The organism is Kaistella treverensis (assembly GCF_900114045.1).
In the GTDB taxonomy this organism is placed as follows: Bacteria; Bacteroidota; Bacteroidia; order Flavobacteriales; family Weeksellaceae; genus Kaistella; species Kaistella treverensis.
In genome coordinates this window covers 458,385-573,727 of record NZ_FORQ01000001.1, presented here as the reverse complement: position 1 = coordinate 573,727, position 115,343 = coordinate 458,385, and the positions used below count along the sequence as shown (strand labels likewise).

Sequence of the window (115,343 nt, the reverse complement as noted above, 5' to 3'; positions counted from 1 at the left end):
ACCTTCCGCGGAAGTTGATGTATATTGGGGTTTAAATTCCGAAACCGATTACCGCATTACAAAAGGAACTGGTTGGCTCGAAATTATGGGTTGCGGAATGGTGGATCCCGCGGTTTTAACAAATGTCAACATCGACCCTGATAAATTTTCAGGTTACGCTTTCGGAATGGGTATCGAAAGAATTGTAATGCTGCTTTATCAAATGAGTGACATCCGCATGTTTTTCGAAAATGACATCCGAATGTTGCAGCAATTTAAAAGTTTGTAAAACCAAAAAATTTGGCCTTTTAGCGGCAAATTTTTCTTAAATATAAAAGCTTCCGGATTTTCCGGAAGCTTTTTCTTTAGTTATGAAGAGAAATTTAGCTTTTCTGTTTGAACCAGTTTTTCGCCTGATTATAATCGATGTAATAAGAAACTTTTAAACTGAGCGTGTTGTTCATGGGTTCATTAAATAAATTACTGAAGTTTTTGCCGAAATTTATTCTGGAATAATCCAGATAGTTTTGAGCGGCATTTTGGTACAACAAAGTCAGCTGGCTGCCCGGTGCAAACCACCACGAATATCGCATATCCACATTCCAGGAATTATAAGTTTGGTTGTTTTTCGAATAGTTATCAACAGGTCTTACGCGCCCGTTTTCTTCTAAAGTGCCGAATTTCGTATAATTCACTTCGGTGTAATAATGTCTTAAACTGAAGGTCAGCGCCATTTTATTGTTGATGGTATATTTCGATGATAAACCATTGATCACGGTATTTCGGTTTCGGTTTCCGATGTAAATTGTGCCGAGATTTTCACCTGCAAAACCTTGCTCCTCATTGCTGGTTTGTAAAACACCCTGGTAATTCAAAGAAAAATGGTCATTTAAGCGGTAATTTATTCCCAAATCATTGTTCAGGCGATATCTGCCGGTTTGATCATAAGCGTAATAATCGATGCTGAAATTGTACGTGAACTTTTTACGGTTGTCTGAATTAAACCATATCCACGGATTGATAAAAGCCGGAACATAAAGGTATTTTCCGAAAACGCGTGGCTCGTACAAATCGTTTTCACCATTTGGTGTGAAAAGAAGTCCGCCACCAAAATTACGGAATTTCTTATCCTGAAAACCAATGCTGCTATGGACTTCAAAGGATTTAAATAAATCAGTTTCAAGTCGACGCGCATATCCCAGATTGATGTTCAGATTGATATTGTTGAAGCTTTTTGAGGGTTGCAACAAGCGGTAACCGTAATTTCCGTTGTAGCGAACATAATTGGTTTGACCTGTGTAGCCCAAATCATCGATGTTGTAATCTTTTGAAACAGCCTGAAAGCCAGCCTGATAAGTGCTTTTGCCATAAATTTTTGCGAGACCGGCGTTAATATTTGTTCCAAAGTCGCTGTTGCCATCCCTAACATAACTTCCGCGCACGGCACCGGAAAAATTGTATTTATTTTTTTTGTCGGTTAAATCCACCAAAAAAGCCGTGGCATTAGCATCGCGGAAATCGCCGGCGCGGGTAACATTGGTATTGATTAAGGAAACCGAGGAATTGCCGTTAAAACGCTGGTCGAAAACAAATACGTTGTAGTTGGCCAAAGGTTCTACTGTTTCTGTGCGAATTTCGCCGGTAACAGTATTTTTAATGTCAACCTCGGTTTTTTTCGTAATTGCATTAAAGAAACCGATTCCCAAACCTTTATTTGTACGGCCAGAAATTTTTGTCGCGTTCAGCAATTTTACTTTCTGTAGGTTTTCAACTAAAGTTTCGTCGTCGCTTAATTCCGGATAGCGCGAAGGATAATCGCCGACACGACGTGAATAAAAGAGATTTCCTTTGCTGAAAAGCTCCGTTCCTTCGGTGAAAAACGAACGTTTTTCAGAAAATTGCTGCTCAAAAGGGCCTAAATTTAAAATATTGTCATCAAAAGCAGTTTGCCCGAAATCCGGAATTAAAGTGGTGTCCAAAGTAAAAGCATCATTAATACCGTATTTCACATCCATTCCGCCATTTACAATGGTGGAAGTTTTGCCGTCGAAATTATTTAAATAAGTCGAAAAGTAGGGAAGAAAGGAGAGTCGCACTGGCGGTTGAATGTTTTCAATACCTTGCATAACACCGTCGTAAAGCAGAAAAGAACCTTTTTTGTTATCGATGAAATTCCAGGTTGATTTTACTTTTGTCCGGTTAATGAGGCGTACGAAGTTCAATCCCCATTCCTGAATATCCTTTTTCGGAAAACGCAGTTCTGAGTACGGAATTTTCAACTCGGCTGTCCAGCCTTCATCGTCGATATTTGTGCCGCTGTACCACACGGCGCTCCAGTTGGAATCTTCACCGTAATCGTTGGTCATTTTCGCGTCAAACTGCACGCCGCTTGGCATAATTATAAACTCCAGACTTTGCTGGTGATCGTTGTATCCATTAATAACCACATCGAAAAAGTCATCATTTCCCACATTGTCCCGTTCTACCAGTTCTTTTGCTATTTTACTTGGATCCGGATCGTACATTTTAGCACCGAAATAAATACCAGTATCGTCGTACAAAACACGAACTTCCGTACGGAACTCATGTGCTTCCGGATTTCCATTTTTTGGTTGAAATTCAACGAAATTCCGTGCTACAGCGGCATTTTTCCAGACTTCTTCGTCCAGGTGCCCATCAATCTTTATAGGCTGATCAATTCTGGTAATCTGTATTTTTTTCCGGCTGATACTGTCGTTTTTTACGGTTTGTGCGTGCGCGCCGGCAAAAGATAAAAAAAGAAAAATGGTGGCACTCGTTAGCTTCATGGTTTGTTTTAGTGATAAGACAATCGCGAAACCGTTTTTGTTACATCAGCTTTATATTTTTCACAAAAAAAACGGTTAAAAGACCGTTTTTTTTAATTTTAGCTAAATTGTATATGTTTATTTGGTGAAGTTTAGCGGATATTTCACTTTGTGGAAAGAATCGATGGCTGCCACTAAAGAACCTACCACAAGTTCAGCTTTTATAGAAAGTGGCACGTGGTTACGGTCATTGCTGACGTACAATGTAACACCTTCTTTATCTTTGAAAACGCGGCCGCTCATTACCTGGGGAATAATTTTCAAGCTGTTGATATAACCAAATTTGGTTTTAATATTTTCAGTTCCTACAACTTTTAGCTGAAACGGAAACATTTCGTCATCAATCCAGATATTCATCTTTTTGATGGTACCAACTTTCAGTTCATCCTGATCCAAACTTCTTAGATAATAAAAAGCTGAAAGCATATCCTGAACTCCCTTCACCGATTTTTCTACTGTGGTTTTATTTTTTTCTTTATCGGTAAGCAATACCGTCTGGTTTTTATGATTGAAAACCGTTTCGTAATGCTGTGTGTAGTTTCCTTCCTTTACGTTTCGAACGTAAAAACTCGGCAAACCGGTGTTGTAGTTGATAAAACTTTCGTAATTATCTTCAACTTTAAAGAAAGCCCGCACCGCACCGGTTGTTCTGCCGTGGCCTTTCACATAGAAATGGGGTTCGCCTAAATAAGTGGTTTTTAAAGTGGTTAAAGTTGCCGTTCCGGCATTCAGCGGTCCGTAGTGAATTCGGTATTTCAGCACCTCTCCCGACTGAATATTATTGAGTTTTTGTCCGAAAATCTGTGTAAGAAACAGAAATGCAGACAGCAAAAAAATCTTTTTCATGGTCATGCTTTTGCAAAATATTTGCCATACTGCAGAAAATGCCTTTTGGTCGCGTAGTTCTGTGAAATTATTCATCGGCGGGCATTTAGAAATCTTTTAATTTTTCGTAAATTTGCACAATTATTCTCTAAAAAAATATTTTAATGATTACAACTGATATATTGATTATAGGAGCTGGTCCCACAGGACTTTTTGCGGTTTTTGAAGCCGGTTTACTAAAATTAAAATGTCATATCATCGACGCTCTTCCACAGCCTGGTGGCCAGTTAACTGAACTTTACCCGAAAAAACCCATTTTTGATATTCCCGGATTTCCTTCCATCAACGCCGGCGCATTGGTGGATAATTTAATGGAGCAAATTAAGCAGTTTCAGCCAGGTTTTACTTTAGGTGAAACTGCGCAAACGCTTAAAAAACTGGAAGATGGCACTTTTGAAGTCATTACCAATAAAGGAACGGTACACCACGCTAAGGCAGTTGCAATTGCTGGTGGTCTCGGTACTTTTGAGCCAAGAAAACCTGCACTGGACAACTTGGCAGATTATGAAGAAAATGGTGTTGAATATTTCATTAAAGAACCTGAACATTTCCGAAATAAAAAAGTCGTAATTGCCGGTGGCGGAGATTCGGCTTTGGATTGGAGCATATTTTTAACCGACATTGCGAGTGATGTTACTTTAATTCACCGTAGAAATGAATTCCGTGGCGCTTTGGATTCTGTAGAAAAAGTGCAGGCGCTGAAAGATCAGGGGAAAATTCACATGGTGACACCTGCAGAAGTTCGTGGCTTGAAAGGCGACGGAAAATTAACCGCAATTACCGTGGAAAAAGATGGTGAAATCTATGACCTTGAAACCGATTACTTTATTCCGCTTTTCGGTCTTACACCGAAATTGGGTGATATCGCAAATTGGGGTCTGGAAATTGAAAAAAACGCAATTGTGGTGAATAATGCTTTGGATTATCAAACCAATATTCCTGGTGTTTATGCCATTGGCGACGTCAATACCTATCCGGGAAAACTGAAGCTGATTTTATGTGGTTTCCACGAGGCAACTTTGATGTGTCAAAGTGTTTATAACATGCTCAATCCAGGTAAAAAATTCGTTTTGAAATATACAACAGTCAGCGGAATTGATGGTTTCGACGGAAGCCGAAAAGAAGCTGAAAAAGCAGTTGTAAAAAAAATCGACTAAATCAGCCCTTTTTTTTCCATTTAATTAAATTTTTCAAAAAAAATGCAAGATATCGCGCTAAAAATTACCGACCGGAATGGTGATATTCACGAAGTTGTCGCGCCAACGGATATGTCGATGAACTTAATGGAAGTCATCCGCTCGTATGAACTTGCAGAAGAAGGAACAATCGGCGTTTGCGGCGGTATGGCCATGTGCGCCTCGTGTCAGGTTTATGTTTTGGAAGGTTCCGAAAACCTACAGGAAATGGGTGAAGAAGAAGACGCTATGCTGAGTGAAGCCTTCCATGTGCAGGACAGCAGCAGGCTCGGTTGCCAAATCCACATCACCGAAGAGATTGACGGTTTGGAAGTTCAGATCGCGCCGTATCCATAAAAATAAAAAAAATGCCCTTTTAAGGGCATTTTTTTTTGCTTTTACACCATCACGAAATTCCATTTTTCATTTCGATTACTTTTCTTAATTTTGAGAAAAGTACCACAATATGAAAATTGCAACCTACAATGTAAACGGCATTAACGGCAGATTGCCAGTCCTTTTAAAATGGCTTGCGCAGGAAAAACCCGATGTGGTTTGCTTGCAGGAACTGAAAGCGCCACAGGAAAAGTTTCCTGAAAATGAGTTGTTGGAAGCCGGTTATCACGCGATTTGGCTCGGACAAAAAAGCTGGAATGGCGTTGCAATTCTCACCAAAGATGAAAAACCAAAAGTCCTGAAAACGGCTTTACCCGGAAATGATGATGATTCAGCAAGCCGATATCTGGAAGTTCAACTGGAAAAACTGACCTTGGTTTGCATTTATTTACCGAACGGAAATCCCGCGCCGGGACCCAAATTTGATTATAAAATGAACTGGTTTCAGCATTTTGACGCGCAGGCAGAAGTGCTCATCAGCTCGGGAAAACCGGTGATTATTTGCGGTGATTTTAACGTAATTCCGACGGAAAAAGATGTGTACAAACCAGAGAAATATATCAAGGACGCGCTGTTTTTTCCCGAAGCTAGAAAAGCTTATCAGGAAGTTTTAAACCAGGGCTGGACAGACGCAATTCGCTATTTATTTCCAGACAAAACTATTTATACTTTCTACGACTATTTCCGGAAAGCTTATGAACGCGATGCCGGAATGCGAATCGATCATTTTTTGCTTTCGCCCTCGGTGCTTCCATATTTAAAAAGTGGTGGAGTAGATAAAGAAGTTCGCGGTTGGGAAAAATCAAGCGACCACGTTCCAACCTGGATTGAATTAAAAGAATTTTAAAGCGCTATAAATGAAATTATTGAAAAAAAATTACCGGCTAAAACCGGTAATTTTTGTGATTTATATTAAAGACCTGGTTTTTCATTTTTCAGAATTTTCATCACAGTCAATTCTTCTTTTGTTAAACCGGATTTTCCGTCATCTACTTCCAACTCGTCCAGTTCGTCCAGATATTTTTTAATCGAATCGCTTTCGTACAGATTCAAAATCAGCGGATGAATATAATATTTTCTGCAAACCGTGCTGGTATTGCCGAGTTCACAGGCGACAAGCTCAATCGCTTTTTTAATTTTTGCTTTTTGGGTTGTCTTCTCTTCCGGATCGGTTGCGGCTTCAATTTCTTTAAAAGCAATCAGTGCGTTTACTGTTCCGGACCAAGTTCGGAAATCTTTCGCGGTAAAATCTTCACCACTTATTTCCTTGATATATTCATTTACCATTCCGCTTTCTATTGCGTGGCGTTTACCGTCATCGTCGTAATATTGGAACAGTTCCTTGCCGGGAATATCGCGGCAGTTTTTCACCGCAATAGCAAGTTTTCTGTTTTTAAGGTCGATGTCGTGGTAAACACCTTTTTTACCTTTAAAAGAAAATTTAATCTTTTGGCCGGTAATATTTACGTGTTTATCTTTTAGCGTCGTCAACCCAAAAGAACCGTAAAGCTTTTCGTAAATATTATTTCCGATTCGGATGTTGGTGCGTTCCATCAAACTCACCACCAAAGCCAAAACCTTTCTTTTGTCAAGATTTCTTCTAGACAGATCTTTTTCAAGCTGAAGACGAATGGTTGGTAAAATTTCACCAAACTGAAGCATCCGGTAAAACTTAGTATGATTTCTCAGCGCATTCCAAACCGGGTGATATCGGTATTGTTTCCGGCGTTTTGCGTCAATTCCGGTAGCCTGAAGGTGACCGTTCTGCAAAGCACAAATCCAGACATCTTCCCAGGCGGGAGGAATTGCGAGCTTTTTTATGCGCTCCAATTCCTCCTTATCTTTTACCTTTTCGTCACCGAGAAAATAAGTGAAATTTTTGCCCCTTTTACGGCGGGAAATTCCCAGACTTTCCCCATCATTTGAGTACACCAGTTTCACTGCTTTTGCAGATTTTACCGGGTCTTTCATGATTTTAATGATTTTCGCCGGGCTTATTTTCGCGATAAGATCTACGCTGGGAATATCTGCGTTCATCGTTTAGTTTTTACCTCGCGTAAGTAGCCAAATCACGATGGCGATAACAGCACCGATTAAGAAAAATGCCCACCACATTCCGGCTTTGAAAATCGTGCCTATGGCGTCGCAGCCAGTGAAGGTAAGTAATGCGAAAACAGCTAATGTAAGAAATGTAAACTTTTTCATAATTGTATTTTTTTAATGTTTATAAATGTTTCAATTTAAACTCTGTGGTTATCCGGCCGCCAGTTTTTGATTGATTTTTTAATTTCATTTCCGCTTAAATTTCCAGAAAGCGCTTTGTCTAAAAGCACTTTAAATTCATCATCATAAGCAAAACGCAATGCAGCAATTTGCCCGAACGAAAGTTTGTTTTCTACCTCATCAGAACTTTTACCAAACAGTTCGAAATAACGCTGCTTGAATTCCACTCTGATAATCCGGTCTTGGTTTCCCAGCGCGTAATGTTGGCGCAGCATCAAAGTCAAATAAATAAACAGGAAAATAATTACTGAAAATAATGCCCAAACGAGGTCATTTTTTTCATCTGTAAAATATTTCCGTACACCGAAAATCAGCAGAAAAGCCAGCAGCGGAAGAAAAATGAAATGGTGCGGCGGGTAAAATTTTCTGTGGTTTTTATAGTTTTGATTCTGCATTTTTTAAGCATATCAAAAAATTAACCATTGTTAACTTTTGCCTGAATTAATGAAAAAATTCGGTGTTATTTGGGCATTTTTTTCGGATTTTGCTAAATGGTATTATTTAGAATTAAAGCCAAAAAAAAACCGATGCAATTTGTCGCATCAGTTTCAATATTTTAGCTGGAATTCTTAGTCGAAGCCGCCTTTTCTTGTAGGTTCTTTCACTTCCGGCCACTTCGCTGGTTCGCCGTTACGGTCCAGCGGAAGTTTAATTTTTTCTGCAGAAGCTTTTTCCGGATCTTCACTCGCCATGTAGGTTAAAATCGCGATCGTAGCAACGTTGCTTTTCAAATCATCAAAAACAATCTTGTCGTAAGTATCGCGGTTCGTGTGCCAGGTGTAAGCGCCGTAATCCCAGCTCAAAGAACCGAGCATAAATGCGGGAACGCCCGCCGCAACAAACGAAGCATGATCCGATCCGCCACCACCAGGAAAGCCCGGATAAGTGGTTTTGATGTCTTTGGTTAAGTCCCGCGGAACGGCGCTCAGCCATCTTCCCATATAATCATACGCGTTAAGGAAACCCTGTCCGCTGATATTCGCGATTCTTCCGGTTCCGTTATCCTGATTAAAAACCGCCTGCACGTTCGGCATTTCGTTTTTGTGGGCAGAAACGTAACCGCGCGAACCGTTCAAACCCTGTTCTTCACTTCCCCAAAGTCCCACGATAATCGTCCTTTTCGGGTTTGGATAATATTTTTTTAGAATCCGGGCAACTTCCATCATCGTAATTGTTCCGGTACCATTATCCGTTGCGCCGGTGCCGCCATCCCAGGAATCGAGGTGCGCGGAAAGAATTACATATTCGTTCGGCTTTTCAGTTCCTTTTATTTCCGCAACGGTATTGAAAGTGGGAGCGGAGCCTTTGTCTTTTGACTGCGCCACCAATTTTAATTTTGGAGTTGTAGCATGCTGAATCATTCGGTAAAGTTGGCCGTAAGCTTCCAGTGAAACATCAAAAACCGGAATTTTTTTCGTGCCAGCATTAAAGATTTTATTCACACCAAAACCGCGTGACCAGTAGGAAGAAAGGATTCCTGCCGCGCCTGCGCTCTCGAGTTTTGCATTCAGTGTTCTGGAAGTTTCGCCGGTCGCCGCAATGGATTTTTGCCATTCTTCCGCCGCAGCCTGGGTTTCTTTCTTCATTTTTTCGTAAGATTCCGGCGTGGCAAATTCTTTCCAGTTTTCGTCTGGCCGACCAGTTGGCTGATATTGTGAAACCATTACCAGTTTACCTTTCACTTTCGGCAACCATTGGTCAAATTCGTTTTTATTTTTAAATATAGGCAGCATCACGACATCAGCAGTTACCCCTTTTGCAGAAGTTGCTGGGCTGAAAGCGAGCTGCATTCCTTCAATTGATTTTAAGTACGGCGAAACCATTTCAATGGAAGAAGTCCCTCTTTCCCAGGATTTCCAGTCGCCCCATTTTTCATTTTTTGCTGCAATCCCCCAGTTTTCAAAACGTTTTACCGCCCAGTCGTGCGCCTGCTGCATTTTCGGACTTCCAACAAGTCGCGGTCCGATGCTGTCTAAAAGTTCATAAGCTAAAGTTTCAAGCTGTGAGTTTTGGTAGGTTTCATCCATGATGGATTTTACCATTTGGTCTTTGGTTTGGGCATTGAGTCCGACGGCAAAAACCGTTGAAACCAAGAATAATTTCGCGTAATTCTTCATAGAAAATAATTTTCCGATGAAGATAACAAATTTTTCCCTTCTGCCTCTCAATAGAAAAAAGCATCGTTAAGCTACTTAAAATTAAAATTTTTGTATTTTTATAAAAAATACAGATTATGAACTTAATTATCAGATTACTCGTAACGGCGGTTGTAGCGTTTTTTCTAACCAAAATTTTAACCGGCGTGCACATTGACGGATTTTCAACAGCGTTGGTTTTTGCGCTGATTTTAGGTGTTTTAAATCTAATTGTAACACCCATTTTAAAGATTTTGGGTTTGCCGTTGACCATTCTTACGCTGGGACTTTTTTCATTAGTCATCAATGCTTTGGTGGTTTTGCTGGCAGCGAAGTTCGTTCCGGGAATGACTATCGATGGTTTTGGTTGGGCGTTTATTTTCAGTATCGCGCTTTCGCTCATCACTTCTTTAGTTAGCGGAATATTTTCTTCCGGTGATTAGCGGCTTTTTTTAAATTTCTAAATCAATCTCAGAATAATGAGTATATTTTCGCTTGGTAAATTTTTAAAATTTGCCTTGTTTTGCTCGGTATTTTTGCTTTTCAGCACAACTTTTTTTGAAGGCAAAATTTTCCTGGATTTTACACCGTACGATAATATTTTTTAAAAACTAAAAAAAATGAAGGAATTTAAAACTGCTGAAATGGATGGCCGCACCAAAATATTGACGGTTATTTTGCTTATTTTTTTGCCTATGCTGGCTGGCAGTTCATACTTCATTGAGCCGCAAAAACTTTCAGTTTCCGTGCTTTTGACGGTATTGTTTATCGCGGTTATTTTTATTTCGTATGCTTTTGTGCCGAAAAGAATTGCACTTTCTTCGGAGCAAATTTTAATTCAAAATTTATTCGGCGCAGTTGTCATTAATTTAAATGAAATTAAAAGCGTGGAAGAGCTGAAAAAAACAGGCCTGAATTTGAGAACTTTTGGTGGTGGTGGTTTGTTCGGCTATTTCGGTTACTTCAACGGCCGCGATGTTTGGTATGTTACCAACATTTACAAAAAAGTAAAAATCACCTTGAAAAGCGGCAAAATTTATATGCTTTCACCTGAAAATCCCGAAACGTTTGTAGCTGAAATTCAAAAAATATCGGCTTAAACAGGCTAATTTTTTATCTTTGTCTGTCTGCCTTTGCAGAAAATAAAATCTTTTTTTATGAAACTAAAACATACTTTGATCGCCATTGCTGCGCCTTTTCTTATGAATGCACAAAATGTGATGACGCCCGAAACGCTTTGGACGCTGAATAAGTTGGGAGTTACTGCCGTTTCGCCGGATCAGTCATCTTTAATTTACAGCGTGGGAAAAACCGACCTGAAAACTGAAAAAACCAACAAAAAGAATTACTTTTTAAACATCAAAAATGCGCAGGCAACCAATCTTGACTTAGGAAAAAAATCGCTGATTCAATGGGATAAAAACGGAATTTATGCTCAGGAAGACGACAAAATTTATTTGTCTAAAGATGCCGGAAAAACCTGGTCTGAATTTTACACCATCGGGAAAGTTGACAATATTGTGATTTCCCCGGACGGTAAAAAAATCGCCTTCAGCAAAGAAGTTTTGGTGGAAAAAGTAATGGGTAAAGATAAATATGACGATGTGCCGAAAACCACAGCGCAGATTTATACCGACCTTAATCACCGCCATTGGGATTATTTTAACGAAGGGAAATACAACCACGTTTTTGTGGTAAACACCGCCGAAAAAGTAGAAGCAGCTAAAGATTTGCTGGAAGGTAAAACTTTCGATGCGCCACAGCGGCCTTTCGGTGGAAGCGAAGATTTTGTCTGGAGCCCGGATTCTACAGAATTGCTGTACGTTACAAAACCATTGAGCGGAAAAGAATATGCAAAATCTACAAACACCGATATTTTCGCTTATAATGTAGCGACGGGCGCGGTAAGAAACCTGACCGGAAGCAATAAAGGTTATGATGTTTCGCCACAGTTTTCACCGGATGGAAAATATCTGTCCTGGATGTCCATGGAAAGAGAAGGTTATGAAGCTGATAAAAATGATATTAAAATTCTCGAGTGGAAATCAGGTCGCGTTTCGAATCTGACTTCGAAGTGGGATGAAAGCGTTGCCGGATCAGTTTTCTGGACCGAAGATTCTAAAAATATTTATTTCACCACACCGTGGCGCGGAACGAAACAGCTGTTTTCATTAAACCCTAAAAACCAAAAAATTACCCAGATTACCTCGGGAAATTTCGACGTTAATGATATTTATGCCTTAAATAAAAACAATCTACTGGTTTCCAGAACCGATATGAATCACAATGCTGATCTGTTTAATGTTGATGTTAAAAAAGGCACCATGACACAGGTTACGGAAGTTAATAAGGAGAATTACGCGAAAATTACGCCGTCTAAAACCGAACTTAAAATGGTGAAAACCACAGACGGCAAGGAAATGGGCGTGTGGTTTATTTATCCGCCAAACTTTGATCCGGCGAAAAAATATCCAACTTTATTATATTGTCAGGGTGGACCGCAATCGGCGCTTACACAGACTTTCAGCACAAGATGGAATTTTGCTTTGATGGCGGCAAACGATTATATCATTGTAGCGCCAAACCGTCGCGGAATGCCGGGCTGGGGCACAAAATGGAATGAAGAAATTTCTAAAGACTGGGGCGGGCAAGTGATGGACGATTATCTTGCAGCTGCTGATTACGCGAAAACTTTGCCTTATGTAGACGGTGACAGAATGGGTGCAGTTGGTGCAAGCTATGGTGGTTACAGCGTTTTCATGCTTGCCGGAATTCATGAAAACCGATTTAAAACCTTCATCGCGCACGACGGTCTTTTTGATATGAAATCCTGGTTTTTAACTACAGAAGAACTTTGGTTCGCGAACTGGGATTTGGGTGGTTCGCCTTACGACATTCCAACGCCGAAAGCGTACACGAAATTCGATCCATCGCAGCCGGAGTATGTGAATAAGTGGAATACACCAATTATGATTATTCAGGGTGGGATTGATTACCGCGTGCCTTATGAGCAAGGTCAGGAAGCTTTCCAGGCGGCGCAGCTGAAAGGTTTGAAATCGAAATTCCTTTATTTCCCCAATGAAAACCACTGGGTGTTGCATCCGCAAAATGCGCTGGTTTGGCAACGAGAATTTTTCTCCTGGCTGAAGGAAACTTTATAAAACAAAAAGAAGTTCAGAAAAATCTGAACTTCTTTTTTTTGCCCTTGTTTTAGGTTTTTTTTCGATTTTTTAAAGTTCTGCGCGGACTTTAAAATTAGCTGCTAATTTCATGGTAATTTGGTCCGCGGTTACTTTACTTCCTTGTACTTCTACCACCAATGAATTACGGTTACTTTTAAAATATTCTACGATCTCCGTGTCTGTAGTAAAAAAAACAATTTCATTTGGATTGGTATTATTTTCCACGGTAGCGATAAGTTTATCCGGGAGATTGCTTCCTTTAATGTAAATTCTCGCATTTTTTATGACGTCCAGTTTTGTTCCACCTGTAGAACTTACATATGTTGCAGTCAGCTTACTCATTTTCACCGACTTTAAATTTGCAACGGAATATTTGGGATTGTACGCTTTGATTTCATTATCAAGGTTGATATCCATATGAATTTCCGGCGATTTCGTATATGCAGTGGTGCTTACAGCAGCAAACGGCACCGTCATCTGAGTTGAATAAGGTACTTCAAATGGTGGTAAAACATCTAATACAGAGTTTACGATGTCACGGCAACTGGTGAGAAAAATCAGAGCGACCATTCCCATAAATAATGATAATCTTTTCATAATGTTCTATTTAATAATTAAACACGCTTACATTTATCAAGCCAATTTGCTGTAAAACTAAAAAATGTTGCTTTCTATACCATTTCATTTAATAAAATTTAAAGAATGAAAACCGTCAAAAACTTTCTATAAAAAAAATTCCGTGTTATTTCGGCCTTTTTTTTCTGGTTTTGCTAAAAGTTGCTTTGATTAAATTTTTAAAATGGAAAAAATGCCATTTTAGCAACAAATTTTTCTGTTTTATGTAATTTCAAACAGCTTTATAATTGCGAATTTTCAAGCGGCTTGACTTCCGCCTCGGAATGTCGTATATTTGCACTCCGAATTTCCAGAGATTTCGGAGTAATTTTTAAACCGTAATTTAAAAAATGAAAACATCTGATTTTAACTTCGATTTGCCCGAAGAACTTTTGGCAGAACATCCCGCAGAGCACAGAGACGACGCAAAACTGATGGTTTTGAACCGTGCTACACAAACGATCGAACACCGATTATTTAAAGATGTCGTAGATTATTTCGAAGAAAAAGACCTCTTCATATTCAATAATACCAAAGTTTTCCCCGCAAGATTGTACGGAAATAAAGAAAAAACCGGCGCGAAGATCGAAGTTTTTCTTTTAAGAGAACTTGATAAAGAAACCCGCGTTTGGGACGTTTTGGTGGATCCGGCGCGAAAAATCAGAATCGGAAATAAATTATTTTTCACGGAAGACGAAGGTTTAGTAGCTGAAGTTATCGATAATACCACTTCCAGAGGACGAACCTTAAGATTTTTGTACGATGGCTCTTACGAGGAATTCCGTGCGAAACTGAAAGAATTGGGAGAAACGCCGCTTCCGAAATATTTCAAAAGAGAAGTTGAACCTGAAGATGCAGAGCGTTATCAAACGATTTATGCGAAGCACGAAGGCGCTGTTGCAGCTCCAACTGCAGGTTTGCATTTTTCGCGTCATTTGATGAAAAAACTGGAAATTAAAGGAATTGATTTTGCGGAAGTTACGCTTCACGTTGGTTTGGGAACTTTTAACCCAATCGAAGTTGAAGATTTATCGAAGCATAAAATGGAATCTGAAGAGGCCATTATCGATCAGAAAAATGCCGATATCATCAACAAGGCGGTTTCCGAGGGAAGAAGAGTTTGCGCTGTAGGAACAACTACAATGAGAACGATTGAAACTTCGGTTTCTTCAAACAAAAAAATTGGGCCTTACCACGGATGGACAAACAAATTTATTTTCCCGCCGCATGAATTTGGTGTTGCCAACTGTATGATTACCAATTTCCACATGCCGAAATCTACATTAATGATGATGATTGCTGCATTTGCCGGCAAAGATTTCCTCATGCAAGCCTATGAAGAAGCCATCAAGCACAAATATAAATTTTATTCTTACGGCGACGCGATGCTGATTCTTTAAGAAGCTGTGAATGAAAGATTTAAATTTTAGATTAAATTCATTTCGGTGTTTTTAATCTAAAATTTTATCATTTTAAACCAAAAATTATTTTGAAAGATATCCGAACATTGTCCCTCGATCAACTGCAGGAATATTTTGTTTCCTTGGGCGAAAAACCTTTTCGTGCAAAACAGGTGTATGAATGGTTGTGGAATAAAAATCTGCATTCCATCGATGAAATGACGAATCTTTCAAAAGATTTGCGCGACCGCATTTCGCAGGAATATCTCATCAACCCGATTTCCGTCGACCAGCTCCAAAAATCAACCGACGGAACCATTAAAAATGGGGTAAAACTGCATGATGGTCTTTTGGTAGAATCAGTTTTAATTCCTACTGAAACACGAACAACAGCTTGTGTTTCGTCTCAGGTTGGCTGCTCGCTAAACTGTGAATTTTGCGCAACAGCGCGCCTGAAAAGAATGCGAAATCTGGAAGTTGCAGAAATTGTTGATCAGGTTGCACTCATCGATAGACAGAGTAAACTGTATTTCGACCGGCCACTTTCCAACATCGTTTTTATGGGAATGGGAGAGCCGATGATGAATTACAAAAATGTGGTGGAATCCATCCGAAAAATTACGGATCCGAAAGGTTTAGGAATGTCTGCGCGCCGCATCACCGTATCAACGTCGGGAATTCCTAAAATGATAAAAATGCTCGCCGACGAAAATCTGCGTGTAAATTTGGCGCTTTCTCTGCATTCCGCTATTGAGAAAAAAAGAAACGAAATCATGCCTTTTTCTGATAAATTTCCATTGACTGAAATTCTGGATTCTTTGAAATATTGGTATGAAAAAACCGGAAATATTATTACGTTTGAATATTGTGTCTGGAAAGGTATTAATGATCAGGATGAAGACATTAAAGCACTCATCAGATATTGTAAGCAGATTCCAAGCAAGGTGAATCTCATTCAGTACAATCCAATTGGTGACGGAAAATATGACCAATGCAATAAAGATGCGGAAGAAAATTACGTACGTCAGCTGGAAAAAGCCGGAATTACAGTGCTGATACGAAGAAGTCGCGGTGGTGATATCGATGCTGCCTGCGGACAGCTTGCTAATAAAAGCAGTGAGTAATGTTTTCGCACATCGGGAAAACCAGAACGCCAGCGCATAATCTTGGGATTGCGTCTTTGCTCTCTTTTGTTGCCGGTTTGGTGAATGTGGTTGGATTTTTTTCAGTACAGAAATTAACCACCAATGTTACGGGACATTTCGCTTTTTTTGTAGACGAAGCTTTTAAGCTGAATTTTGAAAATGCTTTCCACGTTGCACTTTTCGTTTTTTTCTTTTTTTTCGGGGCTTTTTCGGCAAATTTTATGGTAGAAACATATTCCCGAATCCGCGAAAATGAAACCTACGTTTTTCCAATTCTTACCGAAGCTTTTATCATCGCGGTGATTGCTGTAACGGGAAATTATCTCATTCCGAGAAATCCGGACGTCATTGCGTTCAGCCTGCTTTTTGCGATGGGAATGCAGAACTCTTTAGTCACTAGCATTTCAAAATCTATCGTTCGAACCACGCATTTAACCGGCATGTTCACCGATTTGGGAATTGAATTTTCCCAGCTTTTTTTCTATAAAGACAAAAGCCACAAACGAAAATTAATACGTTCCATTGGTTTGCGGCTGACCATCATCTGGATGTTTTTTGCCGGTGGAGTTTGCGGCGGAATTTTATTCGAAAGTTTCGGAATAAAATCGCTTATCCTCGGCTCAATAATTTTGCTTGGCGGTCTGACATACGATTTTATTAAAATTAAAATGTTGCTTTTGCACCGCAGACTGAAATGAAAAAATTTGCCGCTATAATTGCCTTTTTTTGTGTTTTAAATATTTCAGCGCAGCAAAGATACGATTGGTTAAAAATCAACCGTTTTCGCGTTGCACATTTATCCGATTCGCTGAAAGAAAATTCCGGGCTGGAATTCATTAACGGACGGCTTTTTACTTTAAACGACAGTGGAAATCCTTCTGATTTATTTGAAATTGATGAAGTTTCCGGAAAACTAAAAAAAGTTTTTCCCACCAACATCAAAAATATTGACTGGGAAGCTTTGGCTGCGGATTCAGCAAATCTGTATATCGCCGATTTTGGTAATAATGAGGGCACTCGTAAAGATTTAGCAATTTATAAAGTTCCTGTCAAGGATTCGTTAGCTTTAAATTCCGTTCAGAAAATTCCGTTTTTTTACCCCGAACAGCAGGATTTTTTCCCAAAACCGCTCAACAACAATTTCGATGCGGAAGCGATAATTTTTCTGAACGGGAAACTGCATATTTTCACCAAAGAATGGCAGTCAAAAGCCACAACGCATTATATCATTAATCCGGAAATTACTGAAAATCAGCCTGCGCAAAAAATAAAAAGCTTCAATACAGGTTTTACGGTAAGTGACGCTGCGTATTTTGCGGGAAGACTTTACCTCGTGGGTTATACCAAAAAAACCGAAGTTTTTCTTTCAATTTTCTCAGAAACAGAACAGGGGATCTTTTTCAACAAAAACCCCAAAACTTTTTACCTCGGCAGCGCTTTAAAAATTGGGCAGATTGAAGGTTTAGCCGTTAATGAAAAAGGTATTTATCTTGCCGGTGAAGAACTTATTTTTTCAATATTTAAAGCAAAGCCGTACCTTTATTTCATTCCACACGAAAAAATAAAATAAATGTCCGCCAGCGCGGAGTTTATGAAGGAAATTCTTTATTTATATTTATATTTGTGTGAACTTACGAAATGCGAAAACCTTACTTCTAATTTGTGGCAAATATTGTAGCAGAAATTAAGAATCCGATCGATGCGGAAATGAAACTTTTTGAACAGAAGTTTTATGAATCTATGCAAAGCAATGTTGCGCTGCTCGATAAAGTCACGCGGTTTATTGTAACGACAAAAGGCAAGCAGATGCGTCCGATGTTCGTGTTTCTGTGCGCCAAACTTACCGGAGAAGTTAATGAAAAATCATTTCGTGGCGCCTCGATGATTGAGCTTATTCATACCGCGACTTTGGTTCACGATGATGTGGTGGACGAAAGTTTTAAACGGCGTAATTTCTTTTCAATCAATGCGTTATGGAAAAATAAAATAGCTGTTTTGGTGGGCGATTATCTGCTTTCTAAAGCAGTTTTGCTTTCTACAGACCATAAAGATTACGATTTGCTCACGGTTATTTCACGAACCATTCGCGAAATGGCCGAAGGTGAACTTCTGCAACTTGAAAAAGCCAGAAAACTCGATATTACCGAAGATATTTACTATGAAATTATCCGGCAGAAAACGGCGACTTTAATTGCTGCATGTTGTGAAATCGGTGTTCTATCAACAAGCAACGACGAAAATTTAGCCACTAAAATGCGCGAATTTGGCACATACACAGGAATGGCTTTTCAAATTAAAGATGATCTTTTCGACTATTTAACTTCGAATATTATCGGAAAACCTGTAGGTATTGACATTAAAGAAAAAAAGATGACATTGCCGCTGATTCACGCGCTGAGAACTGCCACAGAAAAAGACCGTTCCTATTATTTCAATACGATTAAACGCTATAATAACGACAGCAAACGTGTCAAAGAACTCATTGAGTATGTAAAAAAATCCGGCGGACTGGATTACGCAATCATTAAAATGAAAGAATACCAGCAAAAAGCAAAAGATATTCTCGAAGAATTTCCCGAATCAGAGGCGAAAAAATCTTTGCAACTCATGCTGAATTACGTCATCGAAAGAAAGTTCTAATCCTTCTAAAATTTTTTCGCCGCTAAAATGGCATTTTTTACTTAATTTTCAAATCGGCATTATTCAAACGCAACGAGTTCAAAATTACGGATACCGAACTGAAACTCATTGCGGCCGCCGCAATCATTGGGCTCATTAAAATTCCGAAAATCGGGTAGAGCAATCCTGCTGCAACCGGTATTCCCAAAGTGTTGTAGATGAAAGCGAAGAAAAGATTTTCCTTGATATTTTTCAGCAGCTTTTCGCTTAAAATTTTCGCTTTTGCAACTCCCAAAATATCGCCTTTTAAAAGGGTAATTTCTGCGCTTTCTATAGCAACATCAGTTCCAGTTCCCATCGCAATACCAACGTTTGCCTGAGCTAAAGCCGGCGCGTCATTAATTCCGTCACCGGTCATCGCCACGATTTTTCCTTCAGCCTGAAGTTTTATAATTTCCTCCATTTTGTCCTGCGGCTGACAGTTCGCGAAATAGGTGTTAATACCGAGTTCGTCCGCGACAGCTTTCGCTGTATTTTCATTGTCACCGGTCATCATCACCACTTCGATGTTATGTTCGTGCAGATAATCGATGGCTTTTTTTGAACTTGCTTTAATATTGTCTGAAAAAGCAAGCATTCCCAAAACTTCATTTCCTTTCGCGAGGTAAGAAATGGTTTTTGCGCGGCTTTTTCCGGAGTCTACCTGATCCTGCAAATATTGCGGAACCGAGAGGTTAAAATGTTCGAGAAGCGCGGCGTTGCCCAAAAGAATCTGTTCACCACCGATTTTTCCTGTTACACCTTTACCAGAAATATTTTCGAAACTTTCAACTTTTTCAAAATCGGTTTTTTCATTTTTAAATTCCTGCAAAACCGCATTTGAAAGCGGATGCTCCGAGTTTTGATTTAATGAAGCCGCCAGCTTTAAAATAAGCGCACGGTTGCTGTTTCCGACGGAAATCACTTCATCAAGTTTCGGTTTTCCTTCGGTCAAAGTTCCTGTTTTATCGGTAATAAGCACATTTACTTTGTGCATCTGTTCAAGTGCTTCAGCGTTTTTAATTAAAATACCATTTTTTGCGCCTTTTGCAATTCCGACGGTTAAAGACATCGGTGTTGCCAAACCAAGCGCACACGGACATGCGACAATCAGCACCGCAACGGCATTTACAAAAGCATAAATTAAGGCATTTTCACCGCCAAAAATTCTCCACAAAACAAAAGTCAAAATTGAAATTCCAATGACGGTCGGAACGAAAACTTTTGAAATTCGGTCTGCAAATTTCTGGATTGGCGCTTTGCTTCGGCTCGCGTCATTTACCATTTTAATGATCTGCGAAAGCAACGTGTCCGCACCGATTTTTTCAGCTTTCATTAAAAATGTTCCGTTTCCGTTTATTGTTCCGGAAGTAACCATTTCGCCGCTTTTTTTCTCCACCGGAATGGGTTCGCCGGTAATCATGCTTTCATCAACATTTGAATTTCCTTCTGTTATTTTACCGTCAACTGGAATTTTTTCGCCCGGTTTCACACGCAAAATACTTCCGATTTTTACCTCCGAAAGTGGCACTTTTTTCTCAATATTATCAACGATTAAATTTGCTTCAGCTGGAGAAAGATTCATCAGTTCTTCGATCGCTTTTCCGGTTCTCTGGTGCGCACGCGCTTCAAGCATCTGACCTAAAATCACCAACGTCAGAATCACACAAACCGACTCAAAATAGAGTGGTGTGCTGCCGCCGTGGCGAATTTCGTGCGGTAAAATATCCGGAAAAAACATCGCAACAAGGCTGAATAAAAATGCAGCTGCAGAACCCAACGCGATCAGCGAAAACATATTAAGATTCCAGGTTTTAAAGGAAACCCAGCCACGTTTCATCAAAAACCAGCCTGCATAAAATATCACCGGAATTGAAAGTAAAAGTTCAATAAAAGCCTGCGTTTGCCCTGAAAATGGAAAATCGTACCACATTCCGCCCATTGATAAAATGAAAACCGGAATGGAGAAACCCAAAGCAATCAGAAACTTTTTCCTTAAGTTTTTATAGGTATCATCTTCACCGCCTTCGTCGTTGTTTCCGGGAATTCTTACGAGGTCCATTCCGCAAACCGGACAGCTGACATTAGAATCGTAGAGTTTGTCACCTTCGCAAAACATCGGACAGTAATATTTTCCGACGTTATTTTCCTGGTGGATAGCGCTTGGTTCTTCAATATGCTTGTGAGAATGGGAATGCGGCGCGGCAGAAGCAACCAATTCTTCCGTAATTTCCTCCAAATGCATGTGGCAAACGGGACAGCCAACATCGTAAGGGTAAGTTTTATCCCCTTCGCAGAACATCGGACAGAAATATTGACCGATTTTTTCCTGAAAGCTTTCGGGTAAATTTGTTTTTGAAAAAGTTTGCGCTTTGTCTTTATAATCCGCTCTTTCCTCGATCGGAACCAGATACATATTGCAGACCGGACAGCGTTGTCCCGGTAAAAAGTACACTTTTTCACCTTCGCATTCCATTGGACAATAATAAACGGAACTTGGTGAAATTCTTTCGGACGGTGGTGTATGTTGATGTTTATCCATTTCTAAAATTTATAAAGCAAATTTCCCCATTTTTCGGGAAACGCTGTTATAAATATACGGAAGAAAGTTATAAAATTCAGATGCTGTCGAGCGGGAGGCGGTTTTTTACTTCCAGCGTTTTGAAAGCCGATGGTGTAAAACCTGTGATGTTTTTAAACTGGGATGATAAATGCTGAACACTTTTATACCCGAGTTTGTTAGAAATTTCGGTTAGCGAAAATTCGTCGTATAAAAGCAGTTCTTTTACCTTTTCTATTTTTTGAAGGATGAAAAACTGCTCCAAAGTCACGTTTTCATTTTGGGAAAATGTTTTCGAAATCGCGCTGTAATCTTTCAAAAGTTTTTCGGCTAAAAATTTAGACAGAACAAAATCTTCAGAAATGTCCAGTTCATTAATTTTTACTATTAAGACTTTCTTGACTTTTTCAATGATCTTTTTGGAAGCATTTTCGAGAATTTGAAAACCAATTTTCTGCAACTGCTGATCAAGGTTTTGTATTTCTGTTTTGTTTAAATTTTCCGTGGTTTCAACTTCACCTAAATGCACAGCAGCAACCGGAACCTCCAGATCATTAAAAACTTTTTCCACCGCAGAAATACAGCGGCTGCAAACCATATTTTTAATGAAAACCATCATTATAAATCAGGTTTTAATCGGTCGGAAATAAACTCGATTTTTGTTTTGCCATGTTTGGTAGGTTTTCCATCTAAATTTACGCCCACAAAAATTATTTTCTCAATGGTGATGATGGTTTGGCGCGTCATCATATTGCGGACATCGCAGGTTAAAGTGATCGACGTATTTCCAAATTCCGTGGCTTCAATTCCTATTTCGATAATGTCGCCCTGACGCGCGGAACTTACGAAATTGATTTCCGAAATATATTTAGTTACGCAACGCGGCGTTTCAAGCTGAACGATTGCGTAAAGTGCAGCTTCTTCATCAATCCATTGCAGCAATCGGCCGCCAAATAAGGTATGGTTTGGATTTAGATCTTCAGGCTTAATCCATTTTCTAGTATGATAGTTCATGTTTTTTGGTTTTAAATTATCTTGTAAAAACAAGTTTTGTATCGCTCGACAAGTCCTCAGCGATATAATATTTTTCGAGGTTGAAGGCTTTCACTTCGTCCAGCGTCTGCACGTTATTTTCCGCGCAGAAACGAGCTACCAAGCCGCGCGCGTGTTTCGTATAAACTACGATCTGGGCAAGTTTTCCTTCGCGGTAATCATAAAATTCGAAATCGATGACGGGCGTTTTAATTTTGCTTTTGTCCAGAACTTTGAAATATTCTTTGCTGGCGAGATTCAGCACCACATCTTTTGATTTCAGTTCGCTGTTAAGTTCCTCTGTGACTTTTTCTGTCCAGAATTCGTAGAGGTTTTCGTAACCTTCGAACTTGAATTTTCTGCCCATTTCAAGACGGTAAAGCATAATGCGGTCGGAAGGTTTTAAAAGCCCGTACAGTCCGGAAAGCATGCGATAATTTTTTTGGAGGTATTTGATGCTTTTTTCGTCCAATGACTTGGCATCTAATCCGCGGTAAACTTCACCTGCAAAAGCCATCAGCGCTGGCGCAGATTCTTTTGCGGAAGGATTTGCTTTCCATTTTTGGTTGCGTTCCCAGTTTTCATCAGCAAGTTTGCTGGAAATTTCCATGAGATCCGCTAAATATTTTGGTGATTTTTGCTTTAAAGTTTCCTGAATCAGTTCAGCTTCTTTGATGAAATGTGGTTTTGTCATTTTCAAAAAAGGGCTGGAACCTTCAATATTCATAAGCTTTGCGGGCGAGGTGATAATTTTCATATTTTATAAAGGCAGTAAAAATTAAAAAAAAGCGCTATAAAGCAGGTAAAATTCCATCCCGACCTGAGTGGATCCCGATGTAAAATCGGGAGGGAACGGAGGGGGGAAAAGATGGCCAAAAAAACTGCTAAAATTCTCCTTTTCCCTGCCGGATAATTTCGGGTTCGCTGCCGGTTAAATCTACAATTGTGGACGCCACGTTGTCGCCATAGCCGGAATCGATGACGATGTCCACCAAATGATCGTATTTTTCAGCAATCAGCTCGGGATCGGTGGAGTATTCAATAACTTCGTCGTCATCCTTAATTGAAGTGGATGCGATCGGATGACCCAATTTTGCGACAATCATTTGGGGAACGGTGTGATCAGGCACGCGAATTCCCACGGTTTTATTGCCTTTGTAGGCGAGTGGCAGGCTTTTGTTGGCTTCGAGAATGAAGGTGAACGGGCCCGGCACATTATTTTTCAGATAGCGGAACGTGCTGGTGTCAATCGGACGCGTAAATTCCGAAAGATGGCTGAGATCGTTGCAGATAATAGAAAATTGGGCTTTTTCGAGCTTAATTTTTTTGATCTGCGCGAGTTTTTCCATGGCGCGAATGTCGAAAATATTGCAGCCCAAAGCGTAAACCGTATCGCTCGGATAAATGATGAGACCGCCGTTGTTGAGCGTTTTCACCACTTCGGCAATCAGGTTTTCCTGAGGATTTTCGGGGTAAATTTTAAGAATTTTTGCCATATACAAATTTAATAAAAATTAAGCATTAAAGCATTTTCGGTAAAAAGAGAGTTTGTTGCAATGCGATTTCCCCAAAACCTTCACCAAGACGCAAAAAAAAAGAGAACCACTATTGTGATTCTCTTTGCTTAGTAGCGGAGACACGACTCGAACGTGCGACCTCCGGGTTATGAGCCCGACGAGCTACCTACTGCTCTACCCCGCGTTATTGTGATGCAAATATACAACATTTTTGTGAAAATCCAAATCTTGAGAAAAATTTTGCCCATAGAATGGCATTTTTTTTCAGTTTAGATTTATCGCTACAGAAGTTGGCTCAAAATCCTTTCGCTTAACATGGTGAAAATTCGCTTGTTATATGCTTTATCATCCAAATTGTATATTTCAAATTCTTCCGCCGTCAGCATTCCAAGCGTCAACCCAAGGCAGATATTTTTCAAATTCGCATCTCTCTGAAAACTTTGATTAATGAAATTTCTTTTCTTTTCCGGATTTAAAGAGGTGAAATCCAATTTCTGCCGCGCTAAAAATGCTTTGTAAAAAGCCAGAAATATTTCATTTTGTAATTTTAAAATCGGGCGCAAAACTTCGTTTTGAAATTTCTCCACCGCGGTGCTTTCTTCAAATGTGGGAATTTCTAAAGTCGGACGTAAATCTTTTTTGGTAATCATTTTTACTGGCTGTAATTTCACCAAAAGTAGACATTAATTCCGCAAAAGTCGGGAAGTGGCGATTGGTAATTCCGAATTTTTACCGCTTCTAACGGCAAATTTTTTAAAAATATAATTTCTAATTTTGAATTAAATTTTTGAACCATGTGCTATTACGTTTCAAACCAGCTGACGCGAAAGGAAATGAAAGACACTTTCGGCGTGTCGTATGAAGGTCCGGATTTTCAGGGTTCCGAGTTTACGAACGGATTTTCTTTTCCGAAAACGCCGGTGATTCTGGATAAAAACCCTGATATTGCTGTTCTCGGCGATTGGGGACTACTTCCGTGGTGGGCGAAAGACCGTGCTCCACAAAAAAATACGCTGAACGCAAGAATTGAAACTTTAGCCGAGAAAGCGAGTTTTAAAGATTCGGTTTCGAAAAGATGTCTGGTTTTGGTCCACGGTTTTTACGAGTGGAAGCAGCTGGATGCGAAAGGTAAAAAGAAAGAAAAATATTTTATCCGCCTGAATAATGGTGAAAAACCGTTTGCTTTGGGCGGAATTTATAACTTCTGGACCGATCCGAAAACCAATGAGCTGCTCACGAGTTTTTCAATTGTAACCTCGGGTGCGAATGAATTTATGAGCGAAATTCACAACACGAAGGATCGAATGCCTTTGGTTTTAGCAAAAAGTGCTGAAGAAGCGTGGCTTTCTGAGCGTTCTGTCGATGATTTTGCTTTTCCGAATTACGATCCGGATTTGGTTGCAATTAATTTAGACCCATCATCAACTCAGCTTTCTCTATTTTAGAATTTAAAAAATCTGCCACTTTAGCAGCAAATTTTTCTTTCTTATTTAATGAGTTTACCGTCGTATGCGCTTTCATTTCCTAATCGGTCTACGGATTTTACCGCAACAGTATTGAGTTTTTTTCCGTTTTTAATTAAAGGTAATGTTTCAGATATTCTACTTTTTTCAATGATTTGAGTTTCCCAAACATCACCATATTTAGCATATAAAATCCATTGAAAAACTTCAGTAAAATCCTTGGAATTCCATTTTGCAATAGCTGAAGTACCGGATTTTTCGATGTATAAAAGTGGTTTTTCTAAAGGTTCGGTTTTAATCCATGGTGTTAATGGTACAAGAGCCGGAGTTTTGTAGGCCTGGCTTACGGCGCTTAACATCGCGGGGGTTTTTGAGAGGCCGTCTACGCTATAATGAATTGTGCCGGCGGCGTCTTTTAAAACCGATCTTGTTGTATTGATTTGGCTTACGATTTCTGCTGGTCTATCGGAAACACCATTTAAACCAACAGTATTTATTCCGGGGTAAAGATGCCTTTTTTGTGAATTTTCACTTTCCCACCATTTTAGCAACGCCGGAAAACTTTGTGGACCGTCGTTTTTCCAGTAGAGTTGGGGCGAAAAATAATCCAGCCAACCTTCATTTAACCACAATTTTGCGTCTGCGTAAAGTTCATCGTATTGTGAAGAACCTTTAATGCCTTCCGGAAAACCGGGTTTCCAAATTCCGAAAGGACTGATACCAAACTGCACGTAGCTTTTTTCGGCTTTAATTTCGTCATGAATTCTTTTGATGAATTTATTCACGTTCGCGCGGCGCCAGTCTGCTTTAGATAAATTTCCGCCGGTTTTTTGATACATATTCCAGGTTCGGTTGTCGGGAAAATCTTTACCGCCGTTGTATTCACGGTAGGGATAAAAATAATCATCGATGTGCACCGCATCAATATCATATCTTTTTACCAGATCATTGATTACTTTAGAAACGTGATCCTGGGTTTTTTCATCCGAAGGATCCATCCAGTGCATTCCGTTTTTAAGCTTAATGATTTGCTCCGGCATTTTTTTAACTAATGATTCAGAAGTAATTGCGCCGCCGGTGGTGTGATGCGCGCGGTAGGGATTTAACCAGACGTGAAGTTCCATTCCGCGTTTGTGAGCTTCTAAAATCCAAAATTCCAATGGATCATAATAAGGTGTTGGCGCTTTACCAATTTCGCCTGTTAAGAAATACGACCACGGCTCAATTGTGCTGTTATACATCGCGTCCGCGGAAGGTCGTGCCTGAAAAATTACAGCGTTAAAATTGGCGTTTTTCAGCAAATCTAAAATTTTCAGCGCTTCCACTTTTTGCTGTTCGGTAGAAAGATTGTTTCGTGAAGGCCAGTTGATATTGGCAACGGTTGCTACCCAAGCTGCACGGAATTCGCGGTTTACTTCCGGGAGATTCAGCTTTAAAACTTCAACTTTTGGTTCGGGCGCTTTTGGTGTGACTGGTTTTATGGTAACCACCGGTTTTTTGGCGGCTGTTTTAGGCTTTTTTGGCGTACTGCAGGAGGTAAATAAAACAGCAATTGCAAGCAGGAGTGCGGACGGTGAAATTTTTATGTGCATGCGCAAAAATAGCAATATAAATTAAACTAAGGTCAAAATCAGGTTTAACCAAAAAAGTTATCTAAAAGCAAAAATACTTGGCAAGTAATGTGTTCAGCCAAAAAGTAATTCCCTGTTTTTCAGCAATTATTCTTTTTTATCGCGCGTGCGAAATTATGCATTACATTAAAACTTCCCCAAATTTATTATGTTAAATTTAGCGGAAATTTGCTAATGTTTTTAACTCTTACTTAACTGTATATTAACACGTTATAACAAATTTTGGTATATTTTCTGTTGCGGGAAAAGCCTAACCAAAAAAACATTATTATTATGGCAACAAGAGGTAATTCCGGTTCAGGAAGATCTAATTCTTCATCCGGTAGAGGTAATTCAGGAGGAAGAAGTCAGGAAGAAGATTTCGACTTAGAAGAAATCTTCCAACAGGCCTATGAGGATGGATATGAAGATGGCTACGCCGATGCGCAGGCAGACGAAGATTATGATGATGATTATGAAGACAGCTATGATGAATGGTATGAAGAATACGAGGACGACGATGAGGACTACGATGATGAAGAAGACGACGATGAAGACGACAGAAGAGGAAACAGCGGCCGTGGTTCATCCCGTAGCGGATCTGGCGGCGGTAGAGGCGGCTCAGGCGGCGGACGTGGCGGCTCCGGTGGAGGACAAGGTGGAAGCAGAGGCGGTGGTTCCGGTGACGGAAGAGGCGCCCGTGAAGGTCATCCATTCTTTGGAAACCAGTATACATCTGGTAGAGGACGTTCCGGTGGAGGCTCAAGAGGTGGTTCATCAGGAGGTTCAGGAGGTGGAGGTTCACGAGGCGGTTCATCGGGCGGCGGTGGTCGTGGCCGTGGCGGTTCATCCGGTGGTGGCAGCGACAGAAGAGGTGCCCAGGAAGGTCATCCGTTCTTTGGAAACCAATATACATCCGGTAGAGGAGGTTCCGGCTCAAGAGGTGGTTCACAAGGTGGTGGCTCTCGAGGTGGAAGTTCAAGAGGCGGTAGCCAGGGTGGCGGATCACGTGGTGGTAGCCAGGGTGGCGGTTCCAGAGGAGGATCACAAGGTGGTGGCTCACGAGGTCGTGGAAATCAGCAAAGAGACAGCCAGGGTAGATTTACATCCGATGGCAGAAGCAGCAGAGGTGGCGGTTCCGGAAGCGGTTCCGGTAGAAGAGGCGGTTTCGGTAGCCGTGGCGGAAGAAATTCTTAACTAAATATATAGGGCCGGCTATAGTGGCCGGCCTTTTTTAAATTAACGCATTAAAAAAGAAAAATTATGGATTCCGATAAAACAAAAACAGCAAACACTTCAGCAGAAGAAACACAAAAAGCCGGAACAAAAAAAAGTGCTTCCGGAGCAGCTAAAAACAGCAGTACAAATTCAAGCAGTTCAGCTTCATCCGGTACATCTGGTTCATCTACTTCTAGCACTTCAATGATGCAAAGTTCGCAAACTTCCGGTCCGAAAGATTACAGCCAGGAAGCAACTAAAGACGGTCCGCTTTACAAATTCTTCCTTGATGGTTTGAAAGATATGTATTTTGCAGAAAAACATATTCTGGAAGCTCTGCCGAAAATGAAAGCGGCAGCAACTACAGAAGAGTTGCAGGACGCTTTTGAAGATCACCATTTGGTAACTCAAAAGCAGGTTTCGCGTCTGGAAAAAGTCTTTAAAACAATTGAAGAAAAACCTGAAGGTAAAAAATGCGAAGCCATCATTGGTATTTTAAAAGAAGGCGAAAGCATTATTCAGGAAACTGAAGAAGGCACAATGACCCGCGATGCCGCGCTGATTATTGCAGCACAAAAAGTGGAGCATTATGAAATAGCATCTTACGGTGGTTTGGTGGCATTAGCTGAAACGCTGGGCTTAGAACGCGCCGCAGATTTGCTTCAAACGACACTGGAAGAAGAAGAGGAAACCGACCTCGACTTAACTGATATTGCTGAATCATTCATTAATTTCCGTGCAGCGGGCGAAGATGAAGATGACGACAGCGAAGATTATGAATACGATGATGACGACGACGACCCCGGTCTGGTTTTATAAACAATAAAACATAAAGCAAGCTTATAGGCTTGCTTTTTTAATTAAAACTAAAGTAAAGAATTAAAGAAAAATTTCCGGCTAAAACAGCATTTTTTTAAAATTTCTTTGCTTAAATTTTTAAAGCTAAAAGCAAAAAAAAGCCCCAAAACGGGGCTTTTTTTTATTTATATCAGAAGTGATTTTTATCCTTTCGCTCCTCTTTCGATGCGTTTTCTTTCGTTTTCAGAAAGCACTTTTTTACGCATTCTGATGAAGTTTGGTGTAACTTCAATCGCTTCGTCGCCCTGGATATATTCCATACATTCTTCCAATGAGAACAAAATTTTCGGTGCAATGCTGCCGTCTTTATCTTTCCCGGAAGCACGCATATTGTTCAGCTGTTTAGCTTCAACGATATTTACAACCAGATCTCCAGGTTTGTTTTGCTCACCGATAATCATTCCTTCATAGATTTCCTCACCCGGATCAACGAAGAATTTACCTCTGTCCTGCAATTTTGCAATTGAATATTCAGTAGCTGGGCCTTGACCTTTGCTCACTAAAACACCAACCAATCTTCCCGGAATTGAACCTTTGAAAGGTTTGTAATCTACAAAACGGTGCGCCATAATTGCTTCACCTGCAGTTGCGGTCAACATTTGCGAACGCAAACCGATCAAACCTCTGGAAGGAATTTCAAATTCCAAATGCTGCATTTCGCCTTTGGTTTCCATAATGTGAAGATCACCTTTTCTTTGAGTTGCCAAATCGATAACCCTTGAAGCATATTCTTCCGGAACGTCAACAACCATAGATTCATACGGTTCAGATTTTACGCCATCAATTTCTCTCAAAATAACCTGTGGCTGACCAATTGTCATTTCGTAACCTTCTCTTCTCATCGTTTCGATTAGAACAGAAAGGTGAAGAATACCACGACCGAAAACCAAAAATGTATTTGCGTCTTCTGTAGGTTCAACTCTTAAAGCTAAGTTTTTCTCCAACTCTTTCATCAACCTTTCTTTCAGGTGATTAGAAGTTACATATTTCCCGTCTTTTCCAAAGAAAGGGGAGTTATTGATAGAGAAAGTCATATTCAAAGTAGGCTCATCGATTGCGGTACGTGGCAACGGATCTGGATTTTCAAGATCAACGAAAGAATCGCCAATCTGAAATTTATCAAAACCAACAATTGCACAGATGTCACCTGCTTTTACTTCCTGAACTTTCTTTTTACCAAGACCTTCAAAAACGTATAATTCTTTTACTTTTCCTTTAATAATGTTTCCGTCTTCCTGCGCAAGACCTTTCCATTCAGATTCTTTTACAGAACCTTGAGTGATTTTTCCAATTGCAATTCTTCCCAGGAAAGAAGAGAAATCCAATGATGTAATCTGCATTCTAAGCGGACCTTCTTTAGCTTCCGGAGCGGGAACATGCTCTAAAATTCCGTCTAAAAGCGGGAAAATATTCTCTGTCGGTTCCAATGAAGTGTTGAACCAACCTTGTTTTGAAGAACCATAGAATGTTGGGAAATCCAATTGCTCTTCGGTTGCATCAAGGTTAAAGAACAAATCGAAAACCTGATCGTGAACTTCATCCGGACGACAGTTTGGTTTATCAACTTTGTTGATAACAACAACTGGTCTTAAACCTAGTTCCAAAGCTTTCTGAAGCACGAAACGTGTTTGCGGCATCGGACCTTCAAATGCATCAACCAAAAGAAGTACACCGTCTGCCATTTTCAAAACACGTTCTACCTCACCACCGAAATCGGCGTGACCAGGCGTATCAATTACGTTAATTTTGGTATCCTTATAAGTAACCGAAATGTTTTTTGATAAAATGGTAATTCCACGTTCGCGTTCCAAGTCGTTGTTATCCATGATAAGGTCGCCGGATTCCTGATTTTCGCGGAAAACACTGGTAGCGTGAATGATTTTGTCAACCAAAGTAGTCTTTCCGTGGTCAACGTGCGCAATAATTGCGATATTTCTGATGTTTTGCATATTCGTTTTTTGACCGTGCAAAAGTAATCTTTTTTGGTGAAATAACTTTATAAGTTTTTCAATTTAATAAATATTTATGTTAATTTTTGGCGAAAGTTGAATGCACGTTTAAAAATTAGCTGCTAAAACGCCTAATTTTCTGCAATTTATTTATAATCAAATGGTTATCGGAAAAAGCTAAAATGAAAAAATGCCGATTTAAGAGCAAAAAAAGAGACCTCACGATCTCTTTTAAAATATTCTCGGTAAAAGTTTTGAATTTAATTCGTTTTCAGATAGTTGTAAATACTGTCTTTCAGGTGAACTCTTTTTTTTCGGAGGTCGGTTAAATGTTCATCGGTGGTGTGGTTTTGTTCACCTTCTTCGTAGTGCTGTATGAGCGCGTTTACCTCTTCATAATTCACGTACATTTTTCGGAAAATGTCGTCATTCAATTTAAATTCGGCAATTTTTTCTTGCGCTTCGGGAAATTCCTGAGTAAGGGTGTGATTTTCCATGACTTTAAATTTTAATTATTTAATGAAATAAAGTTAGCTAAAAATCACTTCATAAAACACGAAAATTTCCTGCATTTTTGCTGATTTATTTCAGTTTTGGCAAGTGCTTAATTTTTCAGCTTCACGTAGATCTCGCCTTTCTTCTTACCGTCAAAACCTTTTTTGAAAACGTTCACCGATTCTATTTTAGCAGGATCTATCTTTTCCATTTCGGCTTTCGTAGAAACTTTTCCGTCAATATAAATATCGATTTCGTCGTTCGAGTTAAGATTGGGATTTTCGTTTGTGGAAGTGGCGTTGGTATTATAATTAAATGTTATACCGTCTTTCAGCTGCGAATTTTTTACCGCTTCTTGGGCCTTTTTTTCTGCTCCTGCGATTTTAGCTTTAAACTCCGGAGAATTTACCATTTTCTCAGCTTCTTTTGCTTTCATCTCCGCGTTGGCAATTTGCTTTTTAAATTCCGGTGAGTTGAATTTTTTAGCTGCTTTTTCAGCATTTTTTTGCGCTTCTTTAATCTGTTTTTTAAATTTTTTCGAATTAACATATTCTTCCGCCTTTTTTGCGTGAATTTCTGCGTCTTTTATTTTGTTTTTAAAATCGTCGGAATTGTAATAAGCATCTACTTTCGCGTAAAGCTGATCCATATCACCAAACTTTTGCACCAGCATTTTTTCGATGTTTTTAAAATCTTCTTTACCGTAAATTTCCTCGATTTTCGAGCTCAGATCATTTATTTCAAGATCCAGCGCTTTAAATTTCGGATTGTCGAAATCTTTTTTGTCTGCTAATTTTTGCAGTTCCTGAGTTTTTTGGTGCAAATGTTCTTCAATTTTTCGCGCTTCATCGCTTTTTTCATTTAAACGTTCCTGCAAAGGCTGAATTTCCAGCTGCTTTTCAGCAATTTTTTGCTGAACATTTTCCAGCGATTTTTCAATTTCAATTTTTTGCTCCTTATTATTAGGAGTAATCGTGTCAGATTTTAAATCATAAATGAGCTTTTCAACTTCAAGGTTCGAAGTTTTTATTTCTTTATTTTTTGCATTCACCAAATAGAAGAAGGCGAGCAAAAATAAGAGCGGCAATGCGGCGATTCTGCGCGCATAACTGAATTTTGTTTTTGATTTTTTAAGCATTTTTAATCTTTTTTTGAGGTTAGAACTTAAGAACGGACTCGTTGCTGGTAACTGTTTTCCGGAAAAGTGACTTGCCAAAAGCATCTGCGCAAATGCTTTCGTGTCCGAGTTTTTTAAGGCTTTTCGGTCGGCAAGATATTCGTGGATTAATGAAATTTCTTTTTTGATGAAGTAAAAAAACGGATTGAACCAAAAGAGGGAAGTGGCGACTTCTAAAAGTATTTTGTCCCAGGTGTGTTTCTGTTCGATGTGTACCATTTCGTGTTTCAGAATCTGTTTGCCCAAATCTGACTGAAGAATGATGGAATCTTTCCAGAAAAGATTTTTGAAAAAAGAAAACGGCGCTTCGGGCAAATTGGTGTGATAAAAGCTGATGCCTTCGAAATTTTCTTTTTTAAATTTCTTTTTCAGGCTTTCAATTTTAGCTAAACCATACAGAAATTTAACAATTAAAAAAGAGGCAATTAAGCCGGTAAAAATTGCTATAAGGGAAAAATAATCGAAATTTTGATTTACATTTTTACTTGATTCAGCAATATTTAGATTGTTTAATATTAAGTAGATATCACCATTTACTTCAAGTGTAAAATAACTTACTTTCAGCAAAGGCAAAATCATGCTGATGACCACCGCCGCAAGTAGATAAAAGCGGTTGTAATGGTGAAAAGTTTTGTCTTTCAGAAAGAGCTGATAATAGAAAAACAGCACACCAGAAGTCAGAATAACTTTGCCGGAATACATTAAAATTTCCATCAGTTTTTGTTTTTGAGTTCGTTCAGAAGCATTTCCAGATCTTCGACGCTCATCTCATTTTTTTCCACTAAAAAAGAAACTGCATTGGTGTAAGAACCTTCAAAATAATTTTTTACCAGGCTTTTCATCGATTTTCCGCTGTATTTTTCTTTGGAAATTAGCGGAAAATATTGGTGCTGCCGTCCGAAAACTTCGTAATCAACAAAGTCTTTTTCCTTTAAAACTTTTAAAATTGTAGAAACCGTATTGGTGTGTGGTTTTGGTTCTGGAAACTGCTCTAAAACATCTTTCAGAAACGCTTTCCCCAAATCCCATAAATACTGCATCACCTGTTCTTCGGCTTTCGTCAACTGCGAAATTTTCATATCACTATTTATTTAGTGATACAAATGTAGATTTTTATTTTGAATGTACAACTATTTTTATAGTGATAAATAAAAATTTTTTTTAATGAATTCATTTTCAGTTAAAAAAATCTTTATTATAATACTTCTGGTGCAAACATCTGTTAAAGCAGTTGGCGCCTGATGAAACGACTGAAAATCCATAAATATCGTTTTTATTAAAATCAAAATTTTGCCGCTTTTAGGGGCAAATTTTTTTATTTAGAAAATCGTTCAAAAAATTTATCTTTGCACACGCTCAATTCAAGGTTTCTGCCAGCGGAAATCTAAAATTTAACCTCACAACTTACGATATGAAATGTGGAATTGTAGGTTTGCCAAATGTCGGTAAATCAACCCTTTTTAACTGTTTAAGCAACGCCAAAGCGCAATCGGCAAATTATCCTTTCTGTACCATCGAACCGAATTTAGGGACGGTTTCCGTGCCCGATGAACGTTTATTTGTGCTGGAAAAACTGGTGAATCCCGAAAGAGTTTTACCTGCCGTTGTAGAAATTGTAGATATCGCAGGTTTGGTGAAAGGCGCAAGCAAAGGTGAAGGTTTAGGAAATAAATTCCTGGCAAATATCCGCGAATGTGAAGCGATTATTCATGTTCTTAGGTGTTTTGAAGACGGAAATATTGTTCACGTTGAAGGAACGGTTGATCCGCTTCGCGATAAAGAAATCATTGATATTGAACTTCAGCTGAAGGATATTGAAACTTTAGCGAAGGCTGTAGAAAAAGCAAAAAAGTTCATCAAATCCGGTAAAAAAGATGATGTGATGACTTATGAAACTTTGCTTAATCTGCAGAAATTTGTGGAAGAAGGCAAAAACGCACGAGAATTTCCAACCGACGATTTTTCTTCTACAATTATTGCAGATGTTCAGTTATTGACAAACAAACCGGTGCTTTACGTTTGTAATGTGGACGAAAATTCCATCAAAAACGGAAACGAATGGATTGCAAAAATCGAAGAAATGGCGGCTAACGAAGGCGCTGAAGTAGTAGTTTTAGCGGCGCAAATTGAAGCCGACATCAACGAGCTTGAAACTTTCGAGGAAAGAGAAATGTTTTTAGATGAACTTGGTTTAACCGAACCCGGCGTTAACCGATTGATTCGAAAAGCTTACGACTTGCTGAAACTGCAAACTTATTTCACCGCAGGTGTAAAAGAAGTTCGCGCCTGGACTATCGGAAAAGGTTGGACCGCGCCACAAGCTGCAGGCGTTATCCACACCGATTTTGAAAAAGGGTTTATCCGCGCGGAAGTCATTAAATATGAAGATTTTGTAAAGTTCGGTTCTGAAGCGAAAGTAAAAGAAGCCGGAAAACTTTCCGTGGAAGGAAAAGAATACATCGTCCAGGACGGAGATATGATGAATTTCAGATTTAACGTATAAAAACGGCAAATTTTTTAAAAATATCAAAGCGGACTTCGGTTCGCTTTTTTTTTGCCCCTAAAAATGGCAAAATTTTTCAAAAAATATTTTTGTAAATTGTGTCAAATTTAAAATATGAATACCAAAAAAGTAGCAGTTATAGTCGGCAGTTTGCGCAAAGAATCTTTTAACCGGAAAGTCGCGAAAGAGATGATTCGGCTCGCGCCGGAAGGTTTGGAACTTCAAATTGTTGAGATAAAGGATCTCACCTTTTTCAGCGAAGATATTGAAAACAGTCCGCCACAAACCTGGACGGATTTTAAAAATCAAGTACAAAACTCAGATGCCGTTTTGTTCGTGTCGCCCGAATACAACCGAACCATTCCCGGCGTGCTGAAAAATGCGATGGAAATTGGCGGAAGACCACCCAAGGAAAATTCCTGGAAAGGGAAACCAGGCGCTGTTGTAACCGTTTCTCCCGGCGCTATTGGCGGCATGGGCAGCAACCAAACCATCCGAGTTGCTGCTGCAAACCTCCACCTTTCCATGATGACGCAGCCAGAAGCGTTTATCGGCACCATTAAAGACAAATTACTGGAAGACGGCGTAACCGTGGACGAAAAAACCGAAAAATTTCTGGTTACTTTCCTTGAAGCCTTTAAAAATTGGGTTGAGAAATTTTAGCCGTTAAACGGATATTTTTTTTGAAAAAGCAAAGCAACTTTAAAAATTTTCCACAAAACTTTTGAAATTGCTTTGCTTTCACTATTTTTGTGAGTTGCCGAAAATAAGGCACGTCCCCGAAAGATAATGAGCGAAAACCAAACTGTAAACTATTCAGAAGACAATATCAGAACCCTCGATTGGCAGGAACATATCCGGATTCGTCCGGGAATGTACATAGGCAAATTGGGCGACGGTTCTTCCGCAGACGACGGAATTTATATTTTGCTCAAGGAAATTATCGATAATTCTATCGATGAATTTGTCATGAAATCGGGCAAGCGCATCGAAATTAAAATCGACGAAGGCAAAGCCACCATTCGTGATTACGGCCGTGGAATTCCGCTTGGGAAAGTTGTCGACGCCGTTTCAAAAATGAATACCGGCGGAAAATACGATTCCAAAGCTTTCAAAAAATCGGTAGGTTTAAATGGCGTTGGTTCCAAAGCCGTAAACGCGCTTTCTGAATATTTCAGGGTTACGTCGATTCGTGATGGACGAGCCAAGGTTGCGGAATTTTCCAAAGGTTTAATTACCGAAGATTTTCCGGAAAAAGATTCTTCCGACCGAAACGGAACAGAAATTACTTTCATTCCGGATTCAACCATTTTTACGCATTTTAAATTCCGGAAGGAATACATTGAAAAAATGCTGAAAAATTATTGTTACCTGAATCCGGGTTTAAAAATAGTTTTTAATGGTGAAACCTATTTTTCGGAAAATGGTCTACGCGATTTGCTTCAGGAAGAAATTGAAGGGGAAATCCTGTATCCGATTGTTCATTTGAAAGACGAGGATATTGAAGTTGCGATTACGCATTCCGATAAATCTCAATCTGAAACCTATTTTTCTTTTGTAAACGGACAAAACACTACACAAGGTGGAACGCACTTGAATGCTTTCCGCGAAGCGTATGTAAAAACTATCCGCGAATTTTTCAATAAAAATTTCGAAGCTGCTGATATCCGAAAATCAATTATTGCGGCGGTTTCTATAAAAGTAATCGAGCCGGTTTTCGAGTCGCAAACCAAAACCAAATTGGGTTCCAACGAAATGGAGCCTGGCAAAGAAACGGTGCGGACTTTTATTCTGAATTTTTTAAAGAATAAACTCGATAATTATCTTCACCAGAATACGGAGATTGCGGAAGCGATTCACCGCAAAATCATCATTTCTGAACGTGAAAGAAAGGAACTTTCCGGAATCCAAAAATTAGCCCGTGAAAGGGCGAAAAAAGTTTCGCTTCACAACAAAAAATTACGCGACTGCCGCCAGCATTATAACGATCAGAAAGCTTTGCGAAAAGCCGAAACGATGATTTTTATAACCGAAGGTGATTCTGCTTCCGGTTCCATTACCAAGTCTCGCGATGTGGAAACGCAGGCTGTATTTTCTCTGAAAGGAAAACCGCTGAACTGTTACGGCCTAACGAAAAGAGTGGTGTACGAAAATGAGGAGTTCAACCTGTTGCAGGCCGCGCTAAATATTGAAGATTCTCTGGAAGATTTGCGTTTCAACCATGTAATTATCGCAACCGATGCTGATGTTGATGGAATGCACATCCGACTTTTGATGATTACGTTTTTTCTGCAGTTTTTCCCGGATTTAATTCGAAATGGACATCTTTATATTTTGCAGACGCCGCTTTTCCGGGTGCGAAATAAAAAGGAAACGCGCTATTGTTATTCGGAAATCGAAAGGTTAAAAGCTTTAGACGAATTGGGAAAAAACCCCGAAATAACTCGATTTAAAGGTTTAGGTGAAATTTCCCCGGACGAATTCAAACATTTCATCGGAAAAGATATCCGTTTGGAACCTGTGGTTTTAGGAAAAGACCAAACGATCGATCAAATTTTGGAGTTTTATATGGGAAAAAATACGCCGGACCGTCAGCAGTTTATTCTGCAGAATTTGGTGGTTGAAGATCCCGACATTGATAAAAAAGAAATTATTGCGGAAGCAGAGGTATAAATTTAAAATTTAACGTAGGAGGTTATAATGAGGTTAAATAACAGGAATAAAGCTGGTTATTTTCAGTTTTTAAGCATTTTGGTTTTAATAATTTTGGTGGGTGGCATTGTGTTGTATTTCATTGACGAGAGTAATGAACGTATCAATTTAGGTTCGGTATTATTATTAATTATTCCGCTGTTTTTTGCCCTTATTTTTTACCTGCGGGGAAGCCAGATTTTTGAGTATGACAGTGATGGCGAAGCTTTAAATTTTCGCAACAGAAACGTTGTTTTTTTCCTGAATAAAGCCAAAAGCGACGAATTCCCAAAATATAAACTGCTGGATTACGAAATTGTAAATCTTATTTTGTACAAACGACTGTATGTAACCATCAGCAGTAAAAAAAGCAAATCGGTAATTTTAAAATACGACATTTCGTATCTCTCCGGTAAAGAATTAGACGACCTAAAGTCCTCGCTAAAAAAGGTCCTAAGTAAAAACAAAGAATAAAGAGCGCGAGCGCTAGAGAATGGAAGAAAACAACACGCACCACGAAGAATCGCTGCGCAAAGTCAGTGGTTTATATCAGGATTGGTTTTTAGATTATGCCTCGTATGTCATTTTAGACCGGGCAATTCCTTCTATTTTTGATGGTTTCAAGCCGGTGCAGCGCCGCATCATGCACTCCATGCGCGAGCTGGAAGACGGTAGATATAATAAAGTTGCCAACGTTGTTGGGAACACCATGAAATACCATCCGCACGGCGATGCTTCCATTACCGACGCCATGGTGCAGCTCGGCCAGAAAGAACTTCTAATCGATACGCAGGGAAACTGGGGAAATATTTACACGGGAGATTCTGCTGCTGCGGCGCGATACATTGAAGCGCGCTTGACGCCATTTGCTTTGGAAGTTGTTTTCAACGCAAAAACCACGCACTGGGCAAAATCTTATGACGGCAGAAATAATGAGCCTGTAGATTTACCGGTAAAATTTCCTTTGCTGTTGGCTCAGGGTGTTGAAGGTATTGGTGTGGGTTTGTCTACGAAGATAATGCCGCATAATTTCAATGAATTAATTGAGGCTTCTATCGCGCATTTAAAAGGCAAAAAATTCCAGATTTTCCCAGATTTTTTAACCGGCGGAATGTTGGATGTTTCCGGATACAACGACGGTGAACGTGGCGGAAGAATTCGGGCGCGCGCGAGAATCATTCAAAAAGATAAAAATACGCTGTGCATCATTGAATTGCCTTTTGGTAAAAATACCGGCGATCTTATCGATTCTATTATTAAAGCCAATGAGCGCGGCAAAATTAAAATCAAAAAAATTGAGGATAATACCTCGGATAAAGTTGAAATAAATATTCATCTGAATAACGATGCTTCACCGGACCGAACAATTGATGCCCTGTACGCTTTTACCGATTGTGAAATCCCGATTTCACCGAACGCGTGTGTAATTGTCGGTAATAAACCGATGTTTCTTACCGTTTCGGAAATTCTTCGACAGAATACCGATCACACCGTTTCATTGCTGAAAAAAGAGCTTGAAATTGAGCTTCACGAACTTCAGGAAAACTGGCATTTTTCCTCATTGGAGCGCATATTTATCGAAAACCGGATTTATCACGACATCGAAGAAGTAAAATCCTGGGAAGAAGTTATTTCAACCATTGACAAAAGCTTAAAACCTCACACATCGCATCTTTTGCGAGCTGTAACTGAAGAAGATATTGTTCGCCTTACCGAAATCCGGATTAAAAGAATTTCGCGTTTCGATCTGGATAAATTCAAAGAAAATATTCTGGCGCTTGAAGGAAAAATAGAGCAGGTAAAATATAATCTGGAAAATTTAATTCCATATTCCATTGCGTATTACACCAATATTCTTAAAAAATACGGCAAGGGGAAAGAACGAAAAACCGAACTTCGAATTTTCGACACCATTGATGCGACAAAAGTTGCAGTGGCCAATGAAAAATTCTATGTAAACCGCGAAGAAGGTTTCGTCGGAACTTCATTGCGCAAAGACGAATATCTCTTCGACTGTTCAGATATCGACGATATCATCACTTTCCAGAAAGACGGAACGATGAAAGTTGTGAAAGTGGAAGCCAAAACTTTCATTGGAAAAAATATTGAACACGTCGCGGTTTGGAAGAAAAACGACAAGCGCACGGTTTACAATATGATTTACCGCGAGAGCAAAGACGGAGCGTACTACATGAAAAGATTTTCTGTGACCGGCGTCACTCGAAATACCGATTACAAATTAGCTTCTGATAAAAAAGGCGCTGAAATGCTATATTTTTCAGCAAACCCAAATGGCGAAGCAGAAAAAGTAAGCGTAATCTTGAAGTCAAATGCGAGAGTTCGGAAAAGTAAAATCGATATTGATTTTTCGGAGTTGGCCATAAAAGGCCGCGATTCCAAAGGAAATTTAGTCACGAAATATCCGGTAAAAAAGGTAGATTTAAAAGAAGAAGGTCATTCGACATTAGCGCCGCGTAAAATCTGGTTTGATGAAACGGTTCGCCGCTTGAATGCCGACGCGCGCGGAACATTACTCGGAACTTTTAAAGGTGATGACAAAATTCTCACCATCAATGCAGAAGGTGATGCGAAACTCGTGAGTTTCGATTTAAGCAACCGTTTCGATGGTGAATATCTCGTTTTTGAAAAATGGAAACCTGAGCAAGCGATTACGTGTATATATTTTGACGGTGAAAAGCAGATTTATTTTATAAAAAGATTTTTGCTGGAAAACACTTTGAATGTTCAGCATTTTATGCCTTCAGAGCACCCAAAATCTTTTATTGAAAATATCATCGTTTCTGATAACGCGACGGCAGAAATAATTTTTGCTAAAGAGAAAGGAAAGGAACGCGAGCCTGAAACGATCAATATCGATCAGTTTATTTCCGTTAAAGGAATTAAAGCGCTGGGCAACCAGTTTATAAAAGATAAAGTGAAAGCCATCAATATTACGGTTCCGGAAGTTACCGAAGAAATCCACGAAGGTTTCGATGTGGTGGAAGCAACCGAAGGTCACATCAGCTTTATCGATGAAGATGTGAAAGACGAAGATTTCCCGGAAGAAGGAACAATTGGTGATCTCTTCGATTTTCCCGGCTAAAACAAGGTTTTTTTTGATTTTACCAAAAGGTAAATTTAAAAATGTGAAAAATATAAAACAAAAAAAAATCGCTGTTTAACAGCGATTTTTTTGTTAGAACGGATAACCGAAAGCAAAGTTCAGCACCGGTTTCAGCGGTTGCCATTTGCTGATCACCCAGCGGTCGCCAATTGGTCTGTTCGGGTCGTACACTTTATAAGCTGCGTCCAGACGTAGCGTAATATACGCCACATTGATGCGGACACCAACTCCGGTTCCAACGCCCATTTGCGACAGGAATTTATTAAATTTAAAAGCATCGCCAAAACCGTTGTCTTTCAAGCTCCAGATGTTTCCCGCATCAACATACGCGGCACCTTCGAACATTTCGTTGAACGGCATACGATATTCCACATTCGTTGTCAGCTTCACATTGTCCATAATATAAGCACGGACTTTTTCGTCAAGCTGAGAATCCGCGGGACCTAAGCCGCCGAAAACACGCCATGCGCGAATGTCATTGGAGCCACCATTAAAGTAAGAACGCACAAACGGCATCGTATCAGAGTTCCCATACGGAATACCAACGCCAATAAACTGGCGCAGCGCCAAAGTATGTTTGTCATTAAAAAAAGTGAAGTATTTACGGACATCAAAATCAAATTTCACAAACTGCGAAAACGGAATATTAAACGCTTTTTTGGTTGGTTCTGCAAGCACGCCATCTTCCTGTGGTTTTCTGGTGAAAAGCCCGAGCGCGTTTCCAGCCACTTCAAATTTCGCGTTCACGTAAAAAGGATTGTGTCTGTCTTTTTTACCGATTTCATTATAAATAAAATTATAAATCATCGACGAAATCAGGATATTTTGTGTCTGGCGGTCTTTATTTATTAAAGTCTGGCGGAAGGTGTTAAAATCATTCATCTGATCTTCAGAAAGACCAGTTTGAAATGCGGTATCATCAACAATGGTAGAAGAAAGTTCGTCTGATGAAATTCGTCCTTCGGTAAAATCATTATAAAGTTGCGGCGAATAAAGCTGGAAAATTTCATTCCGGATCTCCGCATCGCGCGGAAAATAATCGTAATAACGCTCTTTATTTCGGGTGAAACTTAACTGCGTGTTGAAAATTGAAAGCCGGTGAGAAACAATGTCGTTCACATTCGCAAAATAATTTAAACTTGCATTAAAACCAACTCTACCCAGACCGATATTGTTTTGAACACTTGTCCCCAAAATAACCGACGAAGTAGGAGAGTATCGTTTCGGAATAAGCTTCCAGGTTTTGAACGGCATCAATAATCGAGGAACATTTAACGCAGCCTGTGCTGAAACTTCGTATGCTAAAGCACGCTTATCATTTTTTTTCGGGCTTACGACAGAGCCAAAAATCCCGGAAACACTGGTTGTAAGGTTTTCTGCGCCGCCAAAAACATTTCGTGTTGTAAAATCCACAGACGGTGAAATACCGAAATTTAAAATCTGTGAATAATTAATATCTGTCGCAATCTTAAGATCAAATTTCGGCAGCGGCGAGAGAAAATAGCTGACGTCCAGAACGCTGTCATTTTCTTTGCGCAAAATTTCATCATATTTTATCACGCTGAAATTGTTCATCGAAGCGATATTTCTTTTGGTAAGATCAAGATTTTTTTGGTCGTAAATCTCACCTTTTTTCAAGATTATCGGACGCCACAAGGACATGGTTTTATATTGGTCATCGAGTTTGTAAAAATTGATGCCTAATAGGGAATCTTTTTCGGTATCTACGGTGTCTGCAACTTTTTCGAGCACGTGAACTTTGATATCACCGATAGTTGTAAGTTTGTAAGGAGAATCGGTGCTGTCTTTGTGGATGTCCATTGTGAGCGGCACATTTTTGCGGCTTTGGAGCGTATCGGCAGTAAAATAAATCTCTTCGTTGGAATTATTGAATTTGTAGTAGCCCGTGCTTTTCATTAAATCATTAATGCGCTTCACCTCATCCTCCAAAACTTCCTGATCTAAAATATTGTTGCCCCGTACCAAACTTTTTTCGAGGTTTTGCTCATAAATATTTTTAATCGCCGGATCGGGAATATTGTAATAATAATCGCTGATGTAGGTAGGATCGCGGTGGGTGATAAGATAATTAACCTTTGCTTTCTTCGCTGCGGAATCCAAATCATGACTGAATTTCACATCGGTGTCCCAATAACCGCGGTACACCAGATATTTACGGATGGAATTTGCACTTTCTTCAGTTCTTCCCTGATCTAAAATTACCGGCGGCTGGCCAATATTATGCAGAAATCTTTCGAAAAAAAGACTTTTGCCTACATATTCCGGGTGATCGTATTTAATGAAAAGCGAGTCGCGAAGATCCTGGTCTCTTGCCTCCGCGGGATACGTCATATATTCGGTGAGGATTGAATCGTATTTCGGGTTAGCCGCGTTGTACATCCACAAACCTACAGGGAAAAGAAACAGCTGTTTTTTGTTAGGTTTTTGGCTGACGTGTGCAGAAATTTCATCTTTAAAAATTTTGCCGTCTTCAAAGATATATTTGTTTTTTACCAAAAGATATTCGCCGTCGGGAACTTTTTTCGTAGTGCTGCACGCATATAAAAAAAGCACGGTCATTGCAGATGCGGTAAATAAGTAATACTTTTGAAAATATTTTGCTAAATGCTTACGGCTCATAAAATAAAAGTTTTTCAATCACTCGATAAAAGGAAGTTCAGACAAAAATACAATTTGTTTTTGGTTGAAGGTAATAAAACCATTAAAGAAATACCGGCTTCAAAGTTTAAAATTCAGGAAATTTTCTCGCTGAATCCTGAAGATTTAAATTTGAAAAATGCAAAAATTTCACAAATAAATGCCGTAGAGCTCCGAAAAATTAGCTTTTTGCAAAACCCAAAAGATTCAGTTGCCGTTTGCGAAATTCCTGAAAGCAAACAATTTCCACAAAGTGGTGTTCAGTTGGTTTTAGACGGAATTCAGGATCCGGGAAATCTTGGTACAATCATCCGTTTGGCAGACTGGTTTGGTATTTCGCAAATAATCTGCAGTGAAGACACCGCCGATTTTTACAATCCGAAAGTTATACAGGCGAGTATGGGTTCTTTTCTACGTGTAAATATGGTTTATACCGATATTCAAAACTATCTTCAAAAAAGTGAAACGCCAGCAATCGGAACAGATATGGTCGGTGAAAATCTCTATGCCTGCGATTTTCCGGAAACTTTCAATCTTGTGCTCGGTAATGAAGGCAATGGAATTCGGGAAAAAACGGCCGAATTGCTCGGAAAAAATATTACAATTCCACGTTTCGGAACTTCACAATCAACAGAAAGTCTGAATGTTGCGATGTCTGCGGGAATAATTTTAGGCCAGATATTCAGCAAAAAAATTAGCCGTTAAACGACTATTTTTTTTCTAAATTAATTGTTCGAAGCTTGAAGTAGTTTGGGCTTTTTGATATTCTTCCAGTTTTTCACGGATAAAACGCAACGCTATTGGTGCAATATAAATTAGTGCTAAACCGATTAATTTTTTCTTCCAGCTGGTGTCCTGCAAACTTTTTCTGGCGAAATTCCCGATAAAAGTTACGGCACCGATTTTCAGTGTGTTTTCAATTACATTTACAGTAGCGTCGCTATTGGCAATGCCTGCGAAAGCGTTTTTACTGAAAACGTTTTCTTTCACGCTGTTGGAAATTTCCTTTACAATTTCGTTGGTTTTTATGCTTACAGAAGTGTCGCCATCTTCCGTGGGAACTTCTTGCAGAAATTTGTCTGTAAAACCGTGTGTTATTGCGCTTAGGCTTTCTTTGGTATTTTCGAAAGTCAGCAAATCCTGCAAATCATCAACTTCTTTTTTCAGAAGCTGTTTTTTTTGCCGAAGCTCTTCTAAACTGTTATATTTTGCGCTCATTTTTACGAATTTATTAATTTAACAATTTTATCTGCCACAGAATTGGTAATGGATTTTCGTGCCAAAAAGACCACAATTAATATTAGTAAATATAAACCTGCCATTATGAGAATTCCGTAGGCGTAATTTCCCATCCAATAACCGATAAGCAAACCGAGACCAACGTTGAAAAGAATGATAAAAAATAAAAAGGCGATGGCTATGATGGAAAAAAATGCAATAGTCCCAACTGTTAATGAGGACTTTTCGGTAGCCTCCATCTTGATCAAATCTATTTTCTTGGAGACGAATTCTTTGATAATTTCTACCATAATATTTTTTTTAAAGTTACAAAAAAAGGAACTTAAAATAAAGTTCCTTTTTAATTTAGGAAGTGTTTGAAGATCAATTAAGATCTCATACCACCCAATTCATTTTCTACATCTCCTACAACATCTTTAGTTGTATTTACAGCCTGATCTTTATATTTGTCATAACCATCTTTTACAGAAGAAACTACCTTGTCAGCGGTTTCTTTAACCTGAGTTGAGATGTTGTCGTATTGGCTTTTAACTTTTCCGGAAACTTCATCATATTGTTCCATTGCTTTTTCCGAAACTCTGCCATATTGATCAACTGCCTGGTCTTTCAATTCGTTGGCTTTGGTTTTAATTTTTCTTCTTGTTTCAGCACCTTCTTCCGGAGCGTAAAGCATACCTAATACAACACCTGCTGCTGCGCCAGCTAACAAACCTGCTAATACACTTGCTGAGTTACTACCTTTTTTCGACATTTTAGTTATTTTTTAATGTTAATAAATTTTACGTTAATGGCCTTTAAAACCATATACCCACAGGGTTGCAATTAATATACCAATCAAAAATGATGTCTCTTAAAATTTTGTTAAAATCCGGTAATATGGGAAAGTATCAGTTCAATGGTTTCTTTTTTTGTTAAATTGGTGTTGTCTATAACAATCGCGTCGTCTGCTTTTTTCAGCGGTGCGACTTCTCTTTCGCTGTCAATTTTATCGCGTTCAATAAGGTTTTTTCTTACGGTTTCCTCATCGGTTTCCATGCCTAATTTCTGAAGTTCCAGAAACCTGCGTTTTGTTCTTTCGTCGATGCTGGCGGTGAGAAAAAATTTATAATCTGCATCTGGCAAAATGATGGTCCCGATATCGCGACCGTCCATAATTACGCCACCGTCCGCTGCGATTTTTCGCTGCTTTTCGAGCAAAAAATCCCGAACTTCCTTTTGGCGCGCGATTAAGCTTACCTGTTGGGAAACTTCATTAGTCCGGATTTCTTTTGAAATATCGGTGCCGTTTAATAAGACGATAAGTTCGTCTTCAACCTGTTTAAATTGTAAAGTAATCTCATCTAACCTTTGAAATAAATTTTCGAGGTTAATCTGGCCATTTTCTGAAATGCAGTTTTTAATAGCAAAATAGGTAATGCCACGGTAAAGTGCGCCGGTATCCAAATGAACGATACCCAGTTGGTGCGCTATTATTTTTGAAATCGAACTTTTGCCAGTAGAAGAGTATCCGTCAATGGCAATTACAGGTTTTCTCATTCCGCAAATTTCCTTAATTAATTTGAAATTAAAAAATATATGTTTTTAAGGCGGAAAAATAAAAATTGCCAATCGCTACCTGCGGTTTCCGGCAACTTCTATCATGTCGAGCGTAATGCCCAGCATATTCATATTCGATGAATTATGGTAGCGAACATGCGCATAATCAAATCTAAAACTCGAAATTTTGATGCCGAAGCCGGCAGAAAGTCCGGCGAAACTTCTTTGATCCAAAACCGCAAGTTCATTTCCACGCTTTACATTATAACCAAGACGAATATTAAAAGCCTGCTGTGGAAAAAGTTCCGCGCCGACGGAAAAATGATCGGCAATTTTCCGGCTCCAGTTTATTTCCTGACCATTATTGTTGTAATCCTGAGAAATATTGAGTTTTTGAAGGTCGTGTGCTGTAATCGTCAACGCGACCGGAAATTCATCTAAAATTTTGGTGTAGCCTAAATCCACGCGAAATGCAATATTTTCCCGTGTTCCGTTATAAGATTTAAACTGATAACCGAAATTTCTGAAAACCAAAGCCAAAGTTTCATTGCTTTGTTTGTTGTGATACGTAATTCCGGCGTTTGCAACTACCGCCATCGAGGTGTAATTATCGATTTTTGAAGTCACAAAATTCGCGCTTCCGCCAATAGTAAAATCTTCTTCAAACTGATAGGCGTAGGATAAACCGACGAGCGCATCCATCGCGGAAAAATTTCCGCTGATTTCCGCACTTTCGTCCGTACGCGGAATATCACCATAATTAATGTATCGCGCGGTAAGTCCGACGAGATGACCATATTCCATATCGCGAACATAGCTTAAAGTTCCGTATTGTGAACCCGCGAGGTAAGAAGAATAATTTACGGCCAACATTTGATCCTGCTCGAGATTCATCAAACCCGGATTCACCGCCGTAAAACCCACATCAAAATCTCTAACTGAAACTGCATCGCCCCCCAGTGCTGCCTGTCTGGCGGAAACCGGAACGTTCAGAAAAGGGTAGACATTCGTACCTTCCTGCGCCGGTAAAATACCTGCTGAAAATAAGGCGGCAAAAAGAAGGTTTTTTTTCAAAGGCGTAATTCTTTAACAAAAATAATTTATTTGGCTATTTTGCAAAAATAATCCTTTGTAAATATAAATGTATTAACGAGATTATTTGCTATTCGTTATATTTGCACCATTAAAAAGAAACAAAGCAGTAAAAATGAAATACAACCGAATTCTACTTAAACTCAGTGGCGAAGCCCTTATGGGAAACCGACAGTACGGCATTGATAACGACCGTTTAAAAGAATATGCAGCCGAAATTAAAAAAGTAACCGATCTTGGTTGCCAGGTTGCAATTGTAATTGGCGGCGGCAATATTTTCCGTGGTTTGGCCGGCGCAGCTACCGGAATGGATAGAGTTCAGGGAGATTATATGGGAATGCTCGCCACCGTAATCAACGGTATGGCACTACAGGGCGCTTTGGAAGATGCCGGAATTTTCACCCGACTTCAAAGTGCGATTGAAATGGATAAAGTTGCCGAACCTTTCATTAAAAGAAAAGCCGTGCGCCATTTAGAAAAAGGCCGCGTTGTAATCTTCGGTGCCGGAACCGGAAACCCGTATTTTACCACCGACACCGCCGCTACTTTGCGCGCAATTGAAATTGATGCAGAAGTTATCTTGAAAGGAACGCGTGTTGATGGAATTTACGACAGCGACCCGGAAAAAAATGCCGATGCAGTGAAATTCAATAATCTAACTTACGATGAAGTTTTCGAAAAAGACCTGAAAGTAATGGATATGACCGCATTTACTTTGAGCCGAGAAAATAATTTGCCTATTATTGTGTTTGATATGAATAAAGCCGGAAATTTACTGAAAGTCGTACAGGGCGAAAACGTCGGGACTTTGGTAAATTTGGAGCGAGTGGAATTGTAGACTCAGTATTACTTTAGAAATTAAAAATAATGGAAGATTTAGAACTCATTGCCGACATGACCAAACAGGAAATGGATGCGGCACTTAAACATTTGGACCATGCATTTCAGAAAATCCGTGCGGGCCGTGCTTCTACAGCCATGGTGCAGGACGTTATGGTAGAATATTACGGCGCACCAACACCGCTAAACCAGGTGGCAAACGTGATGGTTCCCGACGCGATGACCATTTCTATCCAGCCGTGGGATAAAACTGCTCTTGGTCCGATTCAAAAAGCGATTGTAAACTCTAACCTCGGATTTGCGCCGTCTAATAATGGTGAAAATATTATTTTAAATGTTCCGCCTTTGACGGAAGAGCGCCGCCGTGAATTGGCAAAACAAGCTAAAGCTGAAGCTGAAGCAACCAAAATTACCGTAAGAAACGCGCGCCAGGAAGGCATGAAAGATTTGCGAAAACTGGAAGGTGTTTCCGAAGATTTAATTAAAAATGAAGAAGCCAAAATTCAGGAGCTTACCGATAAATACGTGAAAATGTGTGATGATTCTTTGAAAGTAAAAGAAGCTGAAATCATGAAGGTTTAATGAAAACCGAATATATTTTAAAGCCGTTTCAAGTTTGAAGCGGCTTTTTCTGCTTTCTGCTAAAATGAAAAAAAATCCTGTTTTAGCGGCTATTTTTCTGCGAAACTGAAAATAGCGCCGAGCTTAATTTTAGAATAACCGTTGGATTTTATTTTTGAAGCATTAATCATCGCCTGCGCCAAAGTTGACGTTGGCAAAGGTTTCTGGCTTTTCAGCAAACCCAGAGAATTGAAAAATTTCACCGTTTTAGCGCCCAAAATTTCTGCCGGTCTTTCAGAATTTTTCCGGTCCAGCATGCCGGGTTGAAAAATGGTGAGTTTTTCAAAATGCAGATCTTTAATTTTCTGCTCCAATTCGCCTTTCATGCGCGAATAGAAAATTTTCGAATTCGCGTTTGCACCGTACGACGAGATCAAAATAAAATCTTCAACGCCATTTTCTTTTGCACTTTTAGCGAAGTTATATTGATAATCCACATCAATTTTATACTGATTTTCTTTGCTTCCGGCCGCTTTTAAAGTAGTGCCAAGACAGGAAAAAGCAACGTCACCTTTAATTAAATTCTTCCATTCTTCCGGCTGATCAAAATTTACAACGTGTATTTTCACCTTGTCGGTGTTTAGTTCTAAAGGTTTCCGCACGAAAAGATGAATTTCGGAAAAGCTGTTGTCTTCTATTAAAAGCTGAACCAAATCTTTACCCGTAGCGCCGGTCGCGCCGATTACCAATGCTTTCATAATTTTAATTAAATAGTGCGTGGAAAAATTTCCCCTTAAATATACTAATTTTGTTAAAAAGCTGAAAATGGATGTTACCGAAATTTTAAACCACTGCCAAACCAGAAAAGGTGTTGAAGAAACTTTTCCGTTTGGTCCGGACGCGCTGGTGCTGAAAGTGGGCGGTAAAATGTTTATGCTGATTGCTTTGGAAAGTGAGCCTTTAACAATTTCTGTAAAGACGCATCCGGAATGGAGCGCTGAACTCCGCGAAAAACATCCACAAATTGCGGCCGCTTATCACATGAACAAAACGCATTGGAGTTCCGTGGTATGTGAGGGTTTGAAGCGGGAACTGATTTTAGAAATGATTGATCATTCGTACGATTTGGTATTTTCATCGCTTACGAAAAATCAAAAAGAAGCAGTAAATAACAGCTAATTTTTCACTTTTAAAATAAAAAATTTCCGCTTAAAACGGCAAATTTTTTAATTTTTCTAAGTGAAGGACTCAGCGGTGTAGAAATTTTCGGTCCGCTTTTTATCGTCTTCGAGTTTTTCGATGAGTTTTTCCAGACTTTCAAATTTTATTTCGTCGTGAAGAAATTCGCGGAAAGCAACTGTAATTTCTTTGCCGTAAATATCTTCATCGAAATCCAGAATATAAACTTCCACCGTTTTTTCGGTTCCGCCAACGGTAGGATTTGTTCCGATGCTCAGCATTCCTTTATATTGCGAGCCGTTTAGAAAAACATCGGTAATATAAGCGCCTTTTTTCGGTAATAATTTCAGGCTTTCAACATCAATATTTGCGGTTGGATAACCAATAGTTCTGCCGATTTTTTTACCGTGAACCACTTTTCCGGACACCGAATAATGATAGCCCAACATCAGATTTGCTTCGGCAACATCGCCTTCGAGTAGCGCATTTCGAACTTTCGTCGAGGAAATATGTTGGTTATGAACATTCACAACTTCCATTTTTTCCACTTCAAATCCAAGCTCCGGTGCTAATTTTTCGAGCAGTTCGAAATTTCCGCTTCTGTCTTTACCGAAAACATGGTCGTAACCGACAATCAAATGTTTAATTTGAAGTTTTTCCACCAAAACCTTCCGAACAAATTCTTCACCAGTGAGATTTCGAAAATCCTGATCAAATTCCTTCAAAAAAAGATTTTCAATGCCGAAATTTTTAAGAAGTGCCGTCTTTTCGTCAAGCGTGTTGAGTAGTTTCAAATCATCTTCCGGATTAAAAATCAGGCGCGGATGTGGCCAGAAAGTAAGAATTCCGCTCTCCAGGTTTTTTGCTTTTGCCACGGCTTTCAGCTGGTTGATAATGCTTTGGTGGCCCCGATGTACTCCATCAAACATACCGATGGAAAGTGCTAAAAAAGATTGGAAAGACGAACGCTCGAAATTTTCGTGTATTTTCACCTGAAGTTCATTAAGAATGAAAGAAATTACCTGCTGAAAGCAGCAATTTTTACTTTGTGCAAATATGACAAAAATCTTCTTTTAAACCAATTGCAAATTTGGGAAGTTTCATTATATTTGCACACACGAAAAAAATCAGCAATGGCAAACCAAATTAAAGGAAAAATTTCTCAAATTATTGGCCCGGTAATCGACGTATTATTTACTGATGCGGCAGAACTTCCTAGCATTTATGATGCTTTGGAAATTACAAAAACCGACGGTACTAAAGTAATACTTGAGGTAGAACAACATATCGGTGAAGATTCTGTAAGATGTATCGCAATGGATGCGACCGACGGTCTGCAGAGAGGTCAGGAAGTAGTTTCCCACGGCCGACAAATCACAATGCCGGTAGGCGATGCCGTTTATGGGCGTTTGTTTAACGTAGTTGGTGATGCTATCGACGGTATTCAGCAGGTTTCTAAAGAAAACGGTTTACCGATTCACAGAGAAGCTCCAAAGTTTGACCAGTTAACCACTTCCGCCGAAGTACTTTTCACCGGAATTAAAGTTATCGATTTGGTTGAACCTTATTCTAAAGGTGGTAAAATCGGTTTGTTCGGTGGAGCAGGTGTTGGTAAAACAGTATTGATCCAGGAATTAATTAATAATATTGCGAAAGGTCACGGTGGACTTTCGGTTTTCGCCGGTGTAGGTGAAAGAACCCGTGAAGGAAACGACCTTTTGAGAGAGATGCTTGAATCAGGCATTATTAAATACGGTGACGAATTTATGCACTCCATGGAAAACGGCGGTTGGGATTTATCAACTATCGATCTGGAGCAAATGAAAGATTCTAAATGTACTTTCGTTTTCGGACAGATGAACGAGCCACCTGGAGCAAGAGCACGTGTAGCTTTGTCTGGTCTTACAATCGCAGAATATTTCCGTGATGGTGACGGACAAGGACAAGGAAGAGACGTTTTGTTCTTCGTTGATAACATTTTCCGTTTTACGCAAGCTGGTTCCGAGGTTTCTGCACTTTTAGGACGTATGCCTTCAGCGGTAGGCTACCAACCAACTTTGGCTTCTGAAATGGGAGCGATGCAGGAACGTATTACTTCAACTAAAAACGGTTCAATTACTTCAGTTCAGGCGATTTACGTACCTGCGGATGATTTAACGGATCCGGCGCCGGCAACAACTTTCGCCCACCTTGATGCAACTACGGTATTGGACAGAAAAATTGCTTCCTTAGGGATTTACCCAGCGGTTGATCCATTGGCTTCAACTTCCCGTATTTTGACTCCGGAAATCTTAGGTGACGATCACTATGACTGTGCACAGAGAGTTAAAGAAATTCTTCAGAAATACAAAGCTTTGCAGGATATCATCGCGATTCTTGGTATGGAAGAACTTTCCGAAGAAGATAAATTATCAGTTTACCGCGCCAGAAAAGTTCAGCGTTTCTTGTCTCAGCCTTTCCACGTTGCAGAACAGTTTACCGGTCTGAAAGGAGTTTTGGTTGATATTAAAGACACCATCAAAGGATTTAACATGATCATCGACGGTGAGTTAGACCATTTGCCTGAAGCTGCTTTTAACCTAAAAGGTACCATCGAAGAAGCGATTGAAGCAGGTGAAAAAATGTTGGCGGAAAACGCGTAATTAGAAATATAGAATAAAGAAAAAAGAGGAAAGACATTCTCATTCTTTTTTCTTTTCTCTTTAATCTTTAATCTGAGAAATAATGAACATCAAAATATTAACTCCGGAATTCGTAGTTTTTGAAGGCGAAGTAAAATCTGTTTTGCTTCCGGGTAAAAGCGGTGAATTTCACATCATGAAAGATCACGCGGCGATTGTTGCTTCCCTGAACGGTGGTAAAGTTAAAGTGTTTACCAACGACATTCCAGAGCAATTTGCGAATCACTTCACGCGCGAAAACGAAAAAGAAAGCGTGTTTTCTTTTCCGATTAAAAGCGGAGTGATAGAATATAGCAATAATAAAGGAATTATTTTGGCAGAATAAATTGCCGATAAAATACCTAAAAATCCCGTTCTAAAAAGAGCGGGATTTTTTTGTTTTAAAAGATGTAAAAAATATAAAATATGGGCAAAATTGGGCAGAATTTTACACCGGTTAACAGCATAATTTTGCACCAACAGGGCAGAACTATTATGAAAAAGGTTTATTTATCGGAATTACTTTTCAATCTCATAAAGTCTTATGAGATAGCAAAAGAACAGGATAAATTAGTGGAAACCGAAGAGTCACCAAATTTATTTCGTCCAAGACCTTTCGACGCTCTTACAGATAGTATGTTAGATATTGATCAAGTGCTGAAGGATTGCGAAAACTACGTAAACCAATATGTTACCATAGTTCAAAACAAGGAAGAAAGTGCTGATATGAATGATTTTGCAGAATATTCAACCTTGCTTGGAAACGGGCGTGAACTGGCGAAAAATTTAAAAATAGCAAAAAGTAAAAACAAACTATCTCCCAACCAGGTGAAAAAATTGCAACAAATCCAAGCTAAATTAGCTGAAGCTATGGAAAAGAAATGTAATTAATTTTTTTTGCTCGTCATTACAATTTAGCTGAAATCAAGTAAAATTTATATTCGCAAAACAGCATTATTTAGTTACCGAAAGAACAAAAGCCGACAAGATTCCCAGCGTAATTCCGATTTTTTGGTAGTGGCTTAAGCTTTCCTTGTGATAAAACTTGGAAATAAGCAAACCCAGCACAGGTTCTATTAATCCGATAATTGCGAAGAGTATTATACTCATATTCGCAAGCGCAAAATTCAGACAAAATGTGCCTAAAGTGCCCAGAAAAATCAAAAGTACGATTTCTCTTTTTGTCGTTGGTGTTATATTTTTTAAATCAATTTTGGTGGGATTCACCAAAAATAAAATACAACTCAGCGTACACACCGTAAATTCCAAAACAGCGCAGAAAAGCACCGGACCAAGTTTGTCGATAAAAGGCACATAAAAATAAGCGGTTGACCAGAATATTTTTGCCAAAACGGTGTAAAGCAAACCTTTCGATAAAAGCGATGTTTTTTTCGTTCTGCCGGACATTTCAATAAGCGAAACGCCGATGAGGACCACGATGCACAGAAAAACCTTCAGTGCAGAAATTTCTTCTCCATAAAAAAAATATCCTGCCGCAACGCCAATGATTAAGCCGATTTTCCCAAAACCAATCGTGTTGGAAATCTGCGTGTGTTTCATAGATTGCAGAAAGAAGAAAAGGCCAAAATAATTTACAGCGCAGATTCCTGCAGTTTGCACCAAATCTACCCACGTAAATTGAGTTGTCGGAATAATCTGAAGACCAGTCAGCACAAAATAACTGACTGAAAAAATCAGAAAACAGCACAAACTTCGGATAATAATCAGCGGTAATGTTCCCAATTCATTTCGCGGATTTTTCCACAGCACATTCGTGGTCCCGTAGCTAATGTGGCCGAAAATTGTAATTAGAATGGCTAACACTGAAATCTATTTAAAAAAGTGTACTGCGTTTTTGCAATCAGAAAATCAAATCTTAGCTTTAAATCTTCACGCTTTGGAAAAAGATGCTTACCCAGGCGATAATACTGCAGTTCGAAATAAATTTTACAGTCGAAAGGAAAATTTTTACCATCATTAATGTCGATGGGCAAACTCTCAAATATTGTTACAGCGTCGCTTCTTTTACCAAGATAGAAAAGCGTGATCGCGCGCGTTATTTTATACAGAAAAATATTTGCCTGTAAATGCGGATTTTCTTCCGCAAATTCGTTCAGTTGTTTTTCCGTGGGAATCTCCTTAAAACACGCATCCGCGTCCTCATAGCGTTCTATAGCATTCAGCGCACTGCTTACATAGGTGCGGAAAATAATCTGTTCTGCAAATAAAATTCCGCCATTTTCAGGCAAATTTTTTAATTCATAACTGGCGCTGATTTGGTCACCGGTGCTTTTCTGTTCCTGCAAAAACATATAAAAATATTTTGCAATGGTATATCTGGCTTCCGGGAAAGCCATATATACATCGCTTTCTTTCCGCATCTTGACGACCTGCAGCTCAATTTTTTTCATTAAATCAGCCGCGTCCTCCAGGTTTAGTTTTTCGGACATAAACCTGCCATAAAAAACAAAAGAATATGCAAAAACTTTGATGTGCGCATCTTTCGTGATTTTTACAAGTTTCAGTAAAGCATCCTGATATTCTTTTTGCGCCGCTTTTTCGTAAAAAGGATGCCAGGCAAGCACGTATTCCAGCGCCTCCTCATTGTCCGCGAATCGTTTGATGAATTCCTGCAGATTTTTTGGGTTTGAAAGGATTTTTTCAGCAAAATAGAAGTTCGCCTTTTGGAAAATTCGGTCGTTTAAACGCGTTCCTTCACCTTTTACCAGACCATAATAAATATCAAGCAATTCGAAATCTAGTGAAACTTCGCCATTTTGAAAAGTATCACAAAAATCCTGAAAATCCCGGTAACCTAATCTTGCAGAAATTAAATTGAGCGTTGACAGCCGCAACTGGCTGCTGTTCTTTATTTTACCTAAAAACCGCCGTAAAGAATTCTTTGAAACACCAATATTGCTGGCAAGATTTTCCAACCCTTTTGTGGTTGAAATATTGCTGAAATATACTTTTTCAAACTCCTTGCGCAAGCTATTGATCATGTTGCAAATTAGTATATTTTATAATAATCCTGCAAATATTTTGGGCAAATTTGGGCAAAAATTCTCATCATATAAGCCCTTATCTTTGTCACATCTAAAAAACACATTATTATATACCTAGAAAATCCCGCTACACAAATAGCGGGGTTTTTGTATTTAAGTAATTCGTAAAAATTTGCCGCTAAAACGGCATATTTTTTAAAATTCCTAAAGGCTTAAAATCACACCGTTTTCCTTCAGTTGCGCCATCGGTTTTGAAAACCAGAACAATTCAAAATTTTCAAAGTGTTCTTCGAAATTATTTTTTAGCTGCTGTAAGGTCATTTTTTTCGAATTTTCTGTGGAGTTTTCTTCGAATATTTTTAGCAGCCATTGGGCTTTATTTTTTTCCAAATCTATTTTTACAATATTGGTTTTCAGGTGAAAAGTAAGTCTTGTAAAACTGGTGGTATTTCCTTTTTTTGATTTTTCAAAGTCTTCCGCAAGTACATTCTTAACCAAAAAAACGAGTTTTAAATTTCCTTTGAAAGCAAAATTTTCCTCTTCCAAAAGACAGTCGTGAATATAATCCGGATGAATGGTGGTCTTGGGAGTTTTAAAATCAAACCATTCGCGGAGCGGCAAATCGAAATTAATTCCGTGCATATAATTGAACAGCGATTTTTTTAAACCAAAACTGAATTTATTGTGATCAATTCCAGACTCGTCGATAAAATCTACATCATTATGCGCGAAGTGGATTTCTTTTTTTACCGGCTGTACGCCGTATTTTTCCGGATTTTGCCCAATAGGTGAATGTGCAGTCAGCGAAAACTGATGCCAGAAACCGCTTTGCACAATTCCCATTTCAAATAGTTGCCGAACCATTTCAAGAGAATCGATGGTTTCCTGCTCAGTCTGCGTGGGAAAACCGTACATCAAATAGGAATGGACCATCACGCCGGCTTCGGTGAAATTTCGCGTAACTTTTGCCACCTGGTCAACCGAAACGCCTTTGTCGATGAGTTTCAGCAAGCGGTCACCGGCAACTTCCAAACCTCCAGAAACCGCAACTAAACCTGACATTCTGAGTAAAAAACACAAATCTTTACTGAAACTTTTTTCAAACCGAATATTAGTCCACCAAGTGACGACTAAATTCCGTCTTAAAATTTCCATCGCTACTTCCCGCATCAAAGCCGGCGGCGCCGCTTCATCCACGAAGTGGAAACCAGTTTCGCCGGTTTGTAAGATAAGTTCTTCCATGCGATCGACCAAAATTTTAGCCGAAACAGGTTCGTAAAGTTTCACGTAATCAAGTGAAATATCGCAGAAAGTACATTTTCCCCAATAGCAGCCGTGCGCCATGGTGAGCTTATTCCAACGGCCGTCGCTCCAAAGGCTGTGCATGGGATTTGCAATTTCAATGACGGAAATATATTTATCCAGAAACAGATCGCTGTAATCCGGCGTACCGATAAACGCCTGGCGGTAATCGTTTTTTAAAGTATTATTTTTATAAGTTACCGCGCTACTTTCTAAAACAAACGTTCTTTTAAATTCGCTTTCGGAAATATTTTCGTTTGAAATAACATTTTCATAAACCAGTTCCAGCGGTAATTCGCCGTCGTCCAAAGTGATGAAGTCGAAAAACTCGAAAACGCGAGTGTCTTTCAGTTCCCTTAATTCTGTGTTCGGAAAACCGCCGCCCATTACGATTTTAATGTTCGGATAGTTTGCTTTGATGAATTGCGCGCACTTGAAAGCGGAATATAAATTCCCCGGAAAAGGCACGGAAAAACAGACCAGTTTAGGCTGAAAAATCTGCACTTTAAGCGCCAATAATTTTAAAGTAAAATCGTCGGTGAAAGTTTCCTCAGCATTTAGTTTTAAATAAAGTTCATCGAAAGAATTTGCGCTTTGCCCGATACGTTTCGCATATCTGCTGAAACCGAAATCCGCATCGATATTTTCTACGATATAATCTGAAATATCTTCCAGATACAAAGTCGCCAGATGTTTTGCTTTGTCCTGCAAACCCATATTCCCGAAAGCAAATTCTAAATCATCAAGCTGGTTAAAACGCGAGCCTTCTGGTAAAAAATTCATCGTGCAGATTTGCCGCGCCAAAGTCGGGTTATGGTTTTGAAGAAAAAGCACGACCTGATCGATGGTTTTAATGTATTCTTCACGAAGTGAAAAAATTCGCCGCGAATTGGCCGAAATTTTATTTAAATCAATTTCTTTCGCAAAGATTTTTTTGAGGCCATTTTTAGAAAAAATTTCCAAAATCACTTCAATTCCCAAATCCACCTTATGGCTGCTGATATTTTTGGTATTCAAAAAACCTTTGATATAAGCAGTCGCCGGATATGGCGTGTTCAATTGGGTAAATGGGGGAGTGATGAGGAGAAGATCTTTCAAGCGTTTTCTTTTTGCAAATTTATTTTAATTCTTTGGAATTCGGGCAATTGGCGCAAAACCAAAAAAAACCGCTTTTTAGCGGCTTTTTTTATCTTTCAATTTTACAAATCGAAATCTCCGGCAGCTTCGGGTTGATATAAAACTTCATCGATGACGATTTTGGTCATTCCGGAAGGAATTAACCAGTCGATTTCGTCACCTACTTTATAGCCAATCAAAGCGGAAGCTACAGCAGAAAAAATCGAAATTTTCTTCTGTTTTAAATCGGCGTCCGCCGGATACACCAACTGAAATTCCATATTGGTTTTGTTATTCTGAAAGTGAATTTTCACAATAGAATTCATTGTCACTACATCTTTATCGATTTCTGCCTGATCGACAATTTTCGCTGATTTCAGCTCCGCCAAAAGCTTTTCGGCTTCTTCTTTTTTAATGCTGTTGCGTGCTTTTGCTTCTGTAATCGAGCGGTTAATTCTATTATAATCCTGCTTGGTAATTATTACTTGTTTCATAATTAATGAGTTTTTTTGTAAAAAAAACCGCCTGAATTTTTCAAGCGGTTTATATAGAAATAAATCTGAAAAATTCTTAGCTGTTTTTGAACTGAAGGTTTTGCTCTTCCAATAATTTTTGCTCCTCTTTTTTGTAAAAACCGGAAACTAATTTTTCGTGAATTGCTTCGAATGCTGCCAAAGTTTCATTGATTTCAGAATCGGTGTGAGAAGCGGTTGGAATTAAACGCAACAAAATCATTCCCTTCGGAATTACCGGATAAATTACAACTGAGGTAAAAATACCGAAGTTTTCTCTTAAATCACGTGAAAGCAAAGTTGCTTCAACGGTAGAACCTTCCATCATCACTGGCGTTACACAGGTATTGGAATTTCCTAAGTTGAAACCTCTTTCTTTTAAGCCGTTTTGTAATTTGTGCACATTTTCCCAAAGTTTTGCCTTGATTTCCGGTCTTGAACGAAGCAATTCCAGTCTTTTCAATCCACCGATAACCATTGGCATCGTCAAAGATTTTGCGAAAACCTGTGAACGCAAATTATATTTTAAAATTCTGATGATGTCTGCATCCGCTGCGATAAACGCCCCGAAACCAGCCATTGATTTCGCAAAAGTTGAGAAATATACATCGATCTGGTCCTGGCAACCTTGCTCTTCACCCGCGCCGGCGCCGGTTTTTCCTAAAGTTCCGAAACCGTGTGCATCGTCAACCAAAAGCCGGAAATTAAATTTGCTCTTTAAATCGCATATTTCTTTGATTTTCCCCTGCATGCCGCGCATCCCGAAAACACCTTCGGTAATCACCAAAATTCCGCCGCCTTGTTCCTCCGCAACTTTGGTTGCTCTAACGAGGTTTTTTTCTAAACTGGCGATATCGTTATGTTTGTACGTAAAGCTTTTTCCCATGTGAAGTCTTACACCATCCACGATACAGGCGTGAGAATCAGAATCGTACACAATAACATCATGACGGCCAACCAACGCATCGATGGTGGAAACCATTCCCTGATAACCAAAGTTGAGAAGATAAGCAGCTTCTTTGTCTACAAATTCTGCCAGTTCTCTTTCTAACTGCTGGTGCTGTTCAGTCTCACCGGACATTGCGCGCGCGCCCATCGGATAAAACATTCCGTATTCTGCGGCAGCTTTTGCGTCGGCTTCTAAAACTTCCGGATGGTTGCAAAGTCCTAAATAATCGTTTGCACTCCAGAAAATAACTTCACGTCCCTGAAATCTCATTCGCGGGCCGATAGGACCTTCTAATTTTGGAAATACAAAGTAACCTTCTGCATAGTCCGCAAACTGGCCCAAAGGACCCGGATTTTCTCTAAGACGTTGGAAAATATCTGTCATTATTTTTTATTATTTTTAAAGTATCAAAGTTAATTAAATTAAAGTAAAAAAACCTTCTGTACAACGACAAAAAGGTTTTGTAATCTTGCTATGCAGAGGATAATTTATTTAATGATCTCAGTTTTGTACACTTCGTCGTAATTGTGTACGCAATTATTGACAAATCCCTGTTCCGCCATCCATTCATCACTGTAAACTTTCGTGATGTATCGTGAACCGTGATCCGGAAAAATAGCCACTACAACGTCATTTTTTTGGAATTCGTGAGAGTTCGCATATTGCAGAAGACCTTGTGTCACAGCTCCGGATGTATAGCCGCCCATAATTGCTTCTTTCAAAGCGATTTCACGTGTTCGGTACGCGGACATTTCGTCGTTAACGCGAACAAATTCATCAACTTTATCAAAAAGCAAAGCTCCTGGAATTAAATTTTTTCCCATTCCTTCGATCTGGTACGGATGAATATCTTCCTTATGAATCTCGCCGGTTTCGTGAAAACTTTTTAAAATAGAGCCTGAAGCATCAACACCTATGATTTTAATATCCGGATTTTTTTCTTTCAAAAACTTTGCTGAGCCGGAAAGCGTTCCGCCGGTTCCGGTGCAAGCGAAGAGATGTGTAATTTTACCTTCCGTCTGTTCCCAGATTTCCGGTCCGGTGGTTCGGTAATGCGCATCAATATTCAGCTCGTTAAAATATTGGTTGATATAGATGGAATTTGGTGTTTCCTCCGCAATTCTTTTTGCAACTTCATAATAGGAGCGTGGATCATCTGCAGCCACATTCGCTGGGCAAATATAAACCGTAGCGCCCAAAGCTTTTAAATAAGCAATTTTTTCCTTTTTCGTTTTATCGCTTACGGCTAAAATACATTTATAGCCTTTGATTATACAAACCATCGCGATAGAAAATCCGGTGTTACCCGAAGTGGTTTCCACGACGGTAGAACCAGGTTGTAATAGCCCTTTTTTCTCCGCTGCTTCAATAATGTGAAAGGCAATTCTGTCTTTGGTCGAATGCCCCGGGTTATATGACTCCAGTTTCGCATAAACAGTCGCCGGAATATCCTTTGTAACCTCGTTCAGTTTTACCAAAGGAGTGTTACCGATTAAACCCAGAATATTATCGTAAACATTAGTCATGGTACTTCTTTTTTCTCTATAAAATCGATTGCAAAAATACTAAAAATTTAATAACTTAACAATTTCTGTCCAAGTTTGTCACAACCTGGCAGTGTAAAATCGCATATCCTTAAATCTAATTAGCTATAATTAAGTACGTCACAAAAACTAATCGCAGGTTTAAATTTTGTTAAAAAGATTAGATAATAAGTTAAAAACGCTATTTTCGCAAGATTGAAATTAAACTATGAAAAATTGGTCCTTTAAGCAATGGAATACCATCATCGGATGGGTCGTTTTTACCATCGCATTTTTTACCTATCTCTCGACAATCGAACCGAATTTTAGCTTCTGGGACACCGGCGAATATATTTCGTCCGCGGTAAAGCTGGAAGTGACGCACGCCCCGGGCGCAGCGCTTTTCCAGATTGTTGGTGCAGTTGCGGCCATGTTTGCTTTTGGCAATGTGGAAAATTATTCGGTGGTGATTAATGCCATGTCTGCTTTATTCAGTGCTTTTACGATACTTTTTCTGTTTTGGATCATCACACATTTGGTTCGCCGGCTTTTGCACAAAGAGTTTAGCGATGTCACAAAACATCAGGAAATATCCATTTTATTTGCTGGCGTCATTGGTGCTCTTGCGTTTACTTTTTCAGATACTTTTTGGTTTTCCGCTGTTGAAGGTGAAGTTTATTCCATGGCGACTCTGTTTATCGCGCTTTTGGTTTGGCTGATTACCAAATGGGAAAATGAATATCACGCGCAGGATAATGAGCGTTGGATAATTTTGATATTCTTCGTCATCGGTTTATCGATCGGCGTTCACATGATGTGTATGCTAGCGATTCCGGCGATTTGCTTTATTTATTACAGCAGAAATTATGAGTTTTCCTGGAAATCTTTTCTGTGGGCAAACCTTATTACACTGTTTATTTTAGCAATTGTTTTCAAAGGAATATTTCCCCTTATAATGACCATTTTTGGTCGTTTGGAAATTTTCGCGGTAAACGGTCTCGGACTTCCTTTCCATTCCGGAACGGTAATCGCGTTTATTTTATTGACCGCTATATTTTACTACGGCTTAAAATATGCCCGAAAAACCCGCAAAAATATTTACCAGACCATCGCGCTTTCGGTAATTTATATGATGATTGGTTTTTCTTGCTGGATGGTAATCCCAATCCGTGCAAATGCAAATCCGCCGATGAACCTGAACAATCCGGATACCGCCATCGGAATGCTGGATTATTACAACCGTGAGCAATATGGTGACTGGCCCACGGCTTATGGCCAGAATTACACCGCTTATTTAGATGCGAACGGAATTCAGAAAAATGAAGATGGAAGTTATAAAAGCAATAAAACAGGCGTTGTTTACGAAAAAGACGAAACATCCGGAACTTACCGCCAGGTTGGTGAACGCTTTAATTATGTTTACAGCGACGACCATGTAAGTTTACTTCCGCGCATGTTCAGCGAGGATAAAGCTGTGATGCAAAATTACATTTCGATGTACGGCGCACCGGATTTTTCTTTTAATTACGACAATCCTGAACTTGCAGACAGTCCCGAAGCTAAAAAAATATTTGAGGATCTACGCCGAAAATTTGATGACGGAACCATCAAAGCACAGGATTATCTCGAGGTAAAACCTTATAATTTAATAAATGTCCAGCGGCCATCTTTAGGTCAGAATTTAGATTATTTTTTCACCTTTCAGAACGGATATTATTTTGTACGTTATCTGATGTGGAATTTTGTAGGTCGCCAGAATGACCTTGAAGGAAATATGGAAAATAACCGCGGAAACTGGATTTCCGGGATTTCATTCATCGATAATGCGCTGTACGGCGACCAATCAAAAATGCCGGCTAAGTTTAAAAACGAAAGCACAGTTGCTTTCTTTTTCCTTCCATTGATGCTAGGAATTATCGGTTTCTTTTTCCAGCTCAACCGGGATTTTGGGCGCTTTTATGCCATTTTATCGCTTTTTATCATTACCAGTGTTGGGATTATTTTTTACACCGGTGTGAAACCTTTTGAGGTTCGGGAAAGAGATTACGCAATGGTCGGCTCCTTTTTCGCCTTTTCAATCTGGATCGGTTTAGGCGCGGGCGCCATTCTCTGGTATTTGCAGGAAAAAATAAAATCCAACGCCTTGAATATTGGCGCAGGAGTAATTTTACTCGGGATTCCATTAATGATGGGCTTTCAGAATTATAACTTTCATGACCGCAGCGAACGGTATGCGGCGTACGATTATGCTTATTCAACTTTAAAATCTTTACCGAAAAACGACATCCTCTTCGTTTACGGCGATAACGACACCTATCCGATCTGGGGAATGCAGGAAACATCGGGCTTGCGCGATGATGTAAAAGTGGTGAATTTCACCTTGCTTTCCACGCCGTGGAATATCGATCAGGTTAAAAGACGAACTTACAATTCAATGCCGGTTCCCTCGGTATTTACTCACGAGGATTACCGCGACGGTACCAATGACCAGATCTATCTGATGACGCCGAAAGACTGGGAAAATATTTTTGCTAATTTAAAAGACCAGGGCGCGCCGGAAACTGCATTTGCAAATTTCAAAAAATATCTTACCAATGATTCCATGACGGTCAAAGAAGCAGTGAATTTCATTAAAAATAAATCTGAAGAAAAAGATGAGATCTTAAAAATGATCTTCGGAGATGAAAAATATGAAAAATTCAATTTCCTGCCAGTTTCGAAGTTTGTTTTACCGGTTAATAAAGCGAACGCGGTAAAATCCGGGACGATTAAAGCACAGGATTTAGGATTGGCTGCAGATCAGATTACCATTGAGTACAAAAGCTCCAGCATGTTCAAAAACAACCTGATATTGCTTGATATTTTAGCAAATTTTGACTGGAAAAGACCCATAAATTTTTCGTCAGGCGGAATTTACGATCCGGAAAATATCTTCTATTTAGGCGATTATTTGCAGTTTGACGGTTTCAGTTACCGTTTGGTTCCCATAAAAACTCCGGAGCGTGAAGATGGTGAAATGGGTAGAGTAGACGCGAACTCGCTTTACAATATTGTGAAAAATTACCGTTGGGGCAATTTCAAAGATTTAAATGTTCATTTCGATGAAACCTGTACGCAGAACATTGTTAGTTACCGAAGTTCGGCAAGCCGCGCTGCAGAAGCCCTGGCAGTGGCGGGTGAAAAACAGAAAGCGCTTGAAATGCTTGATCTGGCTTCGCGGGAAATTCCTGTTCAGAAATATAATGATCCGCGATCATTGAGTTCCATGGTGTATGGCTATATCGTTGCGGGGCAGGAGCAAAAAGGTTTGAAACTCGCAGAAGAACTCAAAAAAGGAATTTTCAGCGAGTACGATTACTATACAAGTTTAACCGAACAGGAGCAGCGCTTTGCAGCACGCCAGATGCGCACGAAACCAATGGAATATTCACTTGTGGTTGGTGCTGTTGCTGATGCTTATGAAAAAAGCGGCCAGAAAAATAAAGCGTATGATTATCTCGTAAAATCTCTGGAACCGATTGATAAGAAATTCAACAATTTCATTTTGGATTTGCAGACCATGGGCAAAGAAAAAGCCTATAACGAAGCGGAAAAAGTACAGAAAATAACGCCGTTCTACACCTATCTTTTCGATGTGATGAATCCCTACGATTCTACTTACGCTAAAGAAAAAGAAAGTCAGATTACCGCGGCAATAATGAAAGCTACACAGTAAAATGTCTTAATATATTAATTTTAAAGAGCAACCTGGTTGCTCTTTTTTTTATCTTTAAAAAAAATTAAAAATGAAATATTGTGCTTTTCTGCGCGGAATAAATGTCAACGGAACCCGAATGAAAATGGCTGAAGTTTGCGAGGTTTTTAGAAATGTCGGTATGATGCAAGTTTCTTCGGTTTTAGCCACCGGAAATATTTTGTTTTCCTCCGAAAAAACTGAAACTGAATTAAAAACGACATTAGAAAAAGAGCTAAGTTCGCATTTCAATTACGAAGCGTTTTTGTTTTTAAAAACGGAAAACGAGGTTAAAGAAATTTTGGAAAAAAATCCCTTTGAAGCGACCAATAATTTTCACAACTACGTTTTTATCACCGCAGAAAATACCGCTTCACTTTTGAAAGAAAAGTTTGAAACCTGTCAAAAAAGTGAAGGTGAAAAAGGAATTTTAATCGATGATGATTTTTATTGGCAGGTCGAAAAAGGTAACACGCTGGATTCTGATTTTGGTAAAATCCTCGGCAACAAAAATTTTAAAGAAAAACTCACCAGCAGAAATATCAACACGCTGGAAAAAATTGCGCTGAAATTTTAGCTTTAGCAAAAACTAAAAAAAGCCTCAAATAGCGGCAAATTTTTTCAAACAGAAAATCCGTATTTTTGCACCTTATCAATTTCCTTTAAAAACGATTATCATGATTCAGTATTTAGAAAATATTCACCACAAAGATTCGAAAAACTTTTTTCTCATCGCCGGTCCGTGCATTATCGAAGGTGAAGAAATGGCGCTGAATATCGCCGAAAAAGTGTTGGAAATGACAAATAAATATCAGATACCGTATATTTTTAAAGGAAGTTTTAAAAAAGCCAACCGCAGCCGCGTCGATTCTTTTACAACGATTGGCGAGGAAAAATCTCTGGAAATTTTAAAGAAAGTTGGTGAAACTTTCAACATCCCGACCACAACTGATATTCACGAAAATGAACATGCGGCTTTAGCAGCAAATTACGTTGATGTCCTTCAAATTCCGGCTTTTTTGGTTCGGCAGACAGATTTGCTTATTGCGGCGGCAAAAACGGGAAAATGTGTAAGCTTGAAAAAAGGCCAGTTTCTTTCACCGGAATCCATGCAGTTTGCGGTAGAAAAAGTTCATGATTCGGGCAATCCCAAAACCGCAATTATTGAAAGAGGAAATTCTTTTGGTTACACCGATTTGGTCGTAGACTTCCGCGGAATCCCGACAATGCAAAATTATGCGCCGGTAATTTTGGATGTCACGCATTCTTTGCAGCAGCCGAACCAAAGCTCGGGTGTAACCGGCGGCCGACCGGAACTTATTGAAACCATCGCAAAAGCAGGTATTGCCGTCGGCGCAGATGGACTTTTCATTGAAACGCATCCAGATCCAAGCTGTGCACTTTCAGACGGAGCGAATATGCTTCGACTCGATAAACTCGAAGAATTATTACAGAAATTAACCAGAATAAGAGAAGCGATTTTGTAATCGTTTTTTTTTTTTTTCAATTTTTTAAGTAGTATTAAAAATTACCGGCTTAAAGCACCGAATTTTCCTCAATAAAATTCTATGATTTTTGTTATCTTTAAATTCTAGATTTTCCCCTTGAAAAAAATAAAAATTCTCGTCTTTTTGCTGCCAATTTTTGCTTCCTCGCAAATAAGTTTAAAAGTTTTGGATGAAGCAGGTCGCCCGGTTTCTAAAGCAAATGTTTCCTATAACAATCTAAATTTTTCCACCGACCAAAATGGTTTTTTAAGCATTCCAGTCGCTGATTCGGAACAGATTTTACGGGTTGAAAAGGCAAATTTTTCTGGTTTTTCTAAAACGGTAAAACCGAACCCGAAAGTGCAGAATATTACGGTTTTGTTTCTTGATGCAAACCGGGAAGTCGCGATACAGGAAGTTGTTTTTCAGAAAAAGGGAAAACCGAAAATCACCGATCTGACCTCGGTTGAAATTTCGACAAAGGAAGCGCAGCAGGTTGCCTCACTTTCCGGGGGTGTGGAAGGGCTTTTGAAAACTTTACCCTCGGTAAATTCCAATGCTGAACTTTCGTCGCAATACATGGTGCGCGGTGGAAATTATGATGAAAATCTTATTTACATTAATGATATTGAGATTTATCGCCCGTTTTTAATCCGGAATTCTTTGCAGGAAGGTTTAAGCATCATCAATCCGGATATGGTCGGTTCCATCAATTTTTCCGCTGGTGGTTTTGAAGCCAAATATGGCGATAAAATGTCGTCCTCATTAAATATATATTATCGTCAACCGACGAAATTTGAAGTCTCAGGTGAAGCGAGTTTTATCGGCGCGCGACTTTCCACCGGATTTGCTTCTAAAAATCAAAAGCTTTCCGCGCTGTTTTCGGGAAGATACCGAAACACCAATTTGGTTTTGAATACGCTGAATGAGGAAACCGATTTTAATCCGCAATACACCGATTTTCAGAGTTATATCAATTATAAATTTAATGAAAAATGGGCGGTTTCATTCATCGGATATTGGAGCAAAAATGATTATGAAATGCTGCCGAAAGCAAAAGATGTGGAATTCGGAACTTTGCAAATGCCTTTAAAACTCACCGTTTTTTATGACGGAAAAGAAGACGATCAGTACAAAAATATGATGGGCACGGCTTCCATCAACTATAAGCCCAGCAAAAAATGGTCATTTAGCCTCGATAATTTTGCGTACCAAAACCGTGAACGCGAATATTATACGGTTGCGTCAGGTTATTTGCTTCAAACTTTTGATCCGGTTACCGGCGCGCCCGTAACTTCGTATGACGTGGGTGGGCAGATCGATCACGCGCGCAACGATCTGCAGGTAAAAACCTACGGTTCGCAACTGAAAGGAAAATTTTCACCAAACGTAAATACCGATTTTGAAGCCGGTTTTAAATTCGAAAAGGAAAATCTGAAAGACCTTACAAACGAGTGGCAACTCGTGGATTCTTTAGGTTATAGTTCGCCGCGTGATTATGCAAATCCAGGGACTTTAGACACTTCAGATCTACGTTTAAAATACCATATTTCCGGGCAAAATAACATTCAGCCGACACGTCTTTCCGGTTATACTCAATATTCGACCAAATTTTACTGGAACGAAAACCGTGTTTTTGTCAACGCAGGTGTTCGCGCTTCGCATTGGGATTTCAATGATGAAACCATTATTTCACCACGCGCACAAGTCGCTGTAAAACCAGATTGGGAGCTGGACATGCTGTTTAAACTTTCGGGTGGAATATATTACCAGGCACCATTTTACAAAGAGATTAAAGATGTAGACGGCAGTTTTAATCCGAATATAAAATCGCAGCGTTCGCTTCAGCTTATTTTCGGAAATGATTTTGAATTTAAAATGGTAGACCGTCCGTTTAAGCTGACCACCGAAGCATATTATAAAAAAATGGATCATTTAATCCCGTATTATCTGGATAACATCCGAATCCGCTATTCCGGGAAAAACAATGCTGAAGGTTACGCATACGGGTTCGACACGCGACTTTTCGGTGAATTTGTTCCAGGTGTAGATTCCTGGATTTCTGCCAGCTACGCGCGGGTTTTTGAAAATATTAATGATAAAGGTTACATTCCAAGACCGACTGATCCGCGCTTCCGGTTTTCGATGTTTTTTCAGGATTATATGCCGAAATTTCCTTCAATGCGTGTGAACCTGACTTTGCTGTATTCAAGCGGTTTGCCGAGTGGAACACCTATAACTTTCAAGGCTGACGGAACGCCGGATTTCGAAGCTCCATACCGTTACCAAAAAACATTACAGTCCTACAAACGTGTAGACATTGGTTTGTCCAAAGTTTTTATCGATCAGAAAGACCATAAAATAAATGGTGCTTTTTGGGAAAATTTTAAAGAACTGACTTTAGGTGTCCAGATTTTCAATGCATTTAACATTAATAATACGGTCGCAAATCAGTGGGTGAATGATGTGAATTCGGCATATATTTATCCGGTTCCAGTGCGCCTGACGGGCAGATTTTTTAACGTCAAATTAGATTTTAAGCTTTAATTCAAAAACGAAAAAAATGCCGCTAAAGCAGCATTTTTTTTGATTTTATATTTTATTACGTAATTATTGCTCCGAATCTGTTTCCGAATCCTGATGAGAAATTGTGTCGTACAAATCTTTCCGGCGGTCGCTCATCGTGCGTACAGCACCGTAATGATGCAGTTCTTTCAGCAGATTTAGATCAACATCAACAATTAGTGTAGATTCCGTATTTGGTGTTGCTTCACCTTTTATCGCGTTGGACGGGAAAGCAAAATCCGACGGCGTGAAAACCGCAGCCTGACCATACTGGATATCCATGTTATTTACACCCGGCAAATTTCCCACACAACCTGCAATCGCGACGTAACATTCGTTTTCAATCGCTCTTGCTGAAGCGCAATTCCGCACGCGCATATATGCATTTTGAGTATCGGTTAAATACGGAACAAACAGAATCTTCATGCCTTGATCGGCTAAGAGTCGCGGCAACTCCGGAAATTCTACATCATAGCAAATCACCAGACCAACTTTTCCGCAATCGGTGTCGATGACTTTTATAGAATTTCCACCTTTCATGCCGTAATATTTTCTTTCGTTCGGTGTGATGTGGACTTTTCGGTGTTCATCAATTTTTCCGTCGCGGTGCAGCAAATAGCTGATGTTGTACAGTTCCTCATTTTCCACCAAAGGCATGCTTCCACCAACGATGTTGATGTTGTACGCAATCGCGAGCTGAGACAGTTTATTCTTAATATCTTCCGTAAGTTCAGCCAGTTTGAACATGCTGTCTCTTTCGCTCAAATGGTTGAAAGGCGCAAGCAACGGCGTATTGAAAAATTCCGGGAACATGATGAAATCCGATTTGTAATCCGCCATCACATTCACGAAAAATTCTACCTGCTCATAAAAAGCGTCAAGGTCTTTAAAATGCCGCATCTGCCACTGAATTAAGCCCAAACGGATTACAGAATCCTGCATGGTGTTGGGTTTTTTGCTGTAATAGATGTTGTTCCACTGCATTAAAACCGCGTTTTCTTCGGAATTTGCGTCTTCCGGCAGGTAATTTTTCAGCACTCGAATCGGCAGAAAATTATTCGCCAGCTGGAAACTTAAAACCGGATCATAAATTTCTTTTTTCCGAACCTGCTGAATATATTGGCGTGGCGAAAGTTCCGCGCTGTATAAATGATAATTCGGAATTCTACCGCCTATAATAATGGATTTTAGATTTAATTTTTCACACAAATCTTTACGCGCATCGTATAAACGCCGTGCGAGCCGCAATTCGCGGAATTCCGGATCCACGAAAATTTCAATTCCGTAGAGAACATTTCCGGTTTCCGAATGAGTGTTAAAGGTATAATTTCCCGTGATTTCGTTATAAGTATGATCGTCGCCAAAGAGCTCGTACTGAACTTTCAGCGCGAGACAAACCGCGGCAATTTTTCCATCGACGGTGATGCAAATTTGACCGTCGGGAAAAATTTTTATGAGCTTTTGAATGCTTTTTTTGGACCAGATGCTTTCGGACATTGTTGGATACGCTTTCTGCATGGTTTCCCGCAATTCATCATAATCATAGATTTCTAAATTTCTAATATCGATCTGCATTTTCTTAAATTAAATTTGTTAAACAATAAGTCCGGACGAATGATCGTGCGAACTTCCGGTGGCTGAAGCCAAGGTGTTTATTTCATTTTTAAAGCGCAAAACGCCCATAAAAGCAAAGATGAGCGCTTCTTTAAAATTAATGATTTCGGCACCAGGAATAATGATTTCAGCATTTGAATGATTACTAATTCTTTCAATCAAAAATTGGTTGTAAGTTCCGCCGCCGGAAAAAAGCACCTTTTTAAGGCCGAATTTTTCGAAAACCATCGCAATCTGCACTGCCGCGTGTTCCGTAAATGTTGCTAAAATATCAACACTTTTTCCGTTTTTAAACAATGGAAAAATATGTTCGGAAACCCATTCAATTCCGAGAGATTTTGGTGGATTTTTCTGGTAAAATGACAGCTTGTTCAGCTTTTCTAAAAGCTCTGTGTTGACTTTCCCGCTTCGTGCAAAATCGCCGTTTTCATCAAAATTTTTACCTAGTTTCTGAGCAAATTTATTCAAAACAATATTGACGGGACAAATATCGAACGCTACCCGGCGCTGATTTTCTTTAAATGAAATATTCGAAAAACCGCCAATATTCAGGCAAGCGTCGTATTCTGAAAATAATAGTTCATCACCAATCGGCACCAAAGGCGCGCCGTTTCCGCCCATTAAAACATCCTGACTTCGGAAATCATAAACTACGGGAATTCCGGTTAAAATTTTAATAGCGCGTCCGTCACCAATCTGGACCGTAAATTTTTTTTCGGGCTGATGAAAAACCGTGTGACCGTGCGAAGCAATTAAATCGATGTTTGTAAGCTGAAATTTTTCGATAAATTCCAGAACTTTTTCACCCAAATAAAAACCAAATTCGGAATGAAGTTCGAAAAGTTCTTCAGCAGAAATTTTCGTGGCATTTCGAAGCTTTTTTTCCAATTCTTCCGAATACGGAAAAGTTTCAGCATTTAAAATTTCGAAATTCCATTTTCCAAAATCATCTTTTTCAAAAGCTGCGTGACAGATATCGAGGCCATCGAGACTTGTTCCGGACATTAAACCTAAAGCATGAAAAGTCATAAAATGAATTTTTGAAGGTGAGGAAAATCGAAAAAATTGCCTGCTTTAACGGCCTTTTTCCGGAATTTTCTGCGCGTTGATATCTCCGGAATTATTGAAAAAAGTGTATTCAGAAAAATCATCTTTAGCTTTCATTCCGTTCGCGCCAACGAGCGTGGAGCCATCTTTGTCGGTTACATAGACCGTGTCCGCCGTGTAAATCAAGCGTTTCACCTGATCCCAATATACGGACTGCATGGCGAACATTTGGTTTTCATTACTTACAATTCGTACGTTGCCTTTGGCTTCGTAGAATTTTTTAACTTCATTGAATTTCGCATATTTCGCCGTAATTTTTCCTGGTACATTCGGTTTTTTTTTGTCGTAAAAAAGAATGTTTATGCCTTTTCGCGCAACGATGTACGGCGAATCTATATATTCAAATTTTTCAATGAGTGGAGCAGTAGCGCGTAATTTCACCATTCCCGAATCGCGCTGCACGATATTCGCGTTGTAAATAATCTGCGACGGGAAATTGGTATTTCGGTTTTTGTTGATTTTCGTAAGGTCTTCTTCGCAGGAAATTAAACCAAAAAATATAGCACAACCCAGAAGGGCGGCTATATTTTTAGATTTTATTGCAGTTCGGAAACTCATTTTCTAATCATAAAGTCGTTTGTTAAACCACTTATCTGCAAAGTTAATTCCTATTCTCAGGTTAATGAAATTCTGGCTGATTAAATTGTTTTCAAGCGTTCCGCGTTTTCCCAGTTCTAAACCTAGATCAATTCCGCTCATGCGGCTCGCGCTGTTGCTGTCAAACGGAAAATGCATGCCGCCGGTAATCGCAAACTGGTTAATATCAGTTCCGTTCAGCTGAAGATTTCCTTTTTCATAATACGCACCGTAACGGTAAGTTACACGCGAAAAATAGCTGCGGAAATTGTTGAAATTAGGGATAAACCATCCACCAGCAGAAATTTTATAAGAATCCTGATAAGAGAAAGGCTGACCTAAATATTGTACTGTTTCACCTTTTTTGTAATCTACCTGCGTACCGGCAAACCATTTACCATCTTTACCCAAGCCGGCACCAACAGATACTTCCATCGGGATCAGATTTTTGTCTTCGCTGGCGCTTTCTTCAATAATGCTTTCGTTGGCTTTTATTTTGCCCGGCGCGTAAAAATAGGTGCTGTTTTTATAAGTGCTTTCCATTTGGCCTGTATTTCCGAAGGAATAGGTCGCACCAAATGTCAGTTTTTTATCTTTTTCTAAAGCTTTCTGATAAGCGGTTCCTAAAGTAAAATTAAAGGTTTTGATTTTATTTCGGGTTTCGTAACCGTTTATCAGCTCCGCGTTGCTCGCAGTAACTTCATTAATGTCATATAAATTTCCAAAATAGAAATTGGTTCTTGCGCCTAAAGCAAACTCCGGTGAAATTTGATACGAAAAAGCCGCCTGAATCATGTTCAAACCACCTTCGCCGCGGAAACTGCTCGCCGTAGTGTCGCCATTTTCGTTTTTTTCCTCCGTAAGGACTTCATATTTTTTCGAGCTGTAAGGCTGGTAACCCAAACCGAATTTCACTTTTGGTGAAAGCGGAAAAGCAAGCGAAATATTGGATAAATAAGTGGAATGCTTTGTAGAATTGGCGTCGTTATAATCAGATTTGAAAAAATTATTTTCGTTGGTTCCTTCAACTTTAAAACTGGTAAGTCCTAAATTTTTGTTCGCCGCCGGATTGCTGAAGTTAAAACTGTTGTTAAAATCCCAGATATACGCGGTAGAAACACCACCCATCGAATTGATATCTACGGTATTGTCGTACTTTACATCTCCAATTCCGAAGGCAGCGTAAGGCGAATTACCAATCGATTGGGCATTTATAAAATAACCTGCCGCGATGATCGGTAATACAAAAAATCTTTTCATTCTCTATTTTTAAAAATAATGCGCAAATATCTTAAATAATACTGAACTGTGAAAGCACATTTGGTTAAAGTTTGTTAAGCTTAAAGACGCAAATCTGTACTGAATTTCGAAAAAAAATGCCATTATAGCAGCAAAATTTTAATTCAGAAAAACGGCGTGATTTTTACCGAAAATGTAATCGGAGAAAATTTGTCGCTTGAACGGCAAATTTTTCTGCTTTTCAAAGAATTTAGAAGTTCAGAAAAATGAAATTTTAAATTATCTTTGAAGCATGAATTGGGAAGATATTGTTGGCCAAAACAGCCTGAAAAAACTGCTGAAAGAAAGTATTGAAAACCGCCGCGTAAGCCACGCACAGCTTTTTATCGGTAAAGAAGGTTACGGAACGTTGCCGCTCGCGCTGGCTTTTGCTAAAGAAATTCTGACCCGTGAAAATGAAAGTGCTTCCTCTAAAGTCGACAATCTGAATCATCTCGATTTACATTTCAGTTTTCCCGTTTTCAAATCCGATAAAACTGGTTGGTCTTCGCAGTTTTTCGAGGAATTTCGCGGTATGATTTTAGAAAATCCATATTCAAATGCTGAAGACTGGAACGCGATTTTGGAATCGGAAAATAAACAACTCACCATTTACGCTGACGAAGTTGATGAAATCAACAAGAAATTTGCGCTGAAAAGTTTTGAAGGCGGCAGCAAAATCCTCATCGTTTGGCAAGCTGACAAAATGAACACCGAAGCGGCAAATAAATTCCTGAAATTCCTGGAAGAACCGCCAAAAAACACCTATATCATATTAATTGCAAGCGACGCCGGTGACATGTTGCAAACCATTCTTTCGCGCACGCAGCTTGTTGAAGTTCCACAAATTTCCGACGAATATTTAAGCGCAGCGCTTCAGAAAAAATTCGGTGCTGAAACGGCAAAAATTTCCGAAATTCTTTTTCAGGCGCAGGGAAACTGGAACACCGCGCAAAAACTCATGACTGTCGAAAACGAAAGTTCCGAAAACGAAGAACTTTTTATCATGTGGGTTCGCGAAGCTTTTCAGGTGAAAAAGAAACCGGAATTTCTGAAAAATATCGTGCTTTGGGGCCGAAAAATTTCACTTTGGAACCGCGAGAAACAAATGAATTTCCTCGAATATTGTGCTGAAATGTTCCGGCTTGCGCTGCTGCAGAATTACGGTGGCGAAGAATTGGTGTACAAAAAGATTCAGTCCGGAGGATTCAAATGGGAAAGCTTTTCAAAATTCATACACGGTGCAAACATCGAAGCTATTTTAGAAGAAATTTCCGAAGCCAATTATCACCTCGAACGCAACGGAAATCCCAAAATAGTTTGGACGGATCTGGGAATAAAACTTTCGCGCTACATTCATAAAGCAGCGTAAATAATAATAAAATTCGCCGCTATTTGGCCAATAAATTCAAAAATTCCTGTTCATCCAGAATTTCGATGGTGCCAATTTCCTGCGCTTTTTTAAGTTTGCTGCCGGCTTTTTCACCAACGACCAGATAATTAAGATTTTTAGACACGGCGGAAATATTTTTTCCGCCGTTTTTTTCTACCATTTCTTCGGCTTCCTCGCGAGTAAAAAGTGAGAGTTTTCCGGTAAAGAGAAAGGTTTTATTTTCTAAAACCGTGCTTAAAAGTTTGTTTGAGTTTTTACCTTTTTCCAGTTGGACGCCGTAAGATTTCAGCCGTTCAAGTATTAAAATATTTTCCGGATTCTGAAAGAAATTCACGATGCTTTCTGCAATCTTTCCGCCGATATCTTCCACCTGAACGAGTTCCAGTGCAGTTGCTTCTTTTAAAGCTTCAATGCTTTCAAAATTTTTCGCGAGTTTTTTCGCAACGGTTTCACCTACGTGCTTAATTCCAATGCCGAAAAGTACTTTTTCAAAAGGAATTGTCTTCGATTTTTCAATTCCGTCAATAATATTCTGCGCAGATTTTTCGCCCAATCTTTCCAGTGGCAAAATCTGCTCTTTGGTTAAAGTGTAAAAATCTGCCGGATTTTCGACCAATTTTTCACGATACAATTGTTCGATCGTTTCAGCGCCTAAATTTTCGATATTTAAAGCTTTTCTCGAAACATAGTGAATCATTCGTCCTACAACCTGCGGCGGACAATGCAAATCATTAGGGCAAAAATGTATGGCCTGATCTTCAATTTTCACCAACGTTGTTCCGCATTCCGGACAATGCGTGATATATTGGATTTCCCGGTTTTGTGGGTTTCTTTTTTCCTCGTTTACACCGACAATTTTTGGTATTATTTCACCGCCTTTTTCCACATAAACGAAATCGTGCTCATGCAGTTCCAGCTTTTTGATGATATCTTCGTTGTGCAAACTTGCTCTTTTTACGGTGGTTCCAGCGAGTAAAACGGGTTTTAAATTTGCCACCGGCGTAATTGCACCGGTTCGTCCAACCTGGTAAGTTACCGTCAGCAATTCGGTTTCAACTTTTTCAGCTTTGAATTTATACGCCATCGCCCAGCGCGGCGATTTGGCTGTGAATCCGAGCTGCGACTGCTGTTTAATGGAATTTACCTTCAGCACAATTCCATCGATTTCGAACGGAAGATCGTGTCGCGCTTCATCCCAGTAATTAATGAAATCCTGGATTTCAGTTAAATTCGTGCACAATCTTGCCTGATCTGAAACTTTAAACCCCCATTTTTTAGCATTTGTCAGCAATTCCCAGTGTGTTTTGGCCGGAATTTCGGTAGAAATAAACTGATAAAGCACCGCCGAAAGTCCGCGCTTTCTAACTTCTGCGGAATCCTGCATTTTCAAGCTTCCGGAGGCAGTGTTTCGCGGATTCATAAACAAATCCAATTCTTCTTCTTCGCGCCGAAGGTTTATTTTATCAAAATTTTTACGAGTTAAATAAATTTCGCCGCGCATAAAAAACTGCACCGGAAATTCACCTTTTAAAGTCAAAGGAATATCAGAAATCGTTTTTACGTTCGCCGTAATTTCATCACCCTGAAAGCCGTCACCGCGTGTTACTGCCTGCTTAAGCTTTCCGTTTTCGTAAAAAATCGAAATGGATGCGCCGTCATATTTCAGTTCGGCGACAAATTCTACCGGCTCGTCAATAACTTTTATGATGCGTTTTTCCCAATCCGCCAAATCGTCAAAATCATAAGAATTATCCAACGAATACATTCGAAATTGATGCGGAACTGTCGGAAAATTTTTGGTGATTTCACCGCCAACGCGCAAAGTGGGAGAGTTTGGATCGTAAAATTCGGGATGGGCGATTTCAAGGTCCTGAAGCTCTTTTATTTTCTGATCAAATTCAAAATCCGAAATCGTCGGCTGATCTTCAACGTAGTAATTGTAATTATGCTGGTGAAGTTCTGCGCGCAGCGCTTCAATTTTTTCTAAAATTTTTTCGGACATAAATGGCGGTATTTCTACAAAAATAGGGAATCATTTAAAAATTTTCGGGCCGATTTTTCTTTTTTTTGAAATTTAAATTGATGGTCTAAATATTGTCGCGTAATAATTTTTCGCCGATTAACGCTGAAATTTTTACGAAGGAATTAAAAATTTGCCGTTTATATGGCATTTTTTCCACTTTTTCTAAAATTTTGATGATGAAGAAAAATGACGTTCTTTGAACAACGAAAAATTGAAATGATTGCACGTAATTTTAATTACAGAGGACACAAAGAATTCACGCAGATTATTTTCGCTTTGTGCACATTGTAAAAAATCTTTGTGCACTTTGTGGTTAGATAAAAACTTTTGCAACTTTGTGGTTAAATTAAAAAAATATGCCGCTAAAGCAGCATATTTTTCATTTTCAATTAAGACGAAATTTGTTTTAGTTCTTCAACATTTCTTCAATCTTTTTGGAAAGTTTTTCCGCATTCGGAAGCATTTCTTTTTCCAAAACCAAATTGATCGGAACGGCAGGTAAATTTAAAGAACCCATGGCTTCCACCGGCGCATCCAAAAACTGGAAACAGTTTTTAGAAATCCGGTGTGCAAAAGCTTCTGCAAATGAATTATTCAGCTGTTCTTCGGTTAAAACCAAACATTTTCCATGAATTTTTACCCGTTCGAACACCAGTTTTTCATCTAAGGGAATTAAGGTTCGCAGATCGATAATTTCAACCTGCCCGACGAAATTTTTTGCGGCTTCTTTCGCCCAATAAACTCCCATTCCATAAGTCACAATCAGCATTGTTCTGCCTCTTTCAGTTTCTTCTGGGTTGGCTTCCAAAATAATATTTCCTTTTCCAAAAGGCAAGATATAATCTTCGGCCGGCTCGATGGTTTTCGCTTCTTCGGTACCCGGAACTTTGCTCCAGTACAAGCCTTTATGTTCCAACATTACCACCGGATTTGGATCGTAAAAAGCAGCTTTTAACAAACCTTTAAAATCTGCCGCGTTGCTCGGATACGCGATTTTTATTCCTTTAATATTGGCTAAAATACTTTCCACACTGCCGCTGTGGTACGGGCCGCCGCCTCCGTAAGCGCCAATCGGAACGCGAATAATGTTGCTCACGGGAAACTTTCCGTTACTTAAATAGCAGGATTTCGAAATTTCAGTAATCAGCTGGTTAATGCCGGGATAAATATAGTCAGCGAACTGAACCTCAACAATTGGTTTTAAACCAACCGCGCTCATTCCGACAGTCGAACCAATGATATACGCTTCCTGAATCGGAGTATTAAATACGCGTTTGTTACCGAACTTTTTACCTAAAGTCACGGTTTCGCGGAAAACTCCGCCGATTCTTTCGCCGACATCCTGACCGTAAAGCAAAGCTTCCGGATGTTTCCACATCAATTCCTGAATCGCGTGAATTGCAGCATCCACCATCACAATTTTTTCCTGTCCTTGTGGTTCTCTTTCACCAACTTCTTCTGTAATCGGTGTCGGCGCGAAAACGTGATCTTCAACAGATTGCGGCAGCGGATCTTCGGCTGCAAGCGCTTTTTGGAAAGCTTGCTCAACTTCCAGGCGCGCCTTCTTTTCTATTTGTTTTAAAATTTCTTCGTCGATGCCTTCTTCCAGCAATCTTTTTCTGACAATATTACCCGGATCTTTTTCGCGGTGTTTCGCCAGATTTTCCTCATCTCTGTAAAATTCGCGGCGAACGCCGGAAGTGTGATGCCCAATTAAAACGGTGCTGGCGCAAACCAACATTGGTTTTCGTTCAGCGCGCACGAAATCAACGGCTTTTTTCATCGCTTCAAAACTCGCTTCGAAGTCTGTTCCGTCAACCTTCATGCGGTTTAAACCGACAAAACCCGCGGCGAAATCGTAAGCATCAGAAGTCCGCGCTTCCTCTTTAGTTACAGAAATTCCCCATTCGTTGTCCTGCACTAAAAAAATAATCGGCAATTGGTGAAGTGCAGCAAACTGAAAAGCTTCGGAAACTTCGCCTTCAGTGATGGAATTGTCGCCGAAACTACATACAACAACCGGATTATTTTCAAATTCTTTCAGCTTAAATTCCTGAATATATTTTATTCCCTGCGCAACGCCGGTGGTTGGAATGGCCTGCATTCCGGTGGCAGAACTTTGGTGGATTATTTTAGGCAGATTTTCAGCGCGGCTTGACGGATGTGAATAATAAGAACGCCCGCCGGAAAACGGGTCGTCGGCTTTTGCCAAAAGTTGAAGCATCAGCTGATAAGGTTCGAAACCTATGCCCAGCAGCAAACTTTCATCACGATAATAAGGTGAAACCCAATCTTCTTTCGTCAGTTGATAAGCTGTAGCCAGTTGGATGGCTTCGTGTCCGCGGGAAGTGGAGTGCACGTATTTGCACAGATTGCGGTTTTCTTCGTACACATCAGCGGTGGCTTTTGCAACCATCATATGCTTAAAAGCTTTTAACAAAATATCCTGAGAAACGCTTTTTTTCTTAATAATTTCCATAGAAAACAAAGATAAAAATTTTAGCAGAAGAAAGTCAAACTTTTGAAATTTAAACCAAAAACCTGATAAAAAGCGGGTAGAGACATTTCTAAAACGCAACTTTTTTTTGAAGTTATTTTAAAGTAATTTTACCGAAATTATTCTCTTCAATGTATTTGATTTTCGATACCGAAACTACGGGTTTACCTAAAAATTTTAACGCTCCGATTACCGATTCCGACAACTGGCCAAGAATGGTTCAGATAGCCTGGCAATTGCATGCAAACGACGGAGCGTTGCTCGAAAATCAAGATTATATCATTAAACCTGAAGGCTACGATATTCCGTTTTCTTCCCAGAGAATTCACGGAATTTCTACAAAGATAGCAACCGAAGAAGGTCGTGATTTAAGCGAAGTTTTAACCGAATTTCGCGAAGCGGTAAATAAAGCGAAAGTCGTCATCGGGCATAATATTATTTTTGATTATAATATCGTGGGCGCGGAGTTTTTCCGCAAGCAGATTGAGAACAATCTACAAAATTTATCTTTTGCTGATACGATGCAGATTGGAACAGATTTCTGCCAGCTCGGCGGTGGAAAAAGCGGAAAATTTAAGTCACCGAAACTCGAAGAACTTTACGAAAAACTCTACAGCGAAAAATTCGATGAAGCGCATAATGCTGCGGCTGACGTAAATGCGACAGCGCAGGTTTTCTTTGAGATGAAGCGTACCGGAATTATTCCGGCTGAAACGCTGAAAATTTCTCAAATTGAACTGCAGCAGTTTATCACTTCGCATCCTAGCCCAATACAACCTTTCCCAATCGTCATTCGCCGCCAGGTTGCCGCTTCAAAACTGAAGAAAAATACGGTTCATTTTGGTGACACCGATGAAATTGAAATCGGCAGCTATTTCAATTTCCACAATCACAGTATTTATTCGTCTTTGCAGGCTTCAACAAATATTGGTGAACTGATTTCCAAAGCACTCGAAAATAATTTTCCGGCCGTTGGCATCGTGGATTTGGGAAATATGATGGGCGCTTTTAAATTCATTTCTGAAGTTGAAAAAGCCAACAGTGCAATTAAGAAAAATTACGAGGAATATCATGCAAAAAAACAGAAAGCGGAAGACGAAGGAATTGTATTTGATGAAACTGAGCCGCGCAAAAATCCTTTAATCCCGATTATCGGTTGTGAATTTTATCTTTCTGAGCGGCCGGAGCAGAAACAATTTACAAAAGACGATCCTGACCGCCGCACAAATATGGTTCTTTTGGCGAAGAATTTTGAGGGATATAAAAACCTTGCAAAACTTTCCAGTTTAGGTTTCGTGAACGGATTTTATTTTGGCGTTCCGCGGATTTCAAAGCAGATGATTGCGGAGTATAAGGAAAACCTAATTGCGGTAACCTCCGGAATTGCCGGCGATATCCCGAACACCATTATGGAATTTGGAGAGCAGAAAGGTGAAGAACTTTTCAAGTGGTGGAAAGAAACTTTTAAAGACGATTTCTATGTTCAGCTACAAAATCATGAACTCGAGGAAGAAGAATATTTAAATGATGTTTTGCTCCGGTTTGCCGAAAAATATGAAGTTAAATTTTTGGCGCAAAATGAGACTTTTTACACCGAAAAATCCGAAGCGCATATTCAGGATATTTTGTACTGCATCAAAGATGGTGAAAAACTTTCCTCGCCGGTTGGTAAAGGTTTCGGGAAAAGACGCGGTTTGCCTTCCCAGGAATTTTATATTAAAAATACCGAGCAAATCAAACAAAGTTTTCGACAATTTCCGGATGCTTTTGAAGCGTACGACGAATTCTTGGTGAAATTCGAGCCTTTTACATTAAAAAGAGATGTTTTGCTGCCGGAGTTTAAAATTCCAACGGAATTTCAAAGTGCTGAAGATGAAATTGATGGCGGCAAAAGAGGTGAAAATGCGTACTTAAGATATTTGACTTATGAAGGTGCTGCCGCGAGATATGTTGAAATCACCTACGAAATTAAAGAACGGCTTGATTTCGAGCTTGAAGTTATTGCAAATACCGGCTATCCCGGTTACTTTTTGATTGTTCAGGATTTCTGTAATGAAGCACGGAAAATGGGCGTTTGGGTCGGGCCGGGACGTGGTTCTGCTGCAGGTTCAGCAGTGGCTTATTGTACCGGAATTACGAATGTTGATCCAATTAAATACGACTTGCTTTTTGAGCGCTTTTTGAATCCGGAACGTGTATCGATGCCAGATATTGACATCGATTTTGATGATGAAGGCCGCGATAAAATCATCAAATGGGTAGTGGAAAAATATGGTAAAAATAACGTGGCGCAAATCATCACTTACTCGGTTTTAGGTGGAAAATCTGCGATTAAAGATGCTGGCCGTGTTTTAGATGTTTCGATTTCTGAAACCAATAACATCGCAAAGTTAATTCCGACCACACCTGGAATGAACATCGCAAAAGCTTTCGCGAAATTCGAAAAACTGGCGCCCGAAGATAAAATGCTGGCGCAGGAAATGAAGGATATTTTAGCAAATCCCCGGGATGACCGCTACGAAGTTCTTGCTGCGGCTCAGAAAATGGAAGGCTGCATTAGAAATACCGGAATTCATGCGTGTGGCGTAATTATTACACCTGAAGATATTTCGAATTTAGTTCCGATAACCATCACGTCGAAAGATGCGGATATTTTAGTGTCACAATTTGATAACTCGGTTGCGGAAAGTGCCGGTTTGCTTAAAATGGATTTTTTAGGTTTGCGAACTTTAACCATTATTAAGCACGCGGTTAAGCTCATTAAGCAAAAACATGGTATCGAAATCGATCCGGATGCTATTCCGTTGGATGATGCCAAAACGTATCAGCTTTTTAAGGAGGGTAGAACGATCGGAATTTTTCAGTATGAAAGTCCGGGAATGCAGAAATATATGCGCGAATTGAAACCGACCGAATTTGCGGATTTAATTGCCATGAATGCACTGTACAGACCAGGACCGATAAAATATATTCCACTTTTCATCAACCGGAAAAATGGTGTTGAAGAAACCGTTTATGACTTGGAAGAAACCGAAGAGTTTCTGAAGGAAACCTACGGAATTACGGTTTATCAGGAGCAGGTAATGTTGCTTTCGCAAAAACTTGCGAATTTCACCAAAGGTGAAGCCGATACTTTGAGGAAAGCAATGGGTAAAAAACAGCGCGATGTGCTAGATAAAATGTACCCGAAATTCATCGAAGGAGGAAAACTCAATAACCTCGATGAAACCAAACTCAACAAAATCTGGAAAGATTGGGAAGCTTTTGCGGAATACGCTTTTAATAAAAGTCACTCCACCTGTTACGCTCTTATTGCTTACCAAACCGCTTATTTAAAGGCAAATTATCCGGCAGAATACATGGCGAGCGTAATGTCCAATAACATTAACAACACCAAGCAAATCACACTTTTTATGGAGGATTGCAAAGCAATTGGTGTGGATGTTCTGGGACCGGACGTGAACGAATCACAATATGCTTTTGCGGTGAATGAAAAAGGACAAATCCGTTTTGGTTTGGGCGCGATTAAAGGAATTGGTGAAGGCCCAAGTGAAGCCATTGTTGAAGCACGAAAAACAGGAAGATTTAAAAATATTTACGATTTCTTTGAGAGAATTCCGACTTCGCAGATGAACAAGCGTGTTGCTGAAAGTCTTGTAGTCGCCGGCGCTTTCGATGAAGTTGACCGGTATCACCGCGCGCAATATTTTGACATTGATAATTCCGGGAAAACAAATGTCGAACGCTTAATCCGCTACGGACAGAGTTTTCAGGATAACAAAAACGAAATTGAAAATTCGCTTTTTGCTGATTTTGCGGATGAAGTCCAAATTGAACAGCCGAAACTGAATCCGGCGCCGGAATGGCAAAACATGCACAAACTCAATAAAGAAAAGGAAATTATAGGTTTTTATCTCTCTGCGCATCCGTTGGACGAATACAAATATCAGTATCAGTTTTTGCAGGGCGCACTCAGCAAAAAAGCGATTTTAGAAGGTAAAAAAGAAGAAACGGTAGAACTGGAAAAAGTAGTTTTACCGCTCGAAATTTCTGAAGGTGAAGAAAGCGATGAAGATGCTTTGGATTTACCGGCCGAAATTTTAGGTGAAGATGAACAACTCATCGAAGAACCGACAAAAATCGTGGAACCGCGCGGAAACTTTAATTTCCTGAACCTCGATGAAATTGAAAGTTATAAAAATTCGGTTTTTGGGAATAATCAACCGGATTTATTTAATAATGATAAGCTGACCTGGAAAGAAAAACAGGCGATGAAAAATAACACGCCGGAATATATGGTCGCTGGTTTGGTTACAGAATACACCATAAAAGACGGCAAAAATAGCGGTGAAAAAGTGGCTTTTTTAATGCTGGAAGATTACAGCGGAAGTTACTCTTTCCGTTTGGGCGACCGCGATTATATGAAGTTCCGGGATAAAATAGATGTGCAGCGTTTTGTAATTTTCAAAGTGAAATTTTCCCAAGCCAATGACGGCCGCGTTTTCGTAAATATCACCGATGTGACCGATCTTAAAGAAGCTTTTGAAAAGTTTGCAAAAAAAATGACGGTCGTAGTTGATGTTAATGATTTACGCAAAGAAGACGTAGAGTTTTTCCGGAACCAGTTTGGTGAACACAAAGGTGAACAGAAGCTGAACTTTTTCATAAAAAATCCGGCTGATGAAAGCCAGCTTGAAGTCATGAGCATGCAAACCAATATCGAGGTGAACGGCGATTTAATCGGTGTTTTCAATGAAATGCAGAAATACCAGATCTTTCTAAATTAGAAAAAAACCTGCTTTTAGCCCGGAATTTTCCTATTTGCAACGCGGAATTTTTTACCGTATTTTAACCCTTTTTATTACTAATTTCAAGTTATCTGCTTTAAAATCTTAAATAAATTTATAATTTCGCGGAAAACATCCATGAAACCGAAAGTTATTCTTTGCGGCGACGGCGGTGAAAATTTCGAGCAAATACGGCCTTTTTTTGAGAATTCAATTCTCGATGATAAATTTGGTGTTGAAAAAATTTCAGATATTTCCGTACTTCCGGATTTACCACAGAACGAGGGCAGCGTCTTGTTTTTAAATCCGAGTGGTTTTCCAGCGGAAGAGCTTATCCCTTTGATTCAAAATTTAGTCCGGAAAAATCCCTGTTTGAAAGTTATAATTTTTGCTGTTGATCTGGAAATGGCCGATGTCAAAAAACTTTTCGAAAAAGGAATTAAAGCTTATGTCGGCAAAAACGCATCTTCGGCGGAATTAAAAGAAGCTTTTACCGAAGTGCTTTCCAGTAAAATTTATATGACCGATGAGGCGAAAAACCGGCTTGTACATTTTGTATGCGAGGTGGAAGATGCTGAAATCCGGATCCATAAACTCAGCACCGAAATTACGAGGCGCGAAAAAGAAATTTTAAAATTGGTTTGTGAAGGTTTCCGCACCAAAAAAATTGCCGATCAATTAGGAATCAGCCCGCACACGGTGGAATGTCACCGCCGGAATATTATGCACAAATTCAACATCCGTAATTCTGCCAACCTCATAAAATTCGCAAGAGAAAATCATCTAACGGAAAGATAAAAGTAGATTTTAAAAAATTCGGGCCAAAAAGCGGCAAATTTTTATGACTTGGAAACTTTAAAAAAAACATTATCTAAAACTGTTTTATAAAAATTCAACAAAAAGGATTAAAAAACCAAGAAACTATTTTCGTTTCTTGGTTTTTTTTGTACCTTTGCTGCCGAAATTATGGAAGAAAATACAGAATTTTTAGTAAAAGCATCGGAGCTATTTTTAGAACATGGCGCTAAAACGCTGACAATGGACGACATATCCAAAGCGTTCGGCATTTCTAAAAAAACGCTTTATGTAAAGTACAAGAATAAAGAAGAGCTGATAGAAGCGGTTCTTCATTTTAAACTTGATGAAATTATCACCAGACTTCGGTTTCTGGACGATCAGGTTGAAAACGCGGTGGAAAGGATGTTTTGCCGTGATGAACAGATTGATAAAGTTGCAGATTCCAACAACAGTTTGCTCATAAAACAGCTTCATAAATATTACCCGTCGATTTTCAATAAACACATGCTGGAATTTGCGGAAAAATTTTCGCAGGTAATGATTCATAATATCGAAAAGGGCAGAGCTCAGGGTTACTACCGCACCAATTTCGATGCGGAAGTGTATGCGAAATTTTTTCTCCAGCTCATCATGTCGATGGAAAGCTCAATTTATCTGGACCCGAACGTCATCGATAAAGTGTACTACAAAAACGAGCTGATGAATATGTATATGTATGCAATTACCACAGAAAAAGGAAAAGAAATCTTAAAAAAATTAAATAAATAGTATGAAAAAAGTAGCACTAAGTCTTCTTTTTTGCGGTGGTTTGGTTTTCGGTCAGGAAGTGAAAGTTCTTACACTCTCGGAAGCCATTTCTTATGCGCTGCAAAACAAGGCGGCTGCTAAAAAAGCACAACTGGACATTAGAAAAGGCGACGCGCAGATTGCGGAAATAAAGTCGCGCGCGTACCCGAATATTTCATTCAGCAGCAATACGACGTATAATCCGCTGCAGCAGGAATCTGTTTTACCAGGTGAAATTTTCGGTCAGCCGGGCCAGCAGGTGAAAGTTGCTTTTGGCCAGAAATGGGTTTCCAGCAACAATATTCAGCTATCGCAGGTACTTTTTAACCAGGCAGTTTTTACCGGCTTAAAAGCAGCAAAAAGCACGAAAGAGTTTTATATTATCAATGCAGAACTTACTCAGGAACAGATTGTAGAACGCGTTGCAAATGCCTATTACGATGTTTACAAAAGCGAGCAAATGCTTCGCAACGCAGAAAGCAATGTTGAAATTACCAACGCAACCAGCAAAATCATCAAAGGATTATTTGACGCCGGACTTGCGCGAAAAATTGATTATGATCGAACTACAGTAGCGAAAAATAATTTGACCTCAGCCCAGCAGCAGCTTATAAATGCCGTTCAGCTTAGCGAAAACGCACTGAAATTTATGATCGGAATGCCAATGTCGCAGGAAATTACTTTACCGGAGGAAACTTTCGATCCGGCTATTTTACCGGACAGCGATCCCGGAAATTTTGAAAACCGAACTGAACTGAAACTGGCAAATAAACAAATTGAACTGTTGGAATGGCAAAAAAAAGCCACCAAAGCCGAATATTATCCGACAGTTGGTTTAAATGCGAATTACGGTTATCTAGGTCAGGGTGCTAAGTTTCCTTTGTGGAACGGTTCAAGCAACGGCGTGTATTGGTCAGATTTAGCATCGGTCGGTTTACAGATCAATGTTCCGATTTTTAATGGTTTTGCAACAAAAGCGCGTGTAGAACTCAATGAAATTGATATTGAAAAAGCGCAGGCTGATTTGCAGGAAACCAAATTAGGTTTGGATTTAGCGCACAAAAACGCAATGACATTGCTTACAAATAATATGGTCAGCATCAATGTACAGCAGGAAAATTTAAAACTTGCAGAAGAAGTTTTAGCAAACACCAGAGCTAATTATAAATACGGTTTGGCAACTTTGAATGACATTTTAGACGCTGAAAGAGATCTTACCGATGCTAAAAATAACCTTACAAAGGCCAAATTAGATTACAAACTCGCTGAAATAGAATTACTGAAATCCCAGGGCAAACTCAACACATTAAAATAATAAACCAGAAAATGAAAAAGAGAACTTTATATACAATTTTAGCAATTATCGTGGTTGCGGCGGGTTTCTACTTTATTCTTCAAAATAACAAGAAGAAAAACGAAGCTGAAGTTGCCATTGTTGCAGAAAAAAATGCTGATGTTGCAGTGCGTACAGCAACTGTAAAAAAAGAGGAAATTAGCGGCGAATTTTCCTTGAACGGAACTTTTTTACCGAATAAAGAAAGCAAAATTTCGGCGGAAATAAACGGACAGTTAATTGCACTTTACGTAAAAGAAGGAAGTTACGTGCGCGCAGGACAAAGCATCGGCAGACTTGCAGGTGAAAAACTCAACGTGAATGTTGATAACGCAAAAGCCAATTTAGCTCAGGCTCAATCTGCTCTCAGCCGCTACGAAGCTGCGTACAAAACCGGCGGTGTTACAGCTTTGCAGTTGGATCAAGCCAGACTTCAGGTAAAAAATGCAAGATCTCAGGTGCAATCCGCACAACTACAATCCGGTGACACCAATATTATTTCAAAAATTGGCGGTATTGTGAACCAAAAATTTGTAGAAGTTGGTGCTGTTTTAGCGCCGGGAAATCCGATTGTAGAAATTGTGGATATTTCTTCGGTTAAATTAAAAGTTGATGTTGACCAGTCTTTGGTAAGCCAGCTTGCGGTAGGAAATACGGTAAAAGTAAAACCGGATGTAATTGAGGGAGCGATTGACGGTAGAATCACCTTTATTGCACCTGCTGCGTCCGGAGCTTTAAAATTCCCGGTGGAAATTACAGTTCCGAACAGTTTTAATAAACTCAGAGCGGGAATGTACGGAAGCGCAATTTTCAACAATAATGGTGAAAACAGTGTTTTGGTGGTTCCGCGTGATGCTTTTGTAGGCAGTGTAAGCGATAATTTGATTTTTGTAGTGAAAAACAACATCGCTTATTTAACCAAAGTACAAAGTGGTCTGAACTACGGCGACCGCGTTCAGATTCTTTCCGGTTTAAAGGAAGGTGACTTGGTAGTAACCAGCGGACAAATAAACCTTACTGATAAAACCAAAATCAGAATTTTAAAATAATCGATTAAAGAAGAATATGAAATTAGTAGAAGTATCGATTAAAAGACCCAGTTTGGTGATCGTAATGCTTGCCTTACTCATCATCGGAGGACTTTTCAGTTACAGCCAACTGAATTATGAGTTGATTCCGAAGTTTGAGGTTAAGGTAGTTACCGTTTCCACAATTTATCCCGGCGCATCACCTTCCGAGGTGGAAAGCACCGTTTCAAGAAAAATAGAAGACGCAATTTCGTCGTTGGAAGGAATTAAAAAAATTCAGTCGAAATCTTACGAAAGTTTGTCTGTGGTAATCATTCAGTTTAATAATGAAGCCGACGTAGATTTTGCTTTGAATGAAGCGCAGCGGAAAATCAACGCAATACGTTCCGATCTTCCCGATGATATTGAGGAACCGTCGCTCTCGCAATTCTCACTCTCAGACATGCCGATTGTGAGCATGGGAATCACTGCGAATCTTACCCAAAGTGAATTATACGACCTGATCGATCAGAAAATTCAACCGGAATTTTCACGGATCCAGGGTGTGGCAAAAGTAAATATTGTAGGCGGCCAGGAAAGAGAAATCCGAGTAAATCTGGACCAATATAAACTGGAAGGTTACGGTTTAACTATTCCACAAGTTCAGCAGGTTATTTCAACTTCCAACCTGGATTTCCCGACGGGAAGTTTAAAGACGCGTGCGAACAGCACTTTAATTCGTCTTTCAGGTAAAATTAAAACCGTGGACGAACTTAGAAATTTAATTATTTCTTCAGTTAACGGACAAACTGTTAAGCTTTCTGATATTGCTGAAGTTCAGGACACGCAGAAGGAAACCGACAAAATAGCACGTATTGATCAGCAAACCACAATTCTACTGCAGGTTCAGAAACAAACCGACGCCAACGCAGTGGACGTTAGTGAGCGCGTGCGCAAGAAAGTGGAAGAAATGGAAGTTCAGTATAAAGCGCAGAATTTAGAGGTGAATATCGCGAATGACACCTCACTATTTACATTGGAAGCGGCAAACGCGGTAATTAAAGATTTATTTATCGCTGTAGGTTTGGTTGCATTTGTAATGCTCTTTTTCCTTCACAGCTTCCGGAATGCATTGATCGTAATGGTCGCCATTCCAACCTCGTTGATTGCAACTTTCATCGGCTTAAATCTTCTGGGTTATTCCCTGAATTTAATGAGTTTACTGGGACTTTCACTGGTTGTTGGTATTTTGGTCGATGACGCGATTGTCGTCATCGAAAATATTCACAGACACATGGAAATGGGTAAAAACAAAGTTCGCGCGGCGTACGACGGTGCTTCAGAAATCGGCTTTACCGTAACTGCAATTACTTTGGTTATCGTGGTGGTATTTTTACCGATTGCCATCAGTAACGGTTTGGTTTCAGACATTATCCGCCAGTTTTGTGTCACGGTAATTATCGCGACCATGCTTTCGCTGTTGGTTTCATTTACCGTGGTTCCGTGGCTTTATTCCCGATACGGAAAATTAGATTTGATCAGCAAAGATTCTCTTTTCGGTAAAATCATCTATAAATTCGAGGCCGGATTGGCAAAATTTACCGATTTTATTACCGGAATTTTAACCTGGAGTTTAGGACATAAAATCAAAACATTTTTAATTGTTATTGTGCTTTTTGCTTCCAGTATTTTATTGATGGCATTTGGCTACATCGGTTCCGACTTTTTCCCGGGAACAGACAAAGGTGAATTTTTGGTTCAGATAGAAATGCCCAAAGATGTTTCAATTGAAGAAACCAACTTTATGACTCAGAAAGCCGAAGCTTTTCTTCGGAAAGATCCTGCGATTACAAGCATGATTACCACCGTCGGACAGTCCAGCACCGGAATGGGCGGCGCGCAGGCGACGAATTATCAGTCGGAAATCAGTTTGAAACTCATTGATCAGTCCGAAAGAAATGCCAGTTCAAAAGTGTACGCGGCAAGAATCAAACGTGATCTGGAAAAAGAATTAGTTGGTGCGAAAATCACCACAATTCCAATCGGATTTATGGGCGCGGAACAGGCACCATTGCAAATGACTGTTGTAGGACCAAATCTTGACGAGGTAATGGCTTACGCGAAACAGGCGGAAGCACAGCTGAAATCCATCGATGGTTCGTCAGGTGTTGATCTTTCTGTAAAAGAAGGAAATCCCGAAATTATGGTGAGTGTTGACCGCGATAAAATGGCACTTTTAGGTTTAAATGTCGCTACGGTGGGTCAGACTTTACGAACTGCTTTCAGCGGAAACGACAACAATAAATTCCGAACCGGAAACAGCGAATACGATATCAATATTATTTTAGATGAAGCGTACCGTAAAAGCATTGATGATGTAAAAAACATCAATTTCGTCAACAATGCCGGCGAAAGAATTCAGCTTTCTCAGTTCGCGGAAATCACCAATTCTTCGGGTCCTGCATTGCTTGAAAGATACGACAGATCGCCTTCGGTAACCATCAATTCGCAGGTTGTGGGTAAAACCACAGGAACTTTGGCGGCAGAGTGGGAAGCTAAAATGGCAAACGTAAAAAAACCTGCGGGCGTCACTTGGATTTGGGGCGGAAATATGGAAAACCAAAGTGAAGGTTTCGGAACTTTGGGAGTTGGTTTATTAGCCGCAATTCTCTTGGTTTACATGATTATGGTGGTGCTTTACAATGATTTTGTGAAACCGTTCATCGTTTTGTTTTCAATTCCGTTATCGTTTATCGGTGCGCTTTGGGCACTAGCTTTAACAAACCAGAGTTTGAATATTTTCACCATTTTGGGTGTAATTATGCTGATTGGTTTGGTGGCGAAAAATGCGATTTTACTAGTTGATTTTACGAATCACCGAATGGCCAAAGGTGAAACCATTAATAATGCTTTAATCCAGGCAAATCACGCGCGACTTCGTCCGATTTTGATGACGACCATCGCGATGGTTTTCGGTATGCTTCCGATCGCAATGGCGTCGGGCGCGGCAGCCGGAATGAACAATGGTTTGGCAATCGTAATTATCGGCGGACTGTTATCATCGCTTTTCTTAACATTAATTATCGTTCCGGTGGTTTACTACATTGTGGTGAAACTGGAAGATCGATTTGCAAGCAAAGAAAAAGCAAATTACGAAAATCTGATGGTGGAAGATTACAAACATATTCACCCGGAAAACGAAATCGAATTCTAACGAATAACATTAAATTTAAAGACGCTTCGGATTATCTGAAGCGTCTTTTTTTTATTATTTAAAAAATGAAATTTATTGCCATTTTAACCAGGTATTTTTTGGATTTAATGAAAGGCAGCTTTAAATTCCAGTCCTTCTAAAAATGAAATTTTTTACCGTTTTAGCGGCATATTTTTTAAGTTTAATGAATTTCAGAACGGATTTCAAAGGCTTGTATAAAATTATAAAAAATGGCCGTTTTATCGCGTAATTTTTTTTGGTTTAATGAAATCCAGAACGAACTTAAAAGCTTTTCTAAAACGAAAAAATTTGCCGTTTCAGCTCGATATTTTTTCGGATTAATGAAATTCAGATCGAATTAAAAGCTTTTCTAAAAAAGAAAAATTTGACGTTTTAACGCCTGATTTTTTAAAGTTGATGCGCCTCGATTTTTTTCTGCGAGAGCGTCAGAAATCTTTTGACCAAAAGAACCGCAGAAATCGTCAGTCCCAATCCGAGCGCGATCCACATTCCCCAGGCGCCCATTTTTAAAGTCACACACAGAAAATATCCGAGCGGAATAGTGATAATCCAATACGCGATAAAAGTAATAATCGACGGTATTTTTACATCCTGCATGCCGCGCAGACAACCAAGCGCGACAATCTGAACACCATCAGAAAGCTGGAATAAAGCCGCAATTATAAGCAGTTTTGAAGCAAGCAGAATTACTTCAACATCATCAGCTTTGGTGAAAAATGTAGGTAAAATATTTCTGCCGAAAATAAAAAACAGACCGCACAAAACCATAAAAAGAAATACGATTTTCAAATTATTAATGCCGACGCTTTTTAAACCGATAAAATCGCGCTCACCTGATTTTCGCCCAATCATCACCGTTGACGCAACGCTAAAACCAATACACAAATTGAAAGTAAAAGACGCCATCGATAAAGCAATCTGGTGCGACGCAATATCTTTTGCTGAAATTAGTCCGCAGATAAATGCCGCGCCGGCAAACGCTGTAACTTCGAAAAACATCTGCAAAGCCGTGGGAAAACCAATTTTCACCATCTTGCGGAACATGTCTTTTGAAAATCCTTCAATTCGCAGGTAAAAAGCTTTGATATAACGTCGAGTTGTTTCTTCCTTCAGCAAAACGTAATACAGGAAAACCATCATGAAAACTCTTGCGATTAAGCTCGCCAGCGCGGAACCTTTTACGCCCATTGGCGGAAAACCGAACATTCCTTTAATAAAAACGTAATTCAGCGCGATGTTAATGATATTCGCAAAAATAGTTGCTTTTGTGACTCCAATGGTAAAAGACAAACCTTCGGAAACTTCACGTAAAGTCTGAAACACCATAAACGGCAAAATACTGATCGTCATAATCGCTAAAAAGCTGATGGTATCCGGAATAATTTCCGGCGGCTGATTCATGTGATAGAGTAGTGGTAAGGCGAGCAAAAGCACGATGGACAGCAGCAAACCAATTCCTAAATTAATGACAAAACCATGGCGAAAAACCGAATTGATCGTTTCGTGGTCGTTCACAGAATGCGCTTCCGAAACCAACGGCGGAATTGCCAGTGAAAAACCGAGCGCGAAAACAAATATCGAAAAGAAAACCGCATTTCCTAGTGAAACTGATGCAAGTGCCTGTGCACCAAGCAATTTTCCCACAATAATATTGTCGAATAAATTCACGGAAACCTGACCGACCTGCGTGAGCATTACTGGCAACGCAAGCGTAAGTAAAGATTTGGTATGTTGGGAATTGAGAAATGCCATTACGCGGAAAAATTTCGGCAAAAATACTGCAATCTTTCTGCTTTTTAACTATTTAAATGTTTTCTTTTCAGTGGTGAAATCTGGAAATTAAATTAAAATAAAAAAATGCCGCTGTTCGGGCATTTTTTTCGATTTTGCTAAAGTGTGAAAATTGCTGCTATTCGAGCATCTTTTTCAAATTCAGCGCGTTATGAATTGCAGCGACACCGAAAGTATTATTGAAAAAAAGGTAGGAAGTTCCGCTAGATTTTTTTACCTCGTTTGCCAATTTTTCAAGTTCTTCATCGGAATAGCTCGATTTAAAAATTTCCGGAACACCATGAAATCGGTAATACGCAAAATGCTCGTCATTAATGATGAAATCATCAGGAATGTTTTTCGGAATTGAGACGCCACAAAAAATTAGGCTGTTTTTGTGCAAAATTTCCTGAATTTCATTAGTCCACCAGGATTCATGACGAAATTCCACCACATTTAAATATTTTTTATCGACAGTTTTCAGCACTTTTTCAAGATTTTCCGGCGTATTTTTAAATGACGGCGGAAGCTGAAAAAGAAATCCCGCTAACTTATGCTGAAGCCCGGCAGCAATTTGATCACAAAATTCCACCGTTTGCGACAAAGTATTTTCAAGTTTGCCGACGTGCGTAATCGCTTTGGGCATTTTAATAAAGATTTTAAAATCATCGGTGGTGATTTCTCGCCACCTTTCCAAAGTTTTTGCCGTAGGTTTATGGTAAAATGTGGAATTGATTTCCACCGTTTTAAACGTGGTAGAATAAAACGCAAGGTAATCCCGGGACGCTAAATCTTCCGGGTAAAAAATGCCTTTCCAGTAACCCACGGAAAAGGAAGAGCAGCCGATGAGAACATCACTCTTCTTCATACTTAATCAAGCCGCTGGTAAAACCTTCCCACTGAATTTTACTTCCCAGCAGCATTCCGCCAAGGGCAACAATTTTATCCCGGATTTTTTCCAGAAGCGTGTGGTCATCGGTGTTCGGCGTTTCATTTCTGGCATGAACTTCGGCACAAATTTTTGTTCCCTCGCGTTTGATGATGAAGTTTGAAGTTGCGTCGGAATCCAGAAAATGTTTGGTGTCATTTTCCGGTTTTGTCGGATTTTGACTTGGGCGGACTTTAATAAAAACCGATTCTTTTTCCGGCGTTATTTCTTCCTGAACTTCCTCAATCTGCACCCAATCGTAACCATCATCAGAATTATGCAGAAGCGGAACTTTAATTTTAATAAAATGATTCACCTTCGGTTCTTCCAAAGTTAACTCGCCATTTTCATCGCGCAGTGAAAACTCTGCTTTTTCTTCGCCTGCAAAAAACTCCCACGAATTTACATCGAGGAAGCGTTTGCGTACGGTTTGAAAATGCTGCATTGCTGCCGCATCATCATCAAAAATAATTTCAGAATAAGCGTCGGTTTGTGCACCTTTATACTGGGGAGGGATTTTTGGGTCCATCGCTTTAAAATTTAAAAATTATTATTTAGAAAATTCTTCAACAATTCTTTTGTTAAAAGCCGGTAAATCTTCGGGTGAACGGCTTGTGGTTAAATTACCGTCAGTTACCACTTCTTCATCAACCCAATTTGCGCCAGCGTTTTTCAAATCGGCAGAAACTGAATGGTAAGAAGTCATTTTTTTACCGTTTACAACTTCAGCATTAATTAAGGTCTGCGGGCCGTGGCAAATTGCTGCAACAGGTTTTTCTGCAGCGAAGAAATCTTTAACAAATTGCACTGCTTTTTCATTTCCGCGCACAGTATCCGGATTGATAACGCCGCCCGGCAAGAGCAAAGCGTCGAATGAACTTGCGTTTGCTTCATCAACGGTTTTATCCACAGAAACAGAATCACTCCATTCGTGATCTTTCATGGATTTAATTTTTCCTGGCTTTAAGGATATAATTTCTACGGTCGCACCGGCGTCTTTCAAAGCTTTTACAGGGCTTTCCAGTTCAGATTGTTCGTAGCCGTCTGCCGCAAGAACCGCGACTTTTTTATTTGATAAATTTGACATTTTGATTTTAATTTAAAAATGATATTTTGAATTTGTGTTTTGTAAAAAAGGCCGTAATAGCAGAAAATAAAAGCGGCAAAAGCCGCTTGTTTTTTTATTTTGCTTTCAGATTAATTTCGGTTTTCGCCAGCTTCGTTAAATCTTTATCGCAGGTTTTTTCTTCGTTCAAGGTTTCTAAAAGCAATTTTAAAACCTCTTTTTCACCCAAAAGTTTCGCGTAAGTTGCTAGCGTTCCGTAAGAAGCAATCTCGTAATGTTCTACTTTTTGCGCTGCGGCAATGATTGCAGCATCGCGTACAGCGCCAGGCTCGGTTTCTTCCATGATGCCTTTTGCTTCTTTCAGTAAACCGTCCATGGCGTCGCATTTTACAGCTTCTGGTTTTAGTTTTAAAGCTTTGAAAGCGCCTTCCAATCTTTTCACCTGCATTTCAGTTTCGCTTAAATGTTCATTTACAGCGGCTTTTAAAAGTGGCGATGTGGAATTTTTGGCCATTTTAGGCAGGTTTTTAACAAGCGCTTTTTCAGCCCAGTACATATCTTTCATTCCGTCAACCATAAAATCTCTCAATTTTTCAGCCGCGTCTGCTTTCGGTGCAATTTTTCCTTTGGATGTCGTTTTCGTTGCCATAATAATATTTTATAATGTTAATGTGTTTTTAAAATTTTTAATGAAAAGTGCGCGGAAGGAAATCCGTGAACCTGTTTTTTAGAAGCATCTTGTATGCCAAAATATTGTTGATGAGCGATTAACGCAAAATTTAAAACTAAAAAATTACCTGCGTCAACGGCTAATTTTTTCAAAATAAAAAATCCGGTATTGTAAAATACCGGACTTAGTTTAATTAAGAAAAAGGCTGAAAAGCGGGAAATTATTTTCTGACGAAACTTTCTACATCGCTTGCTGTTACAGGACTTGAACCTAAGATAATTAAACGCTCGATCACGTTTCGGAGTTCACGGATATTTCCGGTCCAGTTGAAGTTTTTTAATGCGTCGATGGCATTGTCATCGAAAGTTTTTAGCGCAGTGCCGTGTTCATCGGAAATAATTTTAGCAAAATGTTTCACCAAAAGCGGAATATCATCTTTTCTTTCGTCAAGCGACGGAACATAAATTTCGATCACCGAAAGCCTGTGGTAAAGATCTTCCCGGAATTTTCCTTCAGAGATTTCCTTTTGCATATTCTTGTTGGTTGCCGCTAAAACGCGAACATCAACCTTAATTTCTTTGTCACTTCCGACAGGTGAAACTTTACTTTCCTGCAACGCACGCAAAACTTTCGCTTGTGCAATCAGCGACATATCACCAATTTCATCAAGGAAAATCGTTCCGTTATTTGCTAATTCAAATTTTCCCTGCTTGTCTTTTATAGCTCCAGTAAAGCTTCCTTTAACGTGCCCAAATAATTCTGATTCAATAAGTTCTGATGGAATTGCAGCACAGTTTACTTCAATCATCGGACCTTTGCTGCGGTCGCTTTGTGCGTGAATTGCGTGAGCTACCAATTCTTTCCCGGCGCCGTTCGGCCCGGTGATCAAAACGCGCGCGTCCGAAGCAGCTACTTTTTCAATCATGCTCTGAATTTTCTTCAAAGCAGGCGATTCACCAATCATCTGGTATTTTTTATTTACCTTCTTTTTCAGAGTTGAATTTTCGGTTTTTAAATGCTGATTGGTTTTCTGTAAATTTCTTTTATCTAATGCATTGCGAACGCTCGTTATCAAACGGTTGATATCGATAGGTTTCGAAATAAAATCGTAAGCGCCGTCTTTCAAACAATCCACAGCAGTATCAATATCAGCGTGCCCGGAAATCATCACAAAAGTGGTGTCGGGTTTTAGCTGAAGACTTTGTTTAAGTAGCTCGGTTCCGGAAACTTTAGGCATTTTTATATCGGAAACCACCAGCGCGAAATCCTCTTTTTCAATTTGTTTTAAACCTTCTAAACCGTCATCAGCAATCACGAACTCGTAATCGGGCAATTCTTCGGAAAGTATGCTTTGCAGCACGCCGGAAATAGCTTTTTCATCTTCAACAATTAAGATTTTCTGCATCAGTAAAATTTTATGGATTTTTTTTAAGTTATTATAGTAGCTGGGTTACAAGCAAAAATCGTACCCCGAAACAGCTAATTTTCTGGGTTTCGGCTGCCAAAAATTGCAGAACCGATGCGCACCGATGTTGCGCCACATTCAATCGCGAGTTTATAATCATTGCTCATTCCCATCGACAGTATAGAAAGTGGTTTTTGCGCGTACAGTTCATCGAAAAGTTTTTTCAACAGCGCAAACTCATTTCGAACCTGAGCTTCATTATCCGTAAAAGTTGCCATTCCCATGAGACCGTTTATTTCGATATTAGGATAATTTCCGTTCAGATATTCAGAGAAAATTTCTTTAGCTTCGAAAGGTTCAAGACCATATTTCGTGTCTTCCTCAGCAATTTTTACCTGCAATAAGACCTTTATTTTTCGGTTATACTTTTCAGCCTGTTTATCAATTTCTTTCAGAATTTTTCGCGAATCTACACTTTGAATGGTGTCGATAAATTCCGCAATATATTTTACCTTATTCGTCTGCAAATGCCCGATCAGATGCCAGTGAATATCTTTTGGTAACTCATTATATTTCTGTACAAGTTCCTGCACTTTATTTTCCCCGAAAACGCGGTGTCCTAAGTTATAAACGCGCTCAATCGTTACTGCATCATAGGTTTTGGAAACTGCGACCAGTTGTACCTTTTGTGGCAAATCTTTTACGATATTGGAATAATTAGTTTCGATACCGGCTGGTTGCTCCGTCATTTTGGTAAAATTACTTTAAAGAATGCGTTAAATAATTCTTCAAATTTACCCTTTTTCCCCCGGAATTGCAAAGCAACAGCTATATATGAGATTTAACAGTTTTTGCAATTTGGGTGATTTCACCTATTTCTATATAATTATTAATGATATATTTGTTTTAAAGAGGATTTCCTGTTAAAAAAATACATCCATGGATCGGATTAAAGTCGCTATTGTTGATGACCATCAGCTTGTTTCCAAAGCATTGGAAAACATGATTTCGCTTAGTCCGGATTTTAAAGTAGTGATGAACTGCTACAATGGTGAAGATTTCCTGAATAAGCTGAAAGACCAGAATGACATGCCCGAAGTCGTTTTAATGGACATTAATATGCCCAAAAAAAACGGCGTTGAAACCACGGCAGAAGTTACCGCAAATTATCCACAGGTTAAAGTCATCGCGCTGACGATGGAAGATAACGAAAGCACCATTATCAATATGCTGAAAGCAGGTGCCAAAGGTTATCTCCTGAAAGATATGTCGCCGGATATTCTTTTCAACGCTATTAACATTGTGCACGAAAAAGGTATTTTTTACACCGACATCGTTACACAGAGCCTGCTGAAAATTCGGACCGAAGAAAAAGTGATGCAGGAAATAAGCGAAACGCTTAAGGAACGCGAAATTGAATTTATAAAAAATGCATGTTCCGAGTTAACCTATAAGGAGATTGGTGAACAGATGTGCGTAAGCCCAAGAACAGTTGACGGCTACCGGGATTCCGTCTTTGCGAAATTAAATGTGAAGTCGCGCGTAGGAATTGTTTTATTTGCTATTAAACACAAGCTAAATTAAAAATGGGTGTTTTCACTCTTTTTTTGCCTTGTTTAATGCTGTACTATTGTCCTAATTATATGAACACAAATAATGAAAAATGAGTAGGAGCCGGTTTTTAGCCGGCTCTTATTTCTTTAAAACCTTTTGAAAAAAATTTTATAATTCTAAAAGTTTTTTTTGCAACAGCGCCATTCCTTCCGTTGCGGTCGTTTGGTAAAAATGAAAATTTCCACCCAAACTCCTCGGAATTTCCGGATCAATGACGTAAATTCCGCAGTCTGGTGAAACGTCATAAAGCAATCCCGCGGCCGGATAAACATTTAACGACGTGCCGATTACCAGAAAAATTTCCGCCTGCTGGACCAGTTTTTCTGCTTTTTCCATTTCGGGCACCATTTCACCAAACCACACGATATGCGGCCGTAATTGTTGTCCGTTTTCGCTTAAATCTCCGACATTCAAATCTTTTTCCCACGGAATTATTCCCGAATAGGAATTTACGGGCCGCGCTTTTTTCAGTTCACCGTGAAGGTGCAAAACATGAGTTGAACCCGCGCGTTCATGGAGATCATCAACATTTTGAGTGATGATATTTACCTCAAAATCCTTTTCTAATTCTGCTAAAATTTCATGTGCTCTGTTTGGCTTCACTTCCAAAAGTTGCCGGCGCCTCGCATTGTAAAAATCCAGGACCAATTGCGGATTTCGCGCGAAACCTTCGGGGCTCGCAACATCTTCCACGCGGTGTTCTTCCCATAAACCATTGGAATCGCGAAAAGTTTTAACGCCACTTTCTGCTGAAATCCCGGCACCCGATAAGACCACTAATTTTCTTTTCACCTTTTTCATTTAAAAATCGAAATTATAAAAAAATGCCTGTTTAACGGCAAAAAAATCTTTTTTAACTTTGTGGTACTTCTGCAAACCATGATTCAAAACAAAAAAAATTTAAAAATTCGACCCGCACTAACAAACGATATTCCGGAAATCTGGAAAATATTACAACAGGCTATTGCCCGGCGACGGGAAGATGGAAGCCCACAATGGCAGGACGGTTATCCCAACGAGGAAATCGTGCGCAAAGACGTTGCCGAAAACCATGGTTATGTTTTTATTTTAAATGAAAAAATTGCCGGTTATGCAGCCCTATTTTTCGATCTTGAACCAGAATACGAAGTACTCAAAACCTGGGAAAACACGCCGCCTTATGCCGTAATTCATCGTGTAGCAGTAGGTTCAGATTTTTTAAAAAAAGGCATTGCGACGGAAATTTTCCGGCTGATAGAAAAACTGGTTATTGAAAAAGGAATTGAAAGCATCCGCGTTGATACCATTTTCGATAACATAGGAATGCTTCGGGTTTTCGAAAAACTTAATTACAGGTATCGCGGTGAAGTTTATTTCCGCGGTTCGGCGAGAAAAGCTTTTGAAAAAAAACTGTAAAAAGCTAAATCTGAAAAATTTGCCAAAATAGCACTGAATTTTTCGGTAACGCAGCTCAAATCACTAAATTTGTAATTCAACAATAATTTATTTCCATGTCAAAAAAAGCAATTTTAGCAATTTTAGACGGTTGGGGTTTAGGCACCGATCCCAAAATTTCCGCCATCGCACAAGCAAACACACCATTTATCGATTCGTGCTACGAAAATTTTCCGCACACGACGCTTGAAGCCAGTGGTATTGCGGTGGGTCTGCCGTTCGGACAGATGGGAAATTCGGAAGTTGGTCACATGAATCTTGGCGCAGGACGCGTAGTTTACCAAAATCTTGTGAAGCTGAATATGGCGGTGGAAAACGCCACACTTGGAAAAGAAAATGTAATCACCCGCGCTTTTGAATACGCGGCTGAACACAAAAAGCAGGTACATTTTATCGGCCTTGTTTCTGATGGTGGCGTGCATTCGCACATCAATCATTTAAAAGGATTATTAACCGCAGCGCATGAATTTGGCTTGGATAACAATGTTTACGTACATGCTTTTACCGACGGCCGCGACTGCGATCCTCATTCGGGCAAAGGTTTTCTGGAAGATTTAATACATCACATGAACCTGACGACCGGTAAACTTGCGACCGTTATCGGCAGATATTACGCGATGGACCGTGATAAAAGATGGGAACGCGTAAAATTAGCCTACGACGCGATGGTGAAATGCATTGGCGAACCAAGTTTAGATGTGCTGCAAACCATAGAAACCTCTTACCAAAATGGAATCACCGATGAATTTTTGAAACCGATTATCGCTTTGCGCGACGGAAATTTGCCAATGACAAAAATAGGGCAGGACGACGTGGTTTTCTGCTTCAATTTCCGTACAGACCGCGGACGCGAAATTACGCAGGCGCTTTCCCAGGAGGAATTTTCAGAGTACGGAATGCACCCGCTGAATCTTTATTACGTAACAATGACGAATTATGATAAAGATTTTAAAAATGTAAAAGTAGTTTTCAACGAAGATGTTTTGCAGGAAACCATGGGCGAGGTTTTGGCAAAAAACGGCCGCACGCAAATACGTGTAGCTGAAACTGAAAAATATCCGCATGTAACCTTCTTTTTTTCCGGAGGACGCGAAGATGTTTTTGATGGTGAAAGACGTTTGCTTTGTCCAAGTCCGAAGGAAGTTCCGACTTACGATTTTAAACCTGAAATGTCTGCTTTTGACATCACCGAAAAAATATTGCCTGAAATTGAAAACGAAACTGCCGATTTTATTTGCTTAAATTTTGCAAATGCGGATATGGTCGGCCACACCGGCGTTTTTGATGCGGCAGTAAAAGCTGCTGAAACCGTTGACCAATGCATCCAAAAAGTAGCGACTGCAGCTTATGAACATGGTTACGCGGTTTTTATTCTGGCTGATCACGGGAACTCCGATGTAATGATGAATGATGACGGTTCACCAAACACGCAGCATTCGACGAATTTAGTTCCGCTAATTGTAATGGACAAAGACAAAACGTGGCAATTAAAACCCGGAAAATTAGGCGATATAGCACCGAGTATTTTAAAAGTAATGGGTGTACCAATTCCCGAGGTGATGACTGGCGATATTTTGGTGGAATAAACTAAATCTAAATTTTGGAGAGGTAATTGCTAGCAAAAAAGAATTATAATTGATTATTAATCAATTAATTCGGATAATTTTTAATTATTAAATGCGTTATGCAGTAAATAATAATTTTAATTTATATTTGTAAATTATAAAAAATAGGCAGAAAATGTACGATAAATTAGTGAGAATCGAGGTAATGAGAACTTTAGGGAAAGATGTGGACAATTTTATTTCCTCTTACCTGACTCCCGTAGAAAAAATTTGGCAACCTACCGATTTTCTGCCAGATCCAAGTGCAGACAGTTTTAAATATGATGTGGAAGAACTGCAAACCTACGCGCGGGAAATGGGTTACGATCTTTTCGTTACTTTAATTGGTGACTGTATTACCGAAGAAGCGCTGCCAAGCTACGAATCCTGGTTAATGGGTGTAGATGGCGTTGGTGTGGAGGAAAGAAGTGGCTGGGCGCAATGGGTGCGCAGCTGGACCGCAGAAGAAAACCGCCACGGCGACCTTTTAAACAAATATCTTTACCTCTGCGGCCGCGTAAATATGCGCGAGGTGGAAATCACCACCCAATATTTAATTCAGGATGGTTTTGACATTGGCACAACCATGGATCCTTACAGAAATTTTGTTTATACAAGCTTTCAGGAAACTGCTACAAATATTTCTCACCGTAGAGTAGGTTCCTTAGCAAAACAGTCCGGAAACACCAAACTTTCACGGATGTGTGGTGTAATCGCTGCTGACGAAGCTCGACACGCGAAAGCCTACAAACATTTTGTTACCAAAATTTTCGAACTCGATCCTTCCGAAATGATGCTGGCTTTTGAAGATATGATGCGCAAAAAAATTGTTATGCCTGCACATTTGATGCGCGAATCGGGCCAGACGGCAGGTGAGCTTTGGGATCATTTCTCAGATGCAGCACAGCGAGCAATGGTTTATACCGGTCAGGATTACATCAATATTTTAAGTGACCTTTTGGACGAATGGAAAATCGAGCACCTTTCAAACCTGACAGAAAAAGCCCAAAAAGCGCAGGAATATTTGGTGAAATTACCTTCAAGACTTCAAAGAATTACCGACAGAATTGCAACACCGGATTTAGAATATCAATTTAAGTGGGTTAAATCGTAAGATTTTTCGTTTTTACTAAATAATGCAGGAATTAAATCCTGCATTATTTTTTTACTTTTTCATAAAGAACCGAAATTTAGTACCTTTGCAATTCTGAAATTTAAATATAATGACCAACAGCAAGAAATTAGCGATTGATTTTGACGGAACCATTGTCGATGATGCATATCCCGGAATTGGAAAACCGAAAATATTTGCTTTTGAAACGCTGAAAAAATTGCAGTCGGACGGTCACCGCTTAATTTTGTGGACTTTTCGCCACGGAAAAACGCTCGATGAAGCGGTAGAATTTTGCAAAAAAAATGGTGTTGAATTTTATGCGGTAAATTCCAGCTTTGAAGGTGAAATTTTTGATAACAGTCAGGCTTCACGAAAAATTGATGCTGATTTGTTTATCGATGACCGAAATCTTGGTGGTTTTCCGGGTTGGGGCGAAATCTACAACATCATCACCGAAAGAATTGAATTTCGGGTAGAAGGCAGAGAAGTTTTGCCTTATTCTAAAATTAAAAAAGAAAAAAAGAAAGGATTATTCTGGTAAAAAATATCCTGCTTTTTTCACATATTTTTACGCTTTGATACAATTAAAAACCATAGAAGAACTCCGCTTGATGCGCGAAAGCGCGCAATTGGTTTCCAAAACTTTGGGTATGCTTGCAAAAGAAATCAAGCCCGGAGTTTCCACTTTACACCTCGATAATTTAGGAGGCGAATTTATCCGCGACCACGGCGGCGAACCGGCATTTTTAGGAATGTACGGTTTCCCGAAAAACCTTTGTATATCACCAAATGCCGAAGTTGTTCACGGCATACCAAACGAAAAACCGCTAGAAGAAGGCGATATTTTGTCGGTAGATTGTGGTGTTTATATGAATGGTTTTTACGGCGACCACGCTTATTCATTTGGAGTGGGAAATATTGCGCCGGAAACCGAAAAATTACTGAAAGTTACCAAAGAATCTCTGTACAAGGGAATCGAACAATGCGTTCGTGGTAAAAGAGTTGGAGACATTTCAAACGCCATTCAAACCTACTGTGAAGCTCACGGTTACGGTGTCGTGCGCGAACTGGTTGGTCACGGACTTGGTAGAAAAATGCACGAAGATCCGCAAGTGCCAAATTACGGACGAAAAGGCAGCGGTAAAGTTTTGAAAGACGGTATCGTACTCGCGATTGAACCGATGGTAAATTTAGGTACAGAAAAGGTGAAATTTCACAGCGACGGCTGGACGGTAACTTCAAAGGATAATTCACCATCAGCACATTTCGAACACGACGTTTGCATCATTGCCGGGAAACCCGTTTTACTTTCAACTTACCGATATATCTACGAAGCGCTGGGAATAGTAAGCGATGAGGAAAAACCATTTACAATGGATTTTTAATGAAAAAAATAGCAAAATTTCTACTCAACACAGTTCCAAGACCGCTTTTAATCAATTTGAGTATTTTGCTGCGCCCTTTCATTTATTTTATTTTTAAAGGTGACCGGTTTACGGACCCAATCGACGGTAAATCTTACCGGAAATTTTTGCCTTACGGTTACGGAAAGCAGCGTGAAAATGCGCTTTCACCCGGAACTTTAAGCCTGGAACGACACCGGCAAATGTGGCTTTACCTACAAAATGAAACCGAGTTTTTCACCAAAAATTACAAAGTTTTACACATTGCGCCGGAACAGGAATTTCTAAGAAGATTTAAAAAACTGAAAAATCTCGATTATATTTCCGCTGATTTATTCTCACCAATCGTAGATGTAAAAGCGGATATTTTAGATTTACCTTTTGAAGACGAGAGTTTTGATGTCATTTTTTGCAACCACGTTTTGGAACATATCGAAAAAGATGCGCAGGCGATGAGCGAACTTTTTCGGGTGATGAAAAAAGGCGGTTGGGGAATTTTTCAGGTTCCGTTAAAAAACTCTTTAGAAAAAACTTACGAAGATTTTTCGATTACCGACAAAGCTGAAAGACAGAAACATTTTGGCCAGTACGACCACGTACGCTGGTACGGAATGGACTATTTTCAGCGATTGGAAAACACCGGATTTTCTGTAGATGTAAATTACTATTCCAAAAAATTCAGCCCAAATGACCGGAAAAAATTCGGTCTTTTAGAAAACGAAATTCTTCCAATAGTTCGAAAAGGCTAGCTACTTTTCCAGATTTTTCAAGGCGTTCAGCATATCAATTCCTTTTCCGAGCGCCGGTTTAAATAAATCTCCGTTTTTCTTAATTCGATCCAAAGCATTATAAATATTGAAATCTGTCGGTTTTAAACCTGATTTTACTTCCTCCCAGTTTAGCGGCATGGAAACCGGCGCACCAGGTTTTGGCCGAACGCTGTACACACTTGCTAAAGTCTGGCCGCCACGATTTTGCAAATAATCCAGATAGATTTCGTTTTTTTCTCTTTTCTTTAAACTTCTTTCAAGTGTGGTAATTTCCGGAACCAGTTGCTGTACTTTCTGCATCAGCAGGTGCGCAAAGTTTTTTACCTGCTCATAGTCATATTTTCCGCCCATCGGAATAAAAATATGGATGCCGGAACTTCCGGAAGTTTTGCAGTAACCTTCAATTTTTACCTGATCCAGAACTTCTTTTGTTGCCAGCGCAACTTCTATAACATCTTCAAAAGTATTGCCTTCCGAAGGGTCCAAATCCAGCGCCAGCCAGTCTGGAAATTCCAAATTATCAATTTTGGAATTCCATGGATTTAAGTCAATACAGCCGAGATTATTCAAATACGCCATATCCGCCGCGGTATTGCAGACCAAATACTGAATGTCTTTTTCGTTTGATTCCGAAAAAATAGTCGCTTTTTCAATCCAGTCCGGCGCGCTGTCACCAGCATCCTTGTGGTAAAAACTTAAACCTCCGATACCGTTCGGAAAGCGGTTTAACGATTGTGGGCGGTTTTTTAAATGTGGTAAAATATATTTTGCAACAGATTGGTAGTATTCAACCAAATCTCCTTTGGTAATACCGCTTTCCGGAAAGTAAACTTTGTTTTGGTTTGTTAATTTTACCGTTTGTTTCCCTATTTTTTTCTCCTGTTCATTCTCGCGTGTTTTTTTCATAGTTTTTGTTTTTGAGGATGAAACTTTGGTTTCTGCATTTTCTACTTCTTCCTCTTTTTTCGGTGCTTTTTTGGCACTTTTTTCCGGTTTTAGATCTTCACCTAAAGACGTTTTTTTTATGTCTACCTTTTCTTTGTCTGTTCGGATTCCAAGGAAAACGGGATGACGGAAAATACCGTCGCCGGTTTTTTCGGTAAATTTTATTTCGCAGACAATTTCAGGTTTTACCCAGGTTGCTTTGGTGTTGGTTTTCGGAACATCTTTGAAAGGTGCTTCAGATGTAATTAAAGGTTCAAATAGTTCGTACAGTTCTTCAAGTTTTTTATTGCTGAAACCCGTGCCCGCATGGCCGCAATATTGCAGTTCACCATTTACATAAGTGCCCAGAATTATAGCGCCAAACTGTTTGCGGGAACCTTTCGGTTCGGTAAAACCACAAATCAGCACATCTTCGGTTTGCTGAAATTTAATTTTAAGCCAGTCTGCACTGCGCGCGCCTTCGGTATATATACTCGTAATTTTTTTAGCAATCATTCCTTCCAGATTCATCTTTTCAATTTGATTGAAGAAGTTTTTACCCTTTTCGGGAATGTGCTCACAATATTTTACGACATCATTTTCAACTAATGCGTCTTTCAGCAATTCTTTTCGTTCAATTAAGGTTAAATTTTCGGTAGATTTTCCGTTCAGCCAAAGTAAATCGAAAACCTGGTAAGTCATCGCCATATTAGGGTGATCACCAATTTGCTGTAAAGCTTGAAAATCCGGCTGACCTTTGGAATTAAAAGCCACAATCTCTCCATCCAAAACCATTGGAAATTTTTGATCTTCTAAAGCTTCGCTGATTTTGTAAAATTTCTCAGAAAATGAAAGTCCGTTTCTGGAATATAAAAATTTGGTGTTTTTTCGCAAGTCCGCAATAGCACGATAACCGTCCCATTTTATTTCGAAAACCCAGTCTTTGCTGTCGAAAGCTTCTTCCCCAACCTTTGCCAACATTGGTTTCATGAAATCTTTCAGCTTTTTTTCACCGGTAAGTGCAGATGTGTAATTTTGGAAAGATTTTGTGAAATTTTCAGTGGTTTTTACCGTTTTTTTTTTCGAAGGCCGGTTTTCCTCCCGCTCAGTAACTTTGGATTTTTTCGGAACGTGATCTTCAGAATCATACTCATCTAAAGCAAATTTATCTTTATGCTTAATCAGCAACCACGCATTATCATCTTTTGGATTTTTAATTTTTACAAGGGCAAATTCACCTTTTAATTTTTTACCATGAAGAATAAATTTCAACGATCCTTTATGCAGCTCGCTGCGCATAACCAAATCATCAGCTTTTCCTTCCGCTTTTTCTAAAGGTTCATAAGTGCCGGAATCCCAAACTTCAACCTCGCCGCCACCATAATTTCCTTCGGGAATACTGCCTTCAAAATCGCGGTAAGAGTAGGGGTGATCTTCGGTCATCATCGCCAGGCGCTTATCTTTTGGGTTTAATGAAGGACCTTTCGGCACCGCCCAACTTTTCAGCACGCCGTCCATTTCAAGCCTGAAATCGTAATGCAAGCGCGTTGCAGAATGCCGCTGAATCACAAAAATAAGTTCGCCTTCACTTTTTTTCGTTTTCCCTTCCGGTTCCGATGTTTCCTCGAAATTCCGTTTTTTATTGTATTCTTCCAGTGGCATATCAGGAGACTTTTTTGGTTTTTTTAGAACTTTCCAAACTTGCTTTAAGCTGCGCCATCAAATCCACCACTTTTCCGGTTTCTTCCGGCTCTTCGGTGGTTTTTTTCACTTTTTTACCCTTGGCCTTGCTTTCGATAATTTTCAGCAAATCATCGTTGTAGGTATCTTTGTATGCGGCGGGATTGAATTTTTCTGATGTTTGGTCGATTAACGAAATCGCCATTTTCAGCTCACCGGCTTTTGGATCTTTTGCCGCGGGCAATTTTAAATCTTTGTAATCACGTATTTCCTGCGCGAAACGCAAACGGTTTACAATTAAAATTTCGTCATTATACGGGCGAATCATGCCGAAAATTTCTTTATCCCGCATAATAAAGGTTCCGATACCGGCTTTTTTAGTTTCGCTTAAAGCCTTGAGCAATAAGTTATAGGCGTTTTCAGCATTTTTTTGGGGCTCCAAAAAATAGGGAACTTCAAAATAAACCGAATCGATTTCCTCTTCCTGAACAAACTGTTCAATGGAAAAAACCTTGGTTTTTTCTGGTGCGACGGCGGCGTAATCTTCAGGTTCCAGAATCACATAATTGCCGTCGATCATATAGCCTTTCACAATATCCGCATACTTAACTTCCTTGCCGGATTTCTCGTTCACCCTTTTAAATTTGATATTTGCGTGGTCGCTTTTATCCAACATATCCAAATCTAAGTTGGAATCCTGCACTGCAGAATACATTTTTACGGGAATGTTTACGAGACCAAAACCGATTGCGCCGTTCCAAATCGCCTTCATAATTACATTTTTAATGATTTGCCGTAATGAAATAATTATGCCTTTCTGCTTGCCGCTCATACGCTTACGATTTTTCAAAACGGAAAAATTTATCGTTTTAAGCCGGTATTTTTTAAAGCTTGGATCGAAGCTGGACCGGCTAAAATTCCTTAACTTTGTTCACTTTAAAAAACTGAAAATTTTGAGCGCACATAAAGCAGGATTTGTAAATATAGTCGGGAAACCAAACGCAGGAAAATCTACACTTCTCAATCATTTAATGGGCGAGAAACTCGCGATTGTCACCCAAAAAGCACAAACCACCAGACACCGTATTTTCGGGATTTATAATGAAGATGATCTGCAGATTGTTTTTTCGGATACTCCTGGTGTTTTAGATCCAAAATACGGACTACAGGAAAAAATGATGGATTTTGTAAAGGATTCTTTACAGGACGCGGATGTTTTTTTGTTCATTGTTGATATTACCGACCGCACGCCGCCAAGCGAGTTTTTAATTGAAAAACTCAATAAAATTCCGGTGCCGGTTTTAATTTTAGTCAATAAAATTGATGCATCTAACCAAACCGATTTGGAAAAAGTGATGGAGGAGTGGCATGAACGCATTCCGAAAGCTGAAATTTTACCAATTTCCGCAATTACTGGTTTTAATACCGAAGTTATTTTACCAAAATTAAAATCGTTGTTGCCGGAAAATCCGCCTTATTACGATAAAACGCAATACACCGACAAGCCTGAACGCTTTTTTGTGAACGAAGCAATACGCGAAAAAATATTATTGAATTATGAAAAAGAAATCCCGTACTCCGTAGAAGTCGTAACAGAAATGTTCAAGGAAAAAGAGGGAATTATCTTCATTGATGCGGTAATTTTTGTGGAAAGAGACACACAGAAGGGAATTATTATCGGTCACAAAGGTGATGCAATAAAAAAAGTGGGTACAGAAGCACGACTCGACCTTGAAAAATTCTTTGATAAAAAAATTCACCTGAACCTTTTTGTAAAGGTGAAAAAAGACTGGCGCAAAAACGACCGTGACTTAAAGAATTTTGGCTATAGATAGCAGTTGTAGGAAATATTTCTTACTTTAGTCTCTTTTTAAAATTTTTATCACTAAAAATACTTCAATGAGTTACTTTACTTCTGTTAAGGACAATCCGGAAATTAATAATATCATCATGCTATTTGCCCGTATTTTTGCTGGCGTTTCCATGATCATGCTTCACGGTTTACCGAAACTGATGTTGCTTTTAGGTGATAAAGAAATTCAGTTTTTTAATTTTCTTGGAATCGGGATGAAGGCGACTTTGATTTTGGCGATAATTATCGAGCTTATTTGCTCTTTTTTACTGATTATTGGTCTTTTTACACGCGGTGCGGCGTTGGTTTTAGCTGCCATCATGTTTATCGCAGCTTTCGTGGTTCACTTTTCGGATCCGTTCAGCGTACGCGAAACCAGTTTACTTTATTTAACCATTTTTGCGCTCATTTTTACATTTGGTCCAAGATATTTTTCGGTGGACCGAATGATTTCAAGCCGCAGAGATTCTTCCTGGTAAAAGGCTATTTTTTTTGCTTTTAGATATTTAAACCAACTTTTATTGTTGGTTTTTTTATGCTGTTTTATATGTTGTAAATAAGACTAATTTTTAATAGTTTTGATAAAAAAGTATTCATGAGAAAAACCTTAATCACGGTAGCGCTCCTTTTCATAGGTTTTGCGAGCGCCCAGGAAAACATTTCATACCAGAAACCTTCGGCAGAAATTCTTAAACTTGCAGATTACGAGCGTGCACCATCTGTAATGATGGACAGCAAGCGCGACTATATGATTTTTTCCTACCGTCCAACCTATAAATCTTTAGACGATTTAAACCAGGATGAAATGAAACTTGCGGGTTTGCGCGTGAATCCTGTTACCAATATTTCAAGTTCTATAACTTATGTAAACAATCTGAAAACCAAAAGGTTAAAAGATAAAACCGAAACTCAGGTTAAAGGTTTACCTGCAAACGCTAAAATTGCATACATGAATTTTTCTCCGGACGAGAAAAAAGTGGCGTTTACAAATACCAGCGCAACTGCGGTAGAACTGTGGATTTTAGATTTAGCTACAAACACCGCGAAAAAAATTTCTACGCAGCCGCTAAACGCGAATTTAGGAATGCCGTTCACTTGGATGGCAGATTCTCAGCATCTGATTGTAAAACAAATTCCTGCCAACAGACCGGAATTAATTGATGATAAAAAAAACTTGCCGACCGGACCAACAGTTTCAAACTCCGACGGTAAAGTTTCCCAAAACAGAACGTACCAGGATTTGCTGAAAAATCCGCAGGACGAAGCAAACTTTGAGACTTTAGCAAAAGCTGAACTGGTGAAAATCGGTATTGATGGAACCCAGGAAAAATTTAAGCCTGCGGAAATTTATTCCTCGATGAGTTTTTCACCGGATGGTAATTATCTGATGCTGACGACGATTCAAAAACCGTATTCCTACATCGTGCCGCTCAACCGTTTCCCGATGACTTCTACCATTTACGATAAGGACGGAAAATTGGTAAAAACCGTCAACGAAACGCCTTTAAATGAAATTATGCCGAAAGGTTTTTCCTCGGTAAGAAAAGGTAAAAGAAATATGTCGTGGCGAGATGACCAACCGGCAACATTGGTTTACGCTGAAGCTTTAGACGGCGGTGATCAGTCGAAAGATGTTGAATTCCGTGATGAAATTTTCCTTTGGGAAGCGCCATTTACCGCGGCACCAAAATCTTTCTTTAAAACCAAGCAGCGTTTTAACGGTATTGAGTGGTCGAACGGGAATTATGCCGTTGTTTCCGATGATTGGTACGATACCAGAAACACAAAAACCTATTTGATTAACCTCACAGACGGAAGTTCAGCAAAAATTGATGACCGAAATTATCAGGACGTTTACAGCGATCCGGGAAATTTTGCGGATACTAAAAACAAATTTGGCCGAAATGTAATTGATGTTCAAAACAATACCGTAAAATTGGTGGGCGCAGGTTTCACCAAAAATGGACAATTCCCGTTCATCGATGAACTCGATTTAAAAACCTTCGGAAAGAAAAGAATTTATACTTCAAAACTTAAAAATTCTAAAGAAAGTATTGTTGATATTTTAGATAAAAATAATGTTTTGGTTGTGGAGCAGTCCGCGACTTTATATCCGAATTATTTCATCCGAAATTTAAAAAACGGAAAAGCTGTTCCCGTAACCAACTTCGACAATCCGTTTGAAAGCATTAAAAACGTGTACAAAGAGGTAATTACCTACAAACGGAATGATGGAGTAGTGCTCAGCGGAACGCTTTATTTACCGGCAAACTACGACAGAAAAAACCACAAAGAAAAATTGCCGCTTTTGATTTGGGCATATCCGACGGAGTATAAAGACAAAAATACCGCTGGACAAAGCACGCAAAATCCAAACGATTTTACGTTCCCAAGCTATGGATCGTTTATTTATTGGGTAACCAAAGGTTACGCGGTGCTGGACGATGCTTCGTTCCCCATAATTGGTGAAGGAAATACCGAACCGAATGACACTTTTATTACACAATTGGTGGCGAATGGTAGAGCTGCAATTGATGCAGTGGATAAATTAGGTTATATCGACCGTACTAAAGTTGCTGTTGGCGGACATTCCTACGGCGCATTTATGACGGCCAACTTGCTTACACATTCAAAAGATTACGCCTGTGGCATTGCGCGAAGTGGCGCGTATAACAGAACGTTGACGCCTTTTGGTTTCCAGAGTGAGCAGAGAAATTACTGGGACGTTCCGGAAATTTACAACACAATGTCGCCATTTATGCAAGCAGACAAAATGAAAACTCCGTTGTTGCTGATTCACGGTGAAGCGGATAACAATCCGGGAACATTTACCTTGCAAACTGAAAGATATTTTCAGGCGCTGAAAAATCTTGGTGCACCTGTTAGAATGGTTCTTTTACCAAAAGAATCTCACGGCTACGCTGCTAAGGAAAATGTTTTGCACACTTTGTGGGAACAGGATCAGTTTTTAGAAAAATGCTTAAAATAACAGCTAAAAAAGCCTTCCGGACTGGAAGGCTTTTTTAATTCTCTAGCTTGATTAATTTAAATGAAGCAAGGAATGGAAATTATGTACTAAAAAACTATATTTAAAAATCAGAAACAAATTCAATTTAACATAATATAAATTATAGGCGTTTTTAGAATATAATTTATTGCCGCTTATTTCAGCATATTTTTTTGATTTACCATTATACTGCTAAAGCTTGCAGCGAAAAATTCCCACCTCTTTGAGCAAATTTTTCAATTTTAAATTTACCACAAAGAATTAAAAATCAAAATTTGAAAAATTCCGCTTTATTCGGGCATTTTTTTCGGTTTTTAAGTAAAGCCAAATCAGCACTTCAAAAAATTTACTTAAATTTAAATCTCAAAAAAAACTACAACAATAAACTTATGAAAAACTTTATAGCGGCATCAGCAATTATTCTGTTTGCACTCGCTTGTGAGAAAAAAGCAGATGAAACGGTGGTTACAAACCAGTCCAACCAGGATTCTATGGTGATTCCGGAGTCCAACGAAGCGGTGGAATCCTCCACGCTTCAAACCTGTTATATGGAAGCTATTGGAAAAGATACCGTTTTCCTTTCGCTGGAAGATAATCTCGGAACTTTCATCGGAAAAATGCGCTATAAAAACTTCGAAAAAGACAGCTCTCACGGCGATATAATGGGAAGCCAAAATGGCGACACGCTAAAAATTGTGTATACTTTTCAGGCGGAAGGAACAACTTCTGAACGCGAAATTTATTTCCTTAAAAAAGACGGTTCACTCCTCGAAGCCACCGGTTTATACGATGTTGACGGCATCAAATCCGTTTACGCAAATACGAAAGATCTGAAATACGATGGTCACGTTTTAAAGCAAACCGACTGTACCGATTTCGACAAAAATTTCGTGCTTAAATAGCCAAAATTTTTCATTTTATCGGTTTCCTGGAAATTATTCACAATATTTTTCCAGCATTTTAAATTATCTTAAATTAGGCAAAACAACATCTATGTCTTACTACCCTTTGACTTCCATCCCCGATTACTACGGAATTGACAGCTTATTGACTGAGGAACACCTGCTTATACGGCAGTCGGTTCGCGACTGGATTGAAAGTTTTGTAATGCCGAAAATTGATGACGCGGCGCAACATCATACTGACATTCCGGATTTAATGAAAGAATTGGGAAAAATCGGTGCTTTAGGGCCATATATTCCTGAAGAATACGGCGGTTCCGGACTTGACCAAATTTCCTACGGAATTATCATGCAGGAATTGGAGCGCGGCGATTCTGCCGTACGTTCCGCAGCTTCCGTGCAGAGTTCTCTGGTGATGTTTCCGATCAATGAGTTCGGTTCTGAAGAGCAAAAGAAGAAATATCTTCCGCAACTTGCTTCTGGTGAAATGATAGGTGCTTTCGGGCTTACGGAACCAAACCACGGCTCCGATCCGGGTTCGATGGAAACTTATTTCGTCGATAATGGCGACCATTATTTATTGAATGGCGCCAAAATGTGGATTACAAATGCTCCGCTTTGCGATATTGCGGTGGTTTGGGGCAAAAATGAAGACGGAAAAGTTCAGGGTTTAATCGTTGAACGTGGTTTTGAAGGATTTTCAACGCCGGAAACTCAAAATAAATGGTCGCTTCGTGCTTCCAAAACCGGTGAATTGGTTTTTAATAATGTAAAGGTTCCAAAAGAAAATCTTTTACCGAATGTTATCGGTTTGAAAGGTCCACTCTCCTGCTTAAATTCCGCCCGTTACGGCATTTCCTGGGGCGTGATCGGTGCAGCAATCGACTGCTATTGCACGGCTTTGCAATATGCTAAAGAACGAAAACAGTTCGGAAAACCAATCGCTTCTTACCAGTTGCAGCAGAAAAAATTAGCTGAATTTCTGACCGAAATTACAAAAGCACAGTTGCTGTGTCTGCAGCTTGGAAACTTAAAAAATGCCCACAAGGCAACGCCAGCACAAATTTCCATGGCCAAAAGAAATAATGTAAAAATGGCGATAGAAATTGCGCGCGAATCGCGGCAAATTTTGGGCGGAATGGGAATTATGGGCGAATTCCCTATGATGCGCCATGCCGCAAATCTGGAGTCGGTCATCACTTATGAAGGCACGCACGACATCCATTTGCTCATCACCGGCATGGATATCACGGGGATCAACGCTTTTTAAAACTGAAAACCTTCAACAATTGTTGAAGGTTTTTTTTACCATGTTGCTTTTTCCGTTTCTTTAAAATATTTTTCCGGGTCAAGAATTTCCTGAATTAAATTTCGGACAGATTTCATCGGCTGTTCCAGCAGATTTTCGGAAATTTCCGTTTCATCGAAAATGCTTAAAACCTGCACACCCTGATCAGCTTCAGCAAAACTCCAGATTCCACACTGAACGCGTTTATCGACAATTGTCGGCGAATGAATTGCAGCGTATGCGTAAATACAAAGCTGAAGCGCCTGTTTGCGGTCATCTTTAAAAAATATCTTTTCAAGCTTTTCTTCGTCTTCCACTTTTTTTGGCTGTGAAATAGCCAGATTTTTCATTTTTGCTGTTTTATAATCGATGATGCGGAGCTCTCCGTTTAAGCGGTCGATTCTGTCGATAAATCCGTAAAACGAAACCTGATCTGTTTTTTCTTCGTTCAAATAAAACGGGATATTTTCAAACTGTTCCTCTATGCCGATGATTTCCAATGAATTTCCGTTTTTAACCAGATTGAGGTCATATTCTACGATGGTGCGCACTACCCTTTCAGCTATCGATTTGTGGATGAAATTCATACCTTTTTCGTAAAAATCCAGCTGATGATTCATTTTAA

Annotated in this window: 99 protein-coding genes and 1 tRNA gene (2 of these 100 cut by a window edge); 50 read left to right on the top strand and 50 right to left on the bottom strand. The window is 39.4% G+C overall.

The features are described 5' to 3' along the window. Positions 1–268, top strand: the 3' portion of a protein-coding gene (gene pheS / locus BMZ55_RS02765; protein ID WP_089818437.1) for a phenylalanine--tRNA ligase subunit alpha. 743 nt of this gene lie to the left of the window's left edge; 268 of the gene's 1,011 nt are visible here — the last part of the coding sequence; its start codon lies beyond the left edge, outside the window; the stop codon is at positions 266–268. A gap of 94 nt (positions 269–362) precedes the next feature. Here pheS and BMZ55_RS02760 read toward each other — a convergent pair whose 3' ends face one another. Together BMZ55_RS02760 and BMZ55_RS02755 are read right to left on the bottom strand one after the other, a co-directional pair. Then, positions 363–2,786 (bottom strand): DUF5916 domain-containing protein, encoded by a 2,424-nt coding sequence (locus BMZ55_RS02760; protein ID WP_089818435.1) that lies wholly within the window; start codon positions 2,784–2,786, stop codon positions 363–365. 117 nt (positions 2,787–2,903) lie between these two features. Then, positions 2,904–3,671 (bottom strand): DUF3108 domain-containing protein, encoded by a 768-nt coding sequence (locus BMZ55_RS02755; protein ID WP_089819388.1) that lies wholly within the window; start codon positions 3,669–3,671, stop codon positions 2,904–2,906. A 143-nt stretch (positions 3,672–3,814) separates the two neighbouring features. On the opposite strand from BMZ55_RS02755, the gene BMZ55_RS02750 reads away from it, so the two are divergent. The 3 genes from BMZ55_RS02750 (at position 3,815) to xth (ending at position 6,128) form a co-directional block, all read left to right on the top strand. Continuing rightward, entirely contained in the window at positions 3,815–4,867 is a 1,053-nt protein-coding gene (locus BMZ55_RS02750) for an NAD(P)/FAD-dependent oxidoreductase (protein ID WP_089818433.1), read from the top strand. Positions 4,868–4,909: 42 nt separating this feature from the next. After that, entirely contained in the window at positions 4,910–5,242 is a 333-nt protein-coding gene (locus BMZ55_RS02745; RefSeq protein WP_089818431.1) for a 2Fe-2S iron-sulfur cluster-binding protein, read from the top strand. A gap of 109 nt (positions 5,243–5,351) precedes the next feature. Further along, positions 5,352–6,128: an exodeoxyribonuclease III gene (gene xth / locus BMZ55_RS02740; RefSeq protein WP_089818429.1), complete on the top strand. Its 777-nt coding sequence runs from the start codon at positions 5,352–5,354 to the stop codon at positions 6,126–6,128. 65 nt (positions 6,129–6,193) lie between these two features. Here the strand turns inward: xth and BMZ55_RS02735 are convergent, their stop codons facing one another. The 4 genes from BMZ55_RS02735 to BMZ55_RS02720 form a co-directional block, all read right to left on the bottom strand. Beyond that, positions 6,194–7,318 carry a DNA topoisomerase IB gene (locus BMZ55_RS02735; RefSeq protein WP_089818427.1) on the bottom strand — a complete coding sequence of 375 codons (1,125 nt, stop codon included), beginning with the start codon at positions 7,316–7,318 and terminating at the stop codon, positions 6,194–6,196. 3 nt (positions 7,319–7,321) lie between these two features. Continuing rightward, positions 7,322–7,486, bottom strand: a complete 165-nt coding sequence (locus BMZ55_RS02730; protein WP_084060887.1) for a phosphatidate cytidylyltransferase — start codon at positions 7,484–7,486, stop codon at positions 7,322–7,324. A gap of 35 nt (positions 7,487–7,521) precedes the next feature. Further along, on the bottom strand, positions 7,522–7,959 hold the full coding sequence (locus BMZ55_RS02725; protein WP_089818425.1) for a DUF6526 family protein: 438 nt from the start codon (positions 7,957–7,959) through the stop codon (positions 7,522–7,524). A gap of 174 nt (positions 7,960–8,133) precedes the next feature. Beyond that, positions 8,134–9,681, bottom strand: a complete 1,548-nt coding sequence (locus BMZ55_RS02720) for a M20/M25/M40 family metallo-hydrolase (RefSeq protein WP_089818423.1) — start codon at positions 9,679–9,681, stop codon at positions 8,134–8,136. A gap of 116 nt (positions 9,682–9,797) precedes the next feature. Between BMZ55_RS02720 and BMZ55_RS02715 the strand changes: the two genes are divergently transcribed. The 3 genes from BMZ55_RS02715 (at position 9,798) to BMZ55_RS02705 (ending at position 12,860) form a co-directional block, all read left to right on the top strand. After that, positions 9,798–10,142 carry a phage holin family protein gene (locus BMZ55_RS02715; RefSeq protein ID WP_039344415.1) on the top strand — a complete coding sequence of 115 codons (345 nt, stop codon included), beginning with the start codon at positions 9,798–9,800 and terminating at the stop codon, positions 10,140–10,142. A gap of 177 nt (positions 10,143–10,319) precedes the next feature. Further along, on the top strand, positions 10,320–10,799 hold the full coding sequence (locus BMZ55_RS02710) for a PH domain-containing protein (protein ID WP_089818421.1): 480 nt from the start codon (positions 10,320–10,322) through the stop codon (positions 10,797–10,799). 57 nt (positions 10,800–10,856) lie between these two features. Then, positions 10,857–12,860 (top strand): S9 family peptidase, encoded by a 2,004-nt coding sequence (locus BMZ55_RS02705; protein WP_089818419.1) that lies wholly within the window; start codon positions 10,857–10,859, stop codon positions 12,858–12,860. A gap of 69 nt (positions 12,861–12,929) precedes the next feature. On the opposite strand, the gene BMZ55_RS02700 is transcribed toward BMZ55_RS02705, so the two are convergent. Further along, positions 12,930–13,478, bottom strand: coding sequence for a hypothetical protein (locus tag BMZ55_RS02700; protein ID WP_143068737.1), 549 nt, complete (start codon positions 13,476–13,478; stop codon positions 12,930–12,932). A gap of 368 nt (positions 13,479–13,846) precedes the next feature. On the opposite strand from BMZ55_RS02700, the gene queA reads away from it, so the two are divergent. The 5 genes from queA (at position 13,847) to BMZ55_RS02675 (ending at position 18,681) form a co-directional block, all read left to right on the top strand. Further along, positions 13,847–14,896: a tRNA preQ1(34) S-adenosylmethionine ribosyltransferase-isomerase QueA gene (gene queA / locus BMZ55_RS02695; RefSeq protein WP_089818415.1), complete on the top strand. Its 1,050-nt coding sequence runs from the start codon at positions 13,847–13,849 to the stop codon at positions 14,894–14,896. Positions 14,897–14,985: 89 nt separating this feature from the next. Next, the gene (gene rlmN, locus BMZ55_RS02690) at positions 14,986–16,020 is read left to right on the top strand and encodes a dual-specificity RNA methyltransferase RlmN (RefSeq protein ID WP_089818413.1); all 1,035 of its coding nucleotides are present in this window, start codon (positions 14,986–14,988) and stop codon (positions 16,018–16,020) included. Continuing rightward, on the top strand, positions 16,020–16,739 hold the full coding sequence (locus BMZ55_RS02685; RefSeq protein ID WP_089818411.1) for a YoaK family protein: 720 nt from the start codon (positions 16,020–16,022) through the stop codon (positions 16,737–16,739). Before rlmN ends, BMZ55_RS02685 begins: the two co-directional genes overlap by 1 nt. Beyond that, positions 16,736–17,611, top strand: coding sequence for a hypothetical protein (locus tag BMZ55_RS02680; RefSeq protein ID WP_089818409.1), 876 nt, complete (start codon positions 16,736–16,738; stop codon positions 17,609–17,611). Before BMZ55_RS02685 ends, BMZ55_RS02680 begins: the two co-directional genes overlap by 4 nt. Positions 17,612–17,703: 92 nt before the next feature. Then, the gene (locus tag BMZ55_RS02675; RefSeq protein ID WP_089818408.1) at positions 17,704–18,681 is read left to right on the top strand and encodes a polyprenyl synthetase family protein; all 978 of its coding nucleotides are present in this window, start codon (positions 17,704–17,706) and stop codon (positions 18,679–18,681) included. A gap of 37 nt (positions 18,682–18,718) precedes the next feature. Here BMZ55_RS02675 and BMZ55_RS02670 read toward each other — a convergent pair whose 3' ends face one another. From BMZ55_RS02670 to BMZ55_RS02640, 7 genes are all read right to left on the bottom strand, one after another. Beyond that, entirely contained in the window at positions 18,719–21,241 is a 2,523-nt protein-coding gene (locus BMZ55_RS02670; protein WP_089818406.1) for a copper-transporting P-type ATPase, read from the bottom strand. A 76-nt stretch (positions 21,242–21,317) separates the two neighbouring features. Continuing rightward, positions 21,318–21,878, bottom strand: coding sequence for a helix-turn-helix domain-containing protein (locus BMZ55_RS02665; protein ID WP_089818404.1), 561 nt, complete (start codon positions 21,876–21,878; stop codon positions 21,318–21,320). Continuing rightward, positions 21,878–22,273, bottom strand: coding sequence for an acyl-CoA thioesterase (locus BMZ55_RS02660; RefSeq protein WP_089818403.1), 396 nt, complete (start codon positions 22,271–22,273; stop codon positions 21,878–21,880). Before BMZ55_RS02660 ends, BMZ55_RS02665 begins: the two co-directional genes overlap by 1 nt. 16 nt (positions 22,274–22,289) lie before the next feature. Continuing rightward, positions 22,290–23,048 carry a peroxide stress protein YaaA gene (yaaA, locus tag BMZ55_RS02655; RefSeq protein ID WP_089818401.1) on the bottom strand — a complete coding sequence of 253 codons (759 nt, stop codon included), beginning with the start codon at positions 23,046–23,048 and terminating at the stop codon, positions 22,290–22,292. Positions 23,049–23,175: 127 nt separating this feature from the next. Then, positions 23,176–23,787, bottom strand: coding sequence for an L-threonylcarbamoyladenylate synthase (locus tag BMZ55_RS02650; RefSeq protein WP_089818399.1), 612 nt, complete (start codon positions 23,785–23,787; stop codon positions 23,176–23,178). A 132-nt stretch (positions 23,788–23,919) separates the two neighbouring features. After that, positions 23,920–23,992: transfer RNA gene (locus BMZ55_RS02645), tRNA-Met, on the bottom strand. A gap of 97 nt (positions 23,993–24,089) precedes the next feature. Continuing rightward, the gene (locus BMZ55_RS02640) at positions 24,090–24,458 is read right to left on the bottom strand and encodes a glyoxalase (protein WP_143068736.1); all 369 of its coding nucleotides are present in this window, start codon (positions 24,456–24,458) and stop codon (positions 24,090–24,092) included. A 144-nt stretch (positions 24,459–24,602) separates the two neighbouring features. Between BMZ55_RS02640 and BMZ55_RS02635 the strand changes: the two genes are divergently transcribed. Beyond that, complete coding sequence (locus BMZ55_RS02635) at positions 24,603–25,253, top strand: SOS response-associated peptidase (RefSeq protein WP_089818395.1); 651 nt, start codon at positions 24,603–24,605, stop codon at positions 25,251–25,253. Between the two features lie 41 nt (positions 25,254–25,294). Here BMZ55_RS02635 and BMZ55_RS02630 read toward each other — a convergent pair whose 3' ends face one another. Next, complete coding sequence (locus BMZ55_RS02630) at positions 25,295–26,761, bottom strand: glycoside hydrolase family 10-like protein (protein ID WP_394332623.1); 1,467 nt, start codon at positions 26,759–26,761, stop codon at positions 25,295–25,297. A gap of 414 nt (positions 26,762–27,175) precedes the next feature. On the opposite strand from BMZ55_RS02630, the gene BMZ55_RS11315 reads away from it, so the two are divergent. Together BMZ55_RS11315 and BMZ55_RS02620 are read left to right on the top strand one after the other, a co-directional pair. Continuing rightward, positions 27,176–28,078: a hypothetical protein gene (locus BMZ55_RS11315; RefSeq protein ID WP_177179773.1), complete on the top strand. Its 903-nt coding sequence runs from the start codon at positions 27,176–27,178 to the stop codon at positions 28,076–28,078. Between the two features lie 66 nt (positions 28,079–28,144). Next, positions 28,145–28,918 carry a ferritin-like domain-containing protein gene (locus BMZ55_RS02620; protein WP_233701872.1) on the top strand — a complete coding sequence of 258 codons (774 nt, stop codon included), beginning with the start codon at positions 28,145–28,147 and terminating at the stop codon, positions 28,916–28,918. Positions 28,919–29,100: 182 nt separating this feature from the next. On the opposite strand, the gene typA is transcribed toward BMZ55_RS02620, so the two are convergent. The 4 genes from typA to BMZ55_RS02600 form a co-directional block, all read right to left on the bottom strand. Beyond that, positions 29,101–30,906 (bottom strand): translational GTPase TypA, encoded by a 1,806-nt coding sequence (typA, locus tag BMZ55_RS02615; protein WP_089818391.1) that lies wholly within the window; start codon positions 30,904–30,906, stop codon positions 29,101–29,103. Positions 30,907–31,166: 260 nt separating this feature from the next. Continuing rightward, positions 31,167–31,403 (bottom strand): HP1242/YdcH family protein, encoded by a 237-nt coding sequence (locus tag BMZ55_RS02610; RefSeq protein ID WP_089818389.1) that lies wholly within the window; start codon positions 31,401–31,403, stop codon positions 31,167–31,169. A 107-nt stretch (positions 31,404–31,510) separates the two neighbouring features. Beyond that, positions 31,511–33,292, bottom strand: a complete 1,782-nt coding sequence (locus tag BMZ55_RS02605; RefSeq protein ID WP_233701871.1) for a M56 family metallopeptidase — start codon at positions 33,290–33,292, stop codon at positions 31,511–31,513. Beyond that, positions 33,292–33,657 (bottom strand): BlaI/MecI/CopY family transcriptional regulator, encoded by a 366-nt coding sequence (locus BMZ55_RS02600; RefSeq protein ID WP_089818385.1) that lies wholly within the window; start codon positions 33,655–33,657, stop codon positions 33,292–33,294. The genes BMZ55_RS02605 and BMZ55_RS02600 overlap by 1 nt, the downstream gene beginning before the upstream one ends. A 332-nt stretch (positions 33,658–33,989) precedes the next feature. On the opposite strand from BMZ55_RS02600, the gene ychF reads away from it, so the two are divergent. From ychF to BMZ55_RS02575, 5 genes are all read left to right on the top strand, one after another. Beyond that, positions 33,990–35,081, top strand: a complete 1,092-nt coding sequence (ychF, locus tag BMZ55_RS02595; RefSeq protein WP_089818383.1) for a redox-regulated ATPase YchF — start codon at positions 33,990–33,992, stop codon at positions 35,079–35,081. A gap of 114 nt (positions 35,082–35,195) precedes the next feature. Further along, on the top strand, positions 35,196–35,744 hold the full coding sequence (locus BMZ55_RS02590; protein ID WP_089818381.1) for an NADPH-dependent FMN reductase: 549 nt from the start codon (positions 35,196–35,198) through the stop codon (positions 35,742–35,744). 126 nt (positions 35,745–35,870) lie between these two features. Beyond that, positions 35,871–37,754 carry a DNA topoisomerase IV subunit B gene (locus BMZ55_RS02585; protein WP_089818379.1) on the top strand — a complete coding sequence of 628 codons (1,884 nt, stop codon included), beginning with the start codon at positions 35,871–35,873 and terminating at the stop codon, positions 37,752–37,754. 27 nt (positions 37,755–37,781) lie between these two features. Further along, complete coding sequence (locus BMZ55_RS02580) at positions 37,782–38,246, top strand: hypothetical protein (protein WP_089818377.1); 465 nt, start codon at positions 37,782–37,784, stop codon at positions 38,244–38,246. A gap of 19 nt (positions 38,247–38,265) precedes the next feature. Beyond that, positions 38,266–40,875, top strand: a complete 2,610-nt coding sequence (locus BMZ55_RS02575) for a DNA gyrase/topoisomerase IV subunit A (RefSeq protein WP_089818375.1) — start codon at positions 38,266–38,268, stop codon at positions 40,873–40,875. 93 nt (positions 40,876–40,968) lie between these two features. Here the strand turns inward: BMZ55_RS02575 and tamL are convergent, their stop codons facing one another. Then, positions 40,969–43,536, bottom strand: a complete 2,568-nt coding sequence (gene tamL / locus BMZ55_RS02570; protein WP_089819384.1) for a translocation and assembly module lipoprotein TamL — start codon at positions 43,534–43,536, stop codon at positions 40,969–40,971. Between tamL and BMZ55_RS02565 the strand changes: the two genes are divergently transcribed. Then, the gene (locus BMZ55_RS02565) at positions 43,522–44,259 is read left to right on the top strand and encodes a TrmH family RNA methyltransferase (RefSeq protein WP_089818373.1); all 738 of its coding nucleotides are present in this window, start codon (positions 43,522–43,524) and stop codon (positions 44,257–44,259) included. The genes tamL and BMZ55_RS02565 overlap by 15 nt on opposite strands. 15 nt (positions 44,260–44,274) lie before the next feature. Here the strand turns inward: BMZ55_RS02565 and BMZ55_RS02560 are convergent, their stop codons facing one another. From BMZ55_RS02560 to porQ, 5 genes are all read right to left on the bottom strand, one after another. Beyond that, positions 44,275–44,772, bottom strand: coding sequence for a hypothetical protein (locus tag BMZ55_RS02560; RefSeq protein WP_039344482.1), 498 nt, complete (start codon positions 44,770–44,772; stop codon positions 44,275–44,277). 2 nt (positions 44,773–44,774) lie between these two features. Continuing rightward, the gene (locus BMZ55_RS02555; protein ID WP_039344484.1) at positions 44,775–45,083 is read right to left on the bottom strand and encodes a phage holin family protein; all 309 of its coding nucleotides are present in this window, start codon (positions 45,081–45,083) and stop codon (positions 44,775–44,777) included. Positions 45,084–45,160: 77 nt separating this feature from the next. Further along, on the bottom strand, positions 45,161–45,544 hold the full coding sequence (locus tag BMZ55_RS02550; protein ID WP_089818371.1) for a YtxH domain-containing protein: 384 nt from the start codon (positions 45,542–45,544) through the stop codon (positions 45,161–45,163). 110 nt (positions 45,545–45,654) lie between these two features. Further along, positions 45,655–46,329, bottom strand: a complete 675-nt coding sequence (cmk, locus tag BMZ55_RS02545) for a (d)CMP kinase (protein ID WP_089818369.1) — start codon at positions 46,327–46,329, stop codon at positions 45,655–45,657. A gap of 75 nt (positions 46,330–46,404) precedes the next feature. Next, positions 46,405–47,403, bottom strand: coding sequence for a type IX secretion system protein PorQ (gene porQ / locus BMZ55_RS02540; RefSeq protein ID WP_089818367.1), 999 nt, complete (start codon positions 47,401–47,403; stop codon positions 46,405–46,407). A gap of 133 nt (positions 47,404–47,536) precedes the next feature. Here porQ and pyrH point away from each other — a divergent pair, with 133 nt between their 5' ends. Further along, the gene (gene pyrH, locus BMZ55_RS02535) at positions 47,537–48,259 is read left to right on the top strand and encodes a UMP kinase (protein ID WP_039344495.1); all 723 of its coding nucleotides are present in this window, start codon (positions 47,537–47,539) and stop codon (positions 48,257–48,259) included. 29 nt (positions 48,260–48,288) lie between these two features. Then, positions 48,289–48,843: a ribosome recycling factor gene (frr, locus tag BMZ55_RS02530; protein ID WP_039344498.1), complete on the top strand. Its 555-nt coding sequence runs from the start codon at positions 48,289–48,291 to the stop codon at positions 48,841–48,843. Between the two features lie 89 nt (positions 48,844–48,932). Here the strand turns inward: frr and BMZ55_RS02525 are convergent, their stop codons facing one another. Further along, positions 48,933–49,580, bottom strand: a complete 648-nt coding sequence (locus BMZ55_RS02525) for an NAD(P)H-binding protein (RefSeq protein WP_089818365.1) — start codon at positions 49,578–49,580, stop codon at positions 48,933–48,935. A 67-nt stretch (positions 49,581–49,647) separates the two neighbouring features. On the opposite strand from BMZ55_RS02525, the gene BMZ55_RS02520 reads away from it, so the two are divergent. Continuing rightward, positions 49,648–50,001, top strand: coding sequence for an MmcQ/YjbR family DNA-binding protein (locus tag BMZ55_RS02520; protein WP_089819382.1), 354 nt, complete (start codon positions 49,648–49,650; stop codon positions 49,999–50,001). Positions 50,002–50,057: 56 nt separating this feature from the next. Here the strand turns inward: BMZ55_RS02520 and BMZ55_RS02515 are convergent, their stop codons facing one another. Then, complete coding sequence (locus BMZ55_RS02515; protein ID WP_089818362.1) at positions 50,058–50,993, bottom strand: bifunctional riboflavin kinase/FAD synthetase; 936 nt, start codon at positions 50,991–50,993, stop codon at positions 50,058–50,060. A 141-nt stretch (positions 50,994–51,134) separates the two neighbouring features. Between BMZ55_RS02515 and atpD the strand changes: the two genes are divergently transcribed. From atpD to BMZ55_RS02500, 3 genes are all read left to right on the top strand, one after another. Next, complete coding sequence (atpD, locus tag BMZ55_RS02510; RefSeq protein ID WP_089819380.1) at positions 51,135–52,643, top strand: F0F1 ATP synthase subunit beta; 1,509 nt, start codon at positions 51,135–51,137, stop codon at positions 52,641–52,643. 82 nt (positions 52,644–52,725) lie between these two features. After that, positions 52,726–53,007, top strand: coding sequence for a FoF1 ATP synthase subunit delta/epsilon (locus tag BMZ55_RS02505; protein WP_039344505.1), 282 nt, complete (start codon positions 52,726–52,728; stop codon positions 53,005–53,007). An 80-nt stretch (positions 53,008–53,087) separates the two neighbouring features. Beyond that, the gene (locus BMZ55_RS02500) at positions 53,088–53,552 is read left to right on the top strand and encodes a hypothetical protein (protein WP_089818359.1); all 465 of its coding nucleotides are present in this window, start codon (positions 53,088–53,090) and stop codon (positions 53,550–53,552) included. A gap of 63 nt (positions 53,553–53,615) precedes the next feature. On the opposite strand, the gene BMZ55_RS02495 is transcribed toward BMZ55_RS02500, so the two are convergent. The 6 genes from BMZ55_RS02495 to BMZ55_RS02470 all read right to left on the bottom strand — a co-directional run bounded on the left by BMZ55_RS02495 (position 53,616) and on the right by BMZ55_RS02470 (position 61,071). Next, positions 53,616–54,485, bottom strand: a complete 870-nt coding sequence (locus BMZ55_RS02495; protein WP_089818357.1) for a DMT family transporter — start codon at positions 54,483–54,485, stop codon at positions 53,616–53,618. Further along, entirely contained in the window at positions 54,479–55,663 is a 1,185-nt protein-coding gene (locus tag BMZ55_RS02490) for a hypothetical protein (protein ID WP_089818354.1), read from the bottom strand. The genes BMZ55_RS02495 and BMZ55_RS02490 overlap by 7 nt, the downstream gene beginning before the upstream one ends. 207 nt (positions 55,664–55,870) lie before the next feature. Next, positions 55,871–58,066 (bottom strand): B12-binding domain-containing radical SAM protein, encoded by a 2,196-nt coding sequence (locus tag BMZ55_RS02485; RefSeq protein ID WP_089818353.1) that lies wholly within the window; start codon positions 58,064–58,066, stop codon positions 55,871–55,873. A 101-nt stretch (positions 58,067–58,167) separates the two neighbouring features. Continuing rightward, positions 58,168–58,578 carry a nucleoside diphosphate kinase regulator gene (gene rnk / locus BMZ55_RS02480; RefSeq protein ID WP_089818351.1) on the bottom strand — a complete coding sequence of 137 codons (411 nt, stop codon included), beginning with the start codon at positions 58,576–58,578 and terminating at the stop codon, positions 58,168–58,170. 76 nt (positions 58,579–58,654) lie between these two features. After that, positions 58,655–59,929 carry an aminotransferase class I/II-fold pyridoxal phosphate-dependent enzyme gene (locus BMZ55_RS02475; protein ID WP_089818349.1) on the bottom strand — a complete coding sequence of 425 codons (1,275 nt, stop codon included), beginning with the start codon at positions 59,927–59,929 and terminating at the stop codon, positions 58,655–58,657. A gap of 104 nt (positions 59,930–60,033) precedes the next feature. Beyond that, positions 60,034–61,071 (bottom strand): PLP-dependent cysteine synthase family protein, encoded by a 1,038-nt coding sequence (locus tag BMZ55_RS02470; RefSeq protein WP_089818347.1) that lies wholly within the window; start codon positions 61,069–61,071, stop codon positions 60,034–60,036. Between the two features lie 226 nt (positions 61,072–61,297). Between BMZ55_RS02470 and BMZ55_RS02465 the strand changes: the two genes are divergently transcribed. The 4 genes from BMZ55_RS02465 to BMZ55_RS02450 all read left to right on the top strand — a co-directional run bounded on the left by BMZ55_RS02465 (position 61,298) and on the right by BMZ55_RS02450 (position 68,835). Further along, a complete protein-coding gene (locus BMZ55_RS02465) occupies positions 61,298–64,783 on the top strand; it encodes a glycosyltransferase family 117 protein (RefSeq protein ID WP_089818345.1) in 3,486 nt (1,161 codons plus the stop codon). Between the two features lie 70 nt (positions 64,784–64,853). Then, positions 64,854–65,378 carry a DUF1697 domain-containing protein gene (locus tag BMZ55_RS02460; protein ID WP_089818343.1) on the top strand — a complete coding sequence of 175 codons (525 nt, stop codon included), beginning with the start codon at positions 64,854–64,856 and terminating at the stop codon, positions 65,376–65,378. Between the two features lie 100 nt (positions 65,379–65,478). Beyond that, positions 65,479–66,288 carry a 3-deoxy-8-phosphooctulonate synthase gene (gene kdsA, locus BMZ55_RS02455; protein ID WP_089818341.1) on the top strand — a complete coding sequence of 270 codons (810 nt, stop codon included), beginning with the start codon at positions 65,479–65,481 and terminating at the stop codon, positions 66,286–66,288. A 360-nt stretch (positions 66,289–66,648) separates the two neighbouring features. Then, positions 66,649–68,835: a TonB-dependent receptor plug domain-containing protein gene (locus tag BMZ55_RS02450; RefSeq protein WP_089819378.1), complete on the top strand. Its 2,187-nt coding sequence runs from the start codon at positions 66,649–66,651 to the stop codon at positions 68,833–68,835. A 63-nt stretch (positions 68,836–68,898) separates the two neighbouring features. On the opposite strand, the gene BMZ55_RS02445 is transcribed toward BMZ55_RS02450, so the two are convergent. From BMZ55_RS02445 to BMZ55_RS02430, 4 genes are read right to left on the bottom strand one after another with little or no spacing between them, the layout of a single operon-like run. Beyond that, a complete protein-coding gene (locus BMZ55_RS02445; protein ID WP_039344539.1) occupies positions 68,899–70,428 on the bottom strand; it encodes a carbon-nitrogen hydrolase family protein in 1,530 nt (509 codons plus the stop codon). Between the two features lie 18 nt (positions 70,429–70,446). Beyond that, complete coding sequence (locus tag BMZ55_RS02440; RefSeq protein ID WP_089818339.1) at positions 70,447–71,496, bottom strand: anhydro-N-acetylmuramic acid kinase; 1,050 nt, start codon at positions 71,494–71,496, stop codon at positions 70,447–70,449. A gap of 45 nt (positions 71,497–71,541) precedes the next feature. Continuing rightward, the gene (lptC, locus tag BMZ55_RS02435) at positions 71,542–72,132 is read right to left on the bottom strand and encodes an LPS export ABC transporter periplasmic protein LptC (protein ID WP_089818337.1); all 591 of its coding nucleotides are present in this window, start codon (positions 72,130–72,132) and stop codon (positions 71,542–71,544) included. A gap of 3 nt (positions 72,133–72,135) precedes the next feature. Continuing rightward, positions 72,136–73,410 (bottom strand): BamG family beta-barrel-assembly machinery protein, encoded by a 1,275-nt coding sequence (locus BMZ55_RS02430; RefSeq protein WP_089818334.1) that lies wholly within the window; start codon positions 73,408–73,410, stop codon positions 72,136–72,138. A 271-nt stretch (positions 73,411–73,681) separates the two neighbouring features. Between BMZ55_RS02430 and BMZ55_RS02425 the strand changes: the two genes are divergently transcribed. Then, positions 73,682–74,800: a DNA polymerase III subunit gene (locus BMZ55_RS02425; RefSeq protein WP_089818332.1), complete on the top strand. Its 1,119-nt coding sequence runs from the start codon at positions 73,682–73,684 to the stop codon at positions 74,798–74,800. A gap of 19 nt (positions 74,801–74,819) precedes the next feature. Here the strand turns inward: BMZ55_RS02425 and ligA are convergent, their stop codons facing one another. Together ligA and BMZ55_RS02415 are read right to left on the bottom strand one after the other, a co-directional pair. Then, on the bottom strand, positions 74,820–76,823 hold the full coding sequence (gene ligA / locus BMZ55_RS02420) for an NAD-dependent DNA ligase LigA (RefSeq protein WP_089818330.1): 2,004 nt from the start codon (positions 76,821–76,823) through the stop codon (positions 74,820–74,822). Positions 76,824–77,250: 427 nt separating this feature from the next. Continuing rightward, a complete protein-coding gene (locus tag BMZ55_RS02415; RefSeq protein ID WP_089818328.1) occupies positions 77,251–79,323 on the bottom strand; it encodes an alpha-ketoacid dehydrogenase subunit alpha/beta in 2,073 nt (690 codons plus the stop codon). Positions 79,324–79,472: 149 nt separating this feature from the next. Here BMZ55_RS02415 and dnaE point away from each other — a divergent pair, with 149 nt between their 5' ends. From dnaE to BMZ55_RS02385, 6 genes are all read left to right on the top strand, one after another. Continuing rightward, the gene (gene dnaE, locus BMZ55_RS02410; protein ID WP_089818326.1) at positions 79,473–84,128 is read left to right on the top strand and encodes a DNA polymerase III subunit alpha; all 4,656 of its coding nucleotides are present in this window, start codon (positions 79,473–79,475) and stop codon (positions 84,126–84,128) included. Positions 84,129–84,266: 138 nt separating this feature from the next. Next, positions 84,267–84,926 (top strand): LuxR C-terminal-related transcriptional regulator, encoded by a 660-nt coding sequence (locus tag BMZ55_RS02405; protein WP_089818323.1) that lies wholly within the window; start codon positions 84,267–84,269, stop codon positions 84,924–84,926. 168 nt (positions 84,927–85,094) lie between these two features. Continuing rightward, positions 85,095–85,694, top strand: a complete 600-nt coding sequence (locus tag BMZ55_RS02400) for a TetR/AcrR family transcriptional regulator (RefSeq protein WP_089818321.1) — start codon at positions 85,095–85,097, stop codon at positions 85,692–85,694. Position 85,695: 1 nt separating this feature from the next. Continuing rightward, positions 85,696–87,027 (top strand): TolC family protein, encoded by a 1,332-nt coding sequence (locus BMZ55_RS02395; RefSeq protein ID WP_089818319.1) that lies wholly within the window; start codon positions 85,696–85,698, stop codon positions 87,025–87,027. An 11-nt stretch (positions 87,028–87,038) separates the two neighbouring features. Next, positions 87,039–88,094: an efflux RND transporter periplasmic adaptor subunit gene (locus BMZ55_RS02390; protein ID WP_089818317.1), complete on the top strand. Its 1,056-nt coding sequence runs from the start codon at positions 87,039–87,041 to the stop codon at positions 88,092–88,094. Between the two features lie 16 nt (positions 88,095–88,110). Further along, on the top strand, positions 88,111–91,266 hold the full coding sequence (locus tag BMZ55_RS02385; RefSeq protein ID WP_089818315.1) for an efflux RND transporter permease subunit: 3,156 nt from the start codon (positions 88,111–88,113) through the stop codon (positions 91,264–91,266). Between the two features lie 408 nt (positions 91,267–91,674). Here the strand turns inward: BMZ55_RS02385 and BMZ55_RS02380 are convergent, their stop codons facing one another. From BMZ55_RS02380 to BMZ55_RS02350, 7 genes are all read right to left on the bottom strand, one after another. Beyond that, positions 91,675–93,039 (bottom strand): MATE family efflux transporter, encoded by a 1,365-nt coding sequence (locus BMZ55_RS02380; protein WP_089818313.1) that lies wholly within the window; start codon positions 93,037–93,039, stop codon positions 91,675–91,677. A gap of 157 nt (positions 93,040–93,196) precedes the next feature. Further along, positions 93,197–93,925: a DUF72 domain-containing protein gene (locus BMZ55_RS02375; protein ID WP_089818311.1), complete on the bottom strand. Its 729-nt coding sequence runs from the start codon at positions 93,923–93,925 to the stop codon at positions 93,197–93,199. Further along, positions 93,912–94,514: a hypothetical protein gene (locus BMZ55_RS02370; RefSeq protein WP_089818309.1), complete on the bottom strand. Its 603-nt coding sequence runs from the start codon at positions 94,512–94,514 to the stop codon at positions 93,912–93,914. Before BMZ55_RS02370 ends, BMZ55_RS02375 begins: the two co-directional genes overlap by 14 nt. 21 nt (positions 94,515–94,535) lie before the next feature. Beyond that, entirely contained in the window at positions 94,536–95,072 is a 537-nt protein-coding gene (locus BMZ55_RS02365; RefSeq protein WP_089818307.1) for a type 1 glutamine amidotransferase domain-containing protein, read from the bottom strand. A 94-nt stretch (positions 95,073–95,166) separates the two neighbouring features. Further along, a complete protein-coding gene (locus BMZ55_RS02360; RefSeq protein WP_039344581.1) occupies positions 95,167–95,700 on the bottom strand; it encodes a YciE/YciF ferroxidase family protein in 534 nt (177 codons plus the stop codon). A 241-nt stretch (positions 95,701–95,941) separates the two neighbouring features. Next, complete coding sequence (locus BMZ55_RS02355) at positions 95,942–97,126, bottom strand: sigma-54-dependent transcriptional regulator (RefSeq protein ID WP_039344584.1); 1,185 nt, start codon at positions 97,124–97,126, stop codon at positions 95,942–95,944. A gap of 74 nt (positions 97,127–97,200) precedes the next feature. Continuing rightward, on the bottom strand, positions 97,201–97,875 hold the full coding sequence (locus BMZ55_RS02350) for a YggS family pyridoxal phosphate-dependent enzyme (protein WP_089818305.1): 675 nt from the start codon (positions 97,873–97,875) through the stop codon (positions 97,201–97,203). Between the two features lie 190 nt (positions 97,876–98,065). Here BMZ55_RS02350 and BMZ55_RS02345 point away from each other — a divergent pair, with 190 nt between their 5' ends. After that, complete coding sequence (locus BMZ55_RS02345) at positions 98,066–98,710, top strand: response regulator transcription factor (RefSeq protein WP_089818302.1); 645 nt, start codon at positions 98,066–98,068, stop codon at positions 98,708–98,710. Positions 98,711–98,848: 138 nt separating this feature from the next. Here the strand turns inward: BMZ55_RS02345 and BMZ55_RS02340 are convergent, their stop codons facing one another. Continuing rightward, the gene (locus BMZ55_RS02340; RefSeq protein WP_177179772.1) at positions 98,849–99,532 is read right to left on the bottom strand and encodes an NAD-dependent deacylase; all 684 of its coding nucleotides are present in this window, start codon (positions 99,530–99,532) and stop codon (positions 98,849–98,851) included. Positions 99,533–99,619: 87 nt separating this feature from the next. On the opposite strand from BMZ55_RS02340, the gene BMZ55_RS02335 reads away from it, so the two are divergent. The 6 genes from BMZ55_RS02335 (at position 99,620) to BMZ55_RS02310 (ending at position 105,044) form a co-directional block, all read left to right on the top strand. After that, the gene (locus tag BMZ55_RS02335) at positions 99,620–100,135 is read left to right on the top strand and encodes a GNAT family N-acetyltransferase (RefSeq protein ID WP_089818298.1); all 516 of its coding nucleotides are present in this window, start codon (positions 99,620–99,622) and stop codon (positions 100,133–100,135) included. Positions 100,136–100,230: 95 nt separating this feature from the next. Next, positions 100,231–101,760, top strand: a complete 1,530-nt coding sequence (gpmI, locus tag BMZ55_RS02330; RefSeq protein WP_089818296.1) for a 2,3-bisphosphoglycerate-independent phosphoglycerate mutase — start codon at positions 100,231–100,233, stop codon at positions 101,758–101,760. Between the two features lie 154 nt (positions 101,761–101,914). Further along, positions 101,915–102,892 carry an acyl-ACP desaturase gene (locus tag BMZ55_RS02325; RefSeq protein WP_089818294.1) on the top strand — a complete coding sequence of 326 codons (978 nt, stop codon included), beginning with the start codon at positions 101,915–101,917 and terminating at the stop codon, positions 102,890–102,892. Positions 102,893–103,001: 109 nt separating this feature from the next. Then, positions 103,002–103,433: a BT0820 family HAD-type phosphatase gene (locus tag BMZ55_RS02320; RefSeq protein WP_089818292.1), complete on the top strand. Its 432-nt coding sequence runs from the start codon at positions 103,002–103,004 to the stop codon at positions 103,431–103,433. A gap of 34 nt (positions 103,434–103,467) precedes the next feature. Next, the gene (gene map / locus BMZ55_RS02315; RefSeq protein WP_089818291.1) at positions 103,468–104,277 is read left to right on the top strand and encodes a type I methionyl aminopeptidase; all 810 of its coding nucleotides are present in this window, start codon (positions 103,468–103,470) and stop codon (positions 104,275–104,277) included. Further along, positions 104,277–105,044 (top strand): class I SAM-dependent methyltransferase, encoded by a 768-nt coding sequence (locus tag BMZ55_RS02310; RefSeq protein WP_089818289.1) that lies wholly within the window; start codon positions 104,277–104,279, stop codon positions 105,042–105,044. The genes map and BMZ55_RS02310 overlap by 1 nt, the downstream gene beginning before the upstream one ends. Here the strand turns inward: BMZ55_RS02310 and ligD are convergent, their stop codons facing one another. Together ligD and ku are read right to left on the bottom strand one after the other, a co-directional pair. Next, a complete protein-coding gene (ligD, locus tag BMZ55_RS02305; protein ID WP_089818287.1) occupies positions 105,045–107,651 on the bottom strand; it encodes a DNA ligase D in 2,607 nt (868 codons plus the stop codon). Position 107,652: 1 nt separating this feature from the next. Continuing rightward, positions 107,653–108,501 (bottom strand): non-homologous end joining protein Ku, encoded by an 849-nt coding sequence (gene ku / locus BMZ55_RS02300; protein ID WP_317041313.1) that lies wholly within the window; start codon positions 108,499–108,501, stop codon positions 107,653–107,655. 121 nt (positions 108,502–108,622) lie between these two features. Between ku and era the strand changes: the two genes are divergently transcribed. The 5 genes from era (at position 108,623) to BMZ55_RS02275 (ending at position 114,700) form a co-directional block, all read left to right on the top strand. Next, complete coding sequence (gene era, locus BMZ55_RS02295) at positions 108,623–109,504, top strand: GTPase Era (protein ID WP_233701870.1); 882 nt, start codon at positions 108,623–108,625, stop codon at positions 109,502–109,504. Positions 109,505–109,568: 64 nt separating this feature from the next. Next, entirely contained in the window at positions 109,569–110,000 is a 432-nt protein-coding gene (locus BMZ55_RS02290) for a DoxX family protein (RefSeq protein ID WP_039344615.1), read from the top strand. Positions 110,001–110,116: 116 nt separating this feature from the next. Continuing rightward, a complete protein-coding gene (locus BMZ55_RS02285) occupies positions 110,117–112,510 on the top strand; it encodes a S9 family peptidase (RefSeq protein ID WP_089818283.1) in 2,394 nt (797 codons plus the stop codon). Positions 112,511–112,917: 407 nt separating this feature from the next. Then, positions 112,918–113,430, top strand: coding sequence for a hypothetical protein (locus tag BMZ55_RS02280; RefSeq protein WP_143068735.1), 513 nt, complete (start codon positions 112,918–112,920; stop codon positions 113,428–113,430). 91 nt (positions 113,431–113,521) lie between these two features. Then, on the top strand, positions 113,522–114,700 hold the full coding sequence (locus BMZ55_RS02275) for an acyl-CoA dehydrogenase family protein (protein WP_089818280.1): 1,179 nt from the start codon (positions 113,522–113,524) through the stop codon (positions 114,698–114,700). 35 nt (positions 114,701–114,735) lie between these two features. Here the strand turns inward: BMZ55_RS02275 and BMZ55_RS02270 are convergent, their stop codons facing one another. Then, positions 114,736–115,343, bottom strand: partial view of a PD-(D/E)XK nuclease family protein gene (locus BMZ55_RS02270; protein WP_089818278.1) — the 3' end only. 2,119 nt of this gene lie beyond the right edge of the window; only the last 608 of its 2,727 coding nucleotides appear in the window; its start codon lies beyond the right edge, outside the window; its stop codon occupies positions 114,736–114,738.

What these genes read in the sequence shown, in the direction of transcription:
- BMZ55_RS02760 (WP_089818435.1), bottom strand. Translation starts at nt 2,786, where the DNA reads ATGAAGCTAACGAGTGCCACCATTTTTCTTTTTTTATCTTTTGCCGGC.
- BMZ55_RS02755 (WP_089819388.1), bottom strand. Translation starts at nt 3,671, where the DNA reads ATGAAAAAGATTTTTTTGCTGTCTGCATTTCTGTTTCTTACACAGATT.
- BMZ55_RS02750 (WP_089818433.1), top strand. Translation starts at nt 3,815, where the DNA reads ATGATTACAACTGATATATTGATTATAGGAGCTGGTCCCACAGGACTT.
- BMZ55_RS02745 (WP_089818431.1), top strand. Translation starts at nt 4,910, where the DNA reads ATGCAAGATATCGCGCTAAAAATTACCGACCGGAATGGTGATATTCAC.
- xth (WP_089818429.1), top strand. Translation starts at nt 5,352, where the DNA reads ATGAAAATTGCAACCTACAATGTAAACGGCATTAACGGCAGATTGCCA.
- BMZ55_RS02735 (WP_089818427.1), bottom strand. Translation starts at nt 7,318, where the DNA reads ATGAACGCAGATATTCCCAGCGTAGATCTTATCGCGAAAATAAGCCCG.
- BMZ55_RS02730 (WP_084060887.1), bottom strand. Translation starts at nt 7,486, where the DNA reads ATGAAAAAGTTTACATTTCTTACATTAGCTGTTTTCGCATTACTTACC.
- BMZ55_RS02725 (WP_089818425.1), bottom strand. Translation starts at nt 7,959, where the DNA reads ATGCAGAATCAAAACTATAAAAACCACAGAAAATTTTACCCGCCGCAC.
- BMZ55_RS02720 (WP_089818423.1), bottom strand. Translation starts at nt 9,681, where the DNA reads ATGAAGAATTACGCGAAATTATTCTTGGTTTCAACGGTTTTTGCCGTC.
- BMZ55_RS02715 (WP_039344415.1), top strand. Translation starts at nt 9,798, where the DNA reads ATGAACTTAATTATCAGATTACTCGTAACGGCGGTTGTAGCGTTTTTT.
- BMZ55_RS02710 (WP_089818421.1), top strand. Translation starts at nt 10,320, where the DNA reads ATGAAGGAATTTAAAACTGCTGAAATGGATGGCCGCACCAAAATATTG.
- BMZ55_RS02705 (WP_089818419.1), top strand. Translation starts at nt 10,857, where the DNA reads ATGAAACTAAAACATACTTTGATCGCCATTGCTGCGCCTTTTCTTATG.
- BMZ55_RS02700 (WP_143068737.1), bottom strand. Translation starts at nt 13,478, where the DNA reads ATGAAAAGATTATCATTATTTATGGGAATGGTCGCTCTGATTTTTCTC.
- queA (WP_089818415.1), top strand. Translation starts at nt 13,847, where the DNA reads ATGAAAACATCTGATTTTAACTTCGATTTGCCCGAAGAACTTTTGGCA.
- BMZ55_RS02685 (WP_089818411.1), top strand. Translation starts at nt 16,020, where the DNA reads ATGTTTTCGCACATCGGGAAAACCAGAACGCCAGCGCATAATCTTGGG.
- BMZ55_RS02680 (WP_089818409.1), top strand. Translation starts at nt 16,736, where the DNA reads ATGAAAAAATTTGCCGCTATAATTGCCTTTTTTTGTGTTTTAAATATT.
- BMZ55_RS02670 (WP_089818406.1), bottom strand. Translation starts at nt 21,241, where the DNA reads ATGGATAAACATCAACATACACCACCGTCCGAAAGAATTTCACCAAGT.
- BMZ55_RS02665 (WP_089818404.1), bottom strand. Translation starts at nt 21,878, where the DNA reads ATGATGGTTTTCATTAAAAATATGGTTTGCAGCCGCTGTATTTCTGCG.
- BMZ55_RS02660 (WP_089818403.1), bottom strand. Translation starts at nt 22,273, where the DNA reads ATGAACTATCATACTAGAAAATGGATTAAGCCTGAAGATCTAAATCCA.
- yaaA (WP_089818401.1), bottom strand. Translation starts at nt 23,048, where the DNA reads ATGAAAATTATCACCTCGCCCGCAAAGCTTATGAATATTGAAGGTTCC.
- BMZ55_RS02650 (WP_089818399.1), bottom strand. Translation starts at nt 23,787, where the DNA reads ATGGCAAAAATTCTTAAAATTTACCCCGAAAATCCTCAGGAAAACCTG.
- BMZ55_RS02640 (WP_143068736.1), bottom strand. Translation starts at nt 24,458, where the DNA reads ATGATTACCAAAAAAGATTTACGTCCGACTTTAGAAATTCCCACATTT.
- BMZ55_RS02635 (WP_089818395.1), top strand. Translation starts at nt 24,603, where the DNA reads ATGTGCTATTACGTTTCAAACCAGCTGACGCGAAAGGAAATGAAAGAC.
- BMZ55_RS11315 (WP_177179773.1), top strand. Translation starts at nt 27,176, where the DNA reads ATGGCAACAAGAGGTAATTCCGGTTCAGGAAGATCTAATTCTTCATCC.
- BMZ55_RS02620 (WP_233701872.1), top strand. Translation starts at nt 28,145, where the DNA reads ATGGATTCCGATAAAACAAAAACAGCAAACACTTCAGCAGAAGAAACA.
- typA (WP_089818391.1), bottom strand. Translation starts at nt 30,906, where the DNA reads ATGCAAAACATCAGAAATATCGCAATTATTGCGCACGTTGACCACGGA.
- BMZ55_RS02610 (WP_089818389.1), bottom strand. Translation starts at nt 31,403, where the DNA reads ATGGAAAATCACACCCTTACTCAGGAATTTCCCGAAGCGCAAGAAAAA.
- BMZ55_RS02605 (WP_233701871.1), bottom strand. Translation starts at nt 33,292, where the DNA reads ATGGAAATTTTAATGTATTCCGGCAAAGTTATTCTGACTTCTGGTGTG.
- BMZ55_RS02600 (WP_089818385.1), bottom strand. Translation starts at nt 33,657, where the DNA reads ATGAAAATTTCGCAGTTGACGAAAGCCGAAGAACAGGTGATGCAGTAT.
- ychF (WP_089818383.1), top strand. Translation starts at nt 33,990, where the DNA reads ATGAAATGTGGAATTGTAGGTTTGCCAAATGTCGGTAAATCAACCCTT.
- BMZ55_RS02590 (WP_089818381.1), top strand. Translation starts at nt 35,196, where the DNA reads ATGAATACCAAAAAAGTAGCAGTTATAGTCGGCAGTTTGCGCAAAGAA.
- BMZ55_RS02585 (WP_089818379.1), top strand. Translation starts at nt 35,871, where the DNA reads ATGAGCGAAAACCAAACTGTAAACTATTCAGAAGACAATATCAGAACC.
- BMZ55_RS02580 (WP_089818377.1), top strand. Translation starts at nt 37,782, where the DNA reads ATGAGGTTAAATAACAGGAATAAAGCTGGTTATTTTCAGTTTTTAAGC.
- BMZ55_RS02575 (WP_089818375.1), top strand. Translation starts at nt 38,266, where the DNA reads ATGGAAGAAAACAACACGCACCACGAAGAATCGCTGCGCAAAGTCAGT.
- BMZ55_RS02565 (WP_089818373.1), top strand. Translation starts at nt 43,522, where the DNA reads ATGCTTACGGCTCATAAAATAAAAGTTTTTCAATCACTCGATAAAAGG.
- tamL (WP_089819384.1), bottom strand. Translation starts at nt 43,536, where the DNA reads ATGAGCCGTAAGCATTTAGCAAAATATTTTCAAAAGTATTACTTATTT.
- BMZ55_RS02560 (WP_039344482.1), bottom strand. Translation starts at nt 44,772, where the DNA reads ATGAGCGCAAAATATAACAGTTTAGAAGAGCTTCGGCAAAAAAAACAG.
- BMZ55_RS02555 (WP_039344484.1), bottom strand. Translation starts at nt 45,083, where the DNA reads ATGGTAGAAATTATCAAAGAATTCGTCTCCAAGAAAATAGATTTGATC.
- BMZ55_RS02550 (WP_089818371.1), bottom strand. Translation starts at nt 45,544, where the DNA reads ATGTCGAAAAAAGGTAGTAACTCAGCAAGTGTATTAGCAGGTTTGTTA.
- cmk (WP_089818369.1), bottom strand. Translation starts at nt 46,329, where the DNA reads ATGAGAAAACCTGTAATTGCCATTGACGGATACTCTTCTACTGGCAAA.
- pyrH (WP_039344495.1), top strand. Translation starts at nt 47,537, where the DNA reads ATGAAATACAACCGAATTCTACTTAAACTCAGTGGCGAAGCCCTTATG.
- frr (WP_039344498.1), top strand. Translation starts at nt 48,289, where the DNA reads ATGGAAGATTTAGAACTCATTGCCGACATGACCAAACAGGAAATGGAT.
- BMZ55_RS02525 (WP_089818365.1), bottom strand. Translation starts at nt 49,580, where the DNA reads ATGAAAGCATTGGTAATCGGCGCGACCGGCGCTACGGGTAAAGATTTG.
- BMZ55_RS02520 (WP_089819382.1), top strand. Translation starts at nt 49,648, where the DNA reads ATGGATGTTACCGAAATTTTAAACCACTGCCAAACCAGAAAAGGTGTT.
- atpD (WP_089819380.1), top strand. Translation starts at nt 51,135, where the DNA reads ATGGCAAACCAAATTAAAGGAAAAATTTCTCAAATTATTGGCCCGGTA.
- BMZ55_RS02505 (WP_039344505.1), top strand. Translation starts at nt 52,726, where the DNA reads ATGAACATCAAAATATTAACTCCGGAATTCGTAGTTTTTGAAGGCGAA.
- BMZ55_RS02500 (WP_089818359.1), top strand. Translation starts at nt 53,088, where the DNA reads ATGGGCAAAATTGGGCAGAATTTTACACCGGTTAACAGCATAATTTTG.
- BMZ55_RS02490 (WP_089818354.1), bottom strand. Translation starts at nt 55,663, where the DNA reads ATGATCAATAGCTTGCGCAAGGAGTTTGAAAAAGTATATTTCAGCAAT.
- rnk (WP_089818351.1), bottom strand. Translation starts at nt 58,578, where the DNA reads ATGAAACAAGTAATAATTACCAAGCAGGATTATAATAGAATTAACCGC.
- BMZ55_RS02475 (WP_089818349.1), bottom strand. Translation starts at nt 59,929, where the DNA reads ATGACAGATATTTTCCAACGTCTTAGAGAAAATCCGGGTCCTTTGGGC.
- BMZ55_RS02470 (WP_089818347.1), bottom strand. Translation starts at nt 61,071, where the DNA reads ATGACTAATGTTTACGATAATATTCTGGGTTTAATCGGTAACACTCCT.
- BMZ55_RS02465 (WP_089818345.1), top strand. Translation starts at nt 61,298, where the DNA reads ATGAAAAATTGGTCCTTTAAGCAATGGAATACCATCATCGGATGGGTC.
- BMZ55_RS02460 (WP_089818343.1), top strand. Translation starts at nt 64,854, where the DNA reads ATGAAATATTGTGCTTTTCTGCGCGGAATAAATGTCAACGGAACCCGA.
- kdsA (WP_089818341.1), top strand. Translation starts at nt 65,479, where the DNA reads ATGATTCAGTATTTAGAAAATATTCACCACAAAGATTCGAAAAACTTT.
- BMZ55_RS02445 (WP_039344539.1), bottom strand. Translation starts at nt 70,428, where the DNA reads ATGCAGATCGATATTAGAAATTTAGAAATCTATGATTATGATGAATTG.
- BMZ55_RS02440 (WP_089818339.1), bottom strand. Translation starts at nt 71,496, where the DNA reads ATGACTTTTCATGCTTTAGGTTTAATGTCCGGAACAAGTCTCGATGGC.
- lptC (WP_089818337.1), bottom strand. Translation starts at nt 72,132, where the DNA reads ATGAGTTTCCGAACTGCAATAAAATCTAAAAATATAGCCGCCCTTCTG.
- BMZ55_RS02430 (WP_089818334.1), bottom strand. Translation starts at nt 73,410, where the DNA reads ATGAAAAGATTTTTTGTATTACCGATCATCGCGGCAGGTTATTTTATA.
- BMZ55_RS02425 (WP_089818332.1), top strand. Translation starts at nt 73,682, where the DNA reads ATGAATTGGGAAGATATTGTTGGCCAAAACAGCCTGAAAAAACTGCTG.
- ligA (WP_089818330.1), bottom strand. Translation starts at nt 76,823, where the DNA reads ATGTCCGAAAAAATTTTAGAAAAAATTGAAGCGCTGCGCGCAGAACTT.
- BMZ55_RS02415 (WP_089818328.1), bottom strand. Translation starts at nt 79,323, where the DNA reads ATGGAAATTATTAAGAAAAAAAGCGTTTCTCAGGATATTTTGTTAAAA.
- dnaE (WP_089818326.1), top strand. Translation starts at nt 79,473, where the DNA reads ATGTATTTGATTTTCGATACCGAAACTACGGGTTTACCTAAAAATTTT.
- BMZ55_RS02405 (WP_089818323.1), top strand. Translation starts at nt 84,267, where the DNA reads ATGAAACCGAAAGTTATTCTTTGCGGCGACGGCGGTGAAAATTTCGAG.
- BMZ55_RS02400 (WP_089818321.1), top strand. Translation starts at nt 85,095, where the DNA reads ATGGAAGAAAATACAGAATTTTTAGTAAAAGCATCGGAGCTATTTTTA.
- BMZ55_RS02395 (WP_089818319.1), top strand. Translation starts at nt 85,696, where the DNA reads ATGAAAAAAGTAGCACTAAGTCTTCTTTTTTGCGGTGGTTTGGTTTTC.
- BMZ55_RS02390 (WP_089818317.1), top strand. Translation starts at nt 87,039, where the DNA reads ATGAAAAAGAGAACTTTATATACAATTTTAGCAATTATCGTGGTTGCG.
- BMZ55_RS02385 (WP_089818315.1), top strand. Translation starts at nt 88,111, where the DNA reads ATGAAATTAGTAGAAGTATCGATTAAAAGACCCAGTTTGGTGATCGTA.
- BMZ55_RS02380 (WP_089818313.1), bottom strand. Translation starts at nt 93,039, where the DNA reads ATGGCATTTCTCAATTCCCAACATACCAAATCTTTACTTACGCTTGCG.
- BMZ55_RS02375 (WP_089818311.1), bottom strand. Translation starts at nt 93,925, where the DNA reads ATGAAGAAGAGTGATGTTCTCATCGGCTGCTCTTCCTTTTCCGTGGGT.
- BMZ55_RS02370 (WP_089818309.1), bottom strand. Translation starts at nt 94,514, where the DNA reads ATGGACCCAAAAATCCCTCCCCAGTATAAAGGTGCACAAACCGACGCT.
- BMZ55_RS02365 (WP_089818307.1), bottom strand. Translation starts at nt 95,072, where the DNA reads ATGTCAAATTTATCAAATAAAAAAGTCGCGGTTCTTGCGGCAGACGGC.
- BMZ55_RS02360 (WP_039344581.1), bottom strand. Translation starts at nt 95,700, where the DNA reads ATGGCAACGAAAACGACATCCAAAGGAAAAATTGCACCGAAAGCAGAC.
- BMZ55_RS02355 (WP_039344584.1), bottom strand. Translation starts at nt 97,126, where the DNA reads ATGCAGAAAATCTTAATTGTTGAAGATGAAAAAGCTATTTCCGGCGTG.
- BMZ55_RS02350 (WP_089818305.1), bottom strand. Translation starts at nt 97,875, where the DNA reads ATGACGGAGCAACCAGCCGGTATCGAAACTAATTATTCCAATATCGTA.
- BMZ55_RS02345 (WP_089818302.1), top strand. Translation starts at nt 98,066, where the DNA reads ATGGATCGGATTAAAGTCGCTATTGTTGATGACCATCAGCTTGTTTCC.
- BMZ55_RS02335 (WP_089818298.1), top strand. Translation starts at nt 99,620, where the DNA reads ATGATTCAAAACAAAAAAAATTTAAAAATTCGACCCGCACTAACAAAC.
- gpmI (WP_089818296.1), top strand. Translation starts at nt 100,231, where the DNA reads ATGTCAAAAAAAGCAATTTTAGCAATTTTAGACGGTTGGGGTTTAGGC.
- BMZ55_RS02325 (WP_089818294.1), top strand. Translation starts at nt 101,915, where the DNA reads ATGTACGATAAATTAGTGAGAATCGAGGTAATGAGAACTTTAGGGAAA.
- BMZ55_RS02320 (WP_089818292.1), top strand. Translation starts at nt 103,002, where the DNA reads ATGACCAACAGCAAGAAATTAGCGATTGATTTTGACGGAACCATTGTC.
- BMZ55_RS02310 (WP_089818289.1), top strand. Translation starts at nt 104,277, where the DNA reads ATGAAAAAAATAGCAAAATTTCTACTCAACACAGTTCCAAGACCGCTT.
- ligD (WP_089818287.1), bottom strand. Translation starts at nt 107,651, where the DNA reads ATGCCACTGGAAGAATACAATAAAAAACGGAATTTCGAGGAAACATCG.
- ku (WP_317041313.1), bottom strand. Translation starts at nt 108,501, where the DNA reads ATGAGCGGCAAGCAGAAAGGCATAATTATTTCATTACGGCAAATCATT.
- BMZ55_RS02290 (WP_039344615.1), top strand. Translation starts at nt 109,569, where the DNA reads ATGAGTTACTTTACTTCTGTTAAGGACAATCCGGAAATTAATAATATC.
- BMZ55_RS02285 (WP_089818283.1), top strand. Translation starts at nt 110,117, where the DNA reads ATGAGAAAAACCTTAATCACGGTAGCGCTCCTTTTCATAGGTTTTGCG.
- BMZ55_RS02280 (WP_143068735.1), top strand. Translation starts at nt 112,918, where the DNA reads ATGAAAAACTTTATAGCGGCATCAGCAATTATTCTGTTTGCACTCGCT.
- BMZ55_RS02275 (WP_089818280.1), top strand. Translation starts at nt 113,522, where the DNA reads ATGTCTTACTACCCTTTGACTTCCATCCCCGATTACTACGGAATTGAC.